Origin of the sequence: Pedobacter hiemivivus (assembly GCF_004331685.1) — a bacterium.
Lineage (GTDB): Bacteria > Bacteroidota > Bacteroidia > Sphingobacteriales > Sphingobacteriaceae > Pedobacter > Pedobacter hiemivivus.
The window spans coordinates 173015-288357 of sequence record NZ_SJSM01000005.1; the positions used below are offsets into that span (position 1 = coordinate 173015).

A 115343-nucleotide genomic window follows, 5' to 3' on the forward strand; every position below is an offset into this window, starting at 1 on the left:
CAGATCCTGGTATATCTAGGAATTTCATCAATGGGCCCGGATCTGACTTGTCTAAGGGGGCTAAACGCATGGCAGATTCAATGAAGCTCAATATTGGTAATTTTTTGACGCCGTCAGAAATCAAAAAGCGAATAGACCTGAGTGGGGAAGACAATCGGCTGATCAGGCAGTTAACGTATAAGGGAAAACATACCTTTCTTCGTTTTTATAACGACATGATCAATATACCAACCGAGCAGGAGATGGTAAATGCTTTACAACGCCTACTGGCAACCCCGCCCCTAATTACATTTATAAAAGCGAACGTTGAGCGTAGTCCTTATAAGTTGGGCGATAAAGGTTACACTACATTTTTTAGCCGAAAGGACTACAGGACTGCATTGATAAACTGTGGATTTGACCTGATGGAAGTTGATTTAAAGAAATCCATAATTCCAGAAAAGACAACTGTACTAGTTCTTGCCGATCCCACAAATCCTTTGTCTTACACGGAAATTGAAAAGATTGAGCAGTACATCCACAGGGGTGGAAATATAATCATTGCCGGTGAACCAGGGAAACAGGATTTAATTAATCCCTTGTTACAGTCACTTGGCGTTGCGTTAAAACCGGAAATGGTGATCGATACGGCAAATGCTTCCCCCGAAGTTATCGCTGCTGCTTTCGCCCCAGGTTCGTCTGCTATAGACACTATTTTACCTAAACTGGCGGCATTTAACGCAGTTGTTTCTATGCCGGGTGTGGCAGGGTTAAGTATCGATCCAAGGAAGGGGTTTGAGGCCAATACAATTATGAATAATGCCAGAGATAAAACGCCTCTTATGGTAGCGGTCCGCAGAAAGCTAGGAAATACGGAACAACGTATTCTGGTAAGTGGAGACGCCGACTTCATTAGTAATGCAGGACTGATGCGCCGTTCTAATGGGACACCCTTTTTGGGACGGAGCATCTTCAGTTGGTTCACTAACAGACAATTCCCTGTTGACATTGACAGACCAGAAGCTCAGGATAACCAGATCCGGATCAGCAGAAAAGGACTTATGCTGCTTAAACTGGCCATTGGTTGGTTAGTTCCAGCACTGTTGACTGCCGCTGGCGCATTCATGCTAATTAACAGAAAACGAAAATGATGAATAAGATATATAAGATAGCCCAATCAGAACTCAAATGTTTATTTTACTCGCCAATCGCATGGCTGTCACTCGCTATATTCGCCGGACAGTCGGCCTTTAGTTTCCTCGAGGGGCTTGAGAATTGCCGGGCTAACATTGCCATGGGAATAAACATCCCGATGATCACTACTGAGGTGTTTTCTCAAGGACTTTTCAGTAATGTTGCTGCACATTTGTACCTCTATATACCCCTACTCACCATGGGTCTTATGAGTAGGGAAACCAGCAGTGGTTCCATTAAGTTATTGCAGTCTGCCCCGGTAAAAATAAGGGAGATCATTTTAGGAAAGTACCTGGGGATGATGATCTATGGATTTTTACTGATATTGATCCTGCTGGTTTATTGTCTGGTGGGATTTTTTACCATCAAATCATTGGATATCTCACTACTACTTCCCGGGTTGTTGTCCATATACCTGCTTATTTGTGCGTATGTTGCAATTGGTCTATTCCTTTCCTGCCTTACAAGTTATCAAGTCGTTGCTGCAGTTAGCACCCTCGCCACTTTTGCCGCATTAAGTTTCATTGGAACTGTGGGACAGGATGTAGACTTTATACGTGATCTGACGAGCTTCCTTTCTATTTCAGGAAGAACCCATGCAATGATCACAGGTCTGCTTGCCAGTAAGGATGTCATCTATTTTATATTGATCATTATTCTTTTTTTATGCCTCAGCATATTTCGCCTACAATCAGAAAGAGCATTCAACTCCAACCTGTACGTCACCGGAAAATATGCGTTATTATTTTTCACCGTTCTGGTATTGGGCTATGTTACCTCCAGGCCATCGCTTGTGTATTACAAGGATATGACAGCAACGAAATTTCTAACATTGACGCCTAATAGCCTGAGAGTAGTTGAACAACTTAAAGGTCCTTTCCACGTAACTACTTATGTAAACCTATTAAGCGGAAACCTGGATATTGGGCTCCCGACAAATCGAAATAGGGATGCGGTACAGCTTTTGGATTATCAAAGGCTTATTCCTGGATTTGAACATCGCTATGTCTACTACTACGATTACTCTTCCGATAAAGGCACAGCGCGTAACTTTGTTAAAGGTCCTGATGATGATCTGAAGGCAAGTGCAGAGAAGTTTGCAGAAACTTTAGATTTGGATATTAATGATTTTCTTCCTCCTGCTAAAATCAGGACGCTGATCAATCTGAAAGAAGAAGATAACAGATTAGTCAGGAGATTAGCATACAATGGAAAATCAACGTTTCTACGTTTTTTTAATGATCCCGGACGTTACGCTGATGAAGCGGAAATCACAGCCGCAATCAGGCGTTTGCTAACCGTAGCTCCAAAAATTGCTTTTGTGACGGGTAATCAAGAAAGGAGTATTGACAAAGCAGGTGACAGGGACTATGCAGTAGTAAGCAGCAAAGATTTCAGGAATTCGCTAGTTAACCAAGGATTTGATATAATTAGCCTAGATCTGCGAAATAATAAAATTCCGGAAGGCCTATCAGCACTGGTGCTGGCGGATCCTACTGTTCCCTTAAGTATAGAGACATGTGATAAAATCAAGGTGTATCTGAATAGTGGTGGTAATATGCTGATTGCGGGAGAGCCCGGTAGGCAATCCTTGCTAAATCCTGTGCTGGCTTCAATTGGTTTATCTCTTAGTGAAAGCATGGTTATAAATCAAACGGCAGATTATGCCCCTGATCTAATATTTGGACAATTCGCGATCCATGCTGATCAGGTAGATAGCAGCTTTAAGTTATTGAAGGAGTTGAACGCACCTGTGGCTCTGTCCAGTTCAACTGCACTAGAAATAGAAAAAAAAGGTGATTTTAGAGTGGAGCCCATATTAATTAGCCCAGTATCAGCAACATTGGGCAACAATACAGGCAAAGGAGCCCCACTACCACTGATGATGGCACTGACAAGAAAGCGAAACAACAATGAACAGCGTATTCTGGTGTCAGGTGACGCAGACTTTATGAGTAATATAGGATTACAAAGAGAGAAAACAGCCAATTTTAATTTAATGACTGGAATTTTCAAATGGTTTAGTAATGGTGAATTACCTATAAATACCCAAAGGCCTGAAGCAAAAGACAACATTGTATTGGCAAGTAGGGAATCTATCTCAATGATGAAAATGATCATGGTCTGGATCACTCCAGGCCTTTTACTTGCAGTTGGGGGGACTTTGCTTATACTAAGAAAAAGGCGTTAAGTTAATTAACACAATTTCAAAATATCAAACACCTGTTAAATCATTAAAAAACGCTTAATGATTTTTATGGTTAAACTAAATTTAAATCAATAAAAAAGTCGTGAGAAATAGTTTGAAACCAAGCGTCTCACGACTTTAATCTTATACATTTGATTTTGGCTAACTAGCCGATTCTTCATATGCCAATGAACTTGATAGTTCGCGGTAGGCGTTAGTTTCCTTTTGCAATTTATTAACCACTTGTTCCGCAGTAGCAACTGCATCGGCACCGGCAAGGAAACGCAAAGGAGGTTAGTAGATACTCGGATCAGGAGTTATCAACGTGTACCGATATCTCAAAGACTATAGCCCTGGAAGAGAACCACAATTCATAGAAGATAAGCTATTCAAAACCGTTGTTCCTGTAGGAGGAATTGCAACTGCTCCAATAGCAGTTACAACAGCAGTGGATCCACAAGCGCAATGGAGTTATATGTAGGCCAAATAGCATAAAGCAGAAGAAAAAATATACTTATCTTAGTATTAAACTGAAGCGTATGAGAACAACCTGCCTACTTACTTTTTTTTGTTTGCTAGTTTCCATCCAACTCCATGCTCAGAAAATCAATAAGAACTATGATGAAGCCCTGGCCAAAGAACTGAAGGCAGATGATTATGGAATGAAAAAATATGTACTGGTTATTCTTAAAACAGGTAACACACTAGAACTCCCAAAATCAATAAGAGACAGTGTCTTTAAAGGCCATATGGCTAACATCAACCGGCTGGCCGCAGAAGGCAAACTGGTTGTTGCAGGGCCCCTGGGTAAAAATGAAGCTGGATACCGGGGTATCTTTATCCTTGACGTAGAACAAATTGAACAGGCTAAACTTCTGGTTGACACCGATCCGGTTGTTAAAAGCAAGATGATGACTGCATCATACTATAACTGGTACGGCTCTGCGGCCTTAAAGGAAACATTAAAGATTCATAGTAAAATAGAAAAACTAAAACATTAGATCTTTGTATCCATCGATGCCAAATTCAAATAAACTTTAAAACTTGTACTTGACCTTCTAAGCAAACCAACTTTGAGCTTTATAACAAAGCTAAAAGACTATTTTGTTCGGATCTTTGCTTTACTAAAATTCAATAACAATGAAAAAAGTTTGGTTTATTACAGGCAGTTCAAGAGGACTTGGCAGAAGCCTGACAGAAGCAGTTTTGGCAACTGGAAGCAAGGTAGTGGCAACTGCACGGAAGCCCGAACATTTAAAAGATTTGATAGAAAGGTTCCCAGATCAAATACTCGCGATATCACTTGACGTTAGCGATAAAACACAGATTCATACTGCCGTAGCAAAAGCAGTAAAGCACTTTGGAAAAATTGATGTGCTGGTAAACAATGCAGGGTTTGGTATTACGGGTGCTGCCGAAGCTTTTACTGATGAAGAAGTTCGCAGCCAGTTAGAGGTAAATTTATATGCCCCGATAGAAATTACCCGTGCTATTTTACCTATTATGCGAAAGCAACGTTCAGGTCATATTTTACAAATCAGTTCGATTGGTGGCAGGGTTGGGAATGCAGGGCTAAGTATGTATCAAGCAGCCAAATTTGGTTTGCAGGGTTTTGCAGAAGCATTAAGTAAAGAAGTAAAGGCTTTGGGGATTAAAGTAACATCGGTAGAGCCTGGTGGTTTCCGTACCGATTGGGCAGGTGATTCTATGACATTTGCTAAAGATGTAGAAGGTTATGAAAACACGGTGGGAAGCATAAAAACATTTTTAAGTTCCGGCGCATTTATACCTATGGGCGACCCTAAGAAAGCAGCTCAAGTAATGATTGAATTAGTAGAAAATCCAGAGCCTCCCCTGCATTTGGTTTTAGGAAGCGAAGCTGTTCAAATATTAAAAAGTGCCGATGAAATAAGAAAAGCTGAATTTGAAAAATGGTTGCCTGTAAGCATTTCTACCGACCATAGCGATAGCAAAAGTTTTATGGATACAGAAGAGGGGCAAGAATATTTAAAAGTAAAAGGAATAAAATTTTAAGAAATAGCGTAATTGGGTTTACCTCAGTGTTTTGAATGGAAAACAAAAAACAATCTTCGGATATCGTATATTCCTGCTACTACAATAGTAGCAGGGAAGGCGAGCATTTTGTACCTGAACATACATTGAGTTATGTTATAGCAGGTTCGTTAACGCTTAATGACAGCAGCAAAGAATATCCTTCACGTAATGGCACGTTTAGGTTGATCCGAAGAAACCAGTTGATTAAATTTGAAAAGCAACCGCCACAAAAAGGAGAATTCAAATCTTTATCAATTTATCTCAACCAACAAATTCTAAAAAAAATCAGTATAGAATATGGAATATATGCAGATCATACCCCAAAAGATAAATCGGTTTATGAATTAAAAATAAATGCTCCTGTCAAAACCTATATCAACTCACTATTAGATTATCGTGATAACGGTACTTTGAATAATCAGCAATTAATAGAATTAAAAATAAAAGAGGCCATATTGCTATTACTTCAAATAAACCCGGACCTGAAGAATATTTTATTCGATTTCAGTGAGCCACACAAAATAGATTTAGAGGCGTTTATGAACAAGAACTATCATTTTAATGTACATTTAGATAGGTTTGCTTACCTCACAGGCAGAAGCCTTGCAACTTTTAAGCGTGATTTTGAGAAATGGTTTAGAATGACTCCTGGTAAATGGCTGCTACAAAAGCGTTTGCAGGAAGCCTATTACCTAATTACTCAAAAAGGGAAAAAAGCATCAGATATTTATCTCGATTTAGGTTTTGAAGATTTATCACATTTTTCTTATGCTTTTAAGAAACAATTTGGATCTGCTCCTTCAAAAATAAGCACCGAATAAATAATATTGAAATAAATAGCAAAACACCTCAGAGAGCCTATCCACGCTCTTCTGAGGCAATTACTAATCCTAAATTTACGCTTTACGAGCTTCAACAAATGCAGGAGAAACCGATCCTTTTATTTCATCATTAATGATGCTACTTGCCAGAATCAGGGTATGAAGATATTCGTAATAAGCGATCAGATTAGCACGTTCTGCATTAGGTAATATGCGGCGGCTCTTGGTATAAAAACTTTGTTGGATCATTCTCCAGAGATATTCGAGACTATCGTCAAGCGGATAAATATCAAAAAAATCTTTTAATTTATCTTTTGCGAACGCGTTAAGCTCAGCTTTAGTTCCTGATGGTCTTTTGTGTAGAAATTGGTCGGGTGTATACATATGCTCATTTTTTAAGTTCAAAAATGAGTCTCTTGGGATTTATAGAAAGCTATAGTGGGTTTTATCTAATAAAACGAAAGTGCACCATAGCGAGAGCTCTAAATACCGCACTTATGGGCTTACCACAGCCTTGGGGAACGGGTTTACAATAGAAGCTATAACGCTACAGTGCACCTGCGAAAGTACAACAATATTTGTTATAGGCATTAATCTACTGTCTCTCCCCCGTAGTTGTGGTAATTTATAAGTGGAGACTCTGAATTAATACCTCATTTAAGAAGTATGATCTGTTATTGTCGTTTCCTTTATTTCATTGGCTATCAGTTTTAGGTGATTAATTTTGATATTTTTATCAGGTTATTTAAGCAAACCTCTCGAAATAATTAATGATAAATCTCACTGAGCTGAAATTTGGTGGAAAACGCCGTATAATAGCCTCCAGACAAAATTAAATACTGAGGAGGTTGTATCACCTCTTTTGTATTTTAAAAAAATCTTCTAAAAACCAGATAACAGACAACTACACTTATACAGCTACAGCAAATTAAAATCAATCTCATTCGGAATTAGGGATCGATTCTGTCAGGATGAGCTGATCTTTCTGATCATAATAAGTGCAAGTCATCAATGATAAATTCACGATCCATCTATCTATCCCTGTTTCTGCACAATGCCTGCAAAAGCTAAGGTAATCCGTTTGCCCTGCCTGATGCATTTTTAAATACTTCCTAAACTTTTTCTTATGACTTACAGCAGCGACGACTAAAGGTTCATATTGTGCCTTGGAGCTTAGCTGATGGCCATTATTTCCAAAATACTGGGTATGGCTATCGGATACGTAGGTCACAAATTCTTCTACCCCTAACTTTTTGATCGCTTGAATGTACTGGGGGAAATCTGCTCCACTTTTCACTTTTTCATGCTCCTGCTCAATCTGCGCAATTGTAAAAGATTCATCCTGTAAATCGGCGGATATGGCTTTGAGTTCAATTTTAGGTTTATTAAAATGTTTAGAATCCCTCACAACTGACATCTCATCCCATTTTTCTGTCTGTTCCTGATCTACTATTCCATCCGCTATTACTGCTCTGAATACAGCAACAGGATTGAAGGTTTTACTATTGATGATCAGGTTACCAGAAAATGTCTTTTGTATAAACTGAAATGAAAACATAGAAATGCATAAACAGCCTGGTTCTATTTCAAAACTAAGTTCCTGCGCAGGAATAACGTTATCTTTTGAACCATTTGGAATTTCAATCGACTGAATCGGGCACATCGTTCTATTTCCATAAGTAAGGTCGTACATCCCCACAGCAATATTTAAGAAGCATGAACTGGCTTTTGCTGGAAATTTCATATCCTTTGAAACATGCATTTCCGGCAACTTGATGGTCAGGATATTTCCCTCGATGCGCTGCTCAGGTTGCACAAAGAAATTATCCATTACCGGTGAATCCGCATTAAATTCAAAACCATTGAGTCGATCAAAACTGTTGGCTGTAAAATGATAAGTTTCAGATTGAGCGTCGAATGCTTGTTTCAAGGCCTTTTGTACATCCGTTCTAAAGCGATAAACCATTGTTCCATCATAAAAATCTGTGATGACCTCCGTTGTAACGCTCCGGAATTGTTCTGCCAGCGTACTGGCGATCCCAAATTGAGTTGCTGCTTTGTGTGTGTTTTCAGTTTGCTTCTCCTTTGTCAACCTGGATTTGCCTGTAACCAATTGCATATTGCGATACTTCTTAAAAACAGCAGGTCCTATTACACCTGTCAGGAATTTTCCGTCAAATTTTGCCATGATCTATATGTTTTTTATAACTAAACAACTGATCTAAGATAAGGTTTGGTTAGCGTACTACAAAATTTAAAGTTAAAAAAAATAAAACAGTAACTATACTTCATGTTTTTTATGAAAAACTTGGAGTATAGTTAGACTATACTTGGACTATAGTTGGAGTATTACACTAGGCATACCGATCTCTGTCTTATCCGTATATGGCTATACAGGTTATTGAATTAATTTTGAATTGACTATACATGGCATTACTGTACCTTTGAATAGAACTAAAACAAAAAAACAGTATGGCAACTCAAATTTTGTCAGATTTACTTTATGCGCAATATGCTTTGATTAAGCAGTCCAGACAAGTCGTTTTTCAGTTCCTGGAAGAAAATGTTATGGCTGACATGGCGAAACCGCTCTCTGTCTTTAAGGGAAAAACCATCTCTTATATGTATGTTCATATCGCCAATACCTATATCGCCTGGGCAGGCAATTTTGCCATGAATGGCTCCCCCTCCTATTATGATCAGGATGAGCCATTAAATATGTCCCAACTCCAAAATCTATTCGCGCAAGTTGATGAGATTATGGGAAGTTTTATCGCACATTTTTCAGCAAATCCAAGCCAAGCAGTTAAAGGTTATAAATGGCCGGAAAAATACATTGAGACTGATGCTTATGGCATTTTCACGCATGTCATTACCCACGAGTTTCACCATAAGGGTCAGGCAATGACCATGGCCAGACTGCTCGGACATATTCCTCCAGATACGGATGTGATGCAGTTTTAAAATATTTAACTGTATCCCGGTACTCCAGTTGCCAGAGATATCCATCGGCTGTATATCCTAATCTTTGCATAACCAAATCCTTTAATGTAAAAGCATTTCAAACCTAGGGATACGGGCATTGTTGCCCTTTTTATTTCTAAACTTAGGTCCCACAAAGCTAGGTCAATTAGAGTATCAATTCCTATATAGTTTTGGCGAGCTATCAAAATCAATAGCTCGCCAAAACTATCAAAAAATACTATAAAATGAGCTTGATTACAATAGTGGGTATTTCAGTGAGACATTCACTGAAATACCCACTCTAAGGCCATCCTCAGCAATGTTTGCTGTGCCCTTGTAGCAATCGTGGGAATGCCTAATGGTTTTTTCTCCTTTTTACCGGGTTTGTCTATCCAGACTCTCCGGATCGGAACGGCTTTTTCATCAAGTTTTAGCCGGGCGGCTAATTTGTTACGCTGTACTGGCGTAAGCGATGCAACACCATCTACTCCGGGAGTGTTTTTCCGCTTGTTGTCTTGCGTTACTTTTCTAACGGCTAGCAATTTAGCTTGTTTTGAGGCAAATAATAATCTCTGTAATTGTCTTACTGACTTCTTGTTATCGTTTAAAGAGGCTCGATAGATTCGTTTTTGCAGCTTGAAAACAGTGCAGCTCTATCCTCCAAATAATCGTGTTTCCGTCTGCCTATCCCAAACATTACTTTGGGCATTTGCTTCTGAAACAATCCCTCCCCATACACATCGCATACGGCCGACTGCCTGCTCAAAGTTTGACCTTTGAGAGCGGGTATGGTGGTTACTCCGTTCCATAATCCTGTTTTACGTTGAACTTAGATTCCTGCTGTTCACCGGGAATTGACTGGTATCAATCTGAACTTTGATACTTTCAGATTAGTCTGGTATTCCGCACCTTTTGGTGATAGCGTAATCAGTCCCTTTCGCTATTTCGCCATTACGATGATTCAGACACAGGTTTCTCTCGTAATCCTATTCAACTTTGTTCGATGGGGTTCCAGATCGGACTTCCGGCTACCACCTTTTAACCCCAAGCTTGCACAAATATGATCGTCAGTCCATATCCATGTGGGTTATGCTTTCATCCCGATATCTGGGAGATTGGAATCGCACCAATACAGAACTACAGTTAAACGTATCACTGCGTTCTACACTTTCCTGCTGTCTCAGCAGTTCCGGTGTAAACGGATCGCAGACCAAAAGTGACGGAGAACCAGTTTTACCAAAACTCCCAGCTAACAACTATTTTTAATTTAAATTCATAATATTGATAATTTGTCTACTCTATGATACAGAGTTATTCGTCTAGTAGTATATAAAATGATTTTATTTACTTTCATATTTAACCAATAAATAAATGAATAAACTAATCATCAACTCTCAGGGCTCTCCTCGGTTGACTTCAAAAAACAGCACAAAGTACTGTAAATTAGACAATTGTTATACTAGTTTTTTTTAGATAATGGGGAAGAATTAGTTGTATGCAAATCGTTAAAGAAGCTTTCAAATGAAATTAGTTCACTACAATTTACAAAAGTTAGTCAATCTTATCTGGTTAATAAATATCGTATTAAGCTTCTTGACAAGAGGCAAAAACAGCTTAAACTGCTGGATGATAAACAAATTCCATTTACTACTTCCATAACTGAACTTTTAATGCTCATGAATATTAAATAAGAAAGACAATGACTTTAAGCTACACTTATTTAAAACAATTTTTATATTTCACACTGATATGTTTAGTTTCTCTTTCTTGCAGTAACAAACGCGATATGCCTATTGAGCAAGCTTTAAAGCTTGCGGGTAACAATCGCCCTCAGTTAGAAAGAGTACTTGATCATTATCACAAGACAAAGGATTCTTTAAAATATATGGCAGCATGTTTTCTAATAGAAAATATGCCATCACATCAATATGAAGAAGTTCATCCAAAATTATTTAATATCATGGATTCTTTGAATAGAAGTCAACTTGAAACTGATAGTGTTTACAAAATATTTGACTCTATCAGAAGTGCCACCCCTCCCCCCAAGAGAAGAATCTTTTCAGATATTAGAACGTTATCATATGATTTTTTGATTAATCATATTGATGAATCATTTAATGCATGGTATAACGCCCCCTGGCGAGATAAAATCACATTTGAAATTTTTTGTGAACATATTCTTCCATATTCAGAATCAAATGAAAAAAGGGAACTTTGGATCAGTTATTATAGAAATAAGTATGGACACTATCTTGATGATTATGCAAATAAAACTAAGAATGCGAGTATTGAAAGGTTTTGTGAGATTGTTAATGACAGCCTTATTCATAACAGTAAAATTGTGCTATATCAGAATGGGTTACAAAATTACCCTCCAACTTTGGTAGACAACATCCGCTCAGGATCATGTGAAGAATACAAATCGAGAACAATCTATCTCATGAGATCGTTGGGACTCCCTGTGGGAACCGATTTTTCACCACAATGGATTAATTTTAACAGTTCACACACCTGGAATATATTAATTGGAGACAAAGGTAAAAAATATCCATTCTTAGGTTTTGATGAAAAAATAAAAGACTGGCACATAGAATCTACATTTAATTGTTCAAAGATATTTCGCAAAACATATAGCATTCAAAAAGAAAGTGTTGCTTCCCTAAATCCTGGAGAACCATTACCGAGTTTTTTAAAATCGCCACACCTAAAAGACGTTTCTGAAGAATACTTTTCTGTATGTGATGTGGATATTGATTTGGATAATAGGCCTAAATCGTATCCAAAAATAGCATATCTATGCGTTTTTAATAATAGAGAATGGATTCCTGTTCATTGGGGCTTAATTGAAAGAAATAAAGTCAAATTTTTAAAAATGGGTAAAGGCTTAGTCTATTTACCCGCCTACTATATTAACAATAAGATGGTTCCTGCTTCAGTCCCCTTTATACTGGATACACTTGGAAAAGTCCATCCTATAGTAGCAGATATAAAGAATAAGATAAAAGCAACCTTAACAAGAAAATATTACACTATAAAAGTACGCGAGTATCCGAAAAGAATGCTTAATGGTCGGTTTCAGGGTTCCAATGATGATGGATTTAAAAAAGCTGATGATTTGTATACTATAAAATCATTACCAAAAGTTACATTTAACAAGGTTAAAGTAAATAATCTTAAAAAGTTTAGATATGTAAGATATATTGGTGGTCCATGGAGTTTCACCAATGTCGCAGAAATAGAATTCTACACTAAAGAAAGTGGGAATTTATCCCGTGTTTACGGTGACGTAATCGGGACCCCTGGTTCCTATGGAGATAAAGCGGAAAAGACGAAAGAGAAAGCGTTTGATGGTGACGTACTTTCATTTTTTGATGCGCCTGCGGATTCCGGTGCATGGGTTGGATATGATCTTAAATCAGGAAAGACCATAGATGAAATCCATTTTCTCCCAAAAAATGATGACAACAATATCCGGATCGGTGATATCTATGAGCTTATGTATTGGGACGATGGACATTGGAACACCTTAGGTTCAAGGAGAGCCAATACAGAAACCCTCACTTATAATAACTGCCCAGAGGGTGCTTTGTTTCTTCTACATAATCATACTAGGGGGAGAGAGGAGCGTATCTTTCTTCTAAAAAATGGTGAACAGGTTTGGTGGTGATTAACTTTATCCGATAGATTAGAAATAAATACATTCCTTGTGGTTAATCAATATGATATTAAAAGTAGATGGGCTTTTCCAACCATATAAGTTTCTGAAAAATAAATCTTTTAAACTATATAAAAATAATGAATTTTTGGAAGGCCTAGAAAAATTACTTAAAAGTTAACACAACTGAAAGGGATTAGCTCTTCGTTTTCCGATGCCTTCTAAAACAAAGACTAAAACACGAAAAATTAAAATATTATATATCAATTAGTTGAAAAACAAAAATCTGATTTTTTATTACATTTAACGATCCACAAAATACAATTTGTCATTTTTACGTCATTTTAAAATTAATAATATATTATTTATTGCATTATATTGTTTAATTAATGCTATATTTATTTAAGTAATAAAATGTAAAATAAACACTTAAAAGTAAAAGTTATGAAAAGAAAAATTAACAGAATTGGCATGATTGCGCTTGCTACATTGGTATTTATGGCAACTTTCTTGCTTAATGCCGAAAAAAATGAAGAAGGTAATTGGGGCATTGCGAGCGCGATGGCAAGCTATGGTAGTGATGATGGCGGTGGCGAGAAAACATTTACCGATTGCTGGGGTTCTGGTTCGTCAGGTGTATCTTGTTCAAATAGCGGAGCCATAGTATACGGTTGTCAACCTGATCCAGGATCTTATTGTGTTGGTGCACCGCGTTAATTAGTAGTTTACAAATATTAAGCCTCATTATGGTTTAAAGTGAGCTCCTAGTAAACATTACAAGTTTTTATGTTGTACCAGAATTAATATTGGTAAAATAAAAGACAAGTTTAAAGATTAATGCTTTACTAATGTGAAGTAAAGTATTAATCTTTTTTTCAATAATACTTTATACAAATGTTGGCTTGGATTGCCTAATGTTAGCAGATTAATTTGGCATTATGTTTTTGAATCAAAATTTTCTAAATTGAATAGTGTTTAGATATTTGCCAAATTCTGTAATCTCTTATTTCTCTTAGAAGTGCTACTGGCCATAATCAATGTCAATTTAACATAAACAACTACTAGATCTACCATACCTGTAATAGTTTATGAAAAATTTAAGAAATTAATTTTATATAATAATTATTTACTAATCAAGCACTCTATTATTAATTAATATGCTAAAATACCTAATTTTAATATCTATATTCTTTGTTAGCTGCAGTAATTCGAAAAATGAGCAAAATAAAGACACGACAATTTTTTCGAAATTTCCTACAACTGAAGCTATCGTTTTTAAAAATTTTATTAAATATGAAAACGGTGCGATAAGTAGGATGTACCTAAGGGATACATCATTGATAGTTTATGACTGGCGAGGTAAAGGTGGGTATTTCTTTTATCAATACGGATTAAATTCAGGGTCGGTCATTAGAAAATATATTCCTCAGGGTCGTGGTAAAGGCGCTGCATTGGGATCTTTATCGGCAGGCCTTTACAAAAATGAGCTGTGGATGTATGATATTAGCCTAAGTAAGATTATTTTTTCCGCTATAGAAACGAAATCCTTTACTGCTGATACCTCTGCAGCTTATAGAGAGTTTGCATTTTCACGAGATTACTATAATATACAATTTTTGGATGATTCTACGGTAATTGCTAATGGCAATTATCAAACTCCGAAAAAACTACAAGAGCTTAATTTTTATTCTGGGAAAATTTTAGCTGATTATGGTATACTGGAAGGTGTACCGAAAGATATTCCATTTTATGCCTGGAAACGATATAATGAAGCATTTATGGAACTAAAATCTACGAATGATAAAGTTGTTTTGGCGCACCGACTAAGTGATCAAATTGAAGTTTTTGATTTGAAAAGTCATAAAAGCATAACGGTTAAAGGGCCTGAAAATTACAAAGCCGAATTTTTGCCGATGCAGTCGCATGATGGTAAAGATTTAATTACCCATAACGAAAAAAGCAGGTACTCATTTACCCAAGTTATGTCAACAGATAAATTTATTTACGTATTACACTCTGGCAATAATATTTCAGGACAGAATATTGATTATGCAAAAAGTATATTTGTTTATGATTGGTATGGCAAGCCAATTAAAAGAGTAAATCTTGATCGATACGTGACTGGGTTTACAATAAGTGATGATGATAAGTCTTTATATGCTTATGATGTAATCTCTAAATATATAGTTACAGCCAAAATTTAATTTGATGAAGTTAGAAAGAAGATTATACAGAGTTCTTTATTTGTTTTTCACCATTTGTTCATTATCCAATTGCAATACCGGAAATAAACAAAGTTCAGATACTGCTATTAGCAACAAAAAGAGTGAAAAATTTACCCAGCCCGATTCATTAATCACTTATAAACCGTTTGCCTTAACTAGTTTGGATAGTAATAAGATATTTAATAGTACATTGAAAATATATAGTTTTATTGATGCTTCATGCTCCTCTTGTCTAGCAAGCATCAATAATTGGAAACTTGTTGCATCGGAAATAAAGAATTACAAAGTACCAATAATTTTAATAGTACAGAGTGAGGATAATTTTGAATTATTGAAATACCTATGTGAAAAGAAAAACATTGATAATTTTCCGTATCCTTTTTATTTTGATTTTAAGGGTCAGTTTTTTGTTCGTAATAAATTTTTGAGCCGAAACAAGAATGGACATACTGTATTGACCGATAAGAATAATAATATTATAGCATCGGGCGATATGACACTTTCAAAGAAAGTAAAGGAACAGTACATGAATATAATAAAAGCTAATAAAGCACATTAACTATGAAACTACCACGATATATGAATGCCCGCATCTTCTTCGCTTTTTTTCTCAGCCTGATAACATTTCAGGTCTTTGCTCAAAAGGGCGAACCTGTTATAATAAGTGTTATTTATCAATTTAAACATATAAATGATTTAAATAAACCAGGCAAGCCCTATACTCAAGAAATGATATTGCGATTGGGACAAAATGAAAGTAGATATAGTAGCTGGACGGATGAACTTAATAGAAAGTTACCGAGTAAATCTGTGGGCAAGATTACCCAAAGTGCAACTAAAAGTAGTGGCAGCTATAACTTTGTGCCTACGGTGATGGTGCAAAGTAGAGGTATTCAGAATTTTGACCTCTTACAATATCCTGCATTAAATAAATTGATTCGGACAGTTACGCTGGGATCGTCTAATTATCAAATAGAAACAAGCTTACCTGTAATAAATTGGAAAGTGGGAGATGAGAAAAAGGATGTTGGAGGCTACACTTGTCAAAAAGCAATTGGTGTTTACGCTGGCCGCACCTATATTGCCTGGTTTACACCTAAGCTGCCATTCCGTAGCGGGCCATGGAAGCTTTCTGGACTTCCCGGATTGATATTGGAAGCAACAGATTTAACTGGAGAAGTTTCTTTTTTATTTAAAGAACTAAATAAGGGAGAAGACAACGAGAGCACTGCCCAAAGAATGGTAAGAGTAACCAAGGTTAGCGAAAAGGCTTTTGATCGTGCCAGTGCAGTGTTTGAAAAGGACCCTATGGCAGCTGCGCAGGGGCAGTTTCCTGTCGGTTCAAATAAACCACAGCTGGCTTTTATAGATGATAATGGCGTTATCTACTATGGTGAAGATGCCAATAAAATATATAATACTTATAAAAAAGAGTTGAAACAGAGGAGGGATAATCCGCTGGAGCTCAAAAATTAGGTGATGGTACTCTTGAAAATTAGAATATTTTGAGAAATCGCTTTAGATTCATATTAACCAGTATATTTATTTTATATATTTCATCAAATGTCTTTGCTCAAAAAAGACTGCTCAATGGGATTGTAAGTAATCGCTCAGGTAATGCCATTCCTGGTGCTCATATAGTAGTTAAAAACAATAAGGATTTCATTATAAGTTTTACGTATACCGATACGAAAGGTCGATATAGTATTGAATTAACTGATGCCAGTAGTACAGGAGGATGGGCTGTAGAGGTTGCCAGTATTGGTTATAAAAAAATACAAGAAGTATTATTGCCAAATAAATATACTTATGACTTCCTAATGGAAGGGCAGGCAATCGATTTAAAGGAAGTTAAGATAAAAAGCAGGCCAATAATTATTTCTAAGGGCGATACCGTAAGCTACAGGGTAGGCAGTTTTTCAAGACCCGAAGACCGAAGTATAGGGGATGTGATCAAACGACTACCTGGTATTAGTGTGGCAGAAAATGGGCAAATATCCTTTAAAGGGAAAAGTATACAAAATCTTTATATCCAGGGCGATGATTTGATGGATGGTCGCTATGGGTTGGCTACCAAGGTTATAGATAAGGAAATGATAAAAAGCATTGATGTGATTGAGCATTTTCAGCCAATCAATGTACTAAAAGATAAGGTTTTTACCGATGATGTAGCCATGAACCTCATATTAAAAGATGAAAACAGTCTAAATCTTGCAGGGCAAGCGATGCTAGGCCTAGGTTTGCCAGAACAATATGACGCTGCGTTAAATGGAATGATATTCAATAAAAAATTCAAGATGTTGAATTCTTTAAAAGCTAACAATATAGGTGTCGATTTAGCAAGTGATTTCACTCAGTTAGGTACTGGGCTGGTGGGTGATGTGGGAAATTCAAAACCAAAATCATTACTAACGCTTGGTACTGTTGGTGGTCCGGATTTACCAAAGGGAAGTTACTATATGAATCAATCAGAATTACTAAATATTAATAATTTGGTTACCCTGAAAGAAGATTTGAAAATCAGGTCAAATATTCAGTTTTTTTTTGATAAAAACAGACTAAATTATACGAGCAATTTAGATAATTATTTAGCAGGCGACACTTTAAGATACAGGGAAATCCAAAGGGTAGTTAGCAAGCCTTATTCGATAAATACGTCTTTCACCGCTACCGTTAACAAAGATTCTTACTTCCTTAATAATAAACTTAGTTTCAATGTGGATGGCAATTTTTCAACTAGCTTCCTGGATTTTAATGATGAAAACTTTAATCAGAGTCTAAACCAGAAAAATTTAAGTTTTTTCAACGACTTTAGCTTTACCCCAGCTATGAAGAATACAAATAACATTGGGGATGTACGTTGGTATTTTGGTTATTCAAAAAATCCAGAACACCTGACCATAAATGCAGGTCTTAATCCGGAACTGTTAAATCAGGGGTTGTCATATACTGGAAGTACTCAGCATACAAACATTCCTACTTTTTACAATCATATCAGCTTTGGTTACCGCATTTCCAGTGATGCGCTTATTCAACAAAATTATCAGGCTGGGATAATTAATGAGTGGCAGTTGTTTAATTCTAAACTTAACATAAGGCAAATTGATAACACGATCACAAATTATGGGTTAGATGTAGGTAACAACTTAAACTGGCAACGCGATAGAATATTTACAAATGCGGAATATTTAATTAAGCGAAGTGCATGGATCGCAAGCATCAGTTTACCCCTTATTGGCCAATCTATCCGTTACAAACAGGATGATTATGGTATGGATGCAAATAAAAATCAATTCTTTATTAACCCAAGCGCAAGTTTGAGGTTATTATTAAATGCAGAAGATTACATTTCTTTAAACTATAACAAAAAAAATACTTTTGGGGGTATATCCAACGTGTATAGGGGAACTGTACTTACCAATTACCGTAGCCTATTTGCAAATAGCGCAGACTTACAAGAACATCAGTCTAATAGCATCGCAGCAATCTATGATTTTAAGCGTACCATCAGCATGTTTTTTGCTGCTGCAAGAATCAATTATAGGAAAGTTACCGCAAATACCATTCTTGCAAGTGTACTCACAGCTGACGTTCAGCGTACAGTATTACTCCCTTACAAAAATGATCAAAGCTCAACAGATTTTAGTGTTGATTTAAGTAAATACATATTTGTATTAAACACTACTTTCTCGGTTAATACAGTCGTAAGAAAAACAAATTACAATCAATTAATAAATAATACATTATACCCTTTTACTAACAAAGGGTTAACCTTAGAGATTAGCATAGATAGTAAATTGCCAGGTGAAATCACATTAGGCTATAAAGGACGAGGATTTTGGAATCGTAGCAAACAAAAACCGGGAGAAGGAAATAATTATGATATTAACGGTAAAACCAAACGGTTTGATCAATACCTTAACATTGGTTATTCCCCAATTACTAACCTTTTTCTAAATCTATCCGGCAGGCATATTTATGGCAGCCAATCCAGCGTAAATTACCTCTTTGTGGATTTACAGACAAGGTATAAATTCGTTAAATGGCGTACAGATTTTGAACTGAATATCACCAACATAGCAAATATCAAAAATTATGAGGTTTTTAGCCTTTCATCAAACCAGTACTATGTCAGTCGCTATGAAATCAGAGGCAGGACGGGAATTGTAAAGGTTATATTTAATTTGTGATCAAATCATTGTTAATGTTAAATATTTGGCTTTTCAGAATTTCTAGTGTTTTATTGCTTTTTAATGCTTTTTTGGTTAGCACCAAATTACCTAACGGTTTGTTTAGTGCAAAAGAGCTCGGTTTATGGTTTGCTAGTGGTATAATTTGTGTTTTCGCCATAAGTAAAATATTGTTTACCAAAAATTATAAACTACAAATTAAAAAGTTAGATGTTATTATTTGTTCATATCTCATTCTACTTCCCTTATTGTCATTGTGTTTTACAAAAATAGCAATAAATTATTCGGCAATTTTAAGCCAAATAGCATTGGGCTTTTCCTATGTCTCAATTCGTATTTTATGTGTTAATATCCGTACTGTTGTTTTAGTAAACATGTTAATTGAGCTTATAGTGCTGCTGCTTTGCTTTCAATTAGTAATAGCGGTTGCTCAGCATTTTTTATTGATTCCCTCCTATTACCCAAAGTTTGGAGCTACAGGTATGTTTTTTAATCCAGGTCCTTTTGCTATTTTTATTACAGCATTAACAGTTTTTATATTTCCTGTTTTTTTGCATCAAGTTATTAATAAAAAATACCTTAATGCAGCATTTTACGCTATTTTAATGATGATCTCTACTTATTTTATTATCAATAGCCTTTCTCGTTCTGCATGGTTAGGTGGCTTAGCGGGGCTATTTATTGGTGGTATTATGTTTTTATTAGTAAAGTTTAAATGGAAAATTTCAAAAAAACCGATATGGCTCATTCTTATTATTTGTTTGTTAATAGCGCTCCCATTTTGCTTTTGGTTATATCAATATAAAGCCGATTCTGCTACAGGAAGGATACTAACTTGGAAAGTTACTGCTTTGATGATAAAAGATCACTGGCCAACTGGGGTAGGGATAGGAAATTTCCCTGCCAATTATATTGGTTATCAAGCTAATTTTTTTCATAAAAGTGTCAAAAATATCCAAAATTTAGGGAATTTAGCAGGAGATAATCGCTATCCTTTTAATGATATACTTCATATTTTTGCCGAAAGTGGCATAATTGGGATAGTATTATTTATAGCTCTGTTTTTTACGTGCACCCAAATCATAATTAAATCCTATCAGCAGCAGAAAAAGGATATCGTACTTCTGGCATTAAATACTGCTGCATCCTTAGTAGCAATTTTTGTTGCAGGGCTTACCTCCTATCCTTTTAGTATGCTTCCTATTGCAATTTTATTTTGGTTGCTCATTGCCATATTAGTTTCTGCTACTACACGCAAACTGATACCAAAAAACAACGGTAATGCTTTGCAAAAATTCGTATTGGTGAGCGCTTTATTTATCGCTAGCTCAATTTTTTTGTATAATGGTTTTAATAAATTATATGCTTACAAAAAATGGATGAATATTATTTCTACTACAAATAAGGATGAAAAACTAGACGATCTCTTGCTACTTGCTAAACCTTTAAATAATAATTCTGATTATTTAAATGATATCGCTCAAATATATAAAAACAGAAAACAATATAATAAAGCTATAGTATATTTGAAAAGAGCCAATAGTTTTTCACCTTATAAAGGTTATTATTATAGTCTTGGTGATTGTTATGAACGCATTGGCGAATATGAAAAAGCGATAATGCAGTATAAAAAAGTAGGGGGTGCCATACCCAATCTTATTAAACCTAAATACTTATTGGCCAAACTTCACTACAACAGAAAAGACTATGTTACTTTTAAAAAATTGGCAATAGAAACCATCCAATTTAAACCTAAAATTAATTCGGAAGAAGTTTCAGAGATGAAACAAAATTTGTACGATATGTTGGACAAATTGCAATTAAATCCATAGTTTTTTTCAATAATTTCATCCTTTTTGCTAGGCAATATACCATTTAATGACTACCTATTTGGAAAACCGGGATATGTTACATATATGGATTTTGAAGAATGGAATCCACAGCCAACGGCCTAAATTCATTCCATACTTTTACATCACTATTTTACAAAGTAGCAGCATTCCAAAATAACCTTATACTCTTCGTATCGACCTTTTTTCTGGCCTGAAGAAGATCGTACTTATCCTATACCTGTAGCCAGCACTCGGCAAGTGGTACCAAACCAAGTTGATAGTTTTATTGCCATCTCAGGGGCTATTGATTGGTATCCGCCCTATAACTACATGTTTGATTGCTCGATAATTTGTTTATAGTTCTGGGGATATAGATCCTTGATGTTTTTGATGTGTATAAAAATCAAATTTTATCTCTAGTAGTGCCCCGACAATTGGAATTTTGTTTCGTTAATAATAACTTTATGTAAGCTTCGTGCAGCAAAGCCTTTATACTCACTGAACGTAAGTTCATCTAGTAGTTTGGTTGCGGCAGTTTTTTTGAGTTTCAGATTGAATGTTTGAATTCGTATAATAGAATAATCCGATTGAACTGCCTTGCAGGAAGTTTTCATCTTAAACCTTATTAATATGAAAAAGGGGAATGTTTCTAAACCATCCAGGATTGTGGAAATGACATTAATTCACCCGAATGCTGCTGGTATTGATATTGGCGATACACTTCATTCGGTAGCTGTACCTAAAACGATATTGAGGTATATCTATGCAATGCCAGGCAAACCCATAATATCACAGGCAAAAAAACTGATGAAAGTGACGCACAATGGATACAGCGCTTACATAGTTGTGGCCTGTTGAACAGCAGCTTTCTGCCTGACGACCGTATAGAAACGCTTCGTACCCTTGTTCGTTACAGAAGAAGCCTGAGCAACGACAGTTCCAGTTATATCCTTCGGATGCAGAAATCTTTGGAGCTGATGAATGTAAAGATCCATACGGTGATCAGTGACCTGATGGGCAAAACCGGTACCGCGATTGTTGAAGCTATCATAAATGGAGAAAGAAAGGCGGAGCACTTTTTGCCCTTAGTGGACGGCCGCATAAAAGCAGATAGGGAAACCATTCTCAAATCGCTGGAAGGTAACTGGCGCACTGAACACTTGTTTTTATTGAAGCAATCCTACACCATGTACCAGTTTATTCAAAACCAGCTTTTAGTGTGTGAGCAGGAAGTAGAAAAGACGTTACAGCTAATGGCTGCAGAAAAACAGGAAGGAGTGATAGAAAATATAGCACCGAAAAGTACTTATTCAGCAAATCCATTAAAAAAAAAGACTAAAAACGAGCCGACTTTTAATACCCGGGAGTATTTAAAAATGATCCATGGAACTGATGTAATAGCAATCTACGGGATCAGTGAAACAGTTATTACAAGATGGTCAGGTACCAAGAAGATTTCACTCCTTATGACTATGAACAGTATTAAGAAAAATTCAGACTGACAAAAATTGCCAGTCTGGAAAAGGTCTTAAAACGGTTGAAAAACGATGCTGCTTAATAAGTTATATAGTAGAGTAGTTTGAGATATAAAACCGTCCAATGTAGACTCCTCTCAAAGAAACATAAGATGCAGAAAAACAGATCTAAAGAAAATTACAAAGTGCCAAAGCAATCTTTCAGGAAAAGTTGAGAAAATCAAAACTGGTTGTTTATTTCAGTTAGGTTGCTCATTATGCAGCAATGTTAAATACCTCTCCGTAAAACCACAATGCCATTTGCCCCAGGGCTGCTAACTTACCCGCCGTCGAGGTCATTTCAGAATTTATCATCAGTGAGACCAAACATCAGTTGATCTATACCGACAATGCTATTTACGAAATTGCCTTCCGCTTAAATTTTAACGATTCCCCCCACTTTGTAAAATATTTCAAACGCTTTACAAACTATCCTCCCAAAACATTTAGAATAAAGCAGGGTTGATATTTTAGCTAATGATCAACCTACACATGACCTGAGTCATGCTTCTCCGGCTTAATCTCTGAATCTATGATTTCCTTTTCCATTTTTTTCTTATCCTTATTATTCTTTAGGATCAGAAAGATGATTAATGCTACTACAGCAATTAATACAGGAACTGCAATGGTATAGTTAATTTCCATAATAACGAAGGATAAAGTATTGGTACACAATATTATAAATTATTCAATCAAAGCCGCCATAACATACCATTTCGGCATTATGCGACACAACCAGGTTAAGTCTCATCTTTTCAATGAGGTCTTTCGCCTGATTAATATTTCTATGCAGGTCATTGATGCCCCTGATCTCAATCCCCTTAGTCATAAGCTTAAACTTACTGGGTTCAAATTTTTCAATGAATTGTTGTAAATCAGCGCTCATTTTTACTTCCATTTTTTCTGTGATAAATTTTAATCTTTCTTAATGACACAAAACAAGTAAAATAGTTTTAATTCAATAAACAGATAATGTTACCATTTACCCCTGACACATGATGAACTATATGAGGTTGTCTTTGCCATTGTTAAATTAAAAGGGCAGGCCGGTCAAGAGCCTGCCCGATGGTTTATATAATTAACTATGCACTTTATGCATTGAAATACCGTCCTTCGTTCTTCAGCAGGCCTCCATTTATTAGGGATTTGTCCTTTGAAATATAAGCTTGGGATTTCTTAACGTTGTACTCCCGTCTTCAGGCGCGGGACCAATACCAAAAGATATAATATTGTTAGGCACCCATACGAAGTCAAACGCCCCCCGGTAGTCCAGGAAACTAACGCTAAGCTCATCAATGCTCATTACCTTTCTGCGGGTACCTCCCGGTGTGGCATCATAGCCCTCGATCACGTAGAACATAAAAGTAGAATCAAAACTCGGGTCGATGACATTTGGATTGGGCAATTGGATGTAGGCGCTAAACTTGTCCTTTCTGATACCGCTGATCTTTTTATTGCCCAAAGGAGCAGTCGTACCACCAAAATCACATAGGGAGATCTCTATGTCCATTTGATCAGGCAAAAGCGGGTCTGTGGTGATGAACCGGATGAGCAAACTATCGGTCTGCGGTTTTATGGTAAGGTCCATATTGTCCAGCAACACCACAGCGCCGGTAAAGACACCTTCCAGAGAGGCAGTTTTGGATCTTTCTATCTTGATGGTGGTGTCCAAGACCATTTTACCCTGAAAATCAGTCACACTAATTTTGTTATCCCCGACTTCAAGCTGAAACAGATTACCATCATCTTTCAGTGTATCCTTAAGCTGGCCATCAATACGCAGCAAAAGCTTATGATCTGCCGGGGTATTGAATTTTACAGACAGGTTTCCAAAGGACGGCACCGCCATCAATTCGCCCACTTTTTTACAGGAAGTGATAAGGGTAAGTATTGCAGCAAAAATCAGTAGCACTGCGTTTATATTTTTTCTCATGATCATCATCGTTTAAAATTTGTAACTAAAGCTCAGGCTGAAATTGGTACCGTTTCTTCTTCGGGCGGTTACCACATCGTAGCCCGCATTATAATTTAACCCTTCAGGGTCTGGTTGTCCATCGGCAAGTTTGTAACCAACACCGGGCGCATCCTGAACGGAAGGGTCACCTTCTTTATATACCGGGTGACCGGGAGCATACCTGTTCTGATAGATAAGTAATTGTTGGTTGAGCAGATCGCTGATATTGAACTTCACTTCGGCGCGTTGTTGTTTTAAGAATTTATAGCTGAACTGCAGGTCTACTATGTCGCACGGCCGTTCATATTCGTCATACGACTGTGCCGTTGCAGCATATACGATGCGCTTTCCGTAACGGTTGTACAACGCATTTATACCGAAGTGTTTACCTGTATAACTTATCCCGCCATTGATGATGTAGGGTGACTGGCCATACAACGGGCGGTCTCTTTTATAAACTCCGGTACTGTCCTGAGTTGGCGCAAGGTCAACCGTTGCTTTCAGCCAGGTAAGGCTGCCCGAAACATAGATGTTTTTCAGTAATCCAGATTCCGGCATGATAAAATTCAGCGATTTCCTGAGATCAAGCTCGATCCCTATGTCCCTTGCACCTTCCAGGTTCACATAACGGTATTCCGGCCGTCCCGATGTTTGAAATAATTGCAGCTCAATCGGATCTTTAAACTTTTTATAGAAACCCGAAACAGAAATGATCTCTCCCGGAGCGGGATAAAATTCGTAACGAAGATCAAGATTTTCTACGGTAGTGCTTTTCAGGTTGTTTCCTGAGATATTGCGCATGATGATCGGGTCGAAATACTCAAAGCTGGAAAGTTCCCTCAGATCCGGCCTGGCCACGGTTTTATAGGCAGCTAGCCTTACATTCATTTGGTCAGTCAAGCTGTATATCAGGTTTGCCGATGGCAGCCAGTCCGTTTTCTTCAACGAGACCAGCTCCTCCTTACCGTTAGTGGGGTTTAAGCCGGAAATGTTCTGATCATTGCGTTCAGCGCGCATGCCGGCGATCAGGCGTAGTTGTTTGGTAAACTTCAGGTCAAACATGCCATAAAAAGCGTTCAATCGCTGAAAGCCTTTATAGCCCTGCCCGGATCCGCTGGTACTCACATCTTTTCCGCTTCCGGATATGGGATACAGGTACAGGTCACCGCTGGCGAAATTTACCGGGTTATACACGTCATAATAAGCATAGCCCGAATAGTCAATCGGGGAACTGGTAGCTGGAGCAAGTGACCTGATGCGATAAATATCGGCTCCGAAATCTGCCGTTCGGTATTTGCCCTGGTAACCTGCCTTAAAGCTTTGCATCAGCCCCAGTAACTTAAATGGTAACTGTGCATTGGTTGCCCAGCTGTAAGATTTCTCTTTCAGATCAGAATAGTATAGTGATCCCAGACTGGCCTGTCTGTCTGAAAAACTATAACTATAATATTCTGGTTCAAAACTACCTATATCACCTCTCCTCCTGTCCATGATCTTCGTGTACGGCTGATCCCTACTAAGATCGGCCAGGCTGCCCTGCCAGTCGAGCTTAATGCCGCGTTTACCCAGGGTATGTTCACCACTTAGTACCGACTGGAACAGCTGGTTGATCACCGTTACATTGCTGTAATTGCTGACTATGCTGCTGTTGTTTATATCGTGGCCCTCGAACTGGTATAATAGATCAGAAAATTTCCGGTTATAGGTGTTTTTTAAAGTAATCTTATTTTTACCGAAACGGTAGGCCAGGTTCAAAGACCCACCGAGTGTGGTGCTGAAGGTATAATCAGTACCTTTATAGTCCAGGGTGTAGGTTTCATATCTATCATTCTGGTCTGCTTCCTGTTCATTGCGATAGGTCAGCGCGGCAATTATACCAAGCTGGTTTTCTTTGATGGGTATGGCCCGGCCCAGGCTCAACTGGTAATTCTGCATCGGCATGGCTGTATATTTACGCATGGCCCAGTTATCGGGCAGGGTACCCAGAAATGCAGCAGCCTGTTTGCGCTGGTCAACATTCTGACGGTCTTCAACCTGTGAGACAATTTGATTATATTGCTGAAAAGTCATTCCTTTCGGTTTGTCATACTTGCCGTCCGCAAAGCCCAGGTAGGCATTTTTGCTCCTGCCCAGACTGGTAAAGTCTTTTCCGGTGGCACGGGTATTATAGCCCGAACCTACACTGAACTGAGTAAAGTTTTCTTCGGGAATGTCTTTGGTGGTGATCTGTACCAGGCCGCCAGTAAACTCGCCGGTCAGATCAGGTGTAGCTGTTTTATTGACTACAATATTATCCACCAGGGCGCTAGGCACCATATCAAAGGCAAAATCTCTGCGGTTAGGCTCACTGCTGGGCATAGGTGCGCCGTTCAACAACAGGTTGTTGTAACGATCGCTTAATCCCCTGATGACCACATATTTATTCTGGGAGATCTGCAGGCCGCTTACACGGCGCAGTACCTGCGCGGTGTTATTGTCCGGACTGCGGCTGATCTGTTCCGCCGTGATACCGTCACTCAAGGCCGCATTGTTCTTTTGCCGGGCATAAAGGCCATTAATTGATTCTTTTCTATAAGATGATCTAACGACAACTTCTGATAGCGCATTGGTAGCCGGGTTAAGCACGATGTCCAACTTTGTGAGCAGATCCTCTTTTACCAATACATCCGCAATGCGCTTGGTCTGGAAAGACATATAACTCACCTCAAGGGTATAATTACCGGAAGGAACACTGACCTGGTAGCTACCATCGACATTGCTCTGGATGCGTTTATTCAGTTCAACGATCTTTATGCTTGCGCCTGGAAGTGGTTCTCCTTTATCGTCCACTATTTTACCCGAAATTTTACCCGGCTTTTGCACAGGAGGGAGCAGTGTAAGTATGATATAATTGTCTTTATTTTTATAAGTAACCCTCATGTCTGCTTTCAGCCAGTTCAGCGCTTCCCGAACAGAGGGTGTCATATTCCGAACAGCGATCTGCCTCGTAAGGACTTTGTCCACAGCCTCGTCATAAGTGACCTCTGCTCCGGACTGTTCTTTAACCGTATTGATCAGGACTAAGCCAGTAATGTTCCGGTCCGAAAAACCGAGTTTTTTATCCAATACCTGGCCCGCGACCGCATTGCTGAAGAAGGTTGCTATCAGAAAAGGAATTAATAGAATTTTTTGCATGTTTGTGTAAATAATTAAATGGGTTTGTGTCCTGTTTATTTTAATGAGGGAAATGCCTGGGCTCAATCAGGAATTTGCCGGAGCCGCCCTGTTCATCCGGGGCGGTTTTTTTATTTTAATGTTAGTACGTGTTCATTGCTCCTTTCTTTTAATAAATAGTAACCTGATTGTTTTCTATGGAATATTCAAAGCCTCCGGTCATGGACAGAATATCCAGTACGGTATTTAACGGCTTTCTTTTAAAGCTGGCTGTCAGTTTTTTATCCCTTACCGCTTCCTTACGGATCGTTATCCGCAGGCCATACCAATCCTCCAATTCGGAACATATATCACTTAGCGGAATTTGGTCGTAACGGAGCTGTTCCTGTGTCCAGGAGGTAAGTTGAGCAGCGTTAATTTTCATGATGGTGAATTTTCCGGTTTCAAAAACCGTCATCTGCTGGTCGGGTACCAGAAAGTCCAAATGGGCCGATCCATAGTTAACCGCTATCTTCCCGGTATGAAGGGTAATCGTGTGCCTGTCGCCGCTCTTTATCGTACTGATCTGGAAACTTGTACCCAATACCTGTGTGCTGAGCTTGCCGCTGTGTACATAAAATGGTCTTTTTACATCATGTTTCACCTGGAAATATGCTTTCCCAGTCAATTTTATCCTTCTGTCCGTTTTGTTAAAATTATCCGGCAGTTCTATGCTGGCATTGGGGAACATCGTAACTTTACTACTGTCAGGCAGGGTAAGGATGGTTAACTTCGCTATCTCTGCCCGGAATTTTTCGTAACGAATGATGTTTGTGGCGGATTCTTGTCGCTTTAGTGGTTTGTTTCCGATGTAAAATAAGAAGGCAACACTGGTACATAATATAACCATTGCCGCTGCCAGCGGGTATTTCCAGAAATTCCTTTTGAATTGACCAGTGAAGCGGGCAGATTGACGGCCCTGAAATTTTTGCCAGGCCGTTTCATTGTCGGCAAGCCCCAGGGGCAGTTGAGGTTCTTCCTGAAAGCCGTTCCATGTTTCCTGTAAGCATTGCTGCACAAAGGCCTGATCTGTATCGAGCGCGAGGTACAACCTGATCAGATCGGATTCTTCAGGGGCACTTTCTCCCTTGAAAAAACTAATTAATGCCTTTTTTGACGGACGTAGTATTTTTGCCATTGTTTTCTATTATGGACGCTTTATGAGCAGCCCCTTTACTATAAACAATGCGGGAAATTGGGGTGATGGCTAAGTGAGGGTGAAACTTAATACAGGGGAAACAATTCCTTAACGCTGTAGCGATTTTTCGATTGTGCCTGATGGGCACCAATTAAAAGAAAGGGAAGGCTGCAGGAGTGACTGCCAATACAAAACCGATGACTTCCGGGTTGTCCTGAAACTCTTTTTTTAATACTTTGAGGGAAGCCTTAATGTGGTTATTTACCGTATGCACTGAAAGGTTTGCCTGTTCTGCAATGGCGTAGTTGCTCATTTCTTCTTCCCGGCTCATGAGAAAGATTTTTCGGCGCTGTTCAGATAGTTTAAGCAATGCGGCCCGGTAACGTTCACTGATCTCTCGCTGGGATAATTCCGGCAGGGACGTACTTCCCAGCTGTTCAAGAGGTATATCGTTGATCGACCTCGTTTCGATGATATGCTTTCGCATAAAACCTGATATTTGCTGTCGCATGATACCGAAGATATAATCATCCAAACGGTCAATATCGGCCACCTTCAACCGGAGCTGCCAGGTTTTTAACAGTACATTCATCACCAGTTCTTCAGCATCTTCACTGTTTTTGACCATTTTCAGGGCTGCGGCCAGTAAGCGTGGACGGAAATAATCAAAAACAGATTTGAAAGCGTAATCGTCGCCCTCCACCCAGGCCTTTACCTGTTGCTGAATTTGATTATTAATTGCCATGCAGTCTCATCTTCTGTTTTCAAAGATAGGCAGCGATATATTAATTTAGTGTTATGAATCTATTTGAGTCAATATGCCAAATGATTTAAAGAATGCTTTTTCTTTTGAATTCTTCTTTTTTTAAAGGATTTAGAGACTGCAAATACATACTCACCGATAAAGGAATTGAACTATTCAACAAGTATTAACTTAAGTCTTTGAAGGGATACTGCTGGCGAACTATTATTTGAACTGAATATGTAAGCCAAATAGCAAAGCACTTAATAAATGAGCCGATATGGTCCTATAAAAGTCAATAATGAGCCAATAGATAAAATAGATCAATCACTAACCACATACATATGAATTAGCTCTACTTTGTAATAGAAAACAGCAAGAACAGATCGACCCACTAGAAACGAAATTAAACTAAAAACAATCCATTCCCAGACACTATATTGACACTAAAAATAAAAAGAGCTTGTAAATCACTGAAAAAACAGGTCATTACAAACTCTTACTGTGTCCCTTCTATTTGAATACGTTGAACATTTAGACCGCTTCTGTAGGATATTAGGGCCAATAATTGACGATTTAAACAGTAAGGGGTTTATGTAATTCAAAGATTCCCAAGGCATTTTTCAGTTTTCAACATAACGAAAAGCATAACTATAAACCTCAGATTTAGAATAAAAAAGTTGGCAAGTGTTAGATTTATTCATTTTCATACGGTCCCAACCCAATTTCTTCCGGATACATATCTTTATGTGCTGGTGCGGAAATCGCAAATACTTCTCTTATTGAATCCAGATAGGCGAAGCCATCTTTTTTTGTAGGGAAAATAAAGTGGCCTTCTGCATATTCATTCCAGTTGTCAAGTAACAGCATTCTACTTTGAATGCTGTCCGAAGGTTGTTTATCCATATACTTCTTTGCACGTTTCAGTAGCTCTTTATATTTAGCTGGACTGAGTTGCCATTTATCTTTATAATAAGTTCCTCCCCATGGTCTGGAATCCCATCCAACAGAAACGGTAGTAATAGAGGGAAGTCCTGTCACTGAATTTAAACCAGGCCAGCATTTAGCCTGTAGATCAATCAGATCATCATTATCTGGAGCTTTAGCAGGCATAAACTCTGCAAAGCTGGGCCAGTGGTAAGACTGGGACGCATCTAATCCAAGGGTCTTATACATCGGCTCCTTGACATTTAAAACGCCATGATATTCTCCCATCAAATATACCCCTTCAAAGCCTGCACTTATACACGCTTCTCTTAATTTATCGAGCGCTAACTTTGCTTTCTCCTCTCCACCAAGATCTTTGATGAACTTTTCGGGTCGATAAATTGTGAAGACGGGTTTCCCTTCAATTGTGAGATAGTTGGATCTTTTGAAGTGGTTTTCTATCCAATACGGTACAAGGTTATTTAAGAAGTCTTCTTCTGAAGCAATACCATCCATCACTTCTCCCTCATCAACATATAAAATGGAATACTTAAATTGGTTAGCATACCTGCTTTTTAAAAGGCTTTTGGTCCAATGTCCGAACAACTCCTTAACAGGTTTTCCCGCATTGCCTTTTTGCCGGTACCAGCATACATTAAAAAAGGAGATGCCATGTTCCAGTGCATATTTAATTTCCCAATCAGTTACTTCCGGGTTGCCCTCATAATAATACCCCAGCACAGTTTCCCGCTCTGGGTATTTACGAACAGGATCCCACATATCCGGTTTTATAGCATCCTTGTTCCATAATGGACACATAAAAGCTCCCAACATATACTTACCCGTAGAAACAGGAACTGGCAAAGGCACATATTGGTTTTCAGCGTTCTGATATTCATATTTTTTTCCAAAGCACTTCATGAGTTCTTCCACGAAAACACCATGTCCAAAGGTGTTTGGATGGTTGTATGCATTAATGAGAATGGCCATATAAGGTAGCCCTTCTTTATGGAAGTGTTCCCACCGCGCAGCAGCGTCGGCAATGGCATAGTTATTATCCCTGGCGAAGTTCTTCACATACTCTACATAAGGTCGATCTTCCGGCAACTTCATTTCCATTACATTCTCATCGTAGCTTTTTATAGCAAAACGACCGGGAGTAATGATGATTAGTTCTGATCCAATTTTGTCTAGCTCAGTATTGATCATATTATAATGTTCTGGATAAATCTTTGGATCCTCTACTGTATCATTGGTAAATTCCATTACAACAAGATCAGGTTGCTCTTTTGTTACGAGTTTAAAAGAACATAGCTCTGCAGGCAATTTTTGCATACCCGCATAATCACCATCGTGTAACCATTGCATCGACCGTGTACCTCCTATGCTACGATTAACATAATTGACTGCAGAATGCGGAAATTCTTTTCTCACTTGTTTAATAAAAAGTTCAGGCCAGGCCTCCCCCTGCTTTACATCTGAACCAGCAGTTATGGAATCACCCCAGGCCACAATCGTTACGGGCTTTCCTTCCTGCAATTTTTTTAAGGTTTTAGGTACTCTCCCCTCTGTACTGGATGTTGAAACATTTTTAGTAGAAGCAATTATAGGGAAAAGGTGCTGTGGTTTTAATGTATCGGCCAGAATCGGACGATACACATTACAAAACGGTATGGCTTTTGATGGTATTTCGGGTATGGATGGACAAACAAGTGACGCTTTTCCTTCTACTAAAAAGGGAATACCATTTTTATCAAGAGCCACTACATCTATCCGCTGCAGGTAATAAGAATAAAATGCATACACCTTAGTTTGCGGAGTTAATTTAGTATTAGTTCCCAATCCTACAAGTGAAAAGGGAGCTGAAACAAGATAGTCCTTTTCTTTCTCCAACTTGCGACCTTTCTTTCCTGGAGCTTCAAACATAACAAGTGAATCTTCGATCAAAGAACAATACACTCCTAACTGATCATAACGGGATGCTCTTAATGGAGTGCCGATCCAATATCCTGAAGGCTTATCGGCCGACAAAAAGAGTTCCTCATCTTCTGCATGGTGAATTGTAGCCGGACTAATCTTTAGGCGCACTTCTTTTTTTATCGTATAAGTCTTGAATTCTGACGAGTACGTGGCAGCTGGGATTATTAACTCATTGTTATTTATGATGAGTGGCCATTCTTTAAAATCCGCTAAAGCTTTGGGATTAGCCAGTAGTGATTGAAAGGGATTAATGATCAGCTGACCTGCCAATAAACCAGCAACAGTCAAAAAATTCTTCCTGGATAACGAACCACTCGGGTCCATTTCTTGCTCTGAAATATTCATTGATGTATTTTTTAATTAGAAGGGACAACAGGTCTTTCCTTTTTGCCGGGGTAAGTAATTTTCCAGGTATCTTTCACAAAAGCATTCCTCAAGAATAGCGGCTGTGGCAACCATACCCTGAACAGGTTATCGGCAGAAAACTCATTACCCGCCGAAGCATAGTCGCACATCACCAACATTTTTTCCTTATGGTCAAAAAAATGACTTGGACGCATTAAAAATGCTACCTCAAAAGCCATCCATACATTATCTGGTTTATTCCGATATGGCACTAAGTCAACATATTTAGTTTTAAGATCCTTTTCCGAATCTTCTCTGTTCAGTACGTATCCCTTATAGCCAGCAGGTGCAAGCTCTGTATGCCCATAATCCCAAGGTTTGGGTAATAACCACACTGCGCTGTCTTGCTCTTTTACCATCCTGTTATCTATAGCCAGGACTACAGGCCCACGCATGACGGCCATCTGCGGCGCACCACTTGGCGCAGATAAGATTCTCCCTCTCAGATCAGGATAGAAAACAATCTTATCCCCTTTTTTCCAATGCCTGGTAATCTTAGCATAAGAACCTGGCATCACTGACTGGTTCTTGTCGTTCACAGTAAACTTATTCTCTATACTCCATGATGGGATCCGAAGGGCGATTGTAAAGACTCCTGGAGCGTCTGGATTAACATCAATAGTTATTTTGTCTGCTACCGGATAGTCAGAAAGAACATTAAGCTTCAGATTTGCTCCATTAACCATTTCACTATATTCAGCAGGCGCATATAGATTCACATATACACTCTTTTGCCCTTTCATAACAGCCCATTTGGGGGTAAGCAATAAGCCCCTGGGCCCATTCGCTACACAGCAGCTTAATCCGACATCTTCGTGTTGAGGGGTGCTGGGTACACGCTCACCACTTAATGGAGAGAAATATGACCACCAATTTCCATTTGGAGTCTGTGCACCTGCGAGTGCATTGTATAAGGATATTTCCAGTTCATCTGCCCATTTGCTGTCACCGGTTAATCTCAAAAGCTGATAACATAACTTCATCCAAGTGGTAGTAACGCAGGTTTCCATTGGCTGTTGCATCAGTTCTGTCTGTTGTTTTACCCCGTTAGACCACAGTTCCTGATTAGATCCTGAACCAACGATCATGCGCTCGTTTGTTAAAATACTATTGGCAAACCCTTGTGCAGCCGTCAGGTACTTCTCATCACCGGAAACTCGATAAAGTTCGCAGATACCTTCAAAACAGGACATCATTTCGTATGCTTTCGGTGCAGCTACATTTATCGGAGGCAGTTTTTCAATGCCATGTTCTACTAATTTTAGCCCATTTTTGGCAAATTTCCCTGGCAAGCTCCAGTTCTTTACCATGCCTTGTGCAAAGTCGTAATATTTCCTGTTTCCTGTTCTTTCGTACATTAAAACTACCGGTTCAAGAATCGAATTGGAAGAAAGCCCATCAATAGCGTCCAGACCGTTATCTGTAATCTTGATATTTCGTCTACCTGTTTCTGCGATTAAATAGTCAAGTTGTTTACCGGCCGACTCTAACGCCGATTTATCTTTAGTGAGATCGTAATAAGAGATCAGTCCCAGCAAGACATACTTACGTCCCCATACATCCCATCCTTCCAACTCTGCATCTTTCGTATAAGTACCAATGTACCCATTGGCCGACTGCGTCATCAATAATTTAGATACGGCTCGCTTTAGCTTATCCTGGTGTTCATGTGTAGGTGAATAACTGCTCGCCAATACTGCCGAAGTCATCCACTTTCCCCAGTACTCACATCTCCAATCATTAAAGTCCTTCTCCGTTTTTACAGCAAATGGCTTGATTACTTTATCTTCATCCTGCTCCATCACCCTGTTATTGATGGAGGTCTTCATTTTATCCCCAATAAACCCCTTGATGAGCGAGTGTCCATTGCCTGGTGATAAAAGATCTTTTTTAAGAAGAGGTGCTTGTGCTAATCCTTGTAGGTAACTGCAGCACAAAAAAAGCAGCCCCAAATATTTCCTATTTAACATATGTCTATATTTTAAGTTAATAGTCATCATTCTGCTCTAATTTCCCTTTCGTTATGTCTATTTCCGATTCTGGTATAGGATAAAGCAAGATCTTCTTACTGTACGTATTTGGCCTGTTCTGGCTTGTGAGTACATCCTTTAATGTACCAGTGCGAATCCAGTCATACCAGGTCTGCCCCTCACAACTCAGTTCCAGTGTTCTTTCGTGCAAAACCAGTTTTCTGAGTGCATCTTTTGATGTCGCTTCAGTCACCGTATAATTTGCAGGCACTGTCCGTTGTGTTCCTGCTGCATTTCTTGCTCTCGCTCTTACAGCATTAATTGCCCTCAAGGCTGTTGGCGTAGGTCCGTTTATCTCATTTTCAACTTCCGCAAACAACAATACCAGGTCGGCATATCGTAGATATGGCCAATTGTTCTCATTATCGTTCCAGGTGTTACCGGTAGCCTGAAACTTCCGTTGAAGAGTCACACCACCCAGAGGATCATTGGGGGCATCCACCATTGTTACCGAACGTCGGTAGTCATTTGGTTCAAACTGATTAAATAACCAGAAACTACATCCCTGATAAATCAAGGACGAAGGAAAAATAGCAGAGTAATATCCACCTGCACGCTTATAATTAATTTCAAATACCGCTTCCGGGCCATTTTCATTGGCTGGCTTTCCGAAAGTTGGCAAACCAGTTCCTGTAGTTCTTAGCTTCAACACCTGCCAGTAAAGGTTCTGATAATCGGGTTCAAGATTATAATTAAAAGGCGCTACCGACCTCGATGGATTAGAAGGGTCTATGATCTTTTTAAGCTGTACCAATGCATCATTCCATTTGGCGATATTATTCAGCGGATAGCCAGCCATAAACACATACACTTTAGCCAACAGGCCGGCGGCAACACCTTTATTGGCACGGCCCAGGCCATAGGGATTATTAACTGGCAAAAGATTTTCTGCCTGTTGGAGATCCGATACGATTGCATCATATACTGCTGAGATTTCGGATTGCGGCAATGAGGCATCATTCGGTGAAGTAGTTGCCTTTAAATGAAGCGGTATCCGACCAAACATTCTAACCAGGTTAAAATAACCTACCGCCCTTAAAAAATATAACTCTCCCTTCAACGCATCCTTACTCGCTTTATCAAAGCTCACCTCATCGATCTTATCCAGCGCCGTATTTGCATTATTTATAAGATTGTAATGCCCCGTCCAGGTCATAGCCACAAAACCGTCGGTGGTGACCCAGTTAAGATCAGTCCATGTAGTCCCAGCTGCCAACGCCAGATCACCACTTTGATATTCCATCACATAGTGAATATACCAAGCGTATAGGCTGGTACCTTGTAATACCCCAAGCGTACCAAGTGTAGCAAGCTCAAAATCGGATTTCGTTTTATAAAAATTCTCAGGAGCAATTGTATTGGAAGGTGTTTCCTGCAATTCTTTTTTACAGGACGACAGATAAGCAGTAATTAATACCGCCATTATATAGATAATCTTTTTCATAATAATAATTGTCGTGTTGGGTTAAAAATCAACATTTACACCAAACGTGTACATCTTTGTTCTTGGATAGCTACCAAGATCAATGCCTGGCAAGAGGATATTCTGACCATAGGCACTTACTTCAGGGTCATAACCACGGTACTTTGTAATAGTAATGAGATTATTTGCAGTGACGTATAATTGCAATTTTGTTAGCCATTTGGGAAGATGTTGAACATCATAACGCAGTGTGATGTTTTTGAACCTTACAAAAGATCCATCCTCAATTAGTCGGTCCGTAGTCTGAGAATTACCAGAAAATTGTGAAGCCTGAGGATAGTAAGCACCTTTGTTTTCAGGCGTCCAGTGATTATCTATATAATCCTTACTAGGTACACCTATTGGTGTGCCATAGGATGAGTAAAGCAGGTTTTGGTTCAATACTTTCTGTCCAAGAACGGCATACACAAATACATTTAATGATAAATTTCGGTAGCTGAAGGTATTGTTTAATCCAAGGTTCCATTTTGGAAATGCATTACCGAGGCTCTCTTTATCATCGTCATTAATGATATTGTTATGGTCATTATCGATAAATTTCAACATACCTTCCTTAGCAAAACCCCCAAGCACAGGATAATTATTACTGATATCCTCTGCAGTCAATAGGCCTGCAGTTTTATAACCCCAAAACTCGCCCAAAGCACTGCCCACCACCATGCGGTGAGTGTAATCAGCACCTCCACTGGTTTGATTATAGAAGTCAATTCCCTCCCCGAGATCAGTGATTTTATTTCGGTTTGAACTGGCGTTAAAACTCAGGTTCCAGGAGAATCTTTTGGAAACTATCGGAGCTGTACTGAACTCCATTTCTATCCCCTTGTTTTCGATGCTTCCAAAATTATCCGGAATGGTATTATAACCAGATTCACCTGGTATTTTTCTACTCTGAAGCAGATCCTTGGTTTGTTTATCGTATACATCCAGACTCAGTTTGTACTTATCTTTTGCAAAACCGAGCTCGATACCCAAATCCACTTGCCGGGTTGTTTCCCAAGTCAGATTTACATTACTTGGTGTACCAGTAACCATACCTGTGGCCACTCCATTCACAAAACCAAAAGTAAGCGGGTATAATTGTGCAAGTGAACCATAAGCCGGTATAGCCTGGTTACCACTGATACCATAACTTGCCCTTAGCCTTGCAGTTGATAAAACGGTTTTAACAGGCTGAAAAAATTGCTCATCGCTCAGGTGCCATGCCAATCCTGCAGATGGGAAGAATCCCCACTTTTTGTTCTTAGCAAAATGACTAGAACCATCACTTCTCGCTACTACATTAAGCGAATACTTGCCTAAATAGCTGAACGAAACCCGTCCGTATCCAGAAAGAAGAGCTTCTGAAACAAGATTTGTCTGAATCGGAGCAATAGTGGTGTAAAGCGGTAACAAGTTCAGACCATCGTCAACAGGAATCGGCAGTCCCTCCGCATCTATCACTGAGGTATTCAAGATGCTCTTTTGCCAGGAAACACCACCTACTACGTTAAGGCTGTATTTCGATGTATTCTGTGTATAGGTAAGGAAATTTTCATTGAGAAAGGACCTGCTTTTCCAGGTTGTACGGAAAGCTTTTTGCCCCCTTAAATATCCCAGCATTGTTTTGTTATTCCAGAACTGATCAGTAGAGGCATCGGATGTATTGTATGCACCTCTAACAGTAAGTGATAGCTTGTCAGTAAGCTTATAATTTAAATCAGAATTAAAAAAGTAATAATTAATTCGTCGCTGATTGATGGTATTTGAAAGATCATATAGGGGGTTAAGAAAGGTAGCTCCAACCGGAGTCGTAGAGAGTCTGGTCGCAAGCTGGCTAGCCTGATTATCCATTGAAAGTGTAGGATTTGCAGCAAAAGCCTTCAGGATAACTCCTGAGCGTTCGAAACCGCCAGCCAGTATCCGTGAATTGGAATTTTCAGCTCGGTTATTTAAATCTGAAGAAACATTTACATCTACTTTTGCCGATAACCGGGAAGTAATTTTCGCATCCATATTTACGCGGAAAGATGCTTTCTGATATTCAGAATAGCGTATAATACCTTCATCTTTCAAATAATTACCAGACACCAAATAGCGAATTTGTTCGTTGCCTCCCGAAGCAGATAACTGATAGTTCTGAGTAATACCCGGACGTGTAAGTTCCTTCTGCCAATTAGTTCCTTCTCCCAGTTCACTGATTGCAGGAAGATAGATACTATCCAGAAGGTCTGTTGTTTTAAGATATTTACCAATATAGCTCTCAGCAATATTATCATTCCGGTTCATTTCATTGTAGAAGGTCGCATACTCCTTTGCATTCGCAAGTTTGATCAGTTTTGGACGTGCAGAGAACATCGTATAATGACTAAACTCAATGGATGATTTGCCAGGCTTCCCGCGCTTGGTCGTAATCATGATCACACCATTCGCCCCTCTGGATCCATAGATAGCAGTTGATTGGGCATCTTTTAAGACCTCTACAGATACCACATCACTTGGGTTCAGGGAAGCTAGAAAATTACCAGATACATTCCCTTCAAATTCAAGAGAAGAACGACTGTTATCATTATACATCGGAACACCATCGATTACGTATAAAGGTTGGTTAGTTCCAGAGATGGACGTAATTCCACGAATATTTATGTTAATACCACCTCCCGGCTCTGCCGATGTATTGGTAACCACCACACCAGCCATCCTGCCCTGGATAGCATTTTCGAGTGTATTGGGCGGAGTTTCTTTAATCGTTGATTCGTTTACCCTGGAGATGGAACCCGTGATGTTTTTTCTCTTGAGGGTACCATAGCCAACAACAACAACTTCATCCAGTCCTTTCTCTTCCTGAGAAAGCACAACAATTTGGTCGTTATAGTTAACCACGACTAGCTTGTGCAGCGCATAACCCAACAATGAAAAAGACAACTCATCCTTGATTTTCACATCTGGTATTTCAAAACTCCCGTCTTGCTTACTAATAGTTGAATACCCCGATCTTAAGTTTTTCACGGTCACATTTGGCAGTATTTCACCGGTTCTGCTGCTAATAATGCCTTTCAAACTACGCATTTGTTGCACTTCAGCATCCACCTGCAGTTTGGCAGGTTTTCGTTTAATCACAACCGTGTGCTCAAAAATCTTATACGTTAAAGGCAAGTCTCTGAAACATTTTTCAAGTGCGTCATTAATACTGGCATTAACCAACACAAGGTTCAGGCTCTTAAGGCCATTGAGATCGCCCTTATCGTACAGAAAGCTATACTTACTCTGGGCCTCAATCAGTTCAAGGATATTAACTACAGCACTATTCTTCTCCTTAATATTGATATTTTGGCTATAGCTATTACCATGTACTTGTACAAGTGCAAAAAGTAATAAAATAGCAGTCAATTTCATAACCAATAGAATTCTGGTCAGCGGATATCCAAAAACAAGGGACATCTGCTCAACCTTCAAATTAAATTTCATATTTTTGAAGTGTTTGGGTTAAAAACTTAGTAGCATCATTTATTTGAGTCGAGATCCAGATATTGACCGGATGGTGCTAGAACACCTTCCGGTTTTTTCTGAACCTCTTTTGAGCGTCAATGGATTATTTAGGTATCATTTCTTTCATAAGTTCAGGTTTAATATTTGGTTATTTTACTTTTATTGTTTTATCATTAATCTCAAAATCAAGGCCTGAGTACCTCAGCATTTCTAATACCACAGACAATTTTGCATTCCTTGGCACCCTACCTGTAATTTCTTTATGAGGCATTTTATGCTCATAGAATACATCCACATCATACCATCTTGAAATTTCATCCATTACGTTTTCGATACTGGATTCATTAAAGCTGAACCATCCTTTTCTCCAGGATATTTCCTTATCCACATCCACCTTTTTTCTATTGATGCTGCCGTTGTTGCTCATTACACCTTGCTCTCCGGGAACCAACATTACCGCAGACGTACTACTTTTTAAGTTCACAGAGCCTTCCAGTAAGGTGGTTTTAATTTGCGCTGAATCATAAGCCATCACATTAAATTGTGTACCCAAAACTTCAACTTCCTGTCTGTCACTCACGACAACAAAAGGCATTTGCTTATTTTTAGCCACTTCAAAATAGGCTTCCCCATCTAGCATAACTTTCCTATTTTTCCCGGAAAATTGTGAAGAGAAAGAGAGTTTGGAAGCCGCGTTTAACCAAACTCGGGTGCCATCTCTTAAAGTGACCTGATAAGTTCCCCCGCGAGGTGTGGATATTGTCAACATAGAGGCTTTGCCAGTGTGGGATTCTAGTCCAAGCTTATCCTCCATTGCGCTTCCATCGTTGTAGCTTAACTTGCGATCATTAATTACCACCCCGGTTTTCGTATCGTTAAGCGCAATGGTTTTACCGTCAGCAAAGATAATTGTTGCTCTGTTTTTTCCAGGAGCGACATCATTATTAGCATATGATACGATTTTAGGATTCTGAGACGGGCTCAGGATAACGGAGCGACTATACCACAAACCAACACATGCAACTAAAATTATAGAAGCTGCAGCAGCGATGCGCGACCATAGACGGATGGTGTTATACCCAGTACGGCTCAGAATATTTTCACGCATCAATTTTTCAGCAGTAAGCAAATCAGACTCGGACAGCTGAACTCTGTCTTTCTCATTCCAGTTAGCATACCATGTTTCAATCCAGGCAAGTTCTTCCTCGCTGCATTTACCTTCACGATATTTTCTCAGTAATTCTTGTTCGGTCTCGTTTGTCATAGTCAACAGTCTTTAACAGACTCATTAACTATATAACAATTAAGTAAATGCAATCGGGGATAAGAACGATAAAAAAACTATTTATGGTCAGGATTGGTTCATCAAAAGTGCCATGATAATGCTCAACCCAATTTTAAGTCTAAGGGTTTTCAATGATTTTTTGATCTGGTCCGCAACGGTGTGTTCCGATAGGTTTAGCTTTGTTGCAATTTCCTTATTACTCAAATGTTCATACCTACTAAGTTCAAATATTTCACGCATCCGCGGTGGTAAGGCTTCTATTTCAGCTGTAATGATTGCTGCAAGCTGCTTTTCTCTGATCAATTCATCAGCCATTTTACCTTCTGGCTGCATATAGTTACGGATGGAAGTTTCATAATCCGAAACAACTTTATGATGGCTTACTAAGTTGAGTACCTTGTTACGAACCATGGTAAAGAGGTAACCTAATAAATTAATATTTTCAATAACCAGTCGCTTTTCCCATAAAATAACAAAAATATCCTGAACAATATCCCTTGCCCCTTCATCATCTCTAAGTTTATTATAAACATGACTATACATGACTTTGCTATAGCGTTCGAAAATTTCAGTATAGGCATACCGATTCCCTTGCTTTAATAAACCAACTAATTCCTGATCCGTACATGTACTGTAGGTCCCCATCCAATTAAATTATCTTCCTTTAACTTGTTATTTAAACGAACTTATAAAAAAGCCGTTATATAACCATATAAAAAAGTTAGATCATACCCAATCTTGAAATAGGATTTCTAAGTTAATGGTACACATTGAAAAAATATAGGAATTCTATCTTAGCATTATCGATTTCTCATGCCAATCACATAGAAATGAAGCAAGTTAAGAGAAAAGCCATTTCTATATTTACTTGCAGGTATTATCGCAGAAATTTGTATAAAAGAAATGAATGAACATGAGATTCCTCATAATACACCTTCTAAAACTGGACCTAAAAAACGAATTTGAACTGTAAATCAGCGAATTAATGATTTTCTAAAATCTTCATTCAGGGTGCTCTAAAGTTAAAAACAGTAAAAAATACAAACATAAAAGCCTAATAATCAGATTATTAGGCTTTTAAAATAAACACTGTGTCCCCGACGAGATTCGAACTCATATCGTTGGTACCGGAAACCAAAATTCTATCCATTGAACTACGGAGACAGGAGCGCAAATATATGGATTCATTTACTTAAAATCCACATCAAATTACTTTACCATGAAAGGAACTGAAATATCACCCCAAACTAAGGCTACTTTACCACCTTTATCAACTGTAAAAGTCATTTTCTCTGTGAATGCTGCTACTTTTGCTGGCTTAACCTTGATACGTAAAGCATCGTCTGCTTCAACATGCTTATCAGCAGATACATCTGATTTTTTACCAAAAATAATCACCCATTCCTTTTCACCTGGAATAGAATACATACCATATTTACCTGCAGCTAGTGCTTTTCCATCAATCTTCACGGCTTTACTTATTTCAAATGTAGTTGGTTCGTTAGCTCCGGTACGCCATACTTTACCAAATGGTGCAATTTCCTTACCGATCGTCCTACCCTTTACAGATGGCTGACTGTAATCAATAACAACTGTAGCTCCAGAATTCAGTGTTTCTCTTACCACTGCTGGCGGGCTTGGTCTTTTGCTCTTATCTTGCTGTGCAAAAACCGTTGAGGTTGCAAACATACCGGCAACCATTGCTAAAACAATTATTTTCTTCATAATCTATTTTTTTATCTTCTAAGATGATGAAAAATACTTTAAATCGGAAATAATATTTCGGAACAAATTTTGATCTCAGCAAATATTTGAATAAATTGAATCTTAATCATACAACGGGAGTTAATACACCTTTATCATGTTCTATCAAAATGCACTAATTATTAGGGAGAATGATCAGAATGCTAATGATGATTCCCTCTACAACCAACTTATAAACATCGGCTACCACCCTTCTCAGGTGGTTACAGTAGTAGGATCGGCTTATCAGCAGAAAGACCCTAATGACTATGAAGTCATCTTGTTTGTGACCGAAAATATGCAGCAATCTGATCCTTTTGTCCTTAATATAAGTAGCGAGCTTCCAGATCACCCATTGATTATCATTACCACTACAACTTCGGCTGATAGTATACTCCCACCAGGGGCTGATGACTGGTTACTTAAATCCTGGGTAGAGCCACTATTGTTAAAAAAAACGCTATACCTGACCATCGAAAGAAAAAAGAATTCTTGCAATTATACGCGAATTTTTAGGGAGAACCCAAGCCCTATGTACATTTATGAAAAAGATACCTATCAATTTTTAGAGGTCAATACTTCCGCCTTACGTCAATATGGATATGATAGAAACGAGTTTTTACAACTTACCGCAAAGGATATTCGCCCCATAACAGAACTTGATGCTTTTTACAAGATAAATGACGAGTTGCCCCCTACTTATTCGAATGCAGGAATCTGGCACCATACACGTAAAAACGGCAAAAACTTTTATGTACACATTTATACCCACCAAATATTGTTTGCTGGCAAAAGATGCAAACTGGTTACGGCTATCAATATAGATGGCAATGTGAAGGCTGAAAACGTGCTTAAAGAAAAAGCAAGGGAAAAAGAAAACATATTGGAGAGTATTACAGATGGCTTTTTCACCGTAAACAAGAATTGGGAATTTACCTATATCAACAAAGAATTTGAAAGAATACTAAAGAGAAACAGAGAAGATCTACTTGGCAAAAATCTGTGGGATATCTTTCCCGAATCTTTAACACTGGAATTTTTTACGCAATATCATAAAGCTATGGACGAGCATGTATCTGTCCATTTTGAAGAGTTTGACCATACGATTGCTCGCTGGCTAGCCGTAAATGCTTACCCAACTGAAAGTGGATTGGCGATTTACTTTGTTGACATTACCGACCAAAAGAATTACCAACAAAAGATAGAAAGTCAGAATAAACAGTTTAAAGAAATTGCATGGGTACAAGCGCACCAAATTCGGGGACCGGTATCAAATTTATTAGGCCTTGTTGATCTCTTCAACATTAAGCAACCTAGCGACCCTGATAACCTTGAATTGCTGGCAAGAGTAAGGCATACGGCTATTCAAATGGACGAATCGATTAAGGATATTGTTTACCTAACACGTAAACTTGAATCTGAGTCCTGAAATTATGCCTAAAATGTTCTACTTTTAAAAAATTATCATTCAACCTTTTCTAATGAAACATACTATTGCCCTTTTTGTAGTGTTGCTACTGGTTAAAAATGCAACTGCACAAAAAAATACAAAGCCATACGCTCCTCTGGTTGTGAAAGAAAAAAGTATTACCCTTCCAGGCAAACAACTGGATGTAAACACTGATGGATTCCCAGCAATGATCCAAACCTCATTTGACCTGGTTACAGAACCTATCCATTTCCATGTGATCAACGCACTGAACCACAAAGACATCAAATGGAAAAATGGCGCATTCAACTACACATCGCAAAAACCAGACAAAGTAAGTTGGTCAGTTAAAAACACTTCCGATAGTTTAACTATGGATGTTGATGGGCTGATTAAAGCGGATGGAAAATTGGCTTACACCGTTAAAATAACGGCGTTGAATGACATCAACCTGGATAACATCCGTATGCATATTCCTTTTACAACAACGGCTGCAAAGTTTGTCAAAGGCCTTGGTCAGAAAGAAGAATTAAGACCTGAGGCCATAGAATGGAAATGGAGCACAGACAAGGCTGCTGAAGCTAAGGTTTGGGTTGGTGATGTTACTGGTGGTCTGCAATTTGAATTGACAGACAACCAGCACAAGAAAATCCCTGCATCATGGGCTAACGACGGACATGGTGGCATTCATATCGAACAAAAAGGAAAAGCCATACTGGCCGACAACTACAGTGGCGAGCATCACCTGAAAAAAGGAGATGTTTTGTACTATAACTTCAGCATGTTGATCACTCCAGACACGAAAAAATAAATGAGATTAAATCCGATTGCACTGATTATTAACATTGCGATTCCACTTGCCTTTGGAGTTGCTGGTGCCTTTTTCACCTCCAGTTCTGTGACAACCTGGTATGTAACTTTGGCTAAACCATCATTTAATCCACCTAACCAGATTTTTGCTCCGGTCTGGACTGCCCTTTATATTCTAATCGGCATTTCGGCCTATCGGGTATGGCAAAAAAGAGATACCATTAACCGTTTTCCACGGACCATCGCCATCTATTTCATTCAACTAATGTTGAACCTGATGTGGTCTTTCATCTTCTTTTACTCCAATCAAATTGGTGTAGCTGTATTCGAAATCGTGTTTCTATTATTTATCGCCATCGTAAATGCCATCCTATTTTATAGGATAGATAAAATAGCTGGTCTGCTCTTTATCCCCTATATTTTATGGATAATTTTCGCAACAGTATTAACCTATAATATATTCATTCTGAACTAATTTCCCTATTTTAGGGTGTGACCAATTTAAAAACACTCCTAACAATCACCCTGGTCTTTTTGGCATTCCATAGTAATGCCCAAAAAGTAGGTTTGGTATTGAGTGGTGGTGGCGCTAGGGGAATTGCTCATATTGGCACTTTAAAAGCCTTAGAAGAAAATAATATCCCAATCGATTACATTACTGGCACTTCTATGGGCGGCATAGTAGGTGCCATGTATGCGGCAGGTTATTCTCCCAGTCAAATAGAAAAGGTGGCCCTAAGCCCTGAATTTCAGGATTGGGTAACTGGCAGATTTAACAGTGATTACAGCTTCTTCTTTCAAAAAAAGCCATTAAATGCCTCTGTAGTCACGGCCAAACTACTCCTGGATACAGGCTTACGCGTAAGTTTTAGATCCAACCTGGTCAACGACATCCCCCTAAATTTCGCATTGCTAGAGCTTTTTTCGCAAGCATCGGCTATCTCTAAAGATAATTTCGACAACCTATTTATCCCCTACCGTTGCATGGTTTCTGATATTTTATCTCAAACCAGTATTACCGTAAAAAAAGGCAGTTTAGCCGAAGCGGTAAGAGGAACAATGGCAGTACCATTGATCTATCGCCCTATAAAACTAGAGGATAAATATGTTGTCGACGGCGGATTGTACAATAATTTTCCGGCTGATGTGATGAAAAAGGAATTTAATCCTGACATCATGATCGGTGCCAATGTTTCTTCCAAAAATTATAGTGAATATCCCAAGAACGGGGATGATCGGTTAATGAACAGGTTGATGAGATTTATGTTCTTAGCCAAATCAGACTCCACACTTATCGGTGACAATGGTGTTTATATCCAGCCAGACGTTAAAGATTATATCGCAAGTAATTTTACCCCAGCACAAGCCCTGATCAAGCAGGGATATGATGCAACGATGGCCAACATGGCCCAGATTAAAAAGAAGATAAAAAGACGGGTGAGTATTAATGACCTTATCGCTAAACGAATTGAGTTCAACAATAAAAAGCCTGATCTGGTATTCAACAGCGTAAGGGTAAGTGGTGTAAATACACAACAAAAAAAATATATAGAACGACTTTTTAAAAGTGACCAGGCGACTTTTAATCTGAATGACATTAAGCAAGGCTACTACAAACTGGTTGCTGATGAAACCTTTGAATCGATTTACCCTAAAATATCATATGACCCGGTATCGGACAACTTTAACTTTGAAATACTTGCTCATCCAAAGAAAAGCGTAAAAATAGATTTCGGGGGGAACATCTCCAGCAGACCAATTAGCAATGTTTTTTTAGGTATACAATACAACTTCCTGGATAGGAAAGCTTACGCTTTTGGTGTAAACCTCTATTCCGGGCGTTTTTACGAATCTGTACAATTAACAAGTCGTGTAGATTTCCCTTCCCGTTTGCCGCTGTTTCTTGGTGCCGATATAACCTACAACCACTTTAATTATTACGAGACAAGTTCCATATTTATTGAAAACCCACATCCTACTTATATAGAGCAGTCGGACAGAAAAATTGACCTTAAAATGGGGATACCATTGAACAGGAATATCCGGATTACATTGAGCACAGCTTTTATCAACAACAATGATAACTATAGTCCAAACAACACTTTCTCTGTTGGGAATGTATTGGAAAAAACAATCTTAAATGGCTCAAGATCCAGCCTATCGTTTGAGCAGTACACCCTTAACCGTAAACAGTATGCCAATAAAGGTCGGAATTTCTTATTGAGCTTTAATTATTTTGTTGGACGCGAAAGTTATACCCCCGGCAATATCAATGAGCCTACAGCACTGCTTACAACCCTAAAAGTTGGCGTAAATAAGCAACTCAGACAATGGATAAACCTAAAAATGAGCGAAGAGAACTACTTTTTAAGGTTCGGAAAATACACATTGGGTTATCAGGCTGAAGCCGTATACTCCAATCAACCGCTCTTCGCTAATTATTATTCGACTTTATTGGCAGCACCTGCATTTTATCCATTGCAAGACAGTCGATCGATATTTTTAGAAAATTTTAGAGCGACCACTTACCTTGCCGGTGGACTTAAAAACTTATATAACATTAAGAAAAATTTGGATCTCCGGGTAGAGGGATACGTGTTTTTGCCCTACCGTGAATTTGAAAAAGTTGGCTTTCAGGGTGTAGCCAATAAAAAGGCATTTAGCACATGGCATTATGCGGGCACTGCGGGCTTGGTTTATCACACTCCACTGGGCCCAATAAGCCTCAGCTATAATTTATACGATGACCCGATAAAAAGAAACGGCGTTTTATTACATTTGGGGTACTTAATTTACAACAAACGATCTTTAGAATGAGACAAATTTATTTATTGCTCCTGCTTTTGGTATTCAGCGGTACGGCCTTTGCCCAAAAAGCAGACATTAATAATTTCGTAGTTAAAGAGAGCTTGCTCAAAAACAGCAAACTTGCGATTATAGCTGCCGATTCTTTAGACAATCCGCTAGAAAAAATCAACGGCACTTATACTTTTACCGTAAGTGGATTTACCCAACCAGTAAACTTTCATGATGGTGTAGCCATCCTCCCTTTGCAGTTGGAGCGCTCCGCATTTGTATACATCAAACATCAAAATGATGCAGGTACACATAGTAAACTACTTTACGTTTATAAAAAAGATGGGGATCTAAATCCATATGCCATTAATAGCATGTGGTTGGTGATTATCCCTGCCCTGATTGTCTTTTTCGCCTTCGCTTTTAGAAAATTCATCACGATAGCTGTGATCCTTTTGGTGATCTATATTTATTTCAATCATAGCAATGGGTTAAACCTATCTACCTTTTTTGAAACTATATTCGATGGCTTAAAAGGGATGTTTTAAAAAGGCATTCCGATACCGAAATTGTATTGTATAAAGCGATAGGAGTCTGGAGAGTTGGCTGCATCATAGGCAGCTCTAAAGGCTTTTCCACCCGTTAGAAACTTACCGATCACCCACTGATCAGAACCTGTAAATTGTGGATCTTTAAGTTTTAATCCCACATCAAACCTAAATACGAAATACTGCACGTCGTATCTAAAGCCAGTACCTGTACCTATGGCAATCTGTTTGCCCAATGATTTAAGATCAAACCTGGTTGCTGGCGATCCACTCGATACATTCCAAATATTCCCCGCGTCCAGGAAGATGGCTCCTTTAAGTTTAGCACCAAAAAATTTGTTTAACAGTTTATATCTGTACTCCAAATTTGCCTCAATATGCAGGTCACCAATCTGGTCAAAGCCATAGAGTATCTTACGTTGGTTCGGATCTGTAATCGCGATCCCTCTGTTGTAATTGCCTGGTCCCAAAGTTCTGGCTTGCCAAGCTCTTACCCCACTTGATCCACCTGCGTAAAACAATTTCTCGAACGGAATACCTGTTACCTTGGAATTACCATAAGCGTAGCCTATTCCGGCATTTATTCTAGCTACAAACTGTTTATCGCCACCAAGCCCTTTATACCAACGAAGATCAATCTCAGGTCGTACATACTGATTAAATGGAACACCAAATATAGTCGAAGAACCCAGCGAATCCACCTTAGTATGGAACAATTTTGATACCCCCTGTAACATGTTACCTGCCAAATCCAGATCCCCTCGGAAGTAAATAAAACTCCCGTTGGTCAATAACTTTTCGGCATTTAGAGTATAAGCATATTTGATACCTAATGTTACGTTCTTTCGTTCCAGCAATAGCAGGTTGACCAAATTATCTCTGATGATTGGGAAATTCACATTTGTGGAATCAAACTGATCAAAAAGCAAGCCCCCAAAACGGTACTCGAAATTCAAAGGGGTTACAGTATGGAATTTAGACCTGGTCTCACGAAACTCATAAGCAACTGAGGTAAGGATCACCTTACGCTGAAAGAAGTCCTTCTGCAAAGCGTAAACATAGCTAGCAGAGAAAATGGTATGCGGCATGCCTCCTCTATTTGGTTTTGATCGCATAAAAGGAATCATCAATCGAGGAACGGATAAATTTGTACTCACCGAAAAGTCACGCTGATAAATCTCACTAAAAACATTCCCCTGCCCCAACCAGGCTTGCAAACCGCCCTTTATCTGAAATTCGAATTTCTCTGCCCCTCTAAAAAGGTTATTATTGGTATAAGTATTACTCAAGGTAAAACCAACTGTACCACCATTAAAGGGCACTTCCCCCTCAATTCTATTGCTCATCAGCTTTTGTGGAATCAAATGGATTACCGGATCTACCGTACCAGCGCTATCGTTAGGTCTATTGTATTCAATTTTAACATTCTTAAAAACATTCAATTCATACAAACGATCGTAGGTTAAGTTTTCGTTCCCAATATCGTATTGCTGACCTGGTTGCAAAAAGTTATACCTGGTAATGGGGTTCCTTCGAAATTTCCCCGACAGATCGGTAAACCTTACGCCCTTATAAATTCTAGGGTTCATTTTTATAGAATCAGGGAAACCATCAGAATTTGGTGCTATAATGATATTCATCTCACCCAAATTGTATTGTAAATGTTTTGGCTTATCCACAGGATTGTCTATAATCATGGTGATATTCGCTTTACTGGCACTTAAATTCGAATCCACAGTGAATTTGATATAAGGACGAGAAAAATCGAAATACCCCTTTTGTTTCATCATCAGGTAAACCTGATCCCGCTCGTAAGCCAAAGAGTCATCATCATAACGTCTTCCTTCTCTTAAATGGCTATACGCCGCCTTTTGCGATAAATACAATTCTTTAATTTTCGGATCTGGAATTTCATAGATGATCTTATTCACAGAAAATGCAGCGCCGGTATCTGCTTTAAAAAAAACTTCGGCCCGTTTATTTTTAACCTTTATATCGGATTTAACTTTTGCATTAAAATACCCTTTACTCATTAAGTATTTTTCGATCTGATTACGCGAAATTTCAACCAGTGTACTGTCCAGGATTGGAGGTGGCGTACCCAAAGGTTTAACATTATTTGTTTTATAGCGTCCGTCTTTGGTATTAAACATATTATAAATCAAAACATTGACACCGAGCTTAGACGTGGGTCTGATATCCTTTTGTATATAATTAAATGCTTCTTCGTGTAATGACTTTGGGACACTGTCTATCTCTACCCTTTTTACGATAGATTGGTAGTCTTCGATGTACTTTGTTGATGAACATGCTGTAACAAAAACAATAATAAATAGTAATATTGCACGAAACAGAACATTTTTTTTATAATCGTGGTATGCTTTCAAAATCTCAGATAAGTTTTATAAAATCGTTACATCAAAAAAAGTACCGCAAAGAAAACGGAATATTCATCATTGAAGGTATAAAATCTATTGAAGAATTTATCCAATCCAATTACCAGATACACAGTATTTATTACTTGGCACAATACCATTCTTTACTACCTACTTTAGCAGCAAATATAAAGTTATTTGAAGTAAACAACGCCGAACTGGATAAGATTAGTACTTTACAAACTCCACAGGGAATACTGGCATTGGTAAACATTCCGAAGCCACCAGTATTAAATGTAGCCGACTTAAGAAACTGCTTTACGTTGGTATTGGATGGTGTACAGGATCCCGGTAATATGGGCACCATTATCCGCACTGCGGATTGGTTTGGTTTTAAGCAAATCATCTGCTCAAATAATTGCGTGGAGGTTTATAATCCTAAAACGGTACAAGCGACAATGGGTTCACTAAGTAGGGTAAATATTTACTATGAAGAGCTCCCTTTGCTCCTAAAAAACATTAAAATACCGATTTTTGGGGCAGTTTTAGATGGAAAAAGCATGTATAAAACCGATTGGGGCAAGGAAGGATTGGTGATTTTGGGCAACGAGGGTCAAGGAATCACACCGGAGGTGATAAAATTAATTACAAATCCAGTAACTATTCCGCGCACTGGAGGCGCTGAGTCTTTGAACGTTGCGATATCTGCTGCGATTTTGTGTGCAGATATTAGTAGAAATTTTCAAAAATAAATTGCATCCTAATATTTAATTACTATTTTTGCATCCTGAAATTTAATAAGGTCGAGTGGCCGAGTGGCTAGGCAGAGGTCTGCAAAACCTCCTACAGCGGTTCGAATCCGCTCTCGACCTCCAGTTTTATTAATAAATAAAAAAGATTGACATGGCAGTTACCAGATTAAAAAGAAAAGACAGAAGAAATAAAACTTTCGCAAAATTAGATGTGAAATTCTTAAAATTAGCTACTAACATTGAGTTAGGTAGCAGATCAAAACAATCTAGTAAAGATCAGTTGGCTAAAAACAACGCTGTATTAGCTCAACTTACTGCAAAAGCATAAGTTTCTTTAAAGCATAAAAAAAACACCTCTACCATGTGGAGGTGTTTTTTTTATGCACTTTTTTTAGCGGCCTACTAAATCGGTCGTCGCGCTGTAATCCACAATCCTATTGTATGCTCCTCGTTATTTTGTAATGGAGGATTATTTTTTTTATGCGGTCGTCATCCTGAATTCATTTCAGGACCCCTCAAGAGAAAGGAAGCCCTGCAAGTGCGAGGTCCTGAAATGAATTCAGGATGACGAATTACCAATGACGACCGACTAAAAGACCGTTTTAGTAGAGTTGGTTATTTCTTCACCAACTCCTTACAAATCCTTTTAACAATACCTGGGCCTTCATAAATGAAGCCAGTATACAACTGAACTAAAGATGCACCTGCATCTAGCTTATCCTGCGCATCTTTCGGAGAATGAATCCCCCCTACTCCTATAATAGGAAATGCTTTATTCGATTTATCTGATAGATACTTAATCACCTCGGTAGAACGCACAGTTAAAGGCTTACCACTTAAACCACCTGCCTCAGTACTGATCTTTTCAGGCGTTTTTAACCCGGTCTTATCAATCGTGGTATTGGTCGCAATAACACCAGCAATTCCGGTCTGTATTACAATCTCCACAATATCATCCAATTGCTCATTGGTTAAATCTGGAGCAATCTTTAACAGTATAGGTCGTGAGATATCATTTTTCTTATTCCGTTGCTGCAAGGTGTTTAAAAGATGCATTAACGGTTCCTTTTCCTGCAACTCCCTTAATCCAGGTGTATTTGGCGAGCTCACATTGACTACAAAATAATCAACCACATCAAACAGGCGATCGAAACATTTAATGTAATCATTTACGGCATCCTCATTCGGTGTATTTTTATTTTTACCGATGTTACCACCTACCACAATATCGCTATGCTTACTTCTCAACAGCCTTAACCTTTCCGCAAGCGTATCTACACCTTTATTGTTGAAGCCCATCCTATTGATCAAGGCACTATCCTCTTCCAAACGGAACATTCTTGGCTTATCATTACCAGGCTGTGGCAAAGGAGTTACTGTACCCACTTCTATAAAACCAAAGCCCAGGTTACTTAGAGCCTCTATGTATTCACCATTTTTATCAAAGCCAGCTGCTAATCCTACAGGGTTCTTAAATTTAATTCCAAAAACCTCACGTTCTAAACCTTTAATGTTGACATCAAAGCTGCTGCGCAAAATGGTTTTTCCCAGTGGGAAATGATCGTGAAACCATTTCAACCTTCTAACAACAAAATAATGAACTTTCTCGGGGTCGAACTGGAAAAATATTGGCTTAATTAACTGATACATGGCGCGAAGATAAGCAACGTTTTGATGTATCACAAAAGTAGAGCTTCCGTGTTTTTGTATAATATTTCATAACTATGGCAAAAAAACAGTAAAATTCTGTCATTGCGACTGCTAAATTCCCTCAAAACTGGCCGTAAAGTTGTACTTTTGCAGCCAAATGATTTCTATAAACGACTTAACATTCCTGCTGGGCTCTAGGGCATTATACGATGAAGCAGACTGGCACATTAAACCAGGAGAGAGAATTGGACTTATTGGTGCCAATGGAACGGGAAAATCTACCTTACTAAAAATAATTGTTGGCGAATACGCACCTTCTTCGGGTTCAATTTCTATGTCGAAAGACTTGAAAATCGGTTACCTGAATCAGGATTTACTTTCTTACGATTCACACCATAGTATTTTACATGTGGCCATGGAGGCTTTTGAGCGCCAAAACCAATTACATGATGAGATTGAAGAACTATTAAAAAAAATTGAAACAGATTATTCTGAAGAAGTTTTAAATAAACTGAGCGATAAGCAACAGGAGTTTGAGGCTTTAGATGGATATAGTATCGAATATAGAGCAAATGAGATTTTGGCAGGTTTGGGTTTTAGCACCGCAGACCAACACCGACCGCTAAACACCTTTTCCGGAGGTTGGCGGATGCGCGTAATGCTTGCAAAGATCCTTTTACAAACCCCAGATATCCTATTGCTGGATGAGCCTACCAACCACATGGATTTACCTTCCATCAAATGGTTGGAGACTTACCTGCTTAGTTTTGAGGGTGCCATTGTAATCGTTTCTCACGATAGGTACTTTTTAGATAAAGTGGTGAATAAAATTGTAGAATCCCGCAAAGGAAAATTAACGCCATATGCTGGTAACTATACCTTCTATTTGGAGGAAAAAGCTTTACGAGGTGAAATCCAAAAAGGAGAGTTTAAAAACCAACAGGCCAAGATTAAGCAGGAAGAAAAGTTAATTGAGCGTTTCAGAGCCAAAGCATCAAAAGCTAAAATGGCACAATCAAGGATAAAGGCCTTGGATAAACTGGAACGCGTAGAAGATGTAGACGATGATAACCCAACGGTGAACTTTCAATTTAAGTTCTCTAAGCCTTCAGGTCGTCATGTGATCCGCATCGATGAAGCGAACAAAAGCTATCCTAACATTGAAATTCTGAGAAATGCTGATGGTCTTATCGAAAAAGGCGATAAAATTGCTTTGATTGGTGCCAACGGTAAAGGTAAATCTACCTTGCTAAGGATTATTGCCGGTGCTGAAGGATTTGATGGAAAATGTGAAACAGGTCACAATGTAACGACCACCTTCTTTGCGCAGCATCAATTGGAGTCACTTCACTTGGAAAACACCATTTTAGAAGAGCTACAGGCTTTTGCACCTAAGCATACTGACACAGAGCTTCGTGGTATTTTAGGTTGTTTCCTTTTTACAGGTGATGACGTTTTCAAAAAGATCAAAGTGCTTTCTGGAGGTGAAAAATCAAGGGTTGCCTTGGCTAAGTCATTAACTACAGACTCTAACTTCCTGATTCTGGATGAGCCTACCAACCACTTGGACATACAATCTGTAAATATCTTGATTCAGGCTTTAACACAATATGAAGGTACTTTTATAGCGGTATCTCACGATAGGTATTTCCTGGATAACGTAGCCAATAAAATCTGGTTTATCGAAGATAAAGACATTAAGGAATATCCTGGTACTTACGCGGAGTATGAAGAATGGAATGCAAAAAGAGTGCAACCAATTCCAACGAGTATCCCAGTAAAACAGGAGAAAGAGGTAAAGCCTAAGGTTGAAGAAAAAGCAGCTCTAAATGCTCAGCAGCAGCTTAAAAAGTTAAATGATCAATTGCAAAAATCAGAGCAGGAAATTGCTGCTTTTGAACATAGCGTAAAAACCATTGAAGCAAAAATTGCGGATGAGGATGTTTACTCAAATTCTGGTAAATTAGCTGAAGCGAACGCAGCATATGCTACAGCTAAATTGTTGTTGGATACTGCTCAGAAAAACTGGGAAGATCTAGCTTCACAAATCATGGAATTAGAAAGCAAATAAATGATAAAACGGGTAGGATTGTTCTTTTTACTAGTATGTTGCATTCAAATTGCAAGGGCACAAAACCAGCAGTTTGTTTACGACAATAAAGTATATCTGCCACAGATTAAAACGGTACAGTGTTACAATACTAAAAAAGAACAATCCATCCCAATCCTAACCTTGAAATCAAATGAGCAGCTTAGCTTCTCCTTTGATGACCTGAATGGAAGCAGCAAGATCTACTGGTACACGGTAGAGCATTGCACATCGGAATGGAAATCTTCAGGGATCTCTCCTATTGATTACCTGGATGGTATATCGGAAGACAGAATAAACGATTACAAATATTCTTTCAACACGCTTCAAAAATACACACACTACCAACTTTCATTACCTAACTATCAGATTAAGCCTAAAATTTCGGGCAATTATTTATTAAAGGTATATGAGGATGGTAACCAACAAAAGCCTGTTATCTCTCAGCGTTTTTATGTGGTAGAAAACCTGGTTGATGTAGGTGTAGAAGTTGTGGCAAGCTCGCAGGTTCCCCTACGTTTTAGCAACCAGAAAGTTAATTTTACAATCTTCCATAAAACGCCAATACAAAATCCATACACTAACCTGAAGGCCATAGTGATGCAAAATGGCATTCCTCAAACCGCCATTTTAAACACTAAGCCAACTTTTATCAAACCGGGTTCATTGGTCTACAATGACCTGTTGGCGAACGATTTCCCTGCTGGAAATCAATTTAGAAAGTTCGACATCCGTAGCTTGCGCTTTAAGGCGGAGAATGTCCAGGAGATTGTTAGAGACAAGATTTTTGAGGTGATATTGTTTCAGGATGTGAATACGAATAAACCCAAATACACCAATCTTGTCGATGAGAATGGTAACTTTTTTATTCGCAATACAGAAGGCAGGGATAACAATACCGATGCCGATTATGCCAATATTTACTTTACGCTAAATGCAACGCCACCTAATGCCAATGGTGATACTTATGTGGTTGGTCGATTTAATAATTATGTATTGGATGAAAGCAGTAAAATGACTTTTGAGCCTGCTAAAAAACGGTTTTATGGGAAAAACTTATTAAAACAGGGCCTTTACGATTACAAGTACATCTGGCTTGACAAGGCGACCGGAAAAATTGATCAGGCTATTTTTGAAGGCTCCTATTTTGAAACAACCAATACTTACCAGGTATTTGCTTACTACAAAAAACCAGGTGCAAGATGGGAAGAGCTGATTGGTTACAGCAACGTAAACACTTTAAGAAAATAATCCTCTATTCATCCTTCCTGCGGATGTCTATTCAATTTTAATTACTTTTGCAGAAATTATGAGTACAAAAATAAAAAGCCCGAAAGACTCTTTCACCATTATGAATGAGTTGGTATTGCCAAATGATACCAATACCCTTAACAATTTAATGGGAGGCCGATTGCTCCACTGGATGGATATTGCAGCGGCTATTTCTGCTCAGAAACACTGTAATCGCATTGTAGTTACTGCATCGGTTGATAATGTTTCCTTTAAACAGCCTATTAAACTGGGTGATGTAATTACAATTGAAGCTAAAGTAACTCGTGCTTTTAATACATCGGTTGAAGTGAGACTTGATGTATGGGCAGAGAACATCCCATCGGGTACCAGAGCTAAATCTAATGAAGCCTATTATACTTTTGTAGCGGTAGACCAGAGTGGTAGAACTATCCCTGTTCCGGAACTTTTGCCAGAAACGGAGGAAGAAATTGAATTGTTTGCCGGTGCATTAAGAAGGAGACAACTGCGTTTAATACTAGGTGGAAAAATGAAGCCTAATGATGCTATAGAGCTAAAAGCCCTGTTTTTTCCAGAATAATTGCTACTTTAGGAGCACATGACCACTTACACTACACTCATTATTTTAAGCGGCCTGGTTATCTTCTCCTATTTGTTTGACCTGGTTGCCAGCAAAACTAAATTGCCATCTGTCCTATTACTCTTGCTTTTAGGTATTGGTTTGCGCGTGCTGGTAGACAACCTTCAATTGCATACTTTTAATTTCCTAACCATATTACCTACGCTTGGAACTGTAGGTTTAATTCTAATCGTTTTTGAGGGGTCTTTAGAGCTCAAATACGAGCGGGAAAAGAATAAGCTGATAAAGGGAGCCTTTTTATCAGCTTTTTTTATTTTGATCGCTACGGTATCGGTCATCACCTTTATCATCTATCAGATTAGCGGAAAAGACCTTTACATCTGTTTTGCCAATGCCATTCCATTTAGTGTAATCAGCTCGGCAATAGCCATCCCCTCAGCCGCAGCGCTGAGTAAAAAGGGTAAAGAGTATATCATCTACGAATCTTCCTTCTCGGATATTTTAGGGATCATCCTTTTCAACTTTGCCATCACGAACCCGCACATTTCAATATCATCTTTTACAGGCTTAGCAATGACCACCACATTAATTGTAGTGGTATCCGCTGTATCTTGTGTTTTGCTGCTGTACATTATGGGGAAGATATCACACCATATCAAATTCTTCCTGATCATTTCTATTCTGATCATGGTGTATGCCATCGGGCAATCCTATCACCTTTCTTCGCTGGTACTAATCCTTTCCTTCGGGTTGTTTTTGAATAATGCCGACACCATTAAACATGTTTGGTTTAGAAGCGTCTTTATTTATAAGAATTTATCAAATGATCTGACTCAATTGTACCAGTTGTCGGCAGAAAGTGCTTTTATCATTCGTACCTTCTTCTTTGTCATCTTCGGCTTTACCATGAACATTTATGAACTGAATGACCAGGTAGTGATTGTGAACGGGCTGATTATGCTGGCTTCTATATTTACCATCAGATTTGTTTACCTAAAGCTCTTCAGGAAAGAAAACAGTGGTGCAGAGGTATTCATTGGTCCGAGAGGACTAATTAGTATTTTGCTATATTTTAACTTGCCACCAGCGCTTAAAATACCCGAAGTAGGCACCTCGTTTTTATTTGTAGTGGTATTAGGCTCTAGCTTGATTATGAGTGTAGGTTTGCTCTTAACAAAGAAATACGTAAGAGCAGAACCTTATTCTTCTATTTAGCTTCCCATTTCCAGGATTTTATCAAACTCTTCTGCTTTTAAGGGCATTACTGATAAGCGGCCTTGTCTAACTAATGAAACATCTTTCAGGCTTTCTTCGGCTTTGATCTGCTCCAGACTTACTGGATTTTTCAGCGATTCTACAGGGGCTAAATCTACCACTACCCAGTTCGCATCATCAGTTGTTGGGTCTTGATAAAACTCTTTCACCACTTTAGCTACACCCACCACATTTTTGCCTTCGTTGCTATGGTAAAACAGGACTAAATCTCCCTCCTTCATAGCTTTGAGGTTATTGCGTGCCTGATAGTTACGGACACCATCCCAGAATGTTCGACCATCTTGATTGAATTTTTCCCAGCTGTATTTAAAAGGTTCAGATTTTACTAACCAATGATTCATCTATTTCTTATTTAAAAGGGTTCTGTTATTTAAAGCCCAAAGCTAACAAATCAGAAAGAATATCGAGGAAAAAATTGGGTGTGTAAAAAGGTACGTTCGTCATCCTGAGTTTATCTCAGGATGGCGAACGTAAAAAAAAGAGCTTATTTTAACTAGTAACCATTGTTTCCAAATTCATCACCATTATTGATTGTATTCAGGAAATTGAAAGGAATAGGTCTGTTATAGTGTTTTGCCGGATTAAAGCTTGCTGCAGCCCTACGGTTGTATAGCGCTAGGCGAGTCTCGAATGCTCTATGACGTTTTAAAAGTGCCCAGCGGTTAAACTCACCACAAAGCTCTCTGGCATACTCATCAAAAACATCGTTCATCGTTGCTGTAGATAACATCATTCCCGTTCCAGCATTAAAATCCGCAGGATTACGACAAGCACGTTTACGCAGTTCATTTAAATATCCTGCAGCAACACCTGCACTTCCACCAGATTTAAGCGTAGCTTCAGCGGCAAGCAAATAAACTTCAGCCATACGCATCACCATAATATTACCTAGTTTTTGCTGGAAGTTACCACCCAGCCATCCACCATCGAAATTGTGGTTAAACTTACTTAAAGCAGGAAAAAGATTTGCCATAGTTAATGGGGTCAATCCATTACCTGTAGGATCTTTGTATTTGGCACCCGTTGGATCTGAAGGATCAAAAAGATCGTTGATATTCACCACTGCATATTTGCGAAGTGCTTTATCTGCAGGGCTTAGCTGATCCTTACTTAAAAACGCGAAAAACCTGTCTTCATCTACATCCAGTGGATATGGATGCACATTGGCATTTGCCACAGTAACTAAAGCAGAAGTTGCTCCTGTAGTTACACCTTTCGGCCATACTTTAGAGATGTATTGCCAGGTCGCATTTGGTGAAGCATTTTTGGCATCAACATCCGCATACGGATAGATTTTTTGACCAATAAATGCGGGATTAATACCATACTTGGTACACATTGCAGCATTAAGCGTAACTGTAGCGTCAGCATAAGTTACGTTTGCGGGGCTTGGGGGGGTTGCATTACTTGTTTTTGCCTGAACACCCGAATAGTTTGTAAATGCAGTCACAAATGAATTTTCCCATCTCTTATCATAAGTTGCATTAAAGCAATTGATCAGGTATTTTGTAGGCGCAATAAACGACTGGTTCAGACGTCCGTAATAAGCATTAGATGTATTTGACCCTGCTGCTCTCCTGAAAAGATCTGTACCTGCACCGAATGCATTGTCGAGCGATGGATAATAATGCAAATAAAGATTGGGCTTATTATTGCCTGTAAACACATCGTATGACGCGTTATAAGGATTTAACCCATATGCAGTAAATAAAACTTCAGCATTATTTCTATTGTTAGCAGCAGCAAACACCTGGGCAAAATCGGCATACATGGTAGCACCATATGCTCCTTTATTTAGAATCAGATCTTCAGCAACTTCTTTTGCCCTCAGCCAGTAACTTTTTGTTCCTTCCATTAATCCTTCGCCACCTCCTTGCGCATAAGCACGGGCAAGCAAACCAAGCGCAGATTTTTTGGTTACGCGTTGAAGGTTGCCCTGGTAAGGTGTCACTGGCAAATTCTGGGCACCGGTTGTTAAGTCGGAAATAATTTGAGTATAAACGTCAGCAACGCTATTCCGCACAGGAGTCAGGTTTACAGGACCAGCAGTTGTGATCAATGGAATATTACCAAATTGAGCAACCAGTACAGAATAATAATAAGCCCTCATTACCTGTGCTTCTGCTACAAGGGTTTTAATATCCGTAGCATTTCCGTCTTTTATCAGCGGAGCCATCTCTATGGTTTTATTACAATCTTTAATTGAACCCCAGGCATAATCCCAGGTGTTGGTTACCAGGTTAAAATTATTGGTAAATTCTTCATAAGCCATCACCTGTCTGTTACTTACAGAATTCGTAGGCGATGTCCATAAATCTGTCCCAACTTCAGAAACGATCCCGTATGGCATACTGATCAATGTACCCCAAAGCCCTGTATAAATATTAGACTGAAATGATCTAAAACCGTTAAAATCTCTGAGCACCTCTTCTTCCGCCAGCGCATTAGGATTATATTCGTCTAACTTACATGATGGCACGCTCAATATCATCAATAAGCCTAATCCACATGTACAAAATATTTTCTTTATATTTTTCATCTCTATTTTTTTATTTGTTACAGCTACTGAACAGGTGTTCCTCGCTATTTTATTTTCCAGGATTAAAATGATACATTCAAACCAAACACAAGCTGTTTAGTCAATGGGTAATCCATCTCCCCATTCATTTCCGGATCGTAGTCTTTCAACAGATGGCTTTTTGTAATCACCAATGGATTGGTCAGGGTGCTGTAAAAACGCACTTTACGCATAGCTATCTTTTTTGCAATATTTTCAGGCAATGTATACCCCAGTGTGATGTTTTTGATTTTAAAGAATGAACCGTCTACATAATTCAGTCCTGAAAATCCGGTCATAGTTGAAGGAGACGCAAGAATATTCATTACAGGAAAATCATTAGATGGGTTTTCTGGTGTCCAGTAATTAAAGTCAGCGAGAAAAGTTCTTGGCGGACTGGCAACAGTTGCCAATGCACTGGGATTATACCATCCCAACATCACATAGTTGATTGTTTGTCCCCAACGTAAATAAGAATAAATACCCAGATCAAAATTTTTGTATTTAAAATTGTTTTGGAAACCCAATGAAAAATCAGGCGAATTATGTCCTATAGTCTGAAAGTCATTGGTATTATTGTAATTGTAGAGAGAAGATGGGGCAGTTAATGCAGAATTAAATCTTTGCGCATCGGCCAGATTAGTATAATAATACTGGCTCGTGCCTTCCCTCCTAAATACCCCATCAGCCAGTTTAACAATTCCAGGTGTATTTACTTTTAAGTCTCCCGGGCGTCTTCCAAATGCACCTGCATCTGCTTCCTCGCCTATTTGCCAGATTCCATCAATTTTAAAATTTCTAAATGAAGCAATTGGCTCTCCAATGGTCAGTGTATAATTTCCAGCTGTCCGATTCTCTCCTGCCGTTACGTTATTTGTAATGTTATTGGCAAGACCATTTGTTATTTTTAAAATTTTCTCATTATTACGAGCAAAAGCAATAGAAGAGGTCCATTCAAAATTCTTGCTTACGATATTACGTGTATTCATGGTGACTTCAAAACCTTTGTTGTTGGTTTTCGCAATATTCATATAGGTTTGATAAGGTGTACTACCACTGATGGCTGCTCCGGTAGTGATAGGGGCGTTTACAGCATAAATTACCCCGTCAGTATTCGTATTGTAATAATCTAAGGCCATATCAATACGATTGTTAAATAAGCCCAGATCCAGGCCAAGGTTTAAAGTTTTAGACTTCTCCCATCTCAGGTCTGGATTGGTCAGAATACGCGAACTACGGTAAATAGGAACCATCTCCCCACCTAATGACATATTAGTTTGATCAACGAAATTAGCAGAAGAGTTAGGGGGTATAAAGGAAGTTCCCGCAACACCCCATGTAGCACGAACTTTAAGGTTATTGATATATTTCTTTGTACCCGCCATAAAGTTTTCATCAGAAATTCTCCAGCCAGCAGACACTGCGGGGAAAGTATCCCACTGATTGGTTTCATATAATACCGAAGATCCATCTCTGCGTACTGAAGCCGAAAAAAGATACTTACCTTTATAAGCATAATTGATACGCCCCATCAAACCGAAGGTTTTCTTCATATCATAACTTGATATGGAAGTGGTGTTCACATCGCCACTAAACCTGTACCATTTAAATTTGTTGTTGGCAATATTGGTTTGATTCATCTCGGTCCTTGTATTCTGGACGTGGATATAAGATGTAACACCGGTAAATGTAAAGTCATGATCTTTTCCAAGCAGGTAGTTATAGGTCAACACATTTTCCCACTGATATTCCTGATAACGATTTTGATTAATCCTTGCTCTGGCCGTATTTGCGTTTATATAGGTATAATTTACAGAACCCACCCCATCAAAACGATAGGTATTTAAATAATCCATACGTACGCCCGCACGGCTTAAAATAGTTAGCCCCTTTAATGGTCTGATTTCAATGTATGGATTAAAAAACACTTTTGTATTGTTATCTACGTTTCCATAAACTCCAGGCTGATAGTCGAGTAAAAGGTTGTACACGTTACTTCCCAGATCAGGGTTTATAGACCCATCAGTTTTATAAGGCTGTACCAGGGGATCAGTAACAATAGCATTTTCCAGTTTGTCCTGGGCTTTATTTCTATTCACATACGAGGCCTGAAGGTTGGCTCCTATAGAAAGCCAGCTTCTAATTTTATGATCCAGACGCATGCTTGTAGAATAGAGCTTGTAATCATCTCCGATATACTGGCCTTTCTCATCATTTAAGTTAAATGAAACGTAAGCTTTTGTAACATCGGTACCTCCGGAAGCAGCTAAGCTATAGTTTTGCAAAGCAGCGTTTTCTCTCATGAAAATATCTGCCCAATTCACAAAATTGCCCTGGTTGAACAAATTATATCTAGCAGTTCCAAAAATTGCTTCATCGTTTGCAGGTGATTGCCATAGCGGTGGACCAGCTTGAGGAAATCCATTTGCTGCAGCAACTGCAGTTGTCACCCACTTTCTGGTTGCACCATCGAAGTTATATTTATAGGCCTCTCTTTTCGCCTCCAGATACTGGTCTCTGCTCAGTGCTTCCGGAACAACCGACCAACCATTATACCCATAATAAGAGTTGAAATCGATATTTATTTTTCCTGCCTTTCCACCTTTTGTGGTAATGATGATTACACCATTTGCTCCTGATGCACCGTATACAGCCGTTGAAGCTGCATCTTTCAATACATCGATAGATTCAATATCATAGGGATTTAAAGTAGCATAATCACCCGGCAAACCATTGATGATAAATAAAGGTGTACTATTAGCATTAAACGATCTGTTTCCGCGCAACTGTAAGTTAACACCTTCTCCGGCTTGTCCTGATGAACGACTAATATCCAAACCTGCAACCCTTCCCTGTAACGATTCCATAGGATTCGGCCCAGGTCTGGCTGTAATTTGTTCAGGTTTTACTGACACCACAGACCCGGTAAGGTCACGTTTTTTGACAGTACCGTAACCAATAACCACAACATCATCCAGTTCGTCAATCGCTTCCATTAGGACTACCCGCATATTGTTCGATGCGACAACTTCTACAGTTTTGAAGCCAACTGCACTAAATATCAATACACTGTTTTGATTTTCCAGATCGATGCTAAATTCACCTTTACTATTGGTGGCAGCAGCCCTGGTTGTATTCTTGACTTTAATACTTACACCAGGCAGGGGGGCGCCTTTACCGTCTACAACTGTCCCTTTGACGTTTATTGAGTTTTGCACAAAAAAAACAGCACTGTTAAGTTTAGCAACTGTTGATTTTTCTGTTGCGAAAGAAGAGATCGGTAAAATTGCCACGGCCAGTAGCAACTTAATACCTGACAGTGCTCTCCAATGGCATTTCTTGAGTAGTGTTTTTTGCATAGTTTTCATCAATAATTGGTTAAAGATTTGGTTTATAAATCGCAAAATTCAACACCTTATCAACCAGAAGAAAAAACATTTGATATGTAAATTTACGAACGATACATTCATAAGTAATACCCTGAGAAATGTTTATACTTGGTTATTAGGTCCCGAATAAAGCGGTATCTATGATAACAAACTTACATAATACAGCCTATGGGAAGGTTCAAATTTGTTCGAAAATGGTTCATTTTTATTCGAAGTCCTTCAAAATCTCAGGAATGGGTCAAATGTTTCACGTACTGGGTGGGTGAAGTGTTATATTTCTCTTTAAAGCAGGTGCTAAAGTATTTTGGATTGTTAAACCCAACTTCAAAAGCCACCATCGATATCCTTTCTTCACCTGCGTCAAATAATTGTTTGGCTCTAGCCAAACGCATATCCCTTACAAAATCAACAGCAGTTACTCCTGCTAAGCTCCTAAACTTACTATAGAAAGCTGTACGACCCATCGCTACCTGATCTGCCAAGGCTTCAATGGTAAAATCTGGATTGGCCATATTTTCTTCCACAATCTTAATTACATTTTTAAGGAAGATTTCATCCTTGGAAGTAATTACAACCTGACCAGGTAAAAGATCAACAACCTTGTCTTTAATCTGGCTAAACATTTTCCGTCGCTGTTTGATCAGGCTTTGCATGGCAGTAATCAGCATTTCTTTATTAAATGGTTTGGTAAAATAATGATCAGCCCCATACCGCAATCCCTCTAACTTGCTTTCGATTGATGCCCTTGCACTGAGCAGTACAATCGGAATATGGCTGGTACGTTGGTCGTTTTTGAGTTTATCCAACATTTCAATCCCATCCATTACAGGCATCATCACGTCACTAAGAATTAAATCTGGAAGAATTTTAGTCGCAGTTGTAAAACCTGCCAAACCATCATTTTCGCAAATTACGGTAAAATGCGCACCGAGTTCTTTGGTTAGGAAAGCGCGCAGTTCATAACTATCTTCGACAAGCAACAACACGGGGTACAACGACGAATCAGTCATCAGCTCTTCGGTATATAGCGAATTTAAATCCGCAGCCGGTACAGCTGTCTCCTGCGCTTTCCATCCGATATCATTCGTTACATTTTCTAAAACATTTCCCTTTAATGGCAAGATTACTTCTACGGTTAAACCTCCATGTTCATTGTTATTAGCGGCAACAGTTCCATTGTGCAATTCGGCAATTTCTTTCACCAGCGCAAGGCCAATACCGATTCCCTTAATGGCATTGGTTTCCTTTCTATTGTCAATGTGATAAAGCACGAAAACCTCTTCTAGCTGATCAGGTGGCAAGCCAATTCCACGATCGCTAATTGCGATGCTAAAATTATGATGATTGTCTACTTTTATAAATATCTCTATTAAGCCTCCTTCATTAGAAAATTTATAAGCATTAGCGAGTAAGTTATACACCATCACATCTACTTTTTCAGGATCAATCTGTACATAAAGTTCATCAAACTCACATTGTATCGCAAAGCTGATGTTTTTTTCAGTGTCCGCGCCTTTGAAGTAATCCGGAAACTTTCTGATGAAACCTATCAATTCAACGATCTGGTAATGGAGCTCCCCTTTCCCACTCTGAATCTTCCTAAGATCCAGCCATTGATCCATAAATCGTGTTAACCGACCCGCGTTTCTATGGATCATCTGTATGTACTGACTCCCTTTTACGGAGAGTTGTTCAGTCTCCATGATTGCTTTTATAGGATTTAAGATCAACGTTAATGGTGTTCGCAATTCATGAGAAACCTGTGTAAAGAAGTCTACCTTAAGTGCCGCCACCTCACGTTCAATGGCAACACTTTGTCGCAAGCGTAGTATCGTTCGTATAATTCTAAAAATAACTATTATAGCGCCAGACAGTAAGATTGCATAAAATAGGTAGGCCCACCATGTCCGCCAAAATGGAGGTTGCACATTGATTTCCAGCTCTTTCGTAGTTTCATTTAAATAGTAATCATTTTTCAAGTTTTTAACTTCAAAAATGTATTCACCCGGTGGTAAATTGGTATAAGTAGCGCGATGCTGATTGCCGCTAAAATGCCAGTTATTATCAAATCCCTTAAGTCGGTAAAGCAGCTGACGCTTTAATCCATCCCGAAAATCAAGCATACCAAAACCAATGCTAATGGTATTCTGATCATATTTAAGCTGTAGTTTATCTACTTTATCAATTCCTACCTGAAGTACTGATCCAACATCGCCTACATTGACGGATTGATTATTTATCAAAAGGTTATGGAAGATAATCCTGCTGCTTCTCTGCTTTTCATTCAGATTTAAGGGGTCAAATTTTAAAAATCCTTTTTCGGTTCCAAATGTGATTTCGCCATTGGGCGATGCAGTCACTGTTCCCTCAGAAAATGTGGCTACGAACACACCATCTTCTTCGCGATAATTACGAAAAGTTCCTTTTGTTGGGTCAAATCTAGAAAGTCCCGTTTGTGTAGCGAGCCAAATCTTACCATTTTTATCTTGTTGCGCACTTAATACATGATTACTTAGCAGTCCGGCGGTCGAATTATAGTTTTTAAACTTTATACTTTTTAATGGGTCGGCATAATTTGCTTTACACAATCCGCCACCAGAAGTGGATAGCCACATTTCCTCCTTTCCATCATAAAAAATATGCTGTACATCATTGGCACCAAGGCTATTTGGATCAGTCTCTTTATTTACGTAAAACTTAACTTTTTGTGGAACATCGGAGATACCATTTGGCCGAAGGATCATTAATCCATTTGTCGTTCCAACCCAAAGATTATGATCAGCATCAGCAGTAATACTCCTGATTTTACAGAATTCCGCCGTTTCCTTCATATGCTGACCAACATGAACGAAAGCCGTGATTCCATTTTCTTCTGTGGCTAAATCCAGGCCTCTTTCAAAAGTGCCCAACCAAACCCGCTTACTTTGATCTTCAAACAATGCAACTATTTTATTGCTGCCTAAACTATTCTTATCGGATGGATTATGTTCAAAATGACTTAAGCGATAGGATGTTCCTTCGGTAGAGATAGGATCTGCTTTGAATAATCCGTGTCCCTTCGTCCCAATCCAAATTGTTCCTTTGTGATCTTCAAGTATTGCATATATCGATCCTAAACCATTTTTCGGCAGGTTTTCAATGGGATTAGGTTGTAAACCTCCATTTTTATATAAAAAAATGCGCCCTTTTTTTGTCCCCATCCAGGTACGACCAAAATGATCAGTGGTAATCCCCCTAACCTGGTTAGCTAAACGATTTGAATTTTCAGTAACTAATTGTGGGCTAAAATCAGAATTTGGTGGAGTAATTTCAACGATTCCTTTGTGAGTTGCAAGCCATATTACACCAAATCGATCATATAGGCAATTATTAACCATATCTGGAAACATACCATTCACACTTTCTCCTTCGGCAAGATAGGCACCAGAAATCACCATTTTGGGCTCATCAAAATAGCCAAATCCGCCACCTTTCATATTTACCCATATGCGCCCTAAATCATCCTCAAAAATATTATACTTTTGCAAGCCATTATTGATTCCGTCTGCTCTATTTTGAAACCAATTGAATTTACCTGTACCTGGCACATATCTGATCACCCCTCTTTTACCAGATTCTATCCATAAATTACCAGATCGATCTTCGAAAATCGTGGAAGCATTTATTTTTTCGTCGATTCTTGTATCGTTTACGAGTTCTGCCTTATCGTTAACAGTTAAGAGCGATCCCTTATTAGTTGTACAAAAAAGCAAGGCATTCTTTTTCGATTTCTTCAACCCTACAATAGCATCAGTTGTTATTTTCTTAACCAGTACATTATGACTTATTTTGTTGATGGTTACCAGATGACCGCTTAAGGTTGCGAGGTAAATAGACGATTCGTCCTCTGAGAAGCTGGTAAAATTTAATGATGACAATAGTTGGTTGGTAAGGCGAATTCGTCCATACCTCCCATTTTCATTTGTTTTTACACCATAAACTCCACGATGGGTACCTAGCCAAATTTGATTGTGCTGATCTGAAAAAATAAAGCGAACGCTATCTGAACCTATTTTACCGCCAGCTTTTGCCTTAGTATTGAAAGGAACCGCCCGGAGCTTATCATGCTTAGTCGAAATGATATGCCCCCCCATTCCCCGCATAGTTATGCCAACAAGACCTGGACGCAGGTAATAAATTTCAGTTGCCTGTATATTGCTTTCCCCTAAATTAAGCTCCTTCAAAGAGGAAAATTTCTCGCTCTTTTTGACGAAACAGTATATACGTTTGTCCAATCCCTTTAACCAAAGGTTGCCTTCTCCATCATCAATGATGCGCTCTATACGACTGGTTCTTACGGCCGCAGCGATATCACCCGGACCATATTTAAAAGAACTGAAATTTCTACCATCAAATCTATTGATTCCGCCCCATCCACCAATCCAAATATAACCATCCTGATCCTGCACAATGACATTGGTACGATCATGAGACAAGCCATCTTCACTGGTATACCTGGTTACCTTACAATTGATCTGAGCCTGTGACAGAGGTGTCCAACCGAAAATAACTAGTGTAAATAAAATAACACGTAAGAGGCACATGACTATTAAGTTATGCAGCTGAATATACAGGATATTTCGAGAGTTTAATTCCAAAAGTCTTATAAAATCTTTTTTTGAGCTTATATTAGCTAAACAGAAAAACCAAAACATTCACCAACCGCTCTATGTATAAAACATTACTGTTATCCATTCTTCTAGTTAAATTTTATCGCATGCAACTTTATGATGAGGCTTTGCTTAATCAAAATAAGGCGATTGAAATGCTTAGTAAACAAAAGAACTCAAATGACAGACTTTCGACACTAAAGGCGGAAGCCGAAAAAATGAAACAAAGGAAATTGTAAATGAACACGAATGCACTAAACCCAGAAATCTTAAAAACTAAACAACATTTTGAAATTCTTGACGGATTAAGAGGAGTAGCTGCATTGGCTATTGTGGTGTTCCATTTCATGGAAATGGTATATCTTCCCGGCAAAAACTTCATTGCACATGGCTTTTTAGCGGTAGATTTCTTTTTCTGTTTATCGGGATTTGTAATTGCTTATGCTTATGATGACCGGATCGGGAAAATGGGGATTAAAGAATTTTTCAAATCCAGGCTGATCAGATTACATCCTTTGGTGATCATGGGTTCTGTATTAGGTTTATTGGCCTTTCTGTTTGATCCCTTTGGTAGAACACCAGAAGTATATAGTGCCGGAAAAATCATACTTATTTTCCTTTGCTCCATCTTACTTATTCCATATCCTGTAATTGCCGAGCGTTCATTTAACTTGTTCGGGTTAAACGCACCTGCATGGTCGTTATTTTGGGAGTATGTAGCCAATATCCTTTATGCACTTATTCTTTGCCGACTAGATCGTCGTATTCTGCTTATACTGGCTATAATAGCTGCAGGCACACTTTGCTATGTGAGCTACCGTGCTGGTGGTAGCTTATTGGGTGGATGGGCTGGAGAAAACTTCTGGGACGGCGGTGCCCGAATCGCCTATTCATTTTTAGTGGGTATGCTGATTTTCCGTTTTAACTGGATCATAAAAAATAAACTAGGTTTTTTGGGCTTATCGGTGTTATTGTTGCTGGCCTTTTTTCTGCCAGATTCCAAATGGAACGGGTTTACTCAACCAATGGTAGTACTGATTTACTTCCCGCTGCTTGTGGCTTTGGGTGCTGGTGCAAACCTTAGCCAAGGCGTAAAAAACTTATGTGTATTCTCGGGTAAAATATCTTACCCATTGTATATGACACATTATGCAGTGATATGGATATTTTTGAGCTACTATACTACTCATAAGCCTGAAACACCACAATTAACGATGATTATACTAACAGGAACAATCCTTTTACTTGGATTCGCTTATCTGGTAATGACGGTTTATGATACACCTGTAAGAACTTACTTAACCAAATTAAGGTCAAAAAAATAAACAATAAAAAACACGTAAAAGCAAAGAGCGGGTGTATCAAAATCATGATACACCCGCTCTTTGCTTTTACCGCTAAATCCTATTCTTCAATATCCGGATCTGCATGCAAAGTATCTTTGTGTGCATCGGCACTATAGCTTGCTTCCAGCTCAGCCAACTTCTGCTTTCCGTAAGCCAGTTTTGTAATTAGTACAAACAATACCGGCACAATAAATATGGCCAGAATAGTTGCCGACAACATACCTGCGGCTACTGTCCAGCCAATGGTTTGTCTGGATACCGCTCCTGCGCCTACCGACAATACCAAAGGAATTACCCCTAAAATAAATGCCACAGAGGTCATCACAATCGGTCGTAACCTCAACTTAACAGCCTCCATTGTTGCAGGAATAAGTCCCATTCCCCAATCTACACGCTCCTTTGCAAATTCAACAATCAGAATCGCATTCTTCGCCGAAAGTCCGATCAGGGTAATTAAACCTACCTGAGCATAAATGTTATTATCCAGATGAGGCAAGAATATCAATGCCAGAATAGCACCGAATAAACCTAAGGGAACGCTTAGTAAAATTGAAAAGGGAACAGACCAGCTCTCATATAAAGAGGCCAATAAAAGGAATACGACAACAATAATTAATGCAAATATAACTGTGGTACTGTCCCCTGCTTCTTGTTCCTGCTGACTCATTCCGGAGAAGTTGTAACTGTAACCAGCTGGTAGGTTTTCAGCCGCTGCGTTCTCTAAAGCAGCCAATGCCTCACCACTACTCTTACCTGGTTTTGCAGCACCGCTAATCTCAATAGATCTAAACAGGTTATAATGATTAATAACTGAAGGATTCTCTATCTTTTTATAAGAAACCATTGTAGTCAATGGAACCGGAACCCCTTTTATGTTTTTCACATAAATCTGATTCAAATCCTCAATCTTACTTCGGTAATTGGTATCGGCTTGGGCAACAACCCTAAAGCTTCTACCATATTTAGTAAAATCATTGATATAAGCACTACCAAAGTAAGAAGATATCGTACTGTAAACAGCCCCGATGGATACGCCCATCTTCTTCACTTGATCGCGATCCACACTAATCTTATAATTTGGCGTATTGGAATTGAATAAGGTATAAGCCATTCCAATAGCTGGATCTTGATTTGCCGCTCCTAAAAACTTGCCCACAACCTCCTGGAATTTCTTAATGTCACCAGTCTGCTGCTCCTGAACCTGCATGGTAAAACCACCGCTGAAACCTAAGCCCGGAATTGGAGGTGGCTGTACGGCAATTAAATTACCTTCCTTATCACCAGCAAAGGCTCTTTGTACATTAGCGACCACAGCTGATACATCTTTTTTACGGTCATTCCAATGGTGTAACTGCACAAAGAAGGTAGCCGCATTGGATTTAAATGAACTATTTAAGATGTTCATTCCGGAAATAGAGGTCACATTTTTGATTTCAGGATTCTCCTTACGGATCGTTTCAATAATCCTGGCTACATAAGCATCCGTTCTTACTGCAGATGAACCTTCTGGTAAAGTGGCACCCATAATAAATACCCCAGCATCCTCATTAGGAATAAATCCTGATGGTTTTGCACTAAACAAACCAACTGTACCTGCATAAATACACACCAGTAATACCATTACTAAGGGCGCTTTTTTCAAACACCACTGTACACCTTTAGAATATTTACTGGTTACGCGTGCAAACCATGCGTTGAACTTATAGAAAAACTTATTTAAGCCTTTTGAATCTTTATGAATGTCCATCGGTTTTAGCATCAATGAACACAATGCAGGCGTTAACGTTAGGGCAATAAATGCGGAGATCAATACAGATATGGCAATTGTGATGGCAAACTGCTGATACAACTGACCAACCATTCCCGGAATAAAGCCTACCGGAACAAATACCGCAGCCAGAATTAATGCAATTGCAATAACAGGCGCTGTGATGTCCCGCATCGCTTTCCTCGTTGCCTCTTTGGCCGATAAGCCCTCATGGTCCATATAATGCTGCACAGCCTCCACCACAACAATGGCATCATCTACCACAATACCAATGGCGAGGACGAAACCAAACATAGTCAACACGTTTACCGAGAAGCCCAGCAAGTTAAAGAAGATAAAAGTACCAATAATGGAAACCGGGATCGCCAATACAGGAATTAATGTTGCTCTCCAACTTTGAAGGAACAGGAATACTACTATAGTTACCAATATCAATGCCTCGATCAGGGTTTTAACTACACCATCAATAGACAGATTTACGATAGATACCGTTTCATATCCGATCGTATAATCCAAATCTTCAGGGAAGGATTGCTTTAACTTATCAAGCGTTTTAATAATCCCTTCGTATGTTTGTACCGCATTACCTCCGGGAGTCTGGTTAACCCCCATCATCGCTGCCGACTTACCGTTGATCTGCGCATTGATGCTATAAGCAAATTCACCCAGTTCAATTCTGGCAACATCTTTCAAATACACTGCCGAACCATTTTCAGAAGTCTTTACAATAATGTTCCTGAATTCTTCTTCAGTACTCAGGTCACCATCCATAATCACGGAGAACTCAAAAGTCTGGTTACCCTTCTGCGGTGGTCCACCTACACTACCTCCCGGAATACGCGTATTCTGCTCCTGAATAGCTGCAGAAACCTCTGCCGGAGTAATCCCCATAGCTGCCATTTTATTGGCATCTAACCATACACGCATACTAAATGGCTGTCCAAAAGCCATCACATCCCCTACTCCTTTAACCCTTAAAAGGGCATCTTTTAAATATAAGTTGGAGTAGTTAGATAAGAACTTTTGGTCGTAGGTGCCCTTTGGAGAATACAATCCAAGCACCATTAACATGTCTGTATTTGCTTTTTTTGTGGTTACACCTAACCTTCTTACCGCTTCCGGCAATGAGGGTTCGGCAATACCAACACGGTTCTGCACATCTAATGCAGCAATGTCAATATCTGTTCCTACTTCGAAAGTTACCGTAATGGTCGATCTACCATCAGCAGTACTTGAAGAGGTCAGGTACTTCATACCTGGTGTACCATTAATCTGGCTTTCAATAGGTGTGGTTACCGTTTGTTCAACGGTCTGTGCATCTGCACCGGTATAGGTGGCACTCACCGTTACTGTCGGCGGTGCAATATTTGGGTACTGGCTAATGGGTAGCCCTGTGAGTACAATGATACCCACCATAACGATCAGTATGGAGATAACAATCGCCGTTACCGGACGTTTTATAAAAACTTCTGAAATCATAATGTCTTAAAATATTTTGAAACTATTTTTTTGCAGGCTGCGTCGCAGCAACCTCTGGAGATTTTGTAGCTGCCTGAACTATTGAACCTGGTCTTACGTTTTGCGCTCCTTCCGAAACGATGACTTCACCGGCCTGTAAGCCGTTCAATACCACAATCTTCTCTCCTGTTTCCGAGCCAAGCTTAATGATACGTTGCTGTGCTTTACTGCTATCACCAACTACATACACCATATACTCACCTAATTGCTCCGATACCGATTTGTAAGGAATCGTTACTTGCTTGCTTTCGGCTTTGTTTAAAACCTTAACGTTACAAGTCATACCACTCAACAACATACCAGAGGTATTAGGATAACTGATTCTTACTTTTATCGTTCCTGTTCCAGGATCAACTGAACGGTCTACGGCTACAATTTTTCCTGCCATCTTATACACGCTTTTATCCTGAAGCTCTATGCTGAATACAGAATCTTTAACGGTTGAAGCATTTTGTTGTAGCTTAAGAAATCGTGGAATATCTTTTTGATTTACGGCAATATCAACAGCAATCGGATCATTTGCCGAAACGGTGTTCAACAAGGTAGTGCCCTGACTTGCCAACGCGCCAACCTTTACTTGTGAGATACCGATAGTACCTGTTAGTGGCGACACGATAACCGAGCGGTTAAGGTTTGCTTTTGCAGTGGCCAAAGCGGCTTCTGCTACTGCAACCTGAGATCCTGCATTAGCCATATCTGTTAACGCATAATCCACACGTTGCTTAGCCACAGCTTCCTGTTTTGCCAGATTGGTATAGCGCTCAGCATCTTTTTTTGCTTTAAGGTGATTGGCCTTTGCTACTTGTAAATTAGCATTTGCAGAATTGTAAGCAGCGAGGTAATTGGTACGGTCTATTTCGTAAAGCTTCTGTCCTTTAGTTACTTTTTGGCCATCTTTAACAAAGATAGCTGTCACATAACCACCAACTTCAGCTCTTAGTTCAACTTCATTTAATGCCACAACCACACCTGGATAAGTATCTACGGTGGTCACGTCTTCTTCAGCTACTGTATAAACACTTACTGGAATAGCTGCAGGGGCTGCTGCCATTTGTGCAGGTTTTTCTGAACTCCCACATGATGCTAAAATAGCAGCGCCTAATATTAAAATGCCTGGTTTTATCGAATTGAATTTCATTGCTGATTTTATTGAGTAATAGTTATTGTTCCTAATGCTTGTTGCACATCTAATTTTGCGGAAAGCAAACTGTAAAGTGCATTTAGATAATTGAGTTGTGTAGTTCTTAGATCGGTTTCTGCAGTCATCAGATCCAGGTATGTTTTAATCCCCTCATCGTATTGAAGCTTTATCGTTCCGTACACTTGTTTAGAGATTTCTTGATTTTCATTTGCAGTTTTCCAATCGTTTAAACCCGCTTTATAAGTTGCCATTGCCTGCTCATATTGACTATTGATCTGGTTTTTGGTATTCTCCAGGTCTAAATCAATTCGTTTCTCCAATAATTGTGACTTACGGATTTCCTGAGTACGCTTAGTTCCCTGGAAAATTGGGATACTCAATTTCAATCCTGCCATTGATCCTGGGTACGAGTTACTATATAAATCCTTAAAATCGTTATTCATGTAATTCCAGCTGTAGTTTGCAAAAGCAGACAGCTTAGGCATATATGCCAATTTGTTATAAGAAGTATTGATTTGTTGTAACTGACGCTGGGTTTCTAATTGTTTAAATTCAATTCTATTGCGTGGATTAAGGACCTGTGCCGTATCTAACAACACCTCCTGCTCCATGCCCTTTTCATTAAACACCAGACTTAAATCATTACCGGCATCATAACCTATAATAGATTTTAGATAAGCATACTTGTATTTTAACAATTCCTGCGTTCTTTTTCTATCTGCTCTAGCGTTACTCAAACTGATTTGAGCCCTTTGGAAGTCAGTTTTATCCACTAAACCTGCATCATACTGTGCTTTGGCATCTTTAAATTGTTTTTCTAAACGGGAAATATTTTCATCGATGATTTTAAACTGCTCCTGACTCGTCAGGATATCATAAAAAGCCTTGCTCACTTCAACCACCGTAGTGATTTTAGTGTTTTCAGTACCTTGTTTATACTGCTGTCTGTAATACTTTGCTGACTTAGAAGCCTGAATTAAGCCCGCATTTAGTAATTGTTGATCGGCTTGTAAAGTAATACCCGAAGTATTCTTAGTACCTAAAGTCATGTACGAAGTCTGCCCATCAACAGTTAAAGCATTTACCTGTTGCTTCATGTTGTGGTTAAAACTCGCATCTGCGTTGATTTGTGGCAACCAGCCTGAAAGTGCAGATTTGATATCACGTTCGCCAATCTCTTCATCTACGAGGGTCTGTTTTACACCTGGCTTATTTTTTAGGGCATAGTTAATCACATCCTGCAACGATGCTTGTTGCAATACTGTTTTTGTGCTGTCGGTCTGCGCAAAAATATGCGAAGGAATAAAGACCGTTCCCATCACAAAAAGCATAAATGATATTTTATTTAATTTCATAATGTCTTTCGAATTGAAAATTTTGAAGCTGCAAAAGTAATTTTACCTGGAAGTGGCTGGGGTAAAAGTTGACCGAACTCAACAATTTTGAGACTGAACCGACGCATAAGCAAGCTCAAATGAAATTCATTTATGTAAATTTATAAATCGATAAAGGTGTCGGTTGAGTACTGAGATTATCCGTTCTGGCCTTAACTTTACGGCATTCGGTTAGTTTTGCTGATCAGAATGGCTTCTAAGTGGTATCCTTGTATATTAAGCTCGTATAATCAATGGCATTAAAGAAAGAATCTCAAGACTTTTATAAATATTTCAGGTTTATTATTATCCCTGTGGTATTTGTTGGCTTCTATTTGTTGGCCTTCATGATTGACCCTAATAGGCCATGGTCGGGCTTTTTCAAAAGAGATACAACCGAGATCCTTACTGAATGGATCTTTGTATCTATTTTCTGCTTACTAATTACCGAGATCAGTCTAGCCATTGCGCGCACACTGGATCGCAGATTACCTTGGGTTTTGTATCCGCTGTGGAGATTTCTCCTTCAATTTAGTCTGCAGATTATCGCTTCGATAGCCTTCCTTTATATCTATTTACACATTACGCTGGGTGCATTTGGAGGAGAAATGAAGTTTAGTGATCTGAATGCTGAGGGATTGCGACAGTCATTCGTAGTGAGTGCGCTTTTATCTGTATTGATCAGCTTAATTTTTACGGGCAATTTCTTTTTACAACAATGGAAAGCTGCTATGCTGGAAACTTCAAATTTGAATTTAAAGGCTGCAGAATTGAAGCAGATTGCGCTCGAATCAGAGTTACAATCGCTCAAAATGCAGCTCGACCCCCATTTTATGTTTAACAACTTCAGCACACTTTCTGCTCTTATTGCTGAGGATGCTAATGCTGCTCAACACTTTCTCGAAAACCTATCCCGTGTATATCGGTACATGATCATCAATGTCCATAAAAATATCATTTCTGTAGAAGAAGAGATTCGTTTTGCGGAAGCCTATTTTTACCTCATCAAAATCCGCTTGGGCGAAAACATAAAAATGCAATTGACATTAAGTGATGAGGTGCTTAAAAAGGGGATCCCTCCAATTACGTTACAATTATTGATAGAAAATGCGATTAAGCACAATACTGCGTCACGTTCTAAACCATTGACGATAAATATTAACGAGGATGACCAGAAAAACCTGGTGATCACCAATTCACTGCAACGACTTAATTATAATATTCCCTCTACCTGCACTGGTTTAAAAAATATTGAAAGCCGTTATCGTTTACTTTCCGACAAACTACCCGAGGTTACTGAGACTGAAAATCTTTTTGTGGTGAAATTACCTTTAATGGACATTTAAATGCTGGATATGAAATTATTAATTATTGAAGACGAGATACATAATGCGAACAGATTACAGGCGATGATTAAGGAGCTCAATCCTGATATTTCAATTGTAGGAGTTTTAGAAAGTGTGGCCGACAGCATTGAATGGTTTTCAGTAAATCAGCAACCTGATCTGATATTAATGGATGTACGACTGGCGGATGGGCTTTGCTTTGAGATTTTTTCGGCTTGTAATATCACAACACCAGTTATATTTACCACTGCATACGATGAGTATGCCATACGTGCTTTTAAAGTGAATAGCATAGATTACTTGTTAAAACCCATCCATAAACAGGAATTGGCAGGAGCTTTGGCTAAATACAAACAGCTTACAGGTAATCAACAGGCCGACCCAATCATTTCTGACCTTATCGACATCATTAAAAAACAGGATCCAGTTTATCGGTCGCGTTTTTTAATTCAGGTAAATGATGGTTACAAAACGGTTGTCGTAAAAGACATTGATTATATCTATTCTGAATTTAAAATCACCCATCTGGTACTTCATCAAGGGCAGGAACATGCAGTTCCTTATACCATGGATGAAATAGAAGAGCAATTAGATCCCGCAGCATTTTTTAGGGCAAACAGGCAGCACATCATTAGCATCAACAGCATTAAAGACATTCATAACTTCTTTAATGGTAAGCTGAAGGTTATTTTGCACAAATATCCAGAAGCAGAGATTTTTATTAGCAGAGAAAAAGCTGCTGCTTTTAAGCAATGGCTCGATAATTAATCCTAATGTAGGATTTTAAACAACATTTCTTTCAATAACTCCCCATCAGTAGTGTTCCCGGTACTATCTACGCCTTTACTTTTCAAATCATATTCCCGCATCAGGCTTATAATATCAAAAGTTTTGGGTAAGCTGTAACTACGTGCAGCTGTTTCGAAATCTTTGACAAAGAATGGGTTTACCCCCAACTCTTTTGCAGCATCACCTTTATTGGGTAAATAGTGATATTTCAATATTTTGGTGAAATAGGAATTCAGATTGGCCATGACCATCACCATAGGGTTGGCCTTCGGATTATCAGCAAAATAATTGATGATCTGATTGCATTTCAAGACATTCTTTACCGCTAATGCTTTTTGCAACTCAAACACATTATACTCTTTACTGATACCAATATTTCGTTGTACAATATCTGTATCAATAGTAGTTTCTTTACTAATATTTAACAGCAGTTTCTCTACTTCATTGGCAATTTTAGAAAGATCGGCTCCCAGGTATTCCGCCATCAAGGCCGATGCCTGTGGAGCTATTTTATACCCCTTCTCCTTTACCAGCTCGTCAATCCATTGCGCAAGTTTGTAATCGCGCACCAAGTCTGACTGAAAAACCACCCCATTCTTGTCAATCGCTTTATAGATCTTTTTGCGCTTATCAAAATTGGCATATTTATACCCCAGCACCAGGATGGTACTAGGCAAAGGCTTTTCGAAATAGTTCAATACAAATTCAGCAGTTTTACTATTGCCTTCCGTCTCTTTGGCCCATTTCAAATCCTGTGCTTCTTTCACTACGACCAGCTGGTAGTCGGACATCATCGGATAGCGCTTAGCGGCATTCATTACCGTAGCCATGTCTGTATCTTTTCCATACAGAACGGTTTGGTTAAAGCCCTTCTCCATATCATTCAGAATATGCTCTTCCATATAATGGATGATCTGATCTATGTAATAAGGTTCTTCACCATGTAACAGGTAAACAGGCTTAAACTTTCTGGCTTTGATGTCTTTTATTATGTCGGCAGCACTCATATAATGCTGTAAACTTAGATAAAAAATTTGTCTACTTTTGCACAATTATCATTTATACCTACCTATGAATAATTTATGTCCAATATGTAAAACCAGCTACCCATCAGATGTAAAGTTTTGTGTCAATGATGGCGCCAGGCTTATAGCGACCGACAGTTCTGCGGAACAAACTGAACCTCAACTTCACAATCCTTTTGAACGTCAGCCGCAAATTGGCCAATCTTATTACAAAGCCTCCATTGGCAATAGATTCGTAGCGGCTTTGTTAGATGGCTTAATTTTTCTTGCACTGATGATACCGGCAGCAGTGATTTTCGTGTTTGCTTTTATTGCTGCATACGGAAATAAGGAAGAAGAGGCTGCCGCATTTTGTATTGTTGGCATATTACTATTCCTAATTCCACTAGCCTTCCAAATGTTTAAAGATGGTTTCGGAACGGGACAGAGTCCAGGCAAAAAAGCCATGAAACTAATGGTCATTGACCTCGAAACCAATATGCCATGTACCAAGCAGAAATCATTCTTAAGAAATATCATTATGCTATTGATGGGTATCGTTCCAATTGTTGGCGGATTTATAGAGCCAATTATGGTATTAGCAACTAACGATGGTAGAAGACTGGGCGACCGTGCAGCAAGTACAATGGTTATCGACAAAAGTGATTATTTCAACTAAAAACCGCTCCTTATGAATTGTATAAGATGTAATGCCCCCAATGCTCCGGAAGCAAAATTCTGCAAAAACTGTGGCACAACCATGATTACCCCAGAGATGCAGACAAAAACCGATCATCAAACCATCAAAGCACTGTTGATCATTATTGGAGTAGATTACCTGCTTTCTGCGGTCATGTTCCTGATTCAAAAAGCTACCCCACTTGTATCCCACAATGATGGAGACTTTGCTCGAATTGACTTGGTTTATAAAGTATATGGTTGGACATCAGACATTGTGACTTTAGCCGTAATGCTATTCTTCCTGGCCACCATTAAAAACCAGACTGTTAAAACAGCCCTAATAGCATTCATCGTGTTAAGATTTATATTTATGCTTGGCTATCGTGTTTTTCCTTTCTTCCTGTAATAAAAACTAATGTCATTTATACCTACTCCACTTAATCTACCAGAGTATCCTTTTAGAATTACCCGTAAGGATACCCAGTATTTTATATTTGATGAAATTAGGAAAAAACACCTGGTATTAACACCCGAGGAATGGGTAAGACAGCATTTTATCCAATTCCTGATTTTTGTTAAGAAATTCCCAAGATCCCTGATCCAAATTGAAGGGGGATTGACACTCAATAAGCTTCAAAAAAGAACCGACATCGTTATTTTCAACAATCTCGGCGAAAGAGTAATGGTGATCGAATGTAAAGCTCCGGCTGTAAAAATCACACAGTCTGTATTTGACCAGGCTGCCCGCTATAATTCGGTGCATAAAACCAAATGGTTGGTTGTAACAAATGGCTTAAGACATTGCTATGCGATTATAGATCATCAAAGTTCGCAGTTTGCTTTTATTGAGGAGCTGCCGGATTATCAACTGCTTTAATAGTCAAAATCAAAATTAGCCATTCTGTTCAGAGTATGGAACTGCGAAGCACTCTTGAGGACACAGTCCAATAAGTACTCCCGAAAAATCTTTTGCCTGAAGAAGGCAAAAGTTCCTAGGTCTCTTCACAGAAGGCAAATTTTGTCTGACCAGCATGATGCTTATCCTGCTGGTCAGACAAAACTATCCTAACACACCTGTTCTTCTATAAAACTGTCCTAACACACCTGCTTAAAAGAAAATTTAGTTTCTCGGAAAAGGCCTCAGCGTTCTTGGAGCTTCTTCAGCGACAAGTAATGCAGCCTTAGAGGAGAACGCTTAATTTTCACCTTCACCTCCCCCTCCAAGCGCCCTATACAACCCAATCACTGCCTGCCACTGTTGCAATTTATCGTCAACACCTTCTAACTGTGCCGACAATAGATTCTGCTCAGAAGTAAGTACATCAGTATAATTGGTGGCAGAGCTATAACGTAGCAGCTTCTTTGTAAAATCAACCGATTTTTCCAATGCAGCCAGTTGCTTTACTCTGATCCGTTCTTGTTCAACAGCAGTTTGGTAAGCGTACAAAGCATTAGAAACTTCCTCCCCTGCTTTTAACAGGGATCCTTGAAATGCTAGTGCCGCTTCTTGTTGAGCCGCCTTTGCAGTAATTAACCTGGCTTTATTTGCACCTTTATTAAAAATGGGCTGTGCAATTCCAGCTGCTATATTACCAAATAGACCATCTGGAGTTAACCAATCTTTTAAACTAAAGCTCGTAAAGCCCCCAGATGCAGTTAGCGTAACAGAAGGATAAAACAGCTTACGCGCTACATTTGTATTTTCAAAAGCAGCCATAAAAGCATATTCTGCCTGTTTTACATCGGGCCTATTTTGCAATAATTGTACAGGCAAGCCAACTTTAAGATCAACCAACAGCTTTTGATCATTTAACGACGCTCGGTTCACCGTAGTGGAAGGCTTCGCCAATAGCAGACTTAAAGCGTTTTCGGTTTCTCTAATTTGTCTCTTCAATCGTGGGATCACAACTTCAGCAGCATATTGACTGGCTTCACTCTGCACCTCAGCCGCTCCGGTTACTACATTCGCTGCTTTTAAAGACTTCATGGTTCGCACGTCTGTTTTTCTGTTATTTACAGTTTGTTCTAAGATCAGCAGTTGCTGATCCAATGCCAATAAAGTAAAATAACGATTACTGATATCTGCAATTAGCTGAGTTTTCACAGCCTTACATACCTCTTCGCTTTGTAGTAGGCTCGCCAAGGCAGCTTTTTTAGCACGCTTTAACTTACCCCAAATATCAGCTTCCCATGTTGAGGTTAAGCCCACATCATATTGGGTAGAGGAATTAATAATTCCAAACCCCTGTGGGAAGGCCAACTTGGACTGTTTAATGCTGGCATTACCATTTAAGTCGGGCAAAAAGGCACTCTTGCTCTGCTGAAAGCTAGCGCGTGCAGCAATGATACGTTGGTATGCCATTTTCAGATCTATATTTTGCTGCAATCCTTCTGTAATCAAGCCATTTAAAATTGGATCAGCAAACAACTTATTCCAGTGCATCGAAGCGATATTAATGGTATCAACCGATTGATGGTCCCGGTACAGCTGTGTTGTATTTAAATCTGGTCTTTGGTACACCTTCGATATCTTGCAGGAAGCAAGCACAAGAAGTAGCATTAATCCTATGTATGATTTCATTTTTTGATTTTCTTTATTAACTATTCAATTTCATTGGTTTTTGTGGTACCTGAGATCTTTTCCTGTAAGGATTGAAAAACGACAAACAGTACAGGGATTACAAATACGCCAAATACGGTTCCGATTAACATCCCGCCTGCAGCAGCCGTTCCGATAGAACGATTACTGATAGCACCTGCGCCTGTTGCCAACATTAAAGGCAATAAGCCGAAAATAAAGGCAAAAGAAGTCATCAGAATTGGTCGCAATCTGGCCGTTGCACCTCCTATGGCAGATTGAACAAGACTTCTACCACTCAATCGGTGCATCAGTGCAAATTCAACAATCAGGATCGCATTTTTCGCCAATAGGCCGATCAACATAATCAAACTGATTTGTAAGAATATATTATTATCTAACCCAAATAAACGGGCAAACAAAAAGGCTCCGGCCAAACCGATCGGTAAGGATAACAGCACTGAGAAAGGCAAAATATAGCTCTTATACTGCGCGCTCAATAGGAAATAAATAAACAACAGACTTAGTATAAAAATCAATAAGGTCTGATTCCCGCTGGAAAGCTCTTCTAGCGTTAAACCAGAGAACTCAAAAGTATACCCTTGTGGTAAAGTTTCTGCGGCAACTTCCTGGATAGCCTTGATCGCATCACCCGAACTGTATCCCGGCTTTGGCGCACCATTTACGGCACCCGCAGTAAACAGGTTAAAACGGTTAATGAATTCAGGTCCATAAGTTTTCTTCAGGGTGATAAATCCAGAAATCGGAGCCATTACTCCTTGATCATTCCTAACAAATATTTTGCTTAATGCTTCTTTATTACTTCTTTGCGATGCCTCAGCCTGAATCATCACTTTGTATTGCTTACCAAAACGATTAAAATCAGAAGCATAAATCCCACCCAGGTATCCCTGAAGTGTTTCCAATACCGTATTTACCGCAACTCCGGCTTCTTTACATTTGGCGACATTAACGCTTACTTCGTATTGTGGGAATCCAGTATTGTAGGAAGTTGCCGCGTACATAATTTCAGGACGCTGATTTAGTGTGCCCATAAATTTGCCAATTACGGCATCAAACGCTTTATAGCTTCCGCCAGTTTTATCCTGTAGCTGGAACTCAAAACCATCGTTGTTTCCAAATCCCTGTAAGGTTGGTGCTGCAAAAAAGATAATATTGGCACCTTTAATCTCAGCTGTCTTGGCAAACAACTGTCCAACGATGCTCTTAATATCCTGCCCCTTTTTTGTCCTTTCTTTCCATGGTTTCAAACGGATAAAAATTGCTGCATATGAGCTTCCTGTACCACTCATCAAGTCCATCCCCGCAAGTCTAGATGATAATTCCACTTCAGGAATAGACCGTGCAATACTGTCTATCTGATCGGCAATCAGCTCTGTACGCTCCAACGAAGTCGCCGGGGGAAGAATCACATTGCCATAAATAGAACCACTATCTTCATTAGGAACAAAACCCGTTGGCGTGGTTTTAACCAGAAACCAGAACAGCACAGCAAACAAGGCAATACCTGCAAATGCTAACCACTTTTTATTGATCAGAAAAATAACCGATTTTTTATACTTGCTGGTCATAGCCATAAATGAGGCATTAAATCCATCATAAAACCGCTGCATAAAACCCTTTTTAGGTTGATCATGGGCATTGTGCGGCTTAAGCAATAAGGCACATAAAGCCGGACTTAAAGTAAGGGCGTTTACTGCCGAAATGATAATCGCCACTGCCAACGTTAAACCGAACTGTTTGTAAAATACGCCTACAGACCCAGTTACAAAAGTTACGGGAACAAACACTGCTGCCATAATTAGGGTGATAGAAATAATGGCGCTGCTAATCTCGCTCATGGCATGCATGGTTGCTTTCTTGGCTGATTTTGCCCCCTGATCCAACTTAGCATGCACAGCTTCGACCACCACAATCGCATCATCGACCACAATACCTATGGCCAATACCAATGCAAATAGCGTAAGCAGGTTAATGGTAAATCCAAATAGCTTCAGGAAAAAGAAGGTACCAATAATCGCCACAGGTACCGCGATAGCTGGGATTAATGTAGAACGAAAATCCTGAAGAAAGATAAACACGACTATAAATACCAGTATAAACGCTTCGATAATGGTAAAGATCAGCTTAGAGATGGACGCATCCAGAAACTCGTTGGCATTGGCAAACACGCCTATCTTAATCCCTTTAGGAAAAGTCTTTTCCGCATCTTTTAGTATTTTCTCACACTGCTTGATGATTTCATGCGCATTAGAGCCTGAAGTCTGGCTAACCGCTACATATGGCGACTCATGTCCTTGAGCAGTTAAGGAGCTAGAATAGGTAAATGAGCCCAGATTAATATCTGCCACATCCTTTAATTTTAACACTTGTCCGCTACCTACCGATTTAAGAATGATGTTCTCAAACTCGGTAGCCTTCTCAAACCGACCAGTATATTTTAAGGTATACTGGAAACTTTGGTTGCTATTTTCACCAACCTTACCCGGTGCAGCTTCAATATTCTGTTCTGCCAGTGCACTTACGATATCACCCGGGATAAGACCATAGGCCACCATAGCATCAGGTTTTAACCAGATCCGCATACTGTAATCCTTACCACCATAAACTTGAGCATCTCCAATTCCTTGAATTCTTTTAATCTGAGGAATGATATTGATCTTCAAATAATTGTCGAGGAATTTCTGGTCGTATTTTCCATCTTCGCTATAAAGTAAAAAGCTAAACACTTCACTATTCAAACTTTTACTGGTGGTAATCCCCATCTTAATTACCTCTGCTGGTAATAGGCTGGTTGCTTTAGTGATCCTATTCTGCACGTTAATCGCAGCCATATCTGGATCTGTCCCCTGCTTAAAATTGATGGTGATACTGGCGCTGCCATCGTTACTGGCTTTGGAGGTCATATACGTCATATTCTCCACTCCATTAATTTGTTCTTCCAGTGGAATAATTACACTTTTCATCACTACATCCGCACTAGCCCCCTGATAAGCAGTGCTTACTTCAACTGCTGGTGGCGCAATATCAGGATATTGGGATATTGGTAGAGAGAACAGTCCTAACAACCCCAGTATGACAATGATCACCGATATTACAGTAGATAATACGGGATTGTCTATAAATTTCTTTAGCATGATTGTTTAATATTTTATATAAAATGTGCGCTATTTTTTAACTGTTGCAGGTTTAATCTTCGTCCCGTCTTTCAAACTTCCCATACCTTCCACTACCACCTGATCTCCCGCATTTAGGCCCTTCTTCACTACATAGAATTCTCCTGAAGGAATGTCCATGATCTCTATTTCAACAGGCTTTACCACTCCATCTTTATTTACCAGTACAGCCATCAGCTTTTCCTGCATTTCATAAGTAGCTTTGGCAGGAATAAGAACCGCATCCTTTGCCGACATAGGGATTCGAATGGTGGCACTTGCTCCACTTCTGATCACGCCATCTGCATTAGGAAAGCCGGCTCTTAAATTCACCGCACCGGTTTCTGTATTGATCAATCCGCCAATACTTTCCATACGTCCCTTTTCTTTATAAACCGTTCCATTGGCCAACAAAAGTGTAACCGCTGGAAAGTGTTTTAGCTTATCCCCCATACTTTTACCTGTAAAGCTGTCTGTGAAGTCTAAAAACTGTTTCTCATTAAAAGAGAAATAAGCAAAAACATGAGCGATGTTGGATACTGTAGTCAATGGCTGTGGCGAAGCGCTGCTAACCAAGCTTCCTGTTTTATAGGGTATAGCCCCAACTACACCATCGGCCGGGCTGTTAATCTGCGTATAACCTACATTGATACGTGCATTTGCAAGACTGGCTTTAGCTTGTGCAAGCGCAGCCTCTTTAGCGTGTAAATTAAAGTTCGCCGATTTCAATTCGTAATCACTTACTATACCTTCTTTTACAAGCGGTAAAGTTTTTTCGACTTGCATTTTTGCGGTATTCACTTCCGCCACCGCATTTTTGATCGCTGCATCAGCAGTTCTTACTTCCTGCTCGTATTGCGGTGCATTGATCCTAAACAAAGGCTGTCCTTTTTTCACTGAAGCCCCTTCATCCACAAAAATCTGTGCGACAAAGCCGTCTACTTTGGGGCGGATCTCTATATTTTGCTGTCCCTGAATAGTAGCTGGATATTCGGTATTTATAATGGCCTCCCGACGTTCGATCGTCATTACAGGGTATTCCTGAATGGTTTCTACCTGCGCTGTTTGCTGCTCAGGTCCACATGCCTGTAAAAAAAGCAGTGTGATTAATAATGGTAATTGTATTGATTTCATAATGACAGTATTTGTATAATGTATTGGTAAAAAAATAGCCATAACAATCCCTTACTCCCGAAAAAATAAGATTTCAGGGCTTTGGCTGTATTTAAAAATGGTTAAGAATAGCTGCTAAAGGCCAGGTTAATATAGCGGTGGTCCGGTGTGTTGTAGATAAAGGAATTCCAGGTAATTAAAGTACATTGTTGTCTGCTTTAGATTTATTTATACAAATAATAAGAGATTACAATACCGTGCATGGAGAAATTATAATTCCTGATATTCTTATAAGTTCAGCAAAGTTAGTACTTTTGCTAATAAAACAACTAAACACTTGTTTTATTAGATTATGAAGACAAATCGTTTTTTAATGTTACTGAAGACCCGTGGCGCTTTAACTTCCGCAGCTATTTCTAAAGAACTGGGAATCACTAGCGAAGGAGCCAGACTTCAATTACTTAAGCTTACGGAAGAAGGTTTAATCCAATCTACGCATGAATCTAAGGGAGTTGGCAGACCCACCCAATACTTCAGTTTAACAGAGCTTGGCAACAAGGGTTTTCCGGATACGCACGCAGAACTTACGGTGAAATTGATTCAGCAAATTAAAGAAACCTTGGGAGAAGATGCGCTCCAAACGGTCATATCAGCTGGCGAGCAAAAAGCCAAGCAACGATACAGTCAACAATTGCAACAATCCACTACTTTAGAAGAAAGAATACAACAGCTCGTAAACATCCGTACAGTGGAAGGTTATATGGCTGAATACATCAAGGATGAAAAGGGCTATCTATTAATTGAAAACCATTGTCCCATTTGCGCAGCGGCACAAATTTGTCAGGGCTTTTGTACTTCGGAACTTAATACGTTTAAGTTTGTACTGGGAGAAGAGGTCAACATTACCAGAGTGAATCATATTATTGCGGGGGATAGGCGTTGCGCATATAGGATTCAAAATTAGCCATTCTGTTCAGAGTCTGGAATCTTTTGCCTGAAGAAGGCAAAAGTCCCTAGGCCTCTTCACAGAAGGCAAATTTTGTCGATAGCATGATGCTTAAATATCGTGCTTAAGTATGATGTTTAATGGCACCTTACTGAGAATAATGCTGCTGGTGTATTTTGAGATGGATGTGCCAGGTTTATAGTAATACTGTCGGTATACACTGCCTGATCGAGAACAATGGTGTTCTTGGTCTGATAATTATCCTTCTTGCTATATATAAGGTTTCCATTACCATCTTTAATCTCGTAATTTCTCACACAAAAAGGCATAACATTTTCCGGATGGCCCATCAGCACCGATTCCATCGGATGATCATAATCCGTATCAAAAAACAGTTCAATGGTGCTTATTTTTTGTTCCTTGTCCCATTTTAAGTTTAGGGATGGCTGAGCATCGGCTAATGTAGCAACCCATGCATTAGGTGCTGTCGTAGGTCGGTAAACTCCTGTTTTGATATTTTCGGCAGTGAATTTAGAAAGTCCTGGTTCTACCTGAATGGCTAGGTTATGTCCCTCTGGTCTGCGCTGTGGGCACCAAAACTCAAATTCGTCAACACCAATATCTTCCACTGGAGTTTGCTTGCCATAATTGGACACCGCTTTATTCACGAGGTTAAATACAGAAAGGACTCCAGTAATGCGATGTTCCGAATGATAGATTTTTACCGATGGATTTTTGTGTAATACCATAAACACATATGCATCTTCGGCTAATGCTGCAGAAAACTCAATACTTAAAGAGTTCTCGCCCGGTACAATCGTCAATACTTGCTGCTCGAGTACCACATCCGGTGTATAATTTCCAGATTTTCCGCTAATGCGTAGTTCGATATCAAGCGTGGTATCCACAGCCGATTCTACATGTAAAGTAACCTTAGGAACCTTACCTTTGTCCAAAGGAAGCATTTGTGCAACAGACACATCCAAGGTTTTCAGTATATCCAAAGGTAATTCAGTCAAAACATATTCACTAGATGCAGATATTTCAGCAGATTGTACAAGATCCTCTTGATCTGCCAATTCAAGTCCAGGAATATGCTGACCAGTTTTCAACAATTCCTTTTGCAGATCTTCCATCAGGTTTTTAGGCAATAAGTCGGCGGGGTTTGCTTTATGCTTATTGGCAATAAATGCAGCCATACCAACTGCCTGACCTACATGAGCTGCCGTAGCCATTACCCTGGTTGATGCAAATGCCACATGTGAAGCACTGATAATCCGTCCACCAAAGAAAAGATTCTTTATGTTTCTGCTATATAAGCAACGGTATGGGATTTGATAAATGCCTTTACTATGCCATTGATTACAGCCTGGTTTTTCACTAAACACACCATCAGCAGGGTGGAGATCTATAGACCAACCCCCAAATGCAACCGCATCTGTATGGGTATTTTGGGATACAATATCTTGCTGACGGAGCATATAATCTCCTTCAAATCGACGACTCTCTCGTTTCCCGGGAATCGTGCCTACCCATTCCAATGTCATCGTTTCCGCTTCAGGAAACTCACCTGAGTTTTTGATGTAATCCCATACTCCATACACTACTCTCCAAAGTTCCCACTTAATTTTTTCGGTATCATGTACAGTATCTAATCTTCCACCATATTCTAGCCACCATAATTTACAACCAAATTCCTTGGCATTAAAACTTTTAAAACGTGGAATTTCCTTCGTAATGTCTTTCAATGCAAAATCAGGTGCCACAAATTTTACGGGCTTACCTGTATCTTTACTATAGAAATAAAGACTGTGCCCCAATAGTTCGCCGTACTCAACACTTGGTGCAAATTTCTCACCAAATTCCTCTTTACTTTCGGCGCCCATCCTAAAGGCTGCTCCAGCTAAAAAGCCAACAATTCCGTCTCCAGATGCATCGCAAAACAAAGGTGCGTCAATGATATATTCAATTGAATTTTGACTACAAAATGCTTTTACAGATGAAATAGTATCCTTATCTGATTTATGAACCTCATAAACAACTGTATTCAACAAAAGTGTAATATTGGGCTCAGCAGCTATTTTATCTAGTAATATGGTATCAAAAATCAAAGCATTACCTTCTTTATTCCGATAGGTATTCTCTACCAGGATTTCATCAACAACCCCACCTTCCCTACTCCAGCGGTTATTATTCCCCATGTGTGAAGTAGCGCCAAGGATCCATAATCTCACTTCGCTGGATGAGTTACCACCTAAAACGGGGCGATCTTGCACAAGAACAACTTTGAGGCCTTTACGCGCGGCAGTAATTGCGGTACAAACGCCAGACAATCCACCTCCAACAACTAAAAACGCGGTACTTAATTTTTCAGACACCAAGCTACGGGCATCTGTTCCTTCTGATTTTATCATAGTAAATGTTTGGGTGACCCCAGTAATGTTATATATCTTCTATTAAATTTTCTTCTTAAAACTTGCACTTAGCGGAATCCAAGAACTCAGTAAAATTAGGGTCGCAATAACGGCCACCATAGTCGTTCCTTTAGTGGTAAAAGCACAAAGAATGTACAGCAGCAAGGCGATAAAAGCCAATGAAAATGCGATGACTTGTAAACCGAACTTATTTTGTCTTTTAATCTCTGCCACTTCTTCTTCGTCAACTTCTGGCACATTTGCAGCACGAAAGGCTTTGAGCTCCTGTAATTGCAAATACTCCGCACTTATTTTCCCTTTGTATGCGGCATACAGTTCATAAATTACTAACAGGATAAAAGGGAGCAACACACCAAGTAGCATTTCACTTGCACGGCTGAGTTTATAGTCAAGCACAAGTGGCAATACGATTTTGAAGCATAAATTAACGGCTAGACTGACCATGGTAATCGTAATAGTTGCTTTACCTGTAATGCGTTTAGAAAACAACGCCCATATTGGTGGAGCCAATAACGGTCCGCCTGTAATGGCGCCTACACTTAATGTAAACTCGACAATTCCACCTATATAGGGTACGATTAATGCGATTACAATCATACCAAAACCAAAGCACCATGATGAGGTACGGGCAATCTTCATCAGCTTTTCATCCGATGCCTGCGGGTTTATTGTTCCTTTATAAATGTCATTTGTAAAAACTGCAGACACCACATTTAAAGCTGTATTTGCTGATGCCGAAGTTGAGAAATACATCCCTGTCAGGATCAAGCCCATCAATCCTGCTGGCAGCACTTGCTTGCATACCATTAAATAAGCATTTTCTGTTTCTAAACCTGTTAGACCCGGATTAATAGTTTGGTAAATCATTGGGGGTAGCATCCACAATACCGGACTTACAATGTATAATCCAGCAAATAGAAATGCCACTTTAGATGCGGACTTTGGGGTATCAACACTCGTATAACGCTGCACAAAAGTCCAGTTCCCACCGATATAAAAGATATGGTAAAGTGCAAAAGCACCGATAAAGCCCCAGGTATACTCCCCATTAACGACGTTAAAGAAATCATCGGGTACTTTAGTCAAAAATGTTTGTACGCCTCCAGCTTCTGTAAAGGCTAAAGGAATGATCAAAAGAACGGCTGCTGTGAGTATTACAAATTGTAAAATATCAGTCACCATAACTGCCCATAAACCACCCACTGCGGTATAAGCAATCATAAGTATGCCTAAAATGAGGGTAACAGGTACCAATGGAAACTCCAAAGATGAGCCCACCAACTTAGCTACCGAATACAATACTGATCCTTTGATAAATAGCGAGACCAGCATGAAAATATAAATAAAGCTTTTTTGTACGTGTGCACCCAATCTGTCTTTTATAAATTCGGCTGCCGTCAGGCTTCCCGTTGCCTTCCACTTTGGCGCAATGTATAAGCCTGTTATTAATCCTCCAATACACATGGTCCATTGAATAGTAACGGCCACCCAGCCGTATTTATAGGCAATAGATCCCCATGCTACAAAAGTACCTGCAGAGAAAAAACTCATGAAAAGGGATAAGCCACCGATAAACCAGGGCACCGCCTCACCACCCGCGAAGAATGATTTCAGGTTTCTCCCCGTTCTGGAAAACAGCAAACCTATAATCATAATAAACACTGAAAAAACGACGATAACCGAGGTATCTATTATTGAATTCATGCGAATGGTTTATTTACTTGTGTTTAAATTTTTAATTGTTTTTTCTGCTACTGTTTTTAAATAGACAGCAAAATCCGCTGGAACATTTTTAGGCACATACTCAATTTTTGACGGAGATTCGTTAAATAAGATTGCATACCAAATTAATCCCCCCAGGTATCTTCCTGCTTCATTGGCATGATTTGGGTCAAATACAATTTTCTTATCTTTCCAGTAATAACCCATGTTAATAGAATTTTCTTGGTTAGGAAGGTTGGGATACACCGGATTTTCATAATCAAAAGCAGGATCCTTTTTAAAACCAAAAACCTTATCTGATGCTACGGCATAAAAGGCATCCCCAACAGGCATAATTTTCGCATTCAACTGTTTGGCCAGGGCATGATAAGCCGCCCTTGATTTCTCCCACATTTCAGTCTGATTTTTAGCCAGCTGATTTGGCGCCACTCGACCAAATTTTAAAGCATCACTTCTATAGGCCCAGGTTTGATGGATAATAATCCTGGCATTTGGTTGAATCTTTTTAATGTAATCGTATAGTTTTTGAGCATAGGGATTGTAGCTTTCCTTATCCGCGGATAGATAAGAAGCCTGTTGAAGCGTAACCACATCCCAGGTACCCGCCGATAAAAGCATACGCAAGGACTTATTACCTTTATAAGGCTTCCCTTTAGGATCTTCAGGATTGGCTTCTGCGGCCTCCACGTATCCCCAATGCTGCTCTAAAGAATGACCGGCTAATTCTGCTCTGCCTACAATGAGTTCTGTGCCCTTTTCCTTTGCAAAATTGGATAAATACGCCGACGCATTTTGAGAAAAACTATTGCCAATAATAAATAGCCTTAAACTTTTAGGACTGGTTTGCCCGAACGATAAACCAGTGATTAGGCTTAAAAGAAGAAGTAAAACGGAGGTTTTAATGTATTTCATTTGTTAGTGTTTTTATATTTCATACTATAATTGCTTTCTGTAGATCAGTTTATCAATGCCCCTCTGATTAGGATTTGAATCTGAACAGGTAGTGCGGGAATATATAAGTATGTAATGCCCGATTTTTTGGATGATAACACATCGCTCATATTTGGTTTGGTCTGGTTTGGTTTAACAGTCATAACAAAAATATAAATTAATCTTAGTTTTCAAACATTATTTATCTTTTATTATCACAACATCCCTGTCAAGAAACAGAATTCAAAAACTAAGCAATTAAAATTCAGTAATTTAACAAACAAAAATCTTCAATAAAAATATTCAACACCCGAGATTGGTTTGGTTTGGTATGGATTGTGTTTTCTCAAAAATATCAGTTAGTTTTGCAACGCAACAAAAAAATATATGCCTCAAAATTCAAAATCTAAAATTGAAAAACAAAGTATAGAGACCGATTCCCCCCCTGTTTCTACACATAGAATGAAGTATTTGCAGTTAGCAGAATATATTAACCATCTCATTGAAATAGACGAACTCAAAATTAACGACAGACTCCCTTCTTTAAATCAATTAATTGAAAAATTAAAAATCAGTAAGGAAACTGCGTTAAAAGGCCTCAGTCATTTATCTGAAAAAGGGATTATTGAAGCCGAATACCGAAAAGGCTATTATGTAAAGAAAAAGGCCCAATATCAGCCCTATCGAATATGTCTGATCCTTGATAAAATGAATGTCTTAAGAGATCGGGTATACCAGTCTTTTTTAGAAAAGATTAAAGGTCAGGCAGATGTAGACGTATATTTTCATCATCATAATTTTAAGGTATTCGAAAAACTTGTGGATGAGAATTTACCCAATTACACTCATTTTGTAATCACAACATTCTTACAAGGCAACACTACCGAAGTGCTCAATCGCATTCCCTCACAAAAAAGAATCATACTGGATTATGAAGAGAAAAATCTAACCGGAGATTACACCTGCATTTATCAGGATTATAAAACAGATATTCAGGAATCGCTGACGGAACTCCTTCCGCAGCTAGAGAAATACTCGAGATTAGTTTTAATTGCACCATTAGAAGCATTTCATGCCAAAGAGGTAATAAATGGATTTGAGACTTTCTGTAAGTTAACTCGTAAAAAACATATCATTTACAACACCGTGGATGAACCAAACTGTAAAAATGGCGACGCTTACATCACATTCAGCAGATATGATCAGGATGATATTTCCATTATTAAGCTGGCACGTAAAAATCAATGGACACTAGGAAAAGATATCGGTCTGATTTCTTACAATGATACGGCGGTAAAAGAAATATTGGAAAACGGAATTACTGTAATCAGTACAGATTTCAACAAAATGGGAGAAGAAGCAGCTAAAGCTATTCTGACAGGAACCACGGTTGCAATGCGAGATCCCGCAAAAGTGATCTTAAGGAATTCTCTGTAACGCTCAAAATAAAGGCAAAATAAACCGTTCTATTCTAAGGCTGGCATCTTTTGCTGAAGGGCAAAAGCGCCTGAGGCCTTTTCATAGAAGGTATATTTTGTTTTAAAATACTGCATAAAAAAAAGCATGATGCCTATAGACATCATGCTTTTTTTTATTTTCATTGCTTTGCTTGAAATAAAATATACCTTCTCAGACAAGACCTAGGCGCTCTTTGCTCCCCTTCAGGAGCCGAAGAGATGCCAGACTTGGAGGAGAATGGTTTATTTTACCTTTATTTTTCACTTAACTCAAAGCAGCCAAGCTCTCTTCAATAATTTTGATTTTCCCTTCAGCGTCAGCCTGTTTGTTTCTTTCGTTTTGGATAATTTCAGGCTTGGCATTCTGCACAAAGCGCTCATTGTTCAACTTAGCGTTAACAGACTTCAAGAAACCTTGCAGGTAAACAAGCTCCTCGTTTAAGCGGGCTATTTCTACATCAGCATCAATAGCTTCATTCAAATGAATAAAGAACTCATCGTTACCTACCATGAAACTTACAGCTCCTGGGATTTTATCATTTACAAACTCAACCTGGTTGATATTAACCAATTTGAAAACGATATTTAACCACTTTTCGTAGTCAAGTGTAGAGTTTACTTTAACAGCCAAAGGCAAAGCCTCTTTTGGAGAGATTTGCTTGGTATTTCTTACGTTTCTAATCTCCCCTACTAAAGTTTTAATCACTTCTACTTCTTTAAGTAAAGTTGCATCAGCACTTCCAACTACAGGATAGTTTGCCACAATACAACATTCCATTTCCCCTCTTTCGCCAAACAGCTCATCATGCCACAATTCTTCTGTTAGGAAAGGCATAAATGGATGCAATAAGGTTAATATCTTTTCGAAGAAGCCTGCAGTTGCTTTTAGCGTATCCGCATCAACAGGCTGCTGATAAGCTGGCTTAACCATTTCCAGGTACCAGGCACAGAAATCATCCCATACCAGCTTGTAAGTCGCCATTAAAGCTTCAGATAAACGGTATTGCTTAAAGTTATCTTCTATTTCAGCAAGCGCTTCATTAAAGCGGTTCTCAAACCACAATATGGCCTGCTTATTTGGATTTTCTAGATTAGCATCTACTTCCCATCCTTTTACCAGGCGGAATGCATTCCATATTTTGTTGGCGAAATTACGTCCTTGCTCACAGTAGCTTTCATCAAACATCAAGTCGTTTCCAGCAGGAGAGCACAACAACATCCCTACCCTCACACCATCAGCACCATACTTTTCAATCAACCCAATTGGATCAGGAGAGTTACCTAAGGACTTAGACATCTTACGTCCAAGCTTATCTCTTACGATACCAGTTAAGTATACATTGGTAAATGGCTTCTGACCTCTAAACTCATGCCCTGCCATGATCATCCTTGCAACCCAGAAGAATAAAATCTCTGGTGCAGTAACTAAATCATTCGTTGGGTAATAATAATTGATATCTGGATTATCAGGATTTTTAAAACCATCAAATACAGATATTGGCCATAGCCAAGAGGAGAACCAGGTATCCATCACATCAGGATCCTGTTTTACAAATGGCGCAAGCTGGCTTTTGCAACCTGCAGCTTCTTCAGCAGTAAAGTTTCCATCAGGATCTTTAAGCTTCAAGAGCTCAACCAAAGCTTCGTCCTTAGTTTTAGCAACAACCCAATTACCTTGATTGTCGTACCAAGCTGGAATTTGCTGTCCCCACCAAAGTTGGCGACTGATATTCCAATCACGAACATTCTCCATCCAATGACGGTAGGTATTTACAAACTTTTCAGGGATTAGCTTTACATCGCCATTTAAAACATCCTCTAAAGCAGGTTTAGCCATCTGGTCCATTTTGCAGAACCATTGCATAGACAGTTTAGGCTCAATAGCCGCATCCGTACGCTCAGAAAAACCAACCTGAGATTTATAATCTTCAACCTTTTCTAAATGACTTGCTTCGTCTAATAGCTTAGCAATCTTTTTTCTAGCGATAAAACGATCCTCGCCAACTAAAATAACGGCAAGCTCATTCAGCGTACCATCGTCATTTAAAATATCTATAACTGGCAGTTTATGCTTTAAACCCAATTCATAATCGTTAAGATCATGTGCCGGTGTAACTTTTAGACATCCAGTACCAAAATCCATAGTTACGTATTCGTCCTCAATAATCGGAATTTCACGATTGATTAAAGGAACAAATACCTTTTTACCTTTCAGGTGTGTATAGCGTTCGTCATTTGGATTGATACAAATTGCCGCATCAGCCATGATGGTTTCCGGACGTGTAGTGGCAATAGTAACAAAGTCATCACTTCCTAAAACAGTATATTTGATGTAATATAATTTCTGGTTTACTTCCTTACGGATTACTTCTTCATCAGAAACAGAAGTTTTACCTGCCGGATCCCAGTTCACCATACGGATACCTCTATAAATCCAGCCTTTTTTATATAAGTGGATAAAGCTGTCAATAACCGCATCAGACAAATCATCTTCCATGGTAAAGCGCGTACGGTCCCAGTCGCAACTTGCTCCTAGTTTTTTCAACTGATCCAGAATAATACCACCGTATTTCTCTTTCCACTCCCAGGCGTACTTCAAAAACTCTTCGCGGCTAATATCCGCTTTATTGATTCCTCTTTCTTTAAGCATGGCTACTACCTTAGCTTCTGTAGCAATAGAAGCGTGGTCAGTACCCGGTACCCAGCAAGCATTTTTACCCTGCATACGAGCTTTACGGATCAATACATCCTGAATGGTATTGTTCAGCATATGGCCCATGTGCAAGACCCCAGTGACATTTGGTGGCGGGATTACAATTGTATAAGGCTCACGCTCATCTGGCTCAGAGTGAAAAAACTTCTTCGAAAGCCAGTAACTATACCATTTATCTTCTGTCGATGCCGGATCGTATTTTGTAGAAATGCTCATTATTTTGAAAGTATCAGATTTTGAAGGCGTAAAATTAAGGAAAAAAATACAGATGCTGTTCGCTTCCTCAAATCTTTTGCTGAAGGGCAAAATCTTTGCATGTCAGCTCAGAGCATCTGAATTTTTTTAGAAAAAGAAAGGGGGCAGTACTTTTATACTGCCCCCTTTACCTCTAGTGAATAAAAAATTACCTTCTCTGAAGAGCCTAGGAACTTTTGCCTTCCTTCAAGGCAAAAGATTCCAGCGATTGAAGAGATAGGTTATTTTTTCCCCTTTAAATAAACCTCAAAATAATCCGTTACCTTTTGATATAAATGCACACGATCCTTGCCCATTACATTGTGCTCATGACCAGGATAAATCATATAATCAACCTGCACACCTTTATCAACGGCATGCTTCACAAAATCAACTGAATGTTGCTGTACAACTACAGGATCTTGTTGGCCATGGATTAACATCAACTTTCCTTTCAGCTGATCAACTTTGTTGCTCAGATAAGTTGCTGCATAACCTTCAGGATTTTCCTGTGGCGTATCCATATAACGTTCAGTATACATGATTTCATAGAACTGCCAGTTAATCACTGGACCACCTGCTACTGCAGCTTTAAAAACTCCTGGATGTGTTAACATGAAATCAGTGGTTGCAAAACCGCCAAAACTCCAGCCAAATAAACCCATATTAGCTGAATCTACATAAGGTTGACTTTTTAAGTAATCAACAGCAGTCATCATATCTTCCATTTGTACATCACCTGCACGGCGGAACATAGACTGTTCAAAAGCCTTACCTCGGTTATCGCTACCCCTTACATCAATTGTAAGCACTACATAACCATTTTGAGCCATATATCTCGACCAGTAGTCGCCAGCACCGCCGTTCCAGCCATTGGTAATCAATTGCGCATGCGGGCCGCCATACCAATAAACAACCACAGGATACTTTTTATTCGCATCATAGTTTACCGGTTTGTACAAATTCATGTACAGCTCATCACCCGATTTGCTTTTAATGGTGAAAATTGAACCGTTTGCCGTTGCATAAGCAGCCAAAGGGTTAGCAGCTTTTAACAACACTTTAGTTTTTAAAGTAGCAGTTTCTACCAGCTGAATCACCTTTGGATCATTAGGCGTACTATAACTATCAATTACGGTATTTCCAGAGGCACTTACCTGTGCATTGTGCACTGCAAACCCTTGTGTAATTCTCCTGGTTTTACCAGATTTCACATTCAACACATATAGATTTCTTGTGATTGGCGACTCCTCTGTCGACACATAAAACAATTGATCACCTTTCGCATCAAAATTTTTCACATCCAACACTTCCCAAGGTCCTTTAGTCAATTGTTTTAACAGCTTTCCTGCCGAACTATATAAATACAAATGATTCCAGCCATCTCTATTGCTTTGCCAGATAAATTTCGAAGGATCATTTTTTAAGAATAACATAGGGACCAATGGCTCCACATATTTCTCATCTTTTTCTTCAAACAAAGTCTTCACAAAATCACCAGTTACCGCATCATATTGATTTAGCTTCATGTGGTTTTGTCCACGGTTCAATACTGCTATATAAACATATTTATCATCTGGACTCCAGGCAATATTAGTTAAGTACTGCTCAACAGGCTCACCAGTTTTTATGTAAACTACATTCTTCGTTTCAGCGTTGTAAACCCCTAGCGTTACCTGGTGACTTTTATCGCCAGCCATAGGATACTTGATGTTCACATTCTGAGCCGGTCTTGTAGTCCAATCGATAATCGGATAATCAGTAACCATGCTCTGGTCCATTCTGTAAAAAGCAAGTAGCTTACCGCTATTGCTCCAAAAAATTCCTTTGCTAATACCAAATTCTTCCCTATGTACAGATGAAGCATATACAATATCCTTGCTACCATCCGTAGTCACCTGCTTTTTGTCTGCACCTTTAGCTACAAACAGATTAAAATTATCAAGGTAAGCAACATAACCTGCTTTACTTTCCTCAACATTAGCCATCCCCATTAACGACTTATCAACAAGTACTTCTACTGTATTTTTAACCGGATCAAGCGCTACTTTGCTACCATTAAGGTTTAAAATCCAATTCGTACCCTGATTAAATTGAATCATAGGCAACACTTTTAAAGTATCTTGTTGTGCTGCCCTTAGTTTTTGGTTTAGCAAACTTAAAGTCAAAAATGATTGATCTTCTTTAGTTTTAGCATTACCACTTAACCAAACCGGAGTATTACCAACACGTTTGGCATATACATAATCCTCAGTTCCGTAAATAAATTGAATTTGAGATAAGTTTTCGGGCGCAAGTACGGTCCGGGCATTGCTCATCGCATCCTGCATGGTCAATTGTTTATTTTGGGCAAAACCACAAAAAGCAATTGATACCAGGTGGATCAGCAGAATCAGTTTCTTCATTCGTATAAAAAATTAGTTTGGACAAACTTATATAAAATGCTGCAAATAACATTACTTCTTACCTTACCTTTGTCGTAATGAAAACGATACTTACCGGCTTATTATTTGCCATGTTATGGGCTTCTGCATCTGTAGCCACCAAATTTGGTATCCTATCGGCCCCACCTTTAATACTCGGAAACCTTCGCTTCTTTATTGCCGGAGCGGTTTTACTAGGCTATTGTTACCTGATTAGCAGAGATAAGCAATACCGACTACCCAATACAGAAGAATGGCGACAACTAGCCATTTTTGGCTTTTTAAATACTACAGTATACCTTGGCATGTATGTCTTTGCCATGAAATATACGGCTGCCGGTATCGGCAGTCTGGCCACTTCTACCAATCCCTTATTGATCGTTTTACTTTCCTCATGGCTAATGGGTCGAAAACCCGCCAAAAGTGAAATCATAAGTATCATTATTGGTATGGCAGGTATCGCACTTGCCACTTATCCATTGCTTAAAAATAGCGGCACCTCTATTTTCGGCGTGACTATATTGATGTTAAGCATGGTCGCTGTTTCCTTTGCCAGTGTTTATTATGCGCGTGTTACATGGACACTGCCCAACCTATTGATTAATGGTTGGCAAGTAACGCTTGGTGGACTATTCTTACTACCATTCACCTTTTCTATGAGCGATTTCTCTTCCATACAATTTGACAGTAGGTTAATTTATTCGGTGCTTTGGCTTAGCTTAGCCGTTTCTGTAGTGGGATTGATCTGCTGGTTTTACCTGTTAAAAATAGATACTGTAAAAGCTTCGCTATGGCTATTTCTTTGTCCCTTGTTTGGCTTTTTCTACGCCTGGTGGTTGTTAAATGAGCCTATTACACTATACACCATCGCAGGCACATTACTGGTAATAACCGGATTATACATCGGTCAACGCAAAAAGTTTACAACATAAACTTTACAATCACACAATATTTTTTGTTAAAATATGTTAAATACATATAAAACGAGAAGAGATGAAGACGATAAATGTATTTTCCTTTACTGGTACCATCCTTAGAAAACTTAATTTGATCAAAATTTATTACTGGTTTAACAAGTAGTCCATCATTGATATTTTGCCTGAGTTTTTTTAGGCAGCTTACTTAAAACCAGTGTACGCGATTCGGCAATACGTTTTTGCAGTTCCTGATCAAGCATGACCTCCAGACTTTCTAGCACAACCCATTGCCTACGTGCAAAATGAGGCGCTTGCTTAATGCCATGTCGTGCCGTAAGTTCGTCAAAATCCTCTGGATCGCATTTCAGACAAAGATGCTCATCGGCTAATGACGCAAGCACAAAAATCTTCTCTTCTATCATAAAACAGAGATGATCCCATTTCATTCCTTCAGTAGCCCCCTTCAAACTGAGACAATAGTCTCTCAATGATTCTATATCCATAACAGTAATTAATAAGCACTAAGTTAAAAACTATTTTATCTAAGTTTGCAGGAATGAATAAGATCACTTTAACTGCCGACGGCTCGAACACGCTATACAACGAAAGCATTGGCGAACATTACCATTCCAAACATGGTGCCCTACAAGAAAGCAAACATGTATTTATTGATGCCGGACTAAAACATGCCATTACTAGTTTTCCCGGTCAGGAGATTGGTATTCTTGAAGTTGGTTTTGGTACAGGTCTTAATTTTTTACTAAGTGCTGATTATTGCCAGGAAAATCAAATAAAGCTTAATTATACCTCATTAGAAGCCTTCCCTCTACAAATCGAAGAGCTAGAATCAACAGGATATAATAACTATGTGCCACAGGCGATATGGGACGGGGTGATCAACAATTATGGCAAAGCCCTACAACAAGCAGTAAGCATCCTGCCAGATCAGCAATTAAAAATCGTACACACCTACCTACATCGGTACGAAACAGCGCAGCAGTTCGACTTGATCTATTACGATGCTTTCTCGGTACAGCACCAACCCGAAATGTGGACCGATGAAATCATTGCCCATGTCTGTCAATTTCTTAAACCATCCGGCATTTTTGTAACCTATGCCATTACCGGCAAGTTAAAGCGCGCCTTAAAAAGCATTGGCTTTAGTATAGAGAAATTACCAGGTGCTCCCGGAAAAAGAGAAATGCTAAGGGCTACAAAAGCATAAATAACTTCATCAGTAAAATATTATTCTTTCTTAATCTTGGCAAGGCATTTGTTTTTGGTTAATTTACGTAATCATTAACCCATCTATAAATGAAAAACATCTCTCTGCCTTTTTACACCAAATTAGCAATGGTGTTATTTTCTATTATTAGTTTGGGCTACCTGGCTATTTTAGGACAAACGCTGCTGGCCCCCTTGCTTACCTCCTTTTTACTGGCTTTGTTGCTACTACCCCTTGCCGGTTACATGGAGCAAAAATGGCGATTTAAAAGAAGTATTGCCTCCATTGTATCCGTAGTATTGATGATTGTTGTCATTACAGGTATACTTTACTTTCTAGCCAATCAGCTTACCGATCTCTGGAAAGACTGGCCATTATTAAAACACCAGGCTGAAACCTCCTTTCACGATATACAACTTTGGATTTCCAAGACCTTCAATGTTAATACCCAATTACAGATAGATTACCTTAAAAATAGCGCTAGTAGTGCATTGTCCACAAGTGCATCTGTACTTGGCGCTACATTACTTACTTTATCCTCTACGCTCCTATTCCTATTTTTCCTGCTTTTATTTACCTTTTTTATCCTTAACTATCGTGGCGTACTTTTCAATTTCCTGACCTCGGTTTTCGAAGAAAGACATGCACAAAAGGTAAGTGAAGTGGTTAGACAGGTACAATACATTATAAAAAAATATGTTACCGGTCTATTTTTACAGATGTTTATTGTGACCATATTAATGGTCATTATACTCTTGATATTGAATATAAAATATGCCGTTCTACTTGGTCTGATTACAGGGATTTTTAATATCATTCCCTATCTAGGTATTTTCACCGCATTACTGATCAGTATACTCATCACTTTTGCTACCGCCGGAGCTGGCAAAGTTTTACTCATTATAATTGCTTTCGTATCTGTTCATGCACTTGATGGAAATGTATTAATGCCATTAGTGGTCGGCTCAAAAGTAAAAATCAATGCGTTATTTGCCTTTATTGGCATTGTGATTGGCGAAATGATGTGGGGCATATCAGGTATGTTTCTGTGTATCCCCTACCTTGCCGTACTTAAAATCATTTTTGATAAAGTTGACCAATTAAAGCCATGGGGAGTTTTATTGGGGAGCGAAGAAAAACCTTTAAAGAAACGAAGGGTATACCGCATCACCAAGAAAATAAAACTCGAAGAGCAAGAATAGTCCAATTTATGGAAGAGAACAAATCACCCCATATCCTAAATACATCCGCCACCTTACTTGGACTGTGTTTTATTGTACTTACCTCCATAAAAGTATCAAAAATGCAGGATAGTACTTTGATTGATGAAACCACAGCGCTGGCCATTATTTTATTCATGACCAGCTCCATTCTTTCCTTTCTCTCTATGCGAAAAAAAAGAGACTTAAATAACAAGTTAGAGAGGTCGGCCGATTTTATCTTCCTATTTGGCCTGCTGGTTCTTTTTTTAACCACAATGATGGTTACCTTTAACATCGTAAAATAATTCTTAACAATGCCCAATAATATACCTCCAGTTACCGCAATAGATCCATCATCAGCTTTCCTTAGATTATTAAACGTTTTAGATACCCTACGCACACAATGTCCATGGGATAAAAAACAAACCATGGAAACCTTGAGACACCTTACTATCGAAGAGACCTACGAACTGTCGGATGCCATTTTAGAAGGCGATCTTGATGAGGTAAAAAAAGAGCTTGGTGATGTAATGATGCACCTGGTGTTTTACGCACGCATTGCTTCGGAAACCAATGACTTTACTATTGTAGATGTATTAAACAGCGTGTGCGACAAGCTGATTAACCGTCACCCGCATATTTATGGTGATGTAGAAGTGCAGGATGAACAGGATGTAAAACGCAACTGGGAGAAAATTAAACTGAAGGAAGGTAATAAATCTGTACTAGCAGGTGTACCCGCCGGTCTGCCATCGTTAGTAAAAGCAAGCCGCATACAAGAAAAAGCAAGAGGTGTTGGATTCGACTGGGAAGATAAGTCTCAGGTTTGGGAAAAGGTGGAAGAGGAAATGCAAGAGTTTAAAGCGGAGTTTAATGTCGTTGATAATTCGGCTATTGATATTGAAAAGGCTGAAGAGGAGTTTGGCGATTTGTTATTCTCTTTGATAAACTATGCACGTTTCATCAATATTAACCCAGAAAATGCATTGGAAAAAACCAATAAAAAATTCATTAAACGCTTTCAATATTTAGAGAGCAAAGCCAAAGAAAGTGGCAAAGAATTACAAGATATGACCTTGGCAGAAATGGATGTTTATTGGAACGAAGCCAAGTTAAAAAAATAACCGTTCTTTTCGGAGTCTGCCATCTGTTGCTGAAGGGCAACAGCGCCTGAGGCCTCCTCTAAGAAGGTAATTTTTCCCTAAAGCACTAAAATTTCATACCTTATTTCCTGGTTAAAACCATCCGCTGGAGGCCGAATCTCCAGCTCCAAAGGAAAGGCCTTCAATGCCGGGTATGGTGCCCAATAATGTTCCCCATCCTTACCCATATTTAATACCACATTATCAGAAAGCAGTTTAAACCTGAATTTATGTTTACCCGCACTGATCAAAACCGTATAAGCATCGATTTTCGTAAATACCATCCCTTTATAATGAATAATGGGTTCAATGATTTTTACCACCGGCCAGGCATCATGATAAACCAATCTGATTGTTTTTACTACGGCACTATCGGAAAAGAGATATTTCATATGGTAGCCAACGCCTGCCGCCAGCCAGTTCTTATCCTTCAGTTCGCCAGAAACGCTGACTTCAAATCTGTTGCTACCTGCCTGCTTCGCTTCCATCCTGCTGTCGAACTCAAACAGATTCGTAAAATAACCCAGACTATCGGTAAACTCTATTCTTGGAGTTAAGGACCTGACGCCAGGTGCTTCAGGAAAGCTCATCGGTTCAGGTCTGGAGTATTCCGTTACACTTGATGCAGTCAAATAACCATGATCCTTTACCCATAAAGCAGAAATCGTTCCACCCGCCGGGCGATACATGTATTTGCTTTTTGCCCCGGCTTTATAATCTTTATAGCCATAAGAAGTGATGGTAGCCATAAAATTTTCGGTACGCAGCTGAGCAACATCAATTGTTTTAAAGTATTTTACCCAGCCACTTTCTTCCGTTGGCAATTTCGCTAGCACCCTGCTTAGCTTTGTTTCCAGTTCATAAGCCATAGCAAGGTTCTTGGCCTTGGTAAAAGTTGGATAAATACAAGGAGGATGATCCATCACTTCTTCGTGTTGCGGCCCATAGCCGATGAGTCCGTTCGGCAGGATATTTTGGCGTAGGTATTCCAGGTTTTTTAACGAAGCAGCACCATACCTAGGATCTTCATCTGCATATAGCGAAAATAAAACCTGACAACCATCAGAGGTGGCTCCCCCATAGGTAGTCCACTTATTGGAGCGGATGCCCCAGGAATTGTCCAGCGAACCATCAGGGTAAATAAAATAAAGATGGCTTTTCAGCGCATGTTTAACCGCATTATTAACCAGGGTATCGCCAGTTAATTTTGCATAAAGGCCCAGGCCCCATAAAGACATCTCCATGCTGTAGCCCAGGTCTACACCCAGTTTGTTGGCATGGGTACGCCCGCCTTCTCCATTTAAAAAGCCGTCCTCATCCATCTTGGAAACTGTGCGATGTGCCAGTTCATTCGCCCTGTCAGCATATTTGCGGTCATTAAAAAAAGTGCCTGCCTTCGCCAGGGTCGCACAAGTGGTTGCCACATAATTGATACTGGCAAACTCGGGTGTCATTACCCCATGCAAATAATCAACCGCTTGATGTATCGCGTTGCGCCAGCTGTCTTTTTCAGTTTTGCTGAACTGAGGAGCAATATTGTCCCAGGCCAGCATCAGCATTAAAACCTGGTCAGTCGTAGTACCCGTCCATTCTTCAGGCGTTTCTTTCCAGCTTCCGTTTTGCTCCTGCTGCTGAATCAGCCAGTTGCCGGTGCGGATCGCCGCCTCGAGGTATCTACGCTCACCGGTAATTTTATAGGCCACAGCAAAAGGATATACCGACTCTGAGGCCCTGGTGTGTAACACTCCGTCATAGTCGCACTTAAGTGCACCAAAACCAGGCATACCCTTTTCCTTCAACTGGTGTTGCAACAATACATCAGCTAGCTGAACCAATGTGTTCCCATATTCCTTTTTAAGATTAACAGATTGGGTTTTAGCGGATAATGACGCAAGCCCGATAAGCAATAAGATGAACAATATTTTTAACTTATATCCTGCCATAATATATGTATTTACGGGGTTAAACGATAGGATGCGGTATTGTTAAGTGTAGTAATTTCGGGATGATCTGTAAATACCCTAACTGAAATCGCTGATATTGCCATGCCAGTATTGATTTTAAAGCTGATTTTTTTCCAGCGTGGAACCAAGTCATTTGGTGCGGGAATCTCTGCTATTTTGCTCAAGCCGATCTTTCTCGATCCAGCCCACAGTTCAACCCTGATGTTTTTGGCCGTCACATTCCCTACGTTATGGATTTTAACACTGAGCTGATCATTAGCAATTGAGATATCCCGATCAGAAAGTGCCACATCAGCCGCAGCTTCAATCTTCGGGTATGCTTTTAACTGTTCAATCCTCACCGCCTGGAGTTTCCCTGCGGGCACCTGCAATTGCACCTGGTTTACCCTTTCCTTCAGCACAAGGATCCGTTCCAATTGATCTGCATCAATTTCTCCATCATCATTGGTATCAGTGCCGCTACTCAGTTTGTAAGTGCCGGGTTCCAGCAGCCAGGTTTGCATGGTTACCGTCCTGGTTTCCCCAAAATTGTAAAGAGAAACTGTTGCCGATGTAGCGTCACCATGACGGACGAATACGCCCATATCCGGCCCTGTATTTTTCCAGGTGGCCACTGTTGAGGGGTATTCGTATCCCGAACCAAAATGCCCGGTATACATACCAAACAGCAGCTCGCTACCCCGTACATAAACACGGTCAGTATATTTAACTTCAGTAGTTAAAAGCGGAAAATTATACCTTAGCGAGTTTAGCAATTCCTCAAAGCCTTTATTGATGGTTTCCGGATCTTTGTTAACCAGATATTTGTTATAAGGATTACCATGAAGCGCAATAAACTCATCATACTTAGAACTGTTGCTGATCCGCCCGGCCATAGCAAAAACATCAGTCATCGGATTATCTGCTCCGCCCTTATCTACCCCACCCTGCAACAATACCTTTTTTACCCAATTTAATGAACCTTGTTCAGGATTCTCCGGTAGTTTCTCCTGGGCAGCACCGATCATCAGGTCGTAACAAGAATTTACAGGCTTTAAAAAAGCTGTATTGCTGGTAATACCGTACATGCCAATCAATTGCGCCTGCATTTCATTGACATGACCCAAGCTCTCCCATTTATAATAATCGTATTCCAGCCCAGGGTCATACCATTTACCCGTATGCGCCCCTATCCCATCATCAGCAAAAGCAATTGCCGCAGGCAATACACCCGCAGGCTTTCCTCCATCGGTACGGGCAGCATCTGCTACCCAGGCATTGCCCCATTCACTAAATAGCTTAATCAATGTAGGGTTCCGGTTATACCAGGCCGCCCATAAACCCGGCAAAACTGCTCTTGCATTAAGCGGGACATCCACATTCATGGGCGCCTGCTCCAGCACTGCAGTTGCAGAAAGGTAGCAGGACTTAAAATGACGGTGCCCCTTAGGCGTAATACCTGTCCATACTTTTTCAAAATTCTGCATGCTGATCAGACAGCGTTCTATGTATTCGGGATCTCCATAACGGATCATAAACATCGAAGGATGTGTATCACGAAACAGTTCTGCAGCATGTTCTACATCATCAATTTTTTTAGCAAAGCCACGTTCCATGATACCACTGTTCCAAACCCCATCCGCCAGTCGCATGTACCCTCTTTTTGCCGTAGCATCGTCCGCACCTAAAATTGCAGGCAGCCACCAACGTAGGATTTCCACATCATCACCATATTTACCACCCAGTTCGCCATTCGCCTCCTGTCGTTCATTTACCCACCAGTAAATGATTTTCAACATTCTTTGCATAGCCTCATGCTGCTTCACCGCCCATTGTGGTGCACCTTTTCCATCAACATGATCAGCCACCTCAAAGGGGATCTGCTCACCCAGGTACATCTTAATTAGTTCCGCGTCCGGGTATTTCTTTTTGAGGATAGTAAAATACTTTCTGGCTTCAGCTTCATGATAAGGATCATTGTCTTCCTGGTCTAACCAATAATGGATTTTAGCCAGCAGGTAAATGGCTTTATCATATAAAGGATCATTTTCAAAAGCGGCAATCTGCTCCAGCATATCTGCTGCGAGGTACATTCTAAATGTAAAGTTGATGCCCGAAGTTTTGGCTGATTTCGACCAGGCGCCCAGGTCATAATAGTAACTAGCTTTTAAATACTTAACGGCAAAATCTCCCCTTAAATGTTTTACGGCAACCGTATCTGGTTCAAACCCGGTCAGCGTGCTGATCTTTTGCCTGGTAATAGGCCGAAATTCAATGTTTTGAACTGCCGCCAGCGATGCGGAGCTAATCTTTACAACCGCTACTCCATTGCTGATGGTTATTTTTTTATTTACACTTTTAAAGGGAATACGGTACCAGGGTGTGATCACCGAACCTGCAATAAGTGCTCCATTAAAATAAACAGATTGGTTTAACTGTTTTTCAGTATTATCGCCCAAGGTAAGCGTTAAAAGGTATACCCCATTGGGGATGTTTGCCTTAAAAACAAGACTGTCTTTTGCCCATACCCCATCCCTGTTCAGGCCATTGTTCCATTTCCCGGCAAGGGTATCAAAGGCCCCTGCAGGTTTATTTAACCAACCGTAACCGTCTTTTTCAGTATAAGTACTAACCGGCGTAACCTGTATATACCCTTTTTCAACAGCCGAGTTTTCGGTTCCCATATCGTACAGGTATAAATTCTGCCCGACATTTTCAGTACAGGAAACCAGGCCCATTACAGTCCACATTAAAAATACCAGGTTTAATTTCCGTTGTCTGCTCATTTCCGGAGTTTTGATATTTCTATGCCTGCAGTAATCACAGCGCCCATGCCACGGGGATCATTGTCTATCGTTTTTCTTTTCATATAGAACTCCTGATCGTAACCGATATCGGTACCCTGACAAATGCCATGTACCACACCATTTTCATCAATTTTTGTCTTAACCGCTTCCCAGCCGGCAAGAGCGTTTTTCTTATAAGCCGCATTTAACCAGCCTTCCCGAACACCTCGGGCAAGGGCAATTGTAAACAATGCCGTACAGGAAGTTTCTTCGTATGAATCAGGTCTGTCCAATACCTGGTGCCAGAAGCCGTTTTTATCCTGATAAGCGATCAATGCTTTCATCTCCTGTCGGAAATTCCGGAGTACCTGCTTGTAGGCGGGATGCGTTCTTGGCAGCTTCGCCAGCAGTTCCGCATTAGCCCAGGCAACCCAGCCATTGGCACGCCCCCAATAGGCCGCAGATTGTTGCCGTTTGTCATTAAACCAGGCATGTTTGTATAATCCTGTTGCAGGGTCAAGCAAGTATTTTCTAAAGTTTAAAACCTGGTTACTGGCATCATCATAGTATTTGCGATCACCGGTAATTTCTGCCATCTGCAACAGGAAGGGCACCCCCATAAACAAGTCATCCGCCCATACGGTAAACTCCACAGGTTCAGGCCGACAAAAAGTACCGTCCTTTAGTCTGTGTTGTTCGTTCGCTACATAGTTAGCTATAGGCATCACCAATTCTTTAACGGCTGCATTCTTTTCCCTTAACAACCATTCCGAAAAAGGTAAAATTGGTGCCCCCGTATCATCCAACATGGTGCGTCTGAAAATCCTATGGTAACTTCCACGCCAGGCGAATAGCGAATTGTACTGATAACCGAAATAAGGTATCTGTTGCAGCGTAAAATCAATGTATTGCTTTGCAAAAGCACTATACTTTCCGTCTGCATCCAGTGCCATAATGCTCCAAACCATTGCACCATGCGAATAATGCCAGTCGGTGTAGGGATCACGCTGATAGGCGGCATTGGCCGGTGTTTCTAGCTCAGGTATAAAACGTTGCGGACTTTTAGCCCAGTTTAATACCCCTGTACCTTCCATCAGGTAATCAGGTAGTCCGGCATGCAAACTCAGCTGCTGCGTTTTATGAAGTGGTCCTAAAAGCATCCAGGCAGTATTCTGGCTTTCCTCTTTAATTCCGGAGCCGAATTTTGCAGCTGTATCCAGGTCGCCCTCCTTTGTGGCTGGCATTAAAAATACGACTGGAAGTCCGGCCTCAACGGCCGTATAACGGATCACAATTTCATTATCCCCTTTTTTTAAACCAGTAGAAAACCGCTGGTTAAAGGTAAACCGGTTATAGGAAATCTCTTTAGGGATTTTAACAACAGAATTTTCTCCATCATACACTGGCTTGCTGTTGATCCAGATGCTGATCTGACCGGCATAGCTGAGGCCAAAGCTAAGGACGGTATCGCTAATGGCGGTAAGCTTGCTCTTGGCATAGACCTGCTGCCCTGAAACAGGCCTCAAACTTCTAAAATCGACCACCTGCAAGCCCAGCACTTCTTTTTGAGGCACTAACGTAAAAGCAAAATGGGTATCGGCAATGACCTTATCTGCAACCTTTTTTGCGACAGACAAGCCATCATTTTCCTGCGGGAATACCTTTAATGACATTCCTGTTAAGACTGCCGTACCTCCTATACCTAAAAATATCTTGCGGAATAAGTTCATGGCCTAATTTTTTAAAGAATGAGTACAGCACTGTCCTGATCTAAAAACAAGATGGCATCAGCATGATCTCTTAACGAAGTAGATGGATATTTTGCACTAATGGCTTCAGTCAGCGTATGCTTCACTGCCTGTGCTTTATTTTTACCGGGAACCATGCAGAAAATATACGCCGACTGCAATAAGGCCGGGATGGTTAAGGTGTAAGCATACGAAGGCACATCAGCAACTGTAGCAAAACAGCCATCGTGTACCTGCTGAAGCTTGCAGGGTTCATCCAGGTCGATGATTTTCACCAGCACAGGGTCGTTAAAATCGGCTACATGCGGGTCATTAAATGCAAGATGTGTATTTTCACCTATGCCCATAAACGTTATATCCGGTGGCATCTTTTGCAGCAATGCAGCATACCGTATACTTTCAGCTTCGGTATCATTGCCTTCTTCATTCAGGTAGTAAACTTTTTTCAGCGGCAGCTTCGAAAAGATCCGCTCATTTAGGAAATTTCCGAAACGTTGTGGGTGAGCTACTGGCAAGCCCGTATATTCATCCATATGAAACGCATTTACCCGGACCCATTCTATATCTTTTTCCAGGACAATGGCTTCCAGGAACTCCAGCTGAGAAGCCGCCGCAGCAAATATGATGTTGACCTCATCTTTCTGTCGCAACAATTCCTTGAGGCCTTGCGCTGCCATTTTAGCAGCGCTGATGCCCATTTCCCTCCTATTTGAATAAATTTTAACCTGTAAATGGTCTTTTAAAAATTCTTTAATCATCGTCATTTAATAGCGGTATTTTAATCCGGCACGGGCCGAATAATCATAAAATGTTTTCGTAAAAATGCGGGAACGTTCTCCAAAATATTCTACCTGTGGTTCATTTGTCAGGTTTACACCCTCGGCATAAATAGTAAGGCCTTTGGTGATCCGGAAAGAAGCGTTCACATCCACTTGGTAACGTGCGGCCCTGATCACATCAGTCGCATCATCTGTACCTAATGTTGAGGTATAGGCCCCATTATAATTCAGGTTTCCTTGTAGCGTAAAGCCTTTTAAAGTATAAGAAATAGAACCGTTAGCAGTATGATCAGCCTGTCCGGGTAAACGGAGTTTTTTCCTTCCCAATGCATCAGCCCTTGAATGAGTATAAGTATAATTGGCATACAATGAAATTCCTTTCAGGATGCCGGGAAGAAAAGTAAGGTTGGTCTGCGCATTAACTTCAACACCAATTACCTTGGCCAAATCTCCATTGTAAGTCTTGTAATACAGATAATCTTTGTAAGCAGCAGCATCAGGAAACTCTGTGCCTGCTAAAGTAACCACACTGTTGTATTGAAACTTATTGATGTGTTTGTAGAATGCCCCAACAGAAAGGATACCCAGATTACTTAAATATTGTTCAATGGAGAAATCGTAGTTTGTCGCAAATGCGGGTTTTAAATCAGGATTACCATCTGTTAATGTCCTGTTCAGGATACTCACCACACGACTTGGCACCAGGTCGTTAAAGTTCGGTCTTGAATAACCGAAAGATACTGCACCACGTGCTACCATATTTTTGGTCAGATCATACTTACCCTGCAGATTTGGTAAAAATTTGGTGTAATTGTATTTGGAATTAACGGGCACCGATGAAGTCAGTTTACCATCACCATCCTGATTTACCAGCTTCGCATCGTAATCAACATCTGTTCGCTCTACCCTCAAACCTCCTAACAACATCAATCTCTTGAACTGAATGCGGTTCATCAGATATCCGGCTACCACATTCTCTTCTGCATCATAAAAGTACGAATCAATTGATATTTGTTTTTGATCCGCATTTTGCGTAAAATAAGAAGGGTTGCCATGAAAAAAGCCTATTGTAGCGTCCTTATCCACGCCTAAACCGAAACTGATATTATTGTCCAGAAAATCAGCGGAAACTTCTGAATCTCCTTTAAAATTATTGAGATTACCTACACCAGCAGGCCCACTATAGTTCGCTACAAATGTACTTAATGGTCTGAAACGCTTGTTGCTCATTCTTTTCACCTTTGCACCCATCTTAAAATAAGCATCATTATCACCTATTTTGTAGGGGTAAGTAAGGTTTACACGAGCCACAAAATTGCGACCTTCTGTTTTAAAGTCATTCGCTTCAATGGTATTATAGTTGTATAAAGCTGCATTATTTTTGGCATCTGTCGAGCCTGTTGCCTGGATATAATCACCTGATATATTGGTAATCGTCAGAGGGACATTCCCGGTAATATAGTTATAGGCTGCGGCACGCTGATCAAAATTAGAACCGGTAATAAATATTCCTCCATCCAGCTTAACCTTACTTAACATGGTCTCACCTTCCAGACTAAAATTGATGTTATTGTTTCGCATCTGTCTGTCCAGCACCTCATTGTACCCTCTGCCCCGGGTAGTGGTATAAACACCGTTTGCGAATGTAGTATTGGCAGTCTGCATACGGGTACGTTTACGGTAGCGGGTAGCATCATTGTCCAGACTATTGAAAGTTAAGTTCGCCACGATTGAAGTAGTAGGACTGAAACTATAGTCCAATGTAGTTGTGGCACCCATGCGGGTACGCTCATTTTCCAGATAAACGAGGCGGATATCAGTTGGGAAATAGATACCGCCCTTTCCATCAGCAAAATCTTTCAACTGCCAGGCCTGTGCGTTGATCTCGTCATAGCCATTGTTTGTTTTGTAATAACTACCGGAAACCGTAACACCCAATTTACCGTTTGGCATATCCTCCGTTGCACCGTAACGACGGCCAAAGCTGATGTTACCAATGCCATTTGAATTGTCACGCAGTTTATTATAGCCACCGCCAAGGTCGACCGATAATTGCGGCTTTAAACTGATAGCGGTCGGAGTTTTTAAGTTGATAGCACCCGAGATCGCATCACCATCCAGATCAGGGGTTAAGGTTTTAACCACCTCCATAGAAGCCAGCACATTGGCGGGGATCAGGTCCAACTGTGCATTCCGCTGCCCAAGTTCCTGGGTACCCATAATCTGTTCACCATTAATATTGATATTGGTATAGCCACCCGGTGTACCACGCAATTGCACAGTTGAGCCCTCACCCTGTTCACGACCGATGGTCACCCCCGGAAGCCTTTGCAATGATTCGGCGACGTTAAGATCAGGAAACCGGCCCATCAAATCCGCAGAGATCACCTGTTTGATGTTATCTGCGTTTCTTTGTTGGTTCAAGGCCTTTTGCTGACCTTCCATCACGCCCGACACGGTAACGCCTTTTAAAGCAACGCTGCTCGTAACCAGTCTAATGTTTTGTACCAGTGTTTGTCCGGCTTTAAGCTCCACATTAGTTTCAACAGGACTAAAACCCATATAAAATACAGTTACAACATAACTACCCGGTTTCAGGTCATTCAGTTGAAAGTCGCCGGTAGTACTAGAAGAAGTCCCTTTGTTGCTGCCCTTAATTTTTACAGAGGCCCCCGGCAATGCTCCGCCCTGCTCATCAATCACTTTACCCCTGATGTTGCCCGTGGTTTGGGCCTGAGCAGGAAAATTAATCCCTGCGGCGGAAATGATGACCACCAATATCCACATGAGATATGATTTAAAAATAGATTTTTTCATGACAAGTTCTTTTTAGAGTTTGCATTTGGTTGTTTGGTTAATATATTCGGTTAGTTCTGAAATGATTTAAATTTGTAGTAATCGCTTAAAAAGCGGAGTGCGAAGCTGGTACCGATGTCGCGGTTGACCAACCAGACCTTGCCCTTGGAGCGGATTCTGGTCTCTATGACCTGCCCTCTCAGGTTTTTATCGGGGTGGTCTTCAGCAAAACGATTGTGCACCAGCCAATAGGCAGACTTCTCGATATTGGCATCAAATTCCTTATAGCCTAATTTGGAAAGTTCCATCCATACGATGCCCGAAAGGGCAACTTCTGATCCCGTTACAGATCCTTTGTCTGGTGCTTTGCCATTTGTATAATTGTCGTAATACATGGTGCCATCTTTTTGCTGGGCTTTGGCATGCGTGCGTGCTGTTCTCGCCGCAGCCTCCAGGTACTTTCTATCTTTGGTTAGTTTAAAGGCTTCAATCAGCGATTCGGCATACCAGAGATTAAACCTGGGGTGGAAAGAGTGTACGTCCTTGAAATTAGGCATAAAGTCAGACCATATTCCGTTTTCATCTTGTAACTTCAACAGACTGTTACATAAATTGATGAAGGCATCTTTAAAAGCTGTATTGCCCGAAAACTCATAAGCATCTTTAAACAAGGAGCCCTCGGTATTTGGGCGGGAAACATCGAATAATGTTTGTTCACCAACCTTTTTATCCTTCCAGAAGGGACTGAATTCTTTCTGTACCGCACCAGTTTTCAAGTCTACATTGTCATAACACACCCCTTTCTCGGCATTGTACATATTTTTCATCATCCATTCAGCTGCCTCTGTAGCCGTCTTCGCATATTTTTTGTCTTTGGTTACCCTGCTCAGCTCATAAATACCTGGTGTACCATCGGATATGGTGGCAAAAACAATGACATCATCACCTATAAAATCACCATGTGTAGCACCAAGCATGCCTTTCAATTTGGGATGGTCTTT

General features: G+C 39.5%; 85 protein-coding genes, 2 tRNA genes and 1 pseudogene (2 of these 88 running past the window's edge). 45 read left to right on the forward strand and 43 right to left on the reverse strand.

All coding sequences use genetic code 11. The features are described from left to right. From EZ444_RS11265 to EZ444_RS11290, 6 genes are all read left to right on the forward strand, one after another. Window positions 1-1130, forward strand: partial view of a Gldg family protein gene (locus tag EZ444_RS11265; protein WP_131608847.1) — the 3' portion only. The gene continues 1078 nt to the left of window position 1, outside the view; 1130 of the gene's 2208 nt are visible here — the last part of the coding sequence; its start codon lies beyond the left edge, outside the window; its stop codon occupies window positions 1128-1130. Next, window positions 1127-3364 carry a Gldg family protein gene (locus EZ444_RS11270; RefSeq protein ID WP_131608848.1) on the forward strand — a complete coding sequence of 746 codons (2238 nt, stop codon included), beginning with the start codon at window positions 1127-1129 and terminating at the stop codon, window positions 3362-3364. The genes EZ444_RS11265 and EZ444_RS11270 overlap by 4 nt, the downstream gene beginning before the upstream one ends. A gap of 322 nt (window positions 3365-3686) precedes the next feature. Continuing rightward, entirely contained in the window at window positions 3687-3842 is a 156-nt protein-coding gene (locus EZ444_RS27200) for a hypothetical protein (RefSeq protein ID WP_165503592.1), read from the forward strand. Window positions 3843-3900: 58 nt separating this feature from the next. Then, window positions 3901-4362, forward strand: coding sequence for a YciI family protein (locus EZ444_RS11280; protein ID WP_131608849.1), 462 nt, complete (start codon window positions 3901-3903; stop codon window positions 4360-4362). A 139-nt stretch (window positions 4363-4501) separates the two neighbouring features. Beyond that, complete coding sequence (locus EZ444_RS11285) at window positions 4502-5395, forward strand: oxidoreductase (RefSeq protein ID WP_131608850.1); 894 nt, start codon at window positions 4502-4504, stop codon at window positions 5393-5395. A 35-nt stretch (window positions 5396-5430) separates the two neighbouring features. Beyond that, window positions 5431-6237 (forward strand): helix-turn-helix domain-containing protein, encoded by an 807-nt coding sequence (locus EZ444_RS11290; RefSeq protein ID WP_131608851.1) that lies wholly within the window; start codon window positions 5431-5433, stop codon window positions 6235-6237. A gap of 75 nt (window positions 6238-6312) precedes the next feature. Here EZ444_RS11290 and EZ444_RS11295 read toward each other — a convergent pair whose 3' ends face one another. After that, window positions 6313-6621, reverse strand: a complete 309-nt coding sequence (locus EZ444_RS11295) for a hypothetical protein (RefSeq protein WP_131608852.1) — start codon at window positions 6619-6621, stop codon at window positions 6313-6315. Window positions 6622-7177: 556 nt separating this feature from the next. Then, a complete protein-coding gene (locus tag EZ444_RS27620) occupies window positions 7178-8425 on the reverse strand; it encodes a DUF1398 domain-containing protein (RefSeq protein ID WP_225874699.1) in 1248 nt (415 codons plus the stop codon). A gap of 284 nt (window positions 8426-8709) precedes the next feature. On the opposite strand from EZ444_RS27620, the gene EZ444_RS11305 reads away from it, so the two are divergent. After that, window positions 8710-9201: a DinB family protein gene (locus EZ444_RS11305; RefSeq protein WP_131608853.1), complete on the forward strand. Its 492-nt coding sequence runs from the start codon at window positions 8710-8712 to the stop codon at window positions 9199-9201. 284 nt (window positions 9202-9485) lie between these two features. Here EZ444_RS11305 and EZ444_RS11310 read toward each other — a convergent pair whose 3' ends face one another. Further along, complete coding sequence (locus EZ444_RS11310) at window positions 9486-9836, reverse strand: reverse transcriptase N-terminal domain-containing protein (protein WP_131608854.1); 351 nt, start codon at window positions 9834-9836, stop codon at window positions 9486-9488. Window positions 9837-9854: 18 nt separating this feature from the next. After that, on the reverse strand, window positions 9855-10010 hold the full coding sequence (locus EZ444_RS27390) for a hypothetical protein (protein ID WP_205945258.1): 156 nt from the start codon (window positions 10008-10010) through the stop codon (window positions 9855-9857). A gap of 280 nt (window positions 10011-10290) precedes the next feature. Between EZ444_RS27390 and EZ444_RS27205 the strand changes: the two genes are divergently transcribed. The 12 genes and pseudogenes from EZ444_RS27205 (at window position 10291) to EZ444_RS27860 (ending at window position 23083) form a co-directional block, all read left to right on the forward strand. Further along, window positions 10291-10467 carry a hypothetical protein gene (locus EZ444_RS27205; protein WP_165503593.1) on the forward strand — a complete coding sequence of 59 codons (177 nt, stop codon included), beginning with the start codon at window positions 10291-10293 and terminating at the stop codon, window positions 10465-10467. Between the two features lie 224 nt (window positions 10468-10691). Then, window positions 10692-10892, forward strand: a pseudogene (locus tag EZ444_RS27855) (LytTR family transcriptional regulator DNA-binding domain-containing protein); the annotation flags it as partial. A gap of 8 nt (window positions 10893-10900) precedes the next feature. After that, window positions 10901-12868, forward strand: coding sequence for a discoidin domain-containing protein (locus tag EZ444_RS11320; protein WP_131608855.1), 1968 nt, complete (start codon window positions 10901-10903; stop codon window positions 12866-12868). 432 nt (window positions 12869-13300) lie between these two features. Beyond that, window positions 13301-13573: a hypothetical protein gene (locus tag EZ444_RS11325; protein ID WP_131608856.1), complete on the forward strand. Its 273-nt coding sequence runs from the start codon at window positions 13301-13303 to the stop codon at window positions 13571-13573. Between the two features lie 440 nt (window positions 13574-14013). Next, a complete protein-coding gene (locus EZ444_RS11330) occupies window positions 14014-15060 on the forward strand; it encodes a BF3164 family lipoprotein (protein WP_131608857.1) in 1047 nt (348 codons plus the stop codon). 4 nt (window positions 15061-15064) lie between these two features. Next, complete coding sequence (locus EZ444_RS11335; RefSeq protein WP_131608858.1) at window positions 15065-15640, forward strand: hypothetical protein; 576 nt, start codon at window positions 15065-15067, stop codon at window positions 15638-15640. A gap of 2 nt (window positions 15641-15642) precedes the next feature. Further along, entirely contained in the window at window positions 15643-16557 is a 915-nt protein-coding gene (locus tag EZ444_RS11340; protein ID WP_131608859.1) for a GLPGLI family protein, read from the forward strand. A 29-nt stretch (window positions 16558-16586) separates the two neighbouring features. Beyond that, a complete protein-coding gene (locus EZ444_RS11345) occupies window positions 16587-19271 on the forward strand; it encodes a TonB-dependent receptor (protein ID WP_131608860.1) in 2685 nt (894 codons plus the stop codon). A 14-nt stretch (window positions 19272-19285) separates the two neighbouring features. Beyond that, window positions 19286-21103, forward strand: coding sequence for an O-antigen ligase family protein (locus tag EZ444_RS11350; RefSeq protein WP_131608861.1), 1818 nt, complete (start codon window positions 19286-19288; stop codon window positions 21101-21103). A gap of 630 nt (window positions 21104-21733) precedes the next feature. Beyond that, window positions 21734-21961, forward strand: a complete 228-nt coding sequence (locus EZ444_RS11355; protein ID WP_131608862.1) for a hypothetical protein — start codon at window positions 21734-21736, stop codon at window positions 21959-21961. Then, complete coding sequence (locus tag EZ444_RS11360; RefSeq protein WP_317130121.1) at window positions 21892-22605, forward strand: IS110 family transposase; 714 nt, start codon at window positions 21892-21894, stop codon at window positions 22603-22605. The genes EZ444_RS11355 and EZ444_RS11360 overlap by 70 nt, the downstream gene beginning before the upstream one ends. Before the next feature lie 271 nt (window positions 22606-22876). Continuing rightward, complete coding sequence (locus EZ444_RS27860; RefSeq protein WP_131609129.1) at window positions 22877-23083, forward strand: helix-turn-helix domain-containing protein; 207 nt, start codon at window positions 22877-22879, stop codon at window positions 23081-23083. Between the two features lie 20 nt (window positions 23084-23103). Here the strand turns inward: EZ444_RS27860 and EZ444_RS27210 are convergent, their stop codons facing one another. From EZ444_RS27210 to EZ444_RS11430, 14 genes are all read right to left on the reverse strand, one after another. Further along, complete coding sequence (locus tag EZ444_RS27210; protein WP_165503594.1) at window positions 23104-23262, reverse strand: hypothetical protein; 159 nt, start codon at window positions 23260-23262, stop codon at window positions 23104-23106. Window positions 23263-23305: 43 nt separating this feature from the next. Then, entirely contained in the window at window positions 23306-23515 is a 210-nt protein-coding gene (locus EZ444_RS11370; RefSeq protein WP_131608864.1) for a hypothetical protein, read from the reverse strand. Window positions 23516-23755: 240 nt separating this feature from the next. After that, a complete protein-coding gene (locus EZ444_RS11375) occupies window positions 23756-24550 on the reverse strand; it encodes a hypothetical protein (RefSeq protein ID WP_131608865.1) in 795 nt (264 codons plus the stop codon). Between the two features lie 12 nt (window positions 24551-24562). Then, window positions 24563-27745 carry a TonB-dependent receptor gene (locus EZ444_RS11380; RefSeq protein WP_131608867.1) on the reverse strand — a complete coding sequence of 1061 codons (3183 nt, stop codon included), beginning with the start codon at window positions 27743-27745 and terminating at the stop codon, window positions 24563-24565. A gap of 148 nt (window positions 27746-27893) precedes the next feature. Then, window positions 27894-28901: a FecR family protein gene (locus tag EZ444_RS11385; RefSeq protein WP_131608869.1), complete on the reverse strand. Its 1008-nt coding sequence runs from the start codon at window positions 28899-28901 to the stop codon at window positions 27894-27896. 151 nt (window positions 28902-29052) lie between these two features. Next, window positions 29053-29646 carry a sigma-70 family RNA polymerase sigma factor gene (locus EZ444_RS11390; RefSeq protein WP_131608871.1) on the reverse strand — a complete coding sequence of 198 codons (594 nt, stop codon included), beginning with the start codon at window positions 29644-29646 and terminating at the stop codon, window positions 29053-29055. 693 nt (window positions 29647-30339) lie between these two features. After that, a complete protein-coding gene (locus tag EZ444_RS11395; protein WP_131608873.1) occupies window positions 30340-32895 on the reverse strand; it encodes a glycoside hydrolase family 99-like domain-containing protein in 2556 nt (851 codons plus the stop codon). A gap of 11 nt (window positions 32896-32906) precedes the next feature. Next, window positions 32907-34925, reverse strand: a complete 2019-nt coding sequence (locus EZ444_RS11400) for a beta-L-arabinofuranosidase domain-containing protein (RefSeq protein WP_165503595.1) — start codon at window positions 34923-34925, stop codon at window positions 32907-32909. Between the two features lie 16 nt (window positions 34926-34941). Next, window positions 34942-36429, reverse strand: coding sequence for a RagB/SusD family nutrient uptake outer membrane protein (locus tag EZ444_RS11405; protein WP_131608877.1), 1488 nt, complete (start codon window positions 36427-36429; stop codon window positions 34942-34944). Between the two features lie 21 nt (window positions 36430-36450). Further along, entirely contained in the window at window positions 36451-39912 is a 3462-nt protein-coding gene (locus tag EZ444_RS11410) for a TonB-dependent receptor (RefSeq protein WP_131608879.1), read from the reverse strand. Window positions 39913-40081: 169 nt separating this feature from the next. Further along, complete coding sequence (locus EZ444_RS11415) at window positions 40082-41197, reverse strand: FecR family protein (protein WP_131608880.1); 1116 nt, start codon at window positions 41195-41197, stop codon at window positions 40082-40084. A gap of 87 nt (window positions 41198-41284) precedes the next feature. Further along, entirely contained in the window at window positions 41285-41863 is a 579-nt protein-coding gene (locus EZ444_RS11420; protein WP_131608882.1) for an RNA polymerase sigma-70 factor, read from the reverse strand. A 447-nt stretch (window positions 41864-42310) separates the two neighbouring features. Continuing rightward, window positions 42311-42382 (reverse strand) — tRNA-Arg (locus EZ444_RS11425). Between the two features lie 45 nt (window positions 42383-42427). Next, window positions 42428-42943 (reverse strand): DUF2911 domain-containing protein, encoded by a 516-nt coding sequence (locus EZ444_RS11430; protein ID WP_131608884.1) that lies wholly within the window; start codon window positions 42941-42943, stop codon window positions 42428-42430. A gap of 136 nt (window positions 42944-43079) precedes the next feature. Between EZ444_RS11430 and EZ444_RS11435 the strand changes: the two genes are divergently transcribed. The 5 genes from EZ444_RS11435 to EZ444_RS11455 are packed head-to-tail and all read left to right on the forward strand — an operon-like array spanning window position 43080 to window position 48544. Next, complete coding sequence (locus EZ444_RS11435; RefSeq protein ID WP_131608885.1) at window positions 43080-44390, forward strand: PAS domain-containing protein; 1311 nt, start codon at window positions 43080-43082, stop codon at window positions 44388-44390. Between the two features lie 52 nt (window positions 44391-44442). Further along, entirely contained in the window at window positions 44443-45201 is a 759-nt protein-coding gene (locus tag EZ444_RS11440) for a glycoside hydrolase domain-containing protein (protein ID WP_131608887.1), read from the forward strand. Then, window positions 45202-45675 (forward strand): TspO/MBR family protein, encoded by a 474-nt coding sequence (locus tag EZ444_RS11445; protein ID WP_131608889.1) that lies wholly within the window; start codon window positions 45202-45204, stop codon window positions 45673-45675. A 17-nt stretch (window positions 45676-45692) separates the two neighbouring features. Further along, window positions 45693-48017, forward strand: a complete 2325-nt coding sequence (locus EZ444_RS11450; protein WP_225874700.1) for a patatin-like phospholipase family protein — start codon at window positions 45693-45695, stop codon at window positions 48015-48017. Next, window positions 48014-48544 carry a hypothetical protein gene (locus EZ444_RS11455; protein ID WP_131608891.1) on the forward strand — a complete coding sequence of 177 codons (531 nt, stop codon included), beginning with the start codon at window positions 48014-48016 and terminating at the stop codon, window positions 48542-48544. The genes EZ444_RS11450 and EZ444_RS11455 overlap by 4 nt, the downstream gene beginning before the upstream one ends. Here EZ444_RS11455 and tamL read toward each other — a convergent pair. Then, window positions 48541-50931: a translocation and assembly module lipoprotein TamL gene (gene tamL, locus EZ444_RS11460; RefSeq protein WP_131608893.1), complete on the reverse strand. Its 2391-nt coding sequence runs from the start codon at window positions 50929-50931 to the stop codon at window positions 48541-48543. The genes EZ444_RS11455 and tamL overlap by 4 nt on opposite strands. On the opposite strand from tamL, the gene EZ444_RS11465 reads away from it, so the two are divergent. The 3 genes from EZ444_RS11465 (at window position 50922) to EZ444_RS11475 (ending at window position 51999) form a co-directional block, all read left to right on the forward strand. After that, on the forward strand, window positions 50922-51671 hold the full coding sequence (locus tag EZ444_RS11465) for a TrmH family RNA methyltransferase (RefSeq protein WP_131608895.1): 750 nt from the start codon (window positions 50922-50924) through the stop codon (window positions 51669-51671). The genes tamL and EZ444_RS11465 overlap by 10 nt on opposite strands. 49 nt (window positions 51672-51720) lie before the next feature. Continuing rightward, window positions 51721-51794: transfer RNA gene (locus EZ444_RS11470), tRNA-Cys, on the forward strand. 28 nt (window positions 51795-51822) lie between these two features. After that, on the forward strand, window positions 51823-51999 hold the full coding sequence (locus tag EZ444_RS11475) for a spore protein (protein WP_131608897.1): 177 nt from the start codon (window positions 51823-51825) through the stop codon (window positions 51997-51999). 287 nt (window positions 52000-52286) lie between these two features. Here the strand turns inward: EZ444_RS11475 and EZ444_RS11480 are convergent, their stop codons facing one another. Continuing rightward, window positions 52287-53321, reverse strand: coding sequence for a quinone-dependent dihydroorotate dehydrogenase (locus EZ444_RS11480; protein WP_131608899.1), 1035 nt, complete (start codon window positions 53319-53321; stop codon window positions 52287-52289). A gap of 157 nt (window positions 53322-53478) precedes the next feature. Between EZ444_RS11480 and EZ444_RS11485 the strand changes: the two genes are divergently transcribed. The 4 genes from EZ444_RS11485 to EZ444_RS11500 are packed head-to-tail and all read left to right on the forward strand — an operon-like array spanning window position 53479 to window position 58456. Then, window positions 53479-55392 carry an ABC-F family ATP-binding cassette domain-containing protein gene (locus EZ444_RS11485; RefSeq protein ID WP_131608901.1) on the forward strand — a complete coding sequence of 638 codons (1914 nt, stop codon included), beginning with the start codon at window positions 53479-53481 and terminating at the stop codon, window positions 55390-55392. Then, window positions 55393-56661, forward strand: a complete 1269-nt coding sequence (locus EZ444_RS11490; RefSeq protein WP_131608903.1) for a type IX secretion system plug protein — start codon at window positions 55393-55395, stop codon at window positions 56659-56661. It abuts the gene before it with no gap. Window positions 56662-56719: 58 nt separating this feature from the next. Continuing rightward, complete coding sequence (locus tag EZ444_RS11495) at window positions 56720-57241, forward strand: acyl-CoA thioesterase (RefSeq protein WP_131608905.1); 522 nt, start codon at window positions 56720-56722, stop codon at window positions 57239-57241. 18 nt (window positions 57242-57259) lie between these two features. Further along, window positions 57260-58456, forward strand: coding sequence for a cation:proton antiporter (locus tag EZ444_RS11500; protein WP_131608907.1), 1197 nt, complete (start codon window positions 57260-57262; stop codon window positions 58454-58456). On the opposite strand, the gene EZ444_RS11505 is transcribed toward EZ444_RS11500, so the two are convergent. From EZ444_RS11505 to EZ444_RS11520, 4 genes are all read right to left on the reverse strand, one after another. Continuing rightward, window positions 58453-58857 (reverse strand): EVE domain-containing protein, encoded by a 405-nt coding sequence (locus tag EZ444_RS11505; protein WP_131608909.1) that lies wholly within the window; start codon window positions 58855-58857, stop codon window positions 58453-58455. The genes EZ444_RS11500 and EZ444_RS11505 overlap by 4 nt on opposite strands. 152 nt (window positions 58858-59009) lie before the next feature. Further along, window positions 59010-61055: a RagB/SusD family nutrient uptake outer membrane protein gene (locus EZ444_RS11510; protein WP_131608911.1), complete on the reverse strand. Its 2046-nt coding sequence runs from the start codon at window positions 61053-61055 to the stop codon at window positions 59010-59012. 62 nt (window positions 61056-61117) lie between these two features. Then, on the reverse strand, window positions 61118-64441 hold the full coding sequence (locus tag EZ444_RS11515; RefSeq protein WP_131608913.1) for a SusC/RagA family TonB-linked outer membrane protein: 3324 nt from the start codon (window positions 64439-64441) through the stop codon (window positions 61118-61120). Between the two features lie 248 nt (window positions 64442-64689). After that, window positions 64690-69045: a hybrid sensor histidine kinase/response regulator transcription factor gene (locus EZ444_RS11520; RefSeq protein WP_165503596.1), complete on the reverse strand. Its 4356-nt coding sequence runs from the start codon at window positions 69043-69045 to the stop codon at window positions 64690-64692. A gap of 173 nt (window positions 69046-69218) precedes the next feature. Between EZ444_RS11520 and EZ444_RS27745 the strand changes: the two genes are divergently transcribed. Both EZ444_RS27745 and EZ444_RS11525 read left to right on the forward strand, forming a co-directional pair. After that, on the forward strand, window positions 69219-69350 hold the full coding sequence (locus EZ444_RS27745) for a hypothetical protein (RefSeq protein ID WP_262711254.1): 132 nt from the start codon (window positions 69219-69221) through the stop codon (window positions 69348-69350). Next, window positions 69351-70436 (forward strand): acyltransferase family protein, encoded by a 1086-nt coding sequence (locus tag EZ444_RS11525; protein ID WP_131608917.1) that lies wholly within the window; start codon window positions 69351-69353, stop codon window positions 70434-70436. Between the two features lie 79 nt (window positions 70437-70515). Here the strand turns inward: EZ444_RS11525 and EZ444_RS11530 are convergent, their stop codons facing one another. From EZ444_RS11530 to EZ444_RS11540, 3 genes are read right to left on the reverse strand one after another with little or no spacing between them, the layout of a single operon-like run. Continuing rightward, complete coding sequence (locus tag EZ444_RS11530; protein ID WP_131608919.1) at window positions 70516-73704, reverse strand: efflux RND transporter permease subunit; 3189 nt, start codon at window positions 73702-73704, stop codon at window positions 70516-70518. A 22-nt stretch (window positions 73705-73726) separates the two neighbouring features. Further along, complete coding sequence (locus EZ444_RS11535) at window positions 73727-74881, reverse strand: efflux RND transporter periplasmic adaptor subunit (RefSeq protein WP_131608921.1); 1155 nt, start codon at window positions 74879-74881, stop codon at window positions 73727-73729. An 8-nt stretch (window positions 74882-74889) separates the two neighbouring features. Next, window positions 74890-76239, reverse strand: a complete 1350-nt coding sequence (locus tag EZ444_RS11540) for a TolC family protein (RefSeq protein WP_131608923.1) — start codon at window positions 76237-76239, stop codon at window positions 74890-74892. A 272-nt stretch (window positions 76240-76511) separates the two neighbouring features. Here EZ444_RS11540 and EZ444_RS11545 point away from each other — a divergent pair, with 272 nt between their 5' ends. Further along, window positions 76512-77603: a sensor histidine kinase gene (locus EZ444_RS11545; protein WP_131608925.1), complete on the forward strand. Its 1092-nt coding sequence runs from the start codon at window positions 76512-76514 to the stop codon at window positions 77601-77603. Between the two features lie 9 nt (window positions 77604-77612). Further along, window positions 77613-78371, forward strand: a complete 759-nt coding sequence (locus EZ444_RS11550; protein ID WP_131608927.1) for a LytR/AlgR family response regulator transcription factor — start codon at window positions 77613-77615, stop codon at window positions 78369-78371. Window positions 78372-78373: 2 nt separating this feature from the next. Here EZ444_RS11550 and holA read toward each other — a convergent pair whose 3' ends face one another. Next, the gene (holA, locus tag EZ444_RS11555) at window positions 78374-79399 is read right to left on the reverse strand and encodes a DNA polymerase III subunit delta (RefSeq protein WP_131608929.1); all 1026 of its coding nucleotides are present in this window, start codon (window positions 79397-79399) and stop codon (window positions 78374-78376) included. A 64-nt stretch (window positions 79400-79463) separates the two neighbouring features. On the opposite strand from holA, the gene EZ444_RS11560 reads away from it, so the two are divergent. The 3 genes from EZ444_RS11560 to EZ444_RS11570 are packed head-to-tail and all read left to right on the forward strand — an operon-like array spanning window position 79464 to window position 80954. Beyond that, window positions 79464-80075 carry an RDD family protein gene (locus EZ444_RS11560; protein WP_131608931.1) on the forward strand — a complete coding sequence of 204 codons (612 nt, stop codon included), beginning with the start codon at window positions 79464-79466 and terminating at the stop codon, window positions 80073-80075. Between the two features lie 12 nt (window positions 80076-80087). Continuing rightward, the gene (locus tag EZ444_RS27395) at window positions 80088-80483 is read left to right on the forward strand and encodes a zinc ribbon domain-containing protein (RefSeq protein WP_205945259.1); all 396 of its coding nucleotides are present in this window, start codon (window positions 80088-80090) and stop codon (window positions 80481-80483) included. A 9-nt stretch (window positions 80484-80492) separates the two neighbouring features. Then, the gene (locus tag EZ444_RS11570) at window positions 80493-80954 is read left to right on the forward strand and encodes a type I restriction enzyme HsdR N-terminal domain-containing protein (protein WP_131608933.1); all 462 of its coding nucleotides are present in this window, start codon (window positions 80493-80495) and stop codon (window positions 80952-80954) included. A 318-nt stretch (window positions 80955-81272) separates the two neighbouring features. Here the strand turns inward: EZ444_RS11570 and EZ444_RS11575 are convergent, their stop codons facing one another. Genes EZ444_RS11575 through EZ444_RS11585 form a run of 3 tightly spaced genes read right to left on the reverse strand, consistent with a single transcriptional unit; the run spans window position 81273 to window position 86965 of the window. Beyond that, a complete protein-coding gene (locus EZ444_RS11575) occupies window positions 81273-82658 on the reverse strand; it encodes an efflux transporter outer membrane subunit (RefSeq protein ID WP_131608935.1) in 1386 nt (461 codons plus the stop codon). A 20-nt stretch (window positions 82659-82678) separates the two neighbouring features. Further along, entirely contained in the window at window positions 82679-85813 is a 3135-nt protein-coding gene (locus EZ444_RS11580) for an efflux RND transporter permease subunit (RefSeq protein ID WP_131608937.1), read from the reverse strand. Window positions 85814-85843: 30 nt separating this feature from the next. Next, window positions 85844-86965, reverse strand: coding sequence for an efflux RND transporter periplasmic adaptor subunit (locus tag EZ444_RS11585; protein ID WP_225874701.1), 1122 nt, complete (start codon window positions 86963-86965; stop codon window positions 85844-85846). Window positions 86966-87317: 352 nt separating this feature from the next. Between EZ444_RS11585 and EZ444_RS11590 the strand changes: the two genes are divergently transcribed. Next, on the forward strand, window positions 87318-87908 hold the full coding sequence (locus EZ444_RS11590) for a helix-turn-helix transcriptional regulator (protein ID WP_225874702.1): 591 nt from the start codon (window positions 87318-87320) through the stop codon (window positions 87906-87908). 119 nt (window positions 87909-88027) lie between these two features. Here the strand turns inward: EZ444_RS11590 and EZ444_RS11595 are convergent, their stop codons facing one another. The 3 genes from EZ444_RS11595 to EZ444_RS11605 are packed head-to-tail and all read right to left on the reverse strand — an operon-like array spanning window position 88028 to window position 92959. Further along, on the reverse strand, window positions 88028-90304 hold the full coding sequence (locus EZ444_RS11595) for an FAD-dependent oxidoreductase (RefSeq protein WP_131608941.1): 2277 nt from the start codon (window positions 90302-90304) through the stop codon (window positions 88028-88030). Window positions 90305-90346: 42 nt separating this feature from the next. Beyond that, on the reverse strand, window positions 90347-92029 hold the full coding sequence (locus EZ444_RS11600; protein WP_131608943.1) for a sodium:solute symporter family transporter: 1683 nt from the start codon (window positions 92027-92029) through the stop codon (window positions 90347-90349). Between the two features lie 9 nt (window positions 92030-92038). Then, window positions 92039-92959 carry a DUF4886 domain-containing protein gene (locus tag EZ444_RS11605; protein ID WP_131608945.1) on the reverse strand — a complete coding sequence of 307 codons (921 nt, stop codon included), beginning with the start codon at window positions 92957-92959 and terminating at the stop codon, window positions 92039-92041. 405 nt (window positions 92960-93364) lie between these two features. On the opposite strand from EZ444_RS11605, the gene EZ444_RS11610 reads away from it, so the two are divergent. Continuing rightward, window positions 93365-94414, forward strand: a complete 1050-nt coding sequence (locus EZ444_RS11610) for a GntR family transcriptional regulator (RefSeq protein ID WP_131608947.1) — start codon at window positions 93365-93367, stop codon at window positions 94412-94414. Window positions 94415-94699: 285 nt separating this feature from the next. On the opposite strand, the gene EZ444_RS11615 is transcribed toward EZ444_RS11610, so the two are convergent. After that, on the reverse strand, window positions 94700-97363 hold the full coding sequence (locus tag EZ444_RS11615; RefSeq protein ID WP_131608949.1) for a valine--tRNA ligase: 2664 nt from the start codon (window positions 97361-97363) through the stop codon (window positions 94700-94702). Window positions 97364-97623: 260 nt separating this feature from the next. Then, entirely contained in the window at window positions 97624-99786 is a 2163-nt protein-coding gene (locus EZ444_RS11620; RefSeq protein ID WP_131608951.1) for a S9 family peptidase, read from the reverse strand. A 77-nt stretch (window positions 99787-99863) separates the two neighbouring features. Here EZ444_RS11620 and EZ444_RS11625 point away from each other — a divergent pair, with 77 nt between their 5' ends. Then, complete coding sequence (locus tag EZ444_RS11625; protein WP_131608953.1) at window positions 99864-100736, forward strand: DMT family transporter; 873 nt, start codon at window positions 99864-99866, stop codon at window positions 100734-100736. A 152-nt stretch (window positions 100737-100888) separates the two neighbouring features. On the opposite strand, the gene EZ444_RS11630 is transcribed toward EZ444_RS11625, so the two are convergent. Continuing rightward, window positions 100889-101224, reverse strand: a complete 336-nt coding sequence (locus tag EZ444_RS11630; RefSeq protein WP_131608955.1) for an MmcQ/YjbR family DNA-binding protein — start codon at window positions 101222-101224, stop codon at window positions 100889-100891. A 53-nt stretch (window positions 101225-101277) separates the two neighbouring features. On the opposite strand from EZ444_RS11630, the gene mnmD reads away from it, so the two are divergent. From mnmD to mazG, 4 genes are all read left to right on the forward strand, one after another. Continuing rightward, complete coding sequence (gene mnmD, locus EZ444_RS11635; RefSeq protein WP_131608957.1) at window positions 101278-101946, forward strand: tRNA (5-methylaminomethyl-2-thiouridine)(34)-methyltransferase MnmD; 669 nt, start codon at window positions 101278-101280, stop codon at window positions 101944-101946. A gap of 89 nt (window positions 101947-102035) precedes the next feature. After that, complete coding sequence (locus tag EZ444_RS11640) at window positions 102036-103148, forward strand: AI-2E family transporter (RefSeq protein WP_131608958.1); 1113 nt, start codon at window positions 102036-102038, stop codon at window positions 103146-103148. An 8-nt stretch (window positions 103149-103156) separates the two neighbouring features. Beyond that, a complete protein-coding gene (locus EZ444_RS11645) occupies window positions 103157-103453 on the forward strand; it encodes a hypothetical protein (protein ID WP_131608960.1) in 297 nt (98 codons plus the stop codon). A gap of 9 nt (window positions 103454-103462) precedes the next feature. Beyond that, a complete protein-coding gene (mazG, locus tag EZ444_RS11650; protein ID WP_131608962.1) occupies window positions 103463-104272 on the forward strand; it encodes a nucleoside triphosphate pyrophosphohydrolase in 810 nt (269 codons plus the stop codon). 77 nt (window positions 104273-104349) lie between these two features. On the opposite strand, the gene EZ444_RS11655 is transcribed toward mazG, so the two are convergent. The 6 genes in view from EZ444_RS11655 to EZ444_RS11680 are tightly spaced (at most 50 nt apart) and all read right to left on the reverse strand, a layout consistent with a single transcriptional unit that may run on beyond the window. Continuing rightward, complete coding sequence (locus EZ444_RS11655) at window positions 104350-106233, reverse strand: hypothetical protein (RefSeq protein ID WP_131608964.1); 1884 nt, start codon at window positions 106231-106233, stop codon at window positions 104350-104352. Window positions 106234-106244: 11 nt separating this feature from the next. After that, window positions 106245-109019, reverse strand: a complete 2775-nt coding sequence (locus EZ444_RS11660) for a tetratricopeptide repeat protein (protein ID WP_131608966.1) — start codon at window positions 109017-109019, stop codon at window positions 106245-106247. After that, the gene (locus tag EZ444_RS11665; protein WP_131608968.1) at window positions 109016-110749 is read right to left on the reverse strand and encodes a glycoside hydrolase family 88/105 protein; all 1734 of its coding nucleotides are present in this window, start codon (window positions 110747-110749) and stop codon (window positions 109016-109018) included. The genes EZ444_RS11660 and EZ444_RS11665 overlap by 4 nt, the downstream gene beginning before the upstream one ends. An 11-nt stretch (window positions 110750-110760) precedes the next feature. Beyond that, window positions 110761-111525 carry a 6-phosphogluconolactonase gene (locus EZ444_RS11670; RefSeq protein WP_131608970.1) on the reverse strand — a complete coding sequence of 255 codons (765 nt, stop codon included), beginning with the start codon at window positions 111523-111525 and terminating at the stop codon, window positions 110761-110763. Window positions 111526-111531: 6 nt separating this feature from the next. Further along, a complete protein-coding gene (locus EZ444_RS11675) occupies window positions 111532-114363 on the reverse strand; it encodes a TonB-dependent receptor (RefSeq protein ID WP_131608972.1) in 2832 nt (943 codons plus the stop codon). Between the two features lie 50 nt (window positions 114364-114413). After that, on the reverse strand, window positions 114414-115343 hold the 3' portion of the coding sequence (locus EZ444_RS11680; protein ID WP_131609135.1) for a pectate lyase. The gene runs 324 nt beyond the window's last position; 930 of the gene's 1254 nt are visible here — the last part of the coding sequence; its start codon lies off the right edge, out of view — the gene reads right to left on this strand; its stop codon occupies window positions 114414-114416.

Coding starts and splice junctions, on each gene's coding strand:
- EZ444_RS11270 (WP_131608848.1), top strand. CDS start 1,127: ATGATGAATAAGATATATAAGATAGCCCAATCAGAACTCAAATGTTTA.
- EZ444_RS11280 (WP_131608849.1), top strand. CDS start 3,901: ATGAGAACAACCTGCCTACTTACTTTTTTTTGTTTGCTAGTTTCCATC.
- EZ444_RS11285 (WP_131608850.1), top strand. CDS start 4,502: ATGAAAAAAGTTTGGTTTATTACAGGCAGTTCAAGAGGACTTGGCAGA.
- EZ444_RS11290 (WP_131608851.1), top strand. CDS start 5,431: ATGGAAAACAAAAAACAATCTTCGGATATCGTATATTCCTGCTACTAC.
- EZ444_RS11295 (WP_131608852.1), bottom strand. CDS start 6,621: ATGTATACACCCGACCAATTTCTACACAAAAGACCATCAGGAACTAAA.
- EZ444_RS27620 (WP_225874699.1), bottom strand. CDS start 8,425: ATGGCAAAATTTGACGGAAAATTCCTGACAGGTGTAATAGGACCTGCT.
- EZ444_RS11305 (WP_131608853.1), top strand. CDS start 8,710: ATGGCAACTCAAATTTTGTCAGATTTACTTTATGCGCAATATGCTTTG.
- EZ444_RS27390 (WP_205945258.1), bottom strand. CDS start 10,010: ATGGAACGGAGTAACCACCATACCCGCTCTCAAAGGTCAAACTTTGAG.
- EZ444_RS27205 (WP_165503593.1), top strand. CDS start 10,291: ATGCTTTCATCCCGATATCTGGGAGATTGGAATCGCACCAATACAGAA.
- EZ444_RS11320 (WP_131608855.1), top strand. CDS start 10,901: ATGACTTTAAGCTACACTTATTTAAAACAATTTTTATATTTCACACTG.
- EZ444_RS11325 (WP_131608856.1), top strand. CDS start 13,301: ATGAAAAGAAAAATTAACAGAATTGGCATGATTGCGCTTGCTACATTG.
- EZ444_RS11330 (WP_131608857.1), top strand. CDS start 14,014: ATGCTAAAATACCTAATTTTAATATCTATATTCTTTGTTAGCTGCAGT.
- EZ444_RS11335 (WP_131608858.1), top strand. CDS start 15,065: ATGAAGTTAGAAAGAAGATTATACAGAGTTCTTTATTTGTTTTTCACC.
- EZ444_RS11340 (WP_131608859.1), top strand. CDS start 15,643: ATGAAACTACCACGATATATGAATGCCCGCATCTTCTTCGCTTTTTTT.
- EZ444_RS11350 (WP_131608861.1), top strand. CDS start 19,286: ATGTTAAATATTTGGCTTTTCAGAATTTCTAGTGTTTTATTGCTTTTT.
- EZ444_RS11355 (WP_131608862.1), top strand. CDS start 21,734: ATGAAAAAGGGGAATGTTTCTAAACCATCCAGGATTGTGGAAATGACA.
- EZ444_RS27210 (WP_165503594.1), bottom strand. CDS start 23,262: ATGGAAATTAACTATACCATTGCAGTTCCTGTATTAATTGCTGTAGTA.
- EZ444_RS11370 (WP_131608864.1), bottom strand. CDS start 23,515: ATGGAAGTAAAAATGAGCGCTGATTTACAACAATTCATTGAAAAATTT.
- EZ444_RS11375 (WP_131608865.1), bottom strand. CDS start 24,550: ATGAGAAAAAATATAAACGCAGTGCTACTGATTTTTGCTGCAATACTT.
- EZ444_RS11380 (WP_131608867.1), bottom strand. CDS start 27,745: ATGCAAAAAATTCTATTAATTCCTTTTCTGATAGCAACCTTCTTCAGC.
- EZ444_RS11385 (WP_131608869.1), bottom strand. CDS start 28,901: ATGGCAAAAATACTACGTCCGTCAAAAAAGGCATTAATTAGTTTTTTC.
- EZ444_RS11390 (WP_131608871.1), bottom strand. CDS start 29,646: ATGGCAATTAATAATCAAATTCAGCAACAGGTAAAGGCCTGGGTGGAG.
- EZ444_RS11395 (WP_131608873.1), bottom strand. CDS start 32,895: ATGAATATTTCAGAGCAAGAAATGGACCCGAGTGGTTCGTTATCCAGG.
- EZ444_RS11400 (WP_165503595.1), bottom strand. CDS start 34,925: ATGTTAAATAGGAAATATTTGGGGCTGCTTTTTTTGTGCTGCAGTTAC.
- EZ444_RS11405 (WP_131608877.1), bottom strand. CDS start 36,429: ATGAAAAAGATTATCTATATAATGGCGGTATTAATTACTGCTTATCTG.
- EZ444_RS11410 (WP_131608879.1), bottom strand. CDS start 39,912: ATGAAATTTAATTTGAAGGTTGAGCAGATGTCCCTTGTTTTTGGATAT.
- EZ444_RS11415 (WP_131608880.1), bottom strand. CDS start 41,197: ATGACAAACGAGACCGAACAAGAATTACTGAGAAAATATCGTGAAGGT.
- EZ444_RS11420 (WP_131608882.1), bottom strand. CDS start 41,863: ATGGGGACCTACAGTACATGTACGGATCAGGAATTAGTTGGTTTATTA.
- EZ444_RS11430 (WP_131608884.1), bottom strand. CDS start 42,943: ATGAAGAAAATAATTGTTTTAGCAATGGTTGCCGGTATGTTTGCAACC.
- EZ444_RS11435 (WP_131608885.1), top strand. CDS start 43,080: ATGTTCTATCAAAATGCACTAATTATTAGGGAGAATGATCAGAATGCT.
- EZ444_RS11440 (WP_131608887.1), top strand. CDS start 44,443: ATGAAACATACTATTGCCCTTTTTGTAGTGTTGCTACTGGTTAAAAAT.
- EZ444_RS11445 (WP_131608889.1), top strand. CDS start 45,202: ATGAGATTAAATCCGATTGCACTGATTATTAACATTGCGATTCCACTT.
- EZ444_RS11455 (WP_131608891.1), top strand. CDS start 48,014: ATGAGACAAATTTATTTATTGCTCCTGCTTTTGGTATTCAGCGGTACG.
- EZ444_RS11465 (WP_131608895.1), top strand. CDS start 50,922: ATGCTTTCAAAATCTCAGATAAGTTTTATAAAATCGTTACATCAAAAA.
- EZ444_RS11475 (WP_131608897.1), top strand. CDS start 51,823: ATGGCAGTTACCAGATTAAAAAGAAAAGACAGAAGAAATAAAACTTTC.
- EZ444_RS11480 (WP_131608899.1), bottom strand. CDS start 53,321: ATGTATCAGTTAATTAAGCCAATATTTTTCCAGTTCGACCCCGAGAAA.
- EZ444_RS11485 (WP_131608901.1), top strand. CDS start 53,479: ATGATTTCTATAAACGACTTAACATTCCTGCTGGGCTCTAGGGCATTA.
- EZ444_RS11490 (WP_131608903.1), top strand. CDS start 55,393: ATGATAAAACGGGTAGGATTGTTCTTTTTACTAGTATGTTGCATTCAA.
- EZ444_RS11495 (WP_131608905.1), top strand. CDS start 56,720: ATGAGTACAAAAATAAAAAGCCCGAAAGACTCTTTCACCATTATGAAT.
- EZ444_RS11500 (WP_131608907.1), top strand. CDS start 57,260: ATGACCACTTACACTACACTCATTATTTTAAGCGGCCTGGTTATCTTC.
- EZ444_RS11505 (WP_131608909.1), bottom strand. CDS start 58,857: ATGAATCATTGGTTAGTAAAATCTGAACCTTTTAAATACAGCTGGGAA.
- EZ444_RS11510 (WP_131608911.1), bottom strand. CDS start 61,055: ATGAAAAATATAAAGAAAATATTTTGTACATGTGGATTAGGCTTATTG.
- EZ444_RS11515 (WP_131608913.1), bottom strand. CDS start 64,441: ATGAAAACTATGCAAAAAACACTACTCAAGAAATGCCATTGGAGAGCA.
- EZ444_RS11520 (WP_165503596.1), bottom strand. CDS start 69,045: ATGTGCCTCTTACGTGTTATTTTATTTACACTAGTTATTTTCGGTTGG.
- EZ444_RS27745 (WP_262711254.1), top strand. CDS start 69,219: ATGCAACTTTATGATGAGGCTTTGCTTAATCAAAATAAGGCGATTGAA.
- EZ444_RS11525 (WP_131608917.1), top strand. CDS start 69,351: ATGAACACGAATGCACTAAACCCAGAAATCTTAAAAACTAAACAACAT.
- EZ444_RS11530 (WP_131608919.1), bottom strand. CDS start 73,704: ATGATTTCAGAAGTTTTTATAAAACGTCCGGTAACGGCGATTGTTATC.
- EZ444_RS11535 (WP_131608921.1), bottom strand. CDS start 74,881: ATGAAATTCAATTCGATAAAACCAGGCATTTTAATATTAGGCGCTGCT.
- EZ444_RS11540 (WP_131608923.1), bottom strand. CDS start 76,239: ATGAAATTAAATAAAATATCATTTATGCTTTTTGTGATGGGAACGGTC.
- EZ444_RS11545 (WP_131608925.1), top strand. CDS start 76,512: ATGGCATTAAAGAAAGAATCTCAAGACTTTTATAAATATTTCAGGTTT.
- EZ444_RS11550 (WP_131608927.1), top strand. CDS start 77,613: ATGAAATTATTAATTATTGAAGACGAGATACATAATGCGAACAGATTA.
- holA (WP_131608929.1), bottom strand. CDS start 79,399: ATGAGTGCTGCCGACATAATAAAAGACATCAAAGCCAGAAAGTTTAAG.
- EZ444_RS11560 (WP_131608931.1), top strand. CDS start 79,464: ATGAATAATTTATGTCCAATATGTAAAACCAGCTACCCATCAGATGTA.
- EZ444_RS27395 (WP_205945259.1), top strand. CDS start 80,088: ATGAATTGTATAAGATGTAATGCCCCCAATGCTCCGGAAGCAAAATTC.
- EZ444_RS11570 (WP_131608933.1), top strand. CDS start 80,493: ATGTCATTTATACCTACTCCACTTAATCTACCAGAGTATCCTTTTAGA.
- EZ444_RS11575 (WP_131608935.1), bottom strand. CDS start 82,658: ATGAAATCATACATAGGATTAATGCTACTTCTTGTGCTTGCTTCCTGC.
- EZ444_RS11580 (WP_131608937.1), bottom strand. CDS start 85,813: ATGCTAAAGAAATTTATAGACAATCCCGTATTATCTACTGTAATATCG.
- EZ444_RS11585 (WP_225874701.1), bottom strand. CDS start 86,965: ATGAAATCAATACAATTACCATTATTAATCACACTGCTTTTTTTACAG.
- EZ444_RS11590 (WP_225874702.1), top strand. CDS start 87,318: ATGTTACTGAAGACCCGTGGCGCTTTAACTTCCGCAGCTATTTCTAAA.
- EZ444_RS11595 (WP_131608941.1), bottom strand. CDS start 90,304: ATGATAAAATCAGAAGGAACAGATGCCCGTAGCTTGGTGTCTGAAAAA.
- EZ444_RS11600 (WP_131608943.1), bottom strand. CDS start 92,029: ATGAATTCAATAATAGATACCTCGGTTATCGTCGTTTTTTCAGTGTTT.
- EZ444_RS11605 (WP_131608945.1), bottom strand. CDS start 92,959: ATGAAATACATTAAAACCTCCGTTTTACTTCTTCTTTTAAGCCTAATC.
- EZ444_RS11610 (WP_131608947.1), top strand. CDS start 93,365: ATGCCTCAAAATTCAAAATCTAAAATTGAAAAACAAAGTATAGAGACC.
- EZ444_RS11615 (WP_131608949.1), bottom strand. CDS start 97,363: ATGAGCATTTCTACAAAATACGATCCGGCATCGACAGAAGATAAATGG.
- EZ444_RS11620 (WP_131608951.1), bottom strand. CDS start 99,786: ATGAAGAAACTGATTCTGCTGATCCACCTGGTATCAATTGCTTTTTGT.
- EZ444_RS11625 (WP_131608953.1), top strand. CDS start 99,864: ATGAAAACGATACTTACCGGCTTATTATTTGCCATGTTATGGGCTTCT.
- EZ444_RS11630 (WP_131608955.1), bottom strand. CDS start 101,224: ATGGATATAGAATCATTGAGAGACTATTGTCTCAGTTTGAAGGGGGCT.
- mnmD (WP_131608957.1), top strand. CDS start 101,278: ATGAATAAGATCACTTTAACTGCCGACGGCTCGAACACGCTATACAAC.
- EZ444_RS11640 (WP_131608958.1), top strand. CDS start 102,036: ATGAAAAACATCTCTCTGCCTTTTTACACCAAATTAGCAATGGTGTTA.
- EZ444_RS11645 (WP_131608960.1), top strand. CDS start 103,157: ATGGAAGAGAACAAATCACCCCATATCCTAAATACATCCGCCACCTTA.
- mazG (WP_131608962.1), top strand. CDS start 103,463: ATGCCCAATAATATACCTCCAGTTACCGCAATAGATCCATCATCAGCT.
- EZ444_RS11655 (WP_131608964.1), bottom strand. CDS start 106,233: ATGGCAGGATATAAGTTAAAAATATTGTTCATCTTATTGCTTATCGGG.
- EZ444_RS11660 (WP_131608966.1), bottom strand. CDS start 109,019: ATGAGCAGACAACGGAAATTAAACCTGGTATTTTTAATGTGGACTGTA.
- EZ444_RS11665 (WP_131608968.1), bottom strand. CDS start 110,749: ATGAACTTATTCCGCAAGATATTTTTAGGTATAGGAGGTACGGCAGTC.
- EZ444_RS11670 (WP_131608970.1), bottom strand. CDS start 111,525: ATGATTAAAGAATTTTTAAAAGACCATTTACAGGTTAAAATTTATTCA.
- EZ444_RS11675 (WP_131608972.1), bottom strand. CDS start 114,363: ATGAAAAAATCTATTTTTAAATCATATCTCATGTGGATATTGGTGGTC.